This is a genomic window from Rhizobium sp. BK098 (assembly GCF_014193155.1).
GTDB lineage: Bacteria > Pseudomonadota > Alphaproteobacteria > Rhizobiales > Rhizobiaceae > Rhizobium.
In genome coordinates, this window is record NZ_JACHYY010000011.1 from 57,672 (window position 1) to 158,532 (window position 100,861).

Below are 100,861 nucleotides of genomic sequence, written 5' to 3' on the forward strand. Positions count from 1 at the left end.
AAGACGAATATTTTTATAATGCTGATGGGGAGATGCTGATCGTTCCTGAGCATGGCAGCTTGCGCCTTTGCACCGAGTTTGGCGTCATCGACATCGAACCAGGCGAAATCGCCGTTATTCCGCGAGGCGTGAAGCTTCGTGCGGAGCTGGTCGACGGTCCGGCGCGTGGGTACTTCTGCGAGAATTACGGCGGTGCGTTCAGCTTGCCTGAGCGAGGCCCGATTGGTGCGAACTGCCTTGCCAATCCCCGCGATTTCTTGACCCCGGTGGCCGCGTACGAAGACCGGGACGCCGCTTCCAAGCTTTACGTCAAGTGGTCGGGCAACCTTTGGGTCACTGATATCGAGCACTCGCCGTTAGATGTCGTCGCATGGCACGGCAATTACGCGCCTTACAAGTATGACCTCAGAAAGTATTCACCTGTCGGGCCAATCTTATATGATCATGCCGATCCGTCGATCTTTACGGTGCTGACCTCTCCGTCGGAAACTTCTGGAACGGCGAATATTGACTTCGTCATCTTTCCCGAGCGCTGGCTGGTGGCAGAAAATACGTTCCGGCCTCCGTGGTACCACATGAACGTCATGAGCGAATTCATGGGCCTTATTTATGGCATCTATGATGCAAAGACGGGTGGAGGCTTTATTCCTGGCGGCATTTCGCTTCACAACACGATGCTGCCGCATGGCCCGGACATGGATGCGTTCGAAAAGGCCAGCAACGCGGAACTGAAGCCACACAAGCTCGAAGGCACGCTGGCGTTTATGTTCGAAACTCGCTTTCCGCAAAAGATTACAGCTTTCGCTGCAGAGACGCCATCCTTCCAGAAGAACTATGGTCACTATGGGGCTCGGTTGACCAAGCACTTCAGCCCAAATCAGCGCTAGGAAATTCGGACCAAGCTCCATCGGGAGCACAAGCCGGCGGCTGATGGAGCTTTTCATACTTACGAAGGAGGTGCCAATATCGAATATTGCATGGAATTTCTTACTTCTGCACCACCCCAGCCAAAGTACATCACTCAATATTCTGAGACGCGCTTTCCTCGCGACGCCCTGCGGTAATCTGACGGCGTTCTACCCACAGCTCGGAGAAATGATCGATTGAAATTAGATAAATTTCGATAGCCAACTTCGTAGCAAATGTCCGTGATGGATACATCAGATTCCGATAATATTCTGCAAGCTCGCCCAATCCTCAGACTTAGAATATAGTCCGTGAAGCTGCGTCCTGTGTTCTTGATGAAGAGTCTGCTGAATGTGTTGGTTGACATGTTAACAGCTGATGCAACATCGGGAAGCTGAACATTTTCCATGAAATGTCCATGGATATAAGCGATAGCTCGCTGGATCGTATCGAGCGTGGCGGGGTCAATTGTGGGTGAAAACTCTGCCGAGGAGAGAACTTCAAATTCACTCGAGCCTGCGAGTAGATCCAGGACGCGAAGGAATTCAACAAGCCTCTCCAGGCCCCGCGTCGCACCAATGCGCTCTAGTAGCACGGAGGCCCGTCGAGCCGTAGAACCTGAATATCGCAAACCCCGCTGCGACGCAGTCAGAAACGCGTTCAGCCGCTTCATCTCTGGTAAAATATTCCCGACCTGGTTGATTTTGTCAGGGTGGAATTGCACCACGAGATCTCTTTGGTCGATCCTTTCGCCTTTTGCTATGTGTGAAACCCAGTCATGGGGCAGGTTGCTCCCAACGACTGTGAGGTCGCCGGGATTGAATGTTCCAATGAAGTCCCCGATATAGGCAGTACCTGATGACTTCCGTATGAGATGAATTTCGACTTCCGGATGAAAGTTCCAAAGAGATTTCTTCCAGGGATAGTCGTCCAACCGCCAAAGGAAGGTGTCATGTTCCGCAGTTAGGACGTGCTCGAATTTCGCTGCAAGCCCCGATGTCGCAAGGCTTGCAGCATATGTTTGACGCACATTTGGCGAGGTGCTCATTCGCCCGGTTCCATCAAATTCAACGGTCTAGAGAATAGTGACTAGCTCATCCAGTTTCCACCGTCGACGTTATACGTTTGTGCCACGATATAGTCAGCTTCTCTCGATGCTAAGAACACTGCCATTCCCACCAAATCAGCTGCTGTGCCTATTCGGCCAAATGGGACAGCTTCGCCCACGAGTCGCTTCTTCTCTCCAAGCGCACGGTTTTCGTATTTCGCGAATTTTGCATCCACTGCATCCCAATGCTCGCCGTCTACGACCCCCGGAGCAATCGCATTCACGTTGATGCCATGCTTGATAAGGTCGAGACCGGCCGACTGGGTCAATGAAATAACAGCTGCCTTTGTTGCACAATAGACCGAGACGAGTGCTTCGCCACGCCGTCCGGCCTGACTAGCCATGTTTATGATTTTGCCGCCGCGGCGCCGAGCGATCATCGATTTTGCTACGGCTTGTAGGGTGAACAGGGTTCCCGAAACATTGACAGAGAAAAGCCGATCAAAGCTTTCGCGGGTAATGTCCACGATTGGTGCCAGATCGAAGAGGGCGGCGTTGTTGATCAGGATATCGATTCCGCCTGTTCTGGCCTCGACGGCAGCAACAGCCTCATTGATCGATGCCTGATCAGTTACGTCAATCCCTATCGCGAAGGCGGATGCGCCGAGCTCTATCGCTGTCTCCTCGGCTCGATCAATATCGATGTCAGCAATCGCAACGGTGGCACCCTCGCGGATGTACGCCTCGGCAAACGTTCGGCCAATACCGCGGGCCGATCCGGTGATCAAAGTTGATTTTCCTTCAAGACGTCTCATAAGTGCGCTACTCCGCTTTCGTTGAATCTGTGAATACGAGCCTTGTCCGGCGTCAGGTAGACGATATCGCCGGCCCGGGCCGGGAAATCGCCCGAGCCGCGCGCAGTCACCGTGCCGATCCCGTCAACGTCGATGTGCAGGAAAGTGTCGGAACCGAGATGTTCGGCCACGAGCACCTTGCCCTGCCAGTCGCCTGCGGTAGTCGACAGCAGGGTATGTTCCGGCCTGACGCCGATCGTGTCGCCGCCGAGGCTCTGTGCATAGGCGCCCTTGACGAAGTTCATCTTCGGCGAGCCGATGAAGCCCGCGACGAAGAGGTTGCGCGGGCTGCGGTAGAGCTCCAGCGGCGAGCCGACCTGCTCGATATTGCCGCGGTTGAGCACGACAATCTTGTCGGCCATGGTCATGGCCTCGACTTGGTCATGCGTCACATAGACCATCGTCGTCTTCAGCTGCTGATGCAGCTCGCTGATCTCAAGGCGCATGTTGACGCGCAGCGCCGCATCGAGGTTCGACAAGGGCTCGTCGAATAGGAAGGCGGCCGGCTGGCGCACGATGGCGCGGCCGATGGCGACACGCTGGCGCTGACCGCCGGAAAGCTGGCGCGGCTTGCGCTCCAGATAGTCAGTCAGGTTGAGGACGCGCGCGGCATCCGCCACCTTCTTGTCGATTTCCGCCTGCGGCATGTTCGCCATCTTCAGCGGAAAGGCGATGTTCTTGCGCACGCTCATATGCGGATAAAGCGCGTAGGACTGGAACACCATGGCAAGGCCGCGATCGGACGGCTTCAGATTGGTGCCGTCCTTGCCGTCGATGAGGATCTGGCCGCCGGAGACGTCTTCGAGGCCGGCGATGAGACGCAGCAGCGTCGACTTGCCACAGCCGGACGGGCCGACGAAGACGACGAACTCGCCGTTGTCGATCTCCAGGTCGATGGAAGGGATGACCTTGGCTTCGCCGAAGACCTTGGAGACTTGTTTGAGAACAATGCTACCCATGTTTCTCTTCCTTACTTAACCGCGCCGAAGGTCAGGCCGCGAACGAGTTGCTTCTGGCTGAACCAGCCAAGGATCAGGATCGGAGCGATCGCCATGGTCGATGCCGCCGAAAGCTTGGCATAGAACAGGCCCTCGGGGCTGGAATAGGAGGCGATGAAGGTGCTCAGCGGCGCCGCGTCGACGGCCGACAGATTGAGCGTCCAGAAGGCCTCGTTCCAGGCGAGGATGATGTTGAGCAGCATCGTCGAGGCAAGGCCGGGGATCGCCATCGGCGTCAGCACGTAGATGATCTCTTTTGCCAGCGTCGCACCGTCCATGCGGGCCGCTTCGAGGATTTCGCCAGGAATTTCCTTGAAGTAGGTGTAGAGCATCCAGACGATGATTGGCAGGTTGATGAGCATCAGCACGACGACCATGCCCACCCGACTGGCGAACTGGTTGTTCAGGAGACCGAAGCTCTGGAACAACAGGTAGATCGGGATGAAGGCGCCGACCGGCGGCATCATTTTCGTCGACAGCATCCACATCAGGACGTCCTTGGTCCGCTTGGTCGGCGAGAATGCCATGGCCCAGGCGGCGGGTACTGCGACGAGCAAGCCGAGAAAGGTCGAACCGAAGGCGATGATGACCGAGTTGCCGAAGTGGAGGAAGTAGTCCGAGCGCGACTGCACCTCGAAATAGTTCTCCAGTGTCCAGTGGAAGAAGAGGAACTGCGGCGGCGAGGCAATCGCATCGCCTTCCGTCTTGAAGCTCGTCAGGATCGTCCACAGGATTGGGAAGAAGATAAGGATTGCCACGATCCAGGCGGCGATCGATACAACGATCTTGCGTTGCGTGGTGACTTTGCGTGCCATCTCAAGCCTCCAGATTCTTGCCGACTGCGCGCATCAGGAAGATCGCGACGATATTGGCGAGGATGACGGCGATGATGCCGCCCGCCGATGCGCCGCCGACGTCCTGCGACAGAACGATCTGCGAATAGACGAGATAAGTCAGGTTCGTCGTCGCCGTGCCCGGACCGCCGTTGGTGGTGACGAGTATCTCGGCGAAGGCCGACAGCATGAAGATCGTCTCGATCAGGATGACGACGGTGATGGCCCGCGCCAGATGCGGCAGGATGATATGGATGAACTTCGAAACCGGTCCGGCGCCATCCATCTCGGCAGCTTCCTTCTGCTCCTCATCCAGCGACTGCAGGGCAGTCAGCAGGATAAGTGTCGCGAAAGGCAGCCACTGCCAGGCGATGATGATGATGATCGACAGCAGCGGAACCGTCTCCAGCCAGGTCAGCGGATCAAGCCCGAAGAACCGGAAGAGATGTGCCAGGAGCCCGTTCACCGGGTTCATGAACATATGCTTCCAGATGAGGGCTGCGACCGTCGGCATCACGAAGAAGGGCGCAAGCACCAGCATGCGCACGATGCCCTGGCCGAAGATCGGCTGATCAAGAAGGAGTGCCAGCGCAATGCCGCCGACGACCGTGATCAGCAACGCACCGCCGACAAGCAGCAACGTCACGATCAGCGAGCTGAGGAAGGCCGGATCGGTGATGAAGTATTCGTAGTTGAGAAACCCGAGGAAATCGTGCGTGCCGGGATTCAGCAGATTGTAGTTCAGCGTCGAGAAATAGATCGTCATCACGAGCGGGACGATCATCCAAGCAAAGAGGAGCAGAACCGAAGGCGCCATCATGACGCGTGCGGTGGAACGGGTGTGCAACGTTGCCATTTAAATCACCGGCTAAGGAATAAGAGCCGCCGATGCCATAGGGCATCGGCGGTCAGGAGCGGCGGCGAGTTGCTGAAAGTCTCACCTGCCCTGGGAGCTTTCTACTTGATGTAACCAGCCTTGGTCATTTCCCGAGTAGCCAGTTGCTGTGCGCTGTTAAGCGCCTGGTCGACGGAGATTTGGCCGGCGAGAGCGGCCGAGAACTGCTGACCGACGGCTGTGCCAATGCCCTGAAATTCAGGGATAGCAACGAACTGGATGCCAACATAGGGAACCGGCTTGACGGTCGGATGTGTCGGATCAGCCGAGTTGATCGAGTCGAGCGTCATCTTGGCGAAAGGCGCTGCCTTCTGGTAGTCCGCACTCGCATAGAGCGACGTACGGGTGCCGGGAGGTGCGTTCAGCCAGCCTTCCTTCTGAGCGACGACTTCGGTGTAACGCTTGCTGGTTGCCCAAGCGATGAACTTCTCAGCCGCGTCGACCTTTTGCGAGCCCGCCGGGATTGCGAGGCTCCATGCCCACAGCCAGTTGCCGCGTTTGCCAAGGCCCTTATCCGGAGCCAGAGCGAAGCCGACCTTGTCGGCGACCTTCGATTCCTTCGGATCGGAAACGAAGGAGGCAGCAACGGTGGCGTCGATCCACATGCCGCACTTGCCGGACTGGAACAGAGCCAGGTTTTCGTTGAAGCCGTTGGAAGAAGCACCCGGAGGGCCGGCATCCTTCATCAGCTTGACGTAGAAGTCGAGCGTGTCCTTCCATTCCGGCTGGTCGAACTGTGCCCTCCACTTTTCATCAAACCAGCGAGCGCCGAATGAATTCGACATCGCCGTCAGGAACGCCATGTTCTCGCCCCAGCCTGCCTTGCCGCGAAGGCAGATACCGTAGACTTCTTGGTCCTTGTCGGTGATCTTGCGGGCGGCATCGGCGATGAAGTCCCAGGTCGGAGCATCCGGCATCTTGAGACCGGCCTTCTCGAACAGGTCCTTGCGGTACATCACCATCGAGCTTTCGCCGTAGAACGGTGCCGCATAGAGCTTGCCGTCGGTCGTCAGACCGCTGCGAATGGCCGGAAGAAGGTCATTCACGTCGTAGTCCTTGTCGGCGGCAAGCTTGTCGAGCGGCAGCAGCCAACCTTTCTTTGCCCAGATCGGGACTTCATAGGTGCCGATGGTCAGGATATCGTACTGGCCGCCCTTGGTGGCGATGTCGGTCGTAACCTTCTGGCGCAATACGTTTTCTTCGAGCGTGACCCATTGAAGGTCGATGCCGGGGTTCTTGGCTTTGAAATCATCCGTAAGCTTCTGCATACGGACCATATCGCCGTTGTTTACGGTAGCTATTGTCAAGGTCTCGGCCATAACCGTTGTGCCGAAGGCAAGCGAAATTAGGGCACCGAGCGCCCCCACGACATAATGTTTCATTAGAATCCTCCCAAACATCTCACCTCGCACCGCCGTTCATTCCTTCAAAGGTGAGTGGGGGCGAAATTAGATGATCTGCACACACGAACTAGCGCTTCAGCAATCAAAAACTGGTACTTTTACGCACAGTGCGGCGTGTGGAGAACATTTGAGAGTTGGAATTATATCAAATAATTTGGAGCGGGTGAGCTGGTACACTATGAATTCCCGTGCGTGTCATTCTATGAGACACCACATACCATGGGAACGACTGAGAATTTACTCGTGGTAGAATCTATGCCAAAATTAAGGATGATCAACGATCCGCTTTCTTCCGTCCTCGCCTTGATGGGTACGAGGATCATATGTGCTGCCGTGTTCAAGGCGGGAACTGACTGGGCCATGCGCTTTCCACCCCCCGATAAGATCAAGTTCTTTGTTGTTACACGGGGCGAGTGCCTCGCGAAAATCGATGGTATTGACCATCAATATCATGTGCGGGAAGGCGACGTATTTCTGATTTCGAAACAAAGCTCGTTTACCCTCGCCGCACAAGAACTGGCGCCGGTCCAAAATGGGATCGATATGCTTTCCACGAGCGAGGTCCTTGTTGATTTCGGCGGCGACGATTTGATGTTTTTTGCTGGCCATGTCGATTTAGATTCGATTAGCGGAATCGCGCTTTTGGAGCAATTGCCTCCCGCAATTCACGTTTCCGCAGATTCGTCCCAGGCGCGGACCCTTTCATTTCTTATCGAGCAACTTGTTGAGGAGTATCTAACGTGCATGCCGGGCGCAGCACATGGAAGTAACGCAATAGCGCAGTTAATCTTCCTCCAGTTATTACGGAGCCGAATATCTGACCTGCACGATACCCCTATCGGCTGGCTGAGGGCTCTGGGCGATCCCAATCTAGCCACAGCACTCACTGTCATGCATGCTGACCCCGGTCACGCCTGGACCCTGACAGAATTAGCTAAAGTCGCAGGACTTTCGCGCACAGGATTCGCTGTCCGCTTTAAGTTAGCGGCTGGTATTCCTCCGCTGACTTACCTGAAAGAATGGCGGATGAGGCTAGCCGAGCGTGGGCTAAGGGACGGAACCCCGCTCTCTAAACTGGCTGAAACAGCCGGCTATGCGTCAGAAGCTGCCTTTAGCAGTGCTTTCAAGAGAGTTTTCGGTTTGGCGCCTACGCACTACCTTAGTCGACTCCCGATAGCCGATTACACGAAATAACCCTTCGAGCCCTCTTCATAGCCGTAAATTGCGACCACTACATTTCGTGAACGCTCGCGCATGTAAGTTGTACGTCTGAGCATTCATCGTTCCACGCGCCAAGTCTACAATAACACCTGCTGGCAGTTTGGTCGTTGTGATACCTCATCGCTACTTCGGGCGCATGTTGTCAATCTCTTCGGGTCTGCTGCCAAAGGTTCGAACATTAAAAGGCATACCGATATGAAACTTGAACAGAAGGTCGCACTAGTAACCGGTGGAACACGTGGCATTGGTCGAGCGACTGCTGCGCTTTTCGCAGCGGAAGGTGCCCGTGTTTTCATCACGGGTAGGAACAAAGACGAGGTGGCTTCCGTAGCTTCGCAGCTTGGGCCTAGCGTCACGGGGGTGACCGGCGACGCCACGAACCACAAAGATTTGGACGCTCTCTTTCAGACGATAGGAAACGAAGCGGGCAGACTGGACGTAGTGTTTCCAAACGTAGGCGCTGTCGGTCAGGCGCCACTAGGGGCGATAACGGAGGATTTGTATAACCAAGTCTTTTCGACGAACATTTTAGGCACAATTCTAACAGTCCAGGGGGCTCTTCCACTGATGAAAGGCGGTGGTTCCATCATTTTGAACGCAGGAATACTGGGCATCAAAGGATGGCCAGCCGTTAGCATTATGGCCGCTAGTAAAGCTGCCGTTAGGTCGTTTGCTCGGAGCTGGTCGGCTGACCTAAAGGGCCAAGGAATTAGGGTCAACGCGGTGAGCCCCGGGCCAATCGACACCCCCGGTCTACGCGACTCGCTCGGTTCCGGTCCGCAAGTCGGTGAAGTGTTATCGTACTTCGTTCAATCTATCCCGCTTGGCCGCATCGGCCTTCCCGAAGATATTGCCAAGGCGGTCCTGTTCTTGGCCAGCGATGACAGCAGCTTCATCACTGGCGCCGAACTATTCGTTGACGGAGGGATGGCGCAAGTTTGATGGCCTGGGCCGCCCTTCCTTCTTGAAGGCAGGCGGCCCCCTGCGTCTTCCGATAGTAAAATTCCGCGGGTGAGGATCTACCCCGTCAAAAGGCAGCTGGTTCGTGCCTGACACCATGTAAATGTGGAAGGGGCCGAACCGTGTATATACTGGACTGATGCGTTTTTATATCGCTTTCTGACGCCCCAACTAGGCAACACGTTGGGAGTTGTCTAATCGCACCCCACCCGTCAAGGCAGTTCTTGCAATGCGTTATCCCAATCGGGTTGCGGCCAGGCAACCCAATACGGAGCTGATCTTTGGTTCGAGCCCTCAGCGGCCATGTCATCTTCATGAGCTATCCCGTGCCGGGAGCAGGGTTGTCTCCGCGGTCGACAAAGGTCGCCGCATAATGGGTCTTCGCAGGTTGCGATCTTCCTATGTATTGCGCGCAGTCTTAAAGAGCGCAAGATCATCATAGCCGCTCAAAAGCTCTCTCACATGACCATCAAATGCCCGGCCTTTACTTTTGGGAACGATCAGACCAAACCTCTTCAATACCCCCGGATCTGGTTGCTGAGCTGAGTTGAGATGCTCAGGAGCTGATTGCGTGCCCCGACCAGCGTCCGCGTTAGCATGCTGTCGAATGATTTGACCCGAACCTCTTTGTAGAAACCGGCTTCGGCTAGCTGGGCCAGGCCATCCGCATCATTCGCATCCGTCTTGTTGAGTGTCTCATCCAGAACCTTCTGCGCGTGCCGAGCTTCGATGCAAATCGCGGGCAGTCCTTCCGCAGTCAGTGCATGATAGAACCACGTCGAGAGCGGCCCGGTCTCGAAGACGATGCGCTTGACGTTCGGGGCATGCTTGCGGATCATCTGCGCCAGGACATGCGGATCTGAGGGCCCTTTTCCTCGCCAGATCCGCTTACCATCTTCTCGAATGGCAATCGCAGTATTTTTCAACGAAACGTCGAGTCCCATATATTGGTCCATGGTTGCCTCCCATTTGATGCTTGGGCCCGGTTCGAATCGTGACCCCGTACTTCCATCTTATCGGGGGCAACCAGCCAAATCCGCCATCATCCAGGAACATGGCCGCAGGGATCGCGCCGCGATTACCCCATGTATTGCCCCGGTATTGACACGCGCTCGTCGTAAGAGCAATTCGGGAAGCGTGTCCGGGTTATTGAACCTATGGGCCTAACGATACCCAAACGGGAAATACCCAGGCGCAGTCGCGACGGCAAATCGGTACTTTTTTTGCAGATCTAAAAACGAGTGCCTCGATCGCTACGATCGTATCCGGCTCTCCCGTGAATTTTGAAGTTGGGCAATATGCGCTCTAGCCGCATAGCTTGATGGCAACATCGACCGTGCGAGTCTTTTCCGCACCAGCCGTCATAACACCGGACGATATGCAGTTAGAAATGGATTTCGTTGTGGAAACAAAGAGGCGGTCTGTTTCGTGCCATGTTGCCGCTTCCCGTACAAAGGAAAAGTGCCGGCAATTTCATCAATCGTTGCCGGCTGTTCAAATGCTAGCTGCCGTCGGATTATAAAGGGAAGATCGAGATCGACGACGTGTTAACAGCAAATGTGCAACGTTCGCCCTGAGCAGGTTGCTCTTGGCCCCTTGCGGTCTTGAGCGTTACTCTGTTCGATCCAAGTTCAATAATGTTTCGGTAGTGATCTCCATGGAAAACGCGGCTGATAACGACCCCAGAAAGCTCTTGTTGGTCGGGAGTGTTTGTGGTCACGTAAAACAAATCTTCACATCGAATGAATGCGTTAACTTGTTGTCCATGTTGGAAAGGTTGGCTCGCATGGGCGCGCAACTGCTGGCCGCCGGGCAGTTCTAAGATGATCCATTGCGAAGACGCGTGCTTCACCGTTGCATACAGACAATTATTGTCGCCGACGAAGCCCGCAACAAAGCTGTCGGCAGGCTCCGAGTAGATGGCTTTAGGCGTGTCAAGTTGCACAATTCGCCCCTGATTGAAAACTGCAACGCGATCAGACATGGTCATTGCCTCAGACTGATCATGGGTAACATAAAGCACCGTCAGGGCGAGCTCCCTGTGGAGTCGTGAGAGTTCAAGTTGCATCTCTTCTCGCAACTGCCGATCAAGGGCGCCCAGTGGTTCATCCATCAAGACTAGCTTAGGATTAAAGACCAACGCTCGGGCGATTGCCACACGCTGCTGTTGGCCTCCTGACAACTGACCCGGCTTCCGATCCATCACCTTGCCGAGGTGAACCATCTCCAATGACTTCGTGACGCGGGCCGCAATTTCGTCCCTCGGCCGCCCCCGAATCGCGAGGGGAAATGCTACATTCTGAGCTACGGTCATATGTGGGAAGAGTGCATAATTCTGGAAGACCATCCCCATACCCCGATGTTGAGGAGCAAGCTCTGTTATATTGGTGCCTTCTAGATGGATCGTTCCAGTCGAGGGTGTTTCGAAGCCCGCCACCATCATGAGAGTGGATGTCTTACCGCTGCCGGATGGACCAAGGAACGATATGAACTCGCCCTTTTCCACACGGAGATCAACATCTGTTACCGCTAGATGTCTCGCATCATAGGATTTGCTGATCCCCGACAGCGTCAGCAACGGACTGGGCGTATGTGCGTTCATCGGTGCGCTGCCTCTGTAGTGAAGGTTTTGATGGATGGTCATTGATTACGCCTCTTGAGCAATTCCAAAACGAGCGTGAACAAAATGGAGGTAGCCACTAGGATCGTTGCGGCGACCGCCATAACGGGAGAGGCACCATCACGAAGTCCGGCAAAGAGTTCTAGCGGAAGCGTCTTCTGTTGAGGCCCGGCGAGCATCCCAGAAATGACCACTTCATCGAGGGATATAGCAAGAGCAAAGAAACTTCCGGCCAATAGGCCTGGCAGCGTGAGGGGCAAGACAATCTTGACGAACGCCTGCCTTGGTGACGCACCCAGAGATAGTGCGGCCCTAGTCAAATTTTCATCATATCCTTCAAGCACACCCGAGACCGTGATCAACACAATAGGCGCCGATATTGCAGCGTGCGTGACAATGAGTCCTAGATAGGAGTTAGCCAATCCAATAGGCGCATAAGACACATATGCGCTTACCGCGAATACTACGGTTGGAGTGATGATTGGGAAAGCGCAAATTGCGCGCAGGACCGCTGCTGGGCGACTATTTAGTGCCTTTAGTCCGATCGCAGCCATAGTGCCTAATGTGGTAGCGATTGCGGTCGCGCAGAGGCCGACAAACGCGCTGTTGCCAAGTGAATGCAACCATCGTTCCGTCGTCCAGAATTCAGCCCACCACTCCAATGAGCCTCCGCTCAGGGGCAAGGCCATAAACCTGTTCGGGCTGAATGAAAGCAAGACGATCAGGGCGACGGGTAATAGAAGAAAAGTCAAGATGAGGCAACAGACGATACGCCATGCTGAGACCCTGGTCGAGATTCTATCCCAGCGTCTTGTTGCGATGACTTGGTTCGGGAATTCGGAAACGCTCATCGCGTGCGACTCCTGCTGAGCATGTAGCCGTAGATTGAGAATCCGCAAACTGTTGCAGCGAGCAACCAAACCGACAACGCCGCAGCCATTGGTTCATTAGAAGTCTTCACGGTGAAAAGAGAGATGAACGAGGACACCATCTGATCTGCGCTGCCACCTAAAACCAGCGGAAGTACATAGTTGCCCAACGATAACGCAAAAACCAGCATACCAGCCGCGCCGATAACCGGGTACGTAAGGGGAAAATAGACTTTCCAAAAAGCGGAAGCGGGAGAGGCTCCAAGCGAAAGGGCCGCCTTGACGTAGTTAGGCGAGATGTTTTTCATCCCAGCGAACATTGGCAGAGTTGCTACCGGCATCAATAGCTGCACAAATCCAATGTAAACCGCGGTGCGGGTGAACAAGAGCGACGGCACAGACTCCAAGCCAAAAAGAGAACTTGCGACCACTGAGAGAACGCCGCCTTGTTTAAAGAAGCTAAACCAGGCGAATGTGTTCACCAGTGTGGACGTCCAGAACGGAAGCAAGACGAGTATGAACAGGATATTCTGTATCTTCTCACTTCGGAGCGACATATAGTATGCTAACGGGTAGGAGACGCAGATCGTTAATATCGCTGTTACGAAACTGACCCACAAAGATCGCAGGAGCACATCGCGGTAGATTGCATCGCGTCTGTCTATATATTCAAGTCTTCCATCCACCACTCGAAGGTCGATCGATGCCAGGAGATAACGAAGTGTCCATGGCGAGGATGCATCAGCGATGGCAGCCCAAGTCGCAGGTTCGGACCAAACTGGCGATATAGCCTCAAAATCTTGCGCTGTCAGACCGTCTTCTTTTCCAGTTCTCAGGGAACGTGACGTCTTAGACATCAAACCTCTAAACCCGGGAATGTCCTGGTTCAATCGCGCTCCGAGATCTGAGAGCGCACCCGGACTCGCTTTCATAATATCGCGACCGAAAGAGGCGTAAGTCGGGGCACCCGGGGGCGAGTGATGATCCCACCCCCTCAGGCTTTCTACAGTCTCCGGCAACGCGTTTACTACCCGTGTATCCCATACTGACTTCGAGAGCATCACTGAGACAGGTGCGAAGAAGAAGACAGCGAGGAACACAAGCATGGGCGCGCACAGGAGATATGCTTTTGTAATCTTGCTCATCGATTTGTCCGGGAGACTAAACTATTTGGAAGACCACTGCTCAAAGCGCGCGTTCAACTCCTCAATATGCGCTACCCAAAACCCCGAGTCAGTTTGTATCGCATGCGCGATGTTCTCGGGCGCGATGGGCAAGTCTTTAAGACGGGTTTTGTCAATTAAAGGTACCGCTTTTGAGTTCGCAGGACCGTAATCACGGATCTTAACGAACGAAGCCTGGGTCTCTGGTTTTGACCAAAGCGCTAAGAATTCGTTGGTCTCCTTCTCCGGTGCGTTTGCCGCTACCACCCAGTAATCGGTCTGATAGAAACTCTCGTCCCAGAGCATTCCCACATTCACGCCATCCTGCTGTGACTTCAGAAAGTCGGATGAGTAGATCGCGCTGAGAACGGTGTCGCCGGATGTCAGCGTCTGGATGGGTTGCGATCCACCTTCCCAAAAGATCAAGTTGTCCTTGATAGTATCGAGCTTGGCGAACGCTCTGTCGACACCTTCTGGAGTATTTAGGACCTTATACAGGTCGGCAGGTGCAACGCCGTCACCAAGTAGAGCGATTTCCAGCGCGTATTTTGGGCCGCGGCGAAGCGACCTTTTGCCCGGATATTTCTTTAGATCGAAAAAGTCCTTCCAACTTTTCGGTGCTTCTACAGTCTTATCCTTGTTCCAAGCCAATCCGACGCTCCAAAGAATGGTTCCCACGCCACACTCAGTCGCCGCGCCCGGAATATAATCGGACTTGTAGCCAACAACCTCCCAATTGATCGGCTTGAAGAGTCCATCTTGGCATCCGAGAGCTTCCTCCTCTGCTTCGACCTCAATAACGTCCCAGTTGGATACGCCGCTAGCAAGCTTCGCTCGCAACGTACCAATGCCGCCTTGCCAGGTGTCAAGGACAATCTGATTTCCCGTCTGCCGTGTATATGGGTCGTACAGAACCTGCTTGAGGCCTTCCTGGAATATGCCACCCCAGTCGACGACAGTGAGAGACTCAGATGCGTGCGCGCCAATCGGCACCAACAATGAGAGGCAAAAAGCCACGGAATTTACAATTTTCATTTTTATGTTCCCCTTTCGTTTTAGTTGGATCAATTAGTAACATTTCCCTCCAGCACACGGACTGTCGCCTCGTGAGCAGCCGCGAGACCTTTTACGAGCGTATCGATTTGGTCTCGGTCAATGATGAGAGGGGGACTCATGACGATAGAGTCCTTCACGCCTCTAACGATAATTTTCTCTTCGAGCGCGCGGCTTGACAGAATAGCCCCAGCGGATTGCGCGAACGTAGTAAGGGGCGTCCGGTCTGGTGAGAGTTGCACCGCAGCCAGCAAGCCAATACCGCGAACTTCACCTACAAACGGCTTTCCAAGAAACGTCTCTCGCAGTCTATCCTGGAGGTAGTGGCCAATGTCCTTCACATGCTCGACAATTTTTCGTTCGTCGTAGATCTTAATCGCTTCGAGAGCGACAGCCGCACAGACGGGATGCCCAGAATGCGTGAAGCCGTGGGAAAGTCCTCCTGCCCGACCCGTTTCTTCGGCCAGAGCGTCGTACAATTCCTCCGTAAGAAGGGTTGCGGATATCGGCTGGTAGCCAGAGGAGATCTGCTTTCCGCACGTCAAAATGTCTGGACGCAAACCATAGAGATCTGAGCCCCAGTATTCACCTGTGCGCCCAAATCCACATATGATTTCGTCAGCGATCAACAAGATGCCGTGTTTCTTCAAAACCGGCACGATTGCTTCGAAATAGCCTTCGGGAGGAACTATAACTCCTCCCGCTCCCATTATCGGCTCAGCAATGAACGCACCGATGGTTTCTGGGCCTTCCGACAGGATCAGCGCTTCAAGGCTGTGGGCTAGTCGCTTCGAGAACTCCTGCTCGGTTTCACCCGCCGCCGCGTAACGCCAATAATGCGGGCTGTCTGTGTGCCGCGAGATTGCCGCAGGCAAATCGAAGCCATCATGCATATTCGGTAGACCGCACAGGCTGGCCGCCATTGTCGTTGAACCGTGATAGCCGTCTTTGCGAGAAATGATTTTCTTACGGTTGGGTTTACCGCGCAGGTTATTGTATTTCCATACCAGCTTAATCGCCGTCTCGTTTGCCTCAGAACCGGATGTCGAGAAGAATACTCTCGTGAGGTTGCTCGGTGCACGGTCAATCAATTCACGAGCCAGCCGATCGGCCGGCGCGTGTGACGACGACATGAAAATATGGTAAAATGGGAGTTCGCTCATTTGCCGATAGGCAGCGTCGGCGAGCCGAGGCTCGCTGAACCCTAGCGACACGCACCACAAGCCGGCCATTGCCTCCAGATACACGGCACCATCGTCATTCGCGACGAAAACGCCCTTGCCGGTCTTCATCACTAGGGGCGGCTTTGTCTTCAACGCCTCCAGATTTGTGAATGGGTGAATAACAGCGCTTTCAGGAATATTTCTCATGTTGCCTCTGCGTAGCCTGGTTTTCGGAAATGTTACGCTGGTCCCGGAAGCCCGCTATCCGCTTTGCGAACGGTGAAACTTGACGCTTCACCGAAATAAAATTAGCATTTAGCAAATCGATTATAAAATAAAAAATGGGGACTAAAATGGTGAAGGTATCACAAACGCTTTCACGAAGCGTGAATGAGCAGGCTCGATCACTGGACCAATGGGACCAGCGTTACAACCAAATCTCTAGTGGTGAATTTAGTGGCACCACTGAAATGGTCGATTTTGAGGATCTCATGTTGGCCAGGGAAATGATGACCTCGCAGGTGGAACAGCGGGCAAGTCCACCGGAAGGTTTCGTCGCTTTTTCAATACCCTCAGTTCCAAATCAGATCGTCCACCTCGATGAGAAAAGGGAGCAAAACCGTGTGGGCCTGATGTGGAGCGGTACGCGCTATCATGCGATGACTGAGCGGGCGTCTCATATCGTTGTCGTTACTATGAGACAGCAAATGCTCTTCGGTGCTCTGGACGAGCTGGAAATGAAGTGCCCAAAAACAGGTTCGATTGCGGTGGGCAATGTGTCTGCTTTGTTCGAACGGTTAGACGGATTGCTCGCACTGATAAAGGCAAAACCCGAAATACTGTCTGATGATGCGTTTTGCCGACGAACCGTGGGGTACATCGTTGCGCAATGCGCTCGGGCAATCTCACAGGACGGCTCCCCGTTGGATTCAAAATCATCTTGGAGAATAGATCGGAAACGGATAGTCCGTGCGTCATGTGACGCTGCCGACGAGGCAGGTGTCGAACGAGCGACATTGGCGCTAATGCAAAGGACATGCAGAGTAAGTCCGAGGATCCTGCAATATGCATTTCAAGAGGTGCTTGGGATTTCTCCGCTTCGATGGCTTAAACTTGCACGGCTGAACAAAGCGCGCAGAGATCTCGAAAGCAATGCCTTTACGAGCGTTACCGACGCAGCTCTTTGTTCCTCGTTCAATCATCTTGGACGCTTCTCAACAAGTTACCGAATGCTGTTCGGAGAAAGCCCAAATCAGACGCTTCAAAAGTTCCAAGGTTGCGTGGCGGAATTGCCGGCAATGTAAGCCATTGCTAAATGATGGTCAGCCGTTTTTAAGCTCGTCAGCGGTTCCGCGGTCGTCTAGAGCTCGTCTCGAAGCCGCCTTAGTCGGTCTCCAATGAGCCCCGCAATCCCAATGAGAGATCGGCTCGAATCCCGTGCCGGCAAAAGAGGCATCCACTTCAGTTCATGAATTTGGCACAAACACCTTGAAATCTTGCATCCTCCTTGGATTGTCCCTTGAAACCCATCTACTTGCGGGAGCAAGCGAAAGACTCGGCGCGCTGCGGGATCTTGTCGAACCAGCTAACGGCAGCGCGCCCAAGAGTTCCATAAACTGGATTATGCTAGATTTACCCGTATTACGAGCATTACCATGAGATTTCGCCAAGCGCCTTCACATTCCGCTAATCCACATGGTGCCACTCTACGACACAATAACGACGCGACGGCTGAAGAGAGCAGATTTCATGAGTTGCCCGGCGGCCGCAGGCATCCCCGGCTGCCCGCTAGGACCATCGAAGACCGATCTCAGCGCTCATGCGCGGTCTCGCGCTACCGCTGACCGATGGTTCAGTCGGCACATCGCGGACACCGTAGATGCGACCGATTCCCCGCAAGCGCCTCAATATCTTTGACTGGCGTTGCTCCACCATGGAACTTGCATCCAGCGCCGTGAAACTGTGTCGCTACCGCGCATCGATTCACACATCGCAAGACTGGCTACAGGAGGCATCTGCCACAACTGCGGCCAGTTCTTCGACAGCAAATCGGAGGCCATCGCTCAGCTTTCGATCCTTCTGCCAAAAAATCACATAGTGATAAACTGCTCCAGGCTCGAAGAGCCGGAACTCAACGTCGAAACCAGCATATTCCCTCGCAATAATCTCATTCGTAATCGAGACACCGATACCTGCCATGACATAACCAACGTCGTGGCTATTCACATCATACTCAACGACAATTTCTGGCTGTGTTCCCATATATCGCAGCGCATTGACACTCATCTGATGAGACGCAAACTGCGGGTCGATGTCAATAATGGCTTCGCCGATAAGGTCTTCGGGCGTGACCACATGCTGCGAAGCGAACCGGTGATTTGGCGGAAACAGACACACATTGGTCGCCGTACCGACAGGCATCCAATCGAAGGTGCGTTCGTCGAGCGGCAATCGGGAAATCCCGAGATCCACCCTACCGGTTAAGACATGGTCGGCGATCTGCTGATAGCTCCCCGATTTGACCTGCACGGTATAGGAACGGCTCTTCTCGCGAATCTTTTTGACGACGAGCGGCAAGCTTCCAAATGAGAAGGCGCCTGGTGCTGCGATCCCAATCACGCGCGTGTCGTTGTTCCGGAGAAATTCGATTGACGGCCCAATGCGATCAAGACCGGCAAACGCCGCATCAATCGTGCGCAGAAGTTCCCATGCCTTATCGGTAGGACTCAATCTGTTGTTTTCCCGGCGGAAGAGTGCAAAGCCGATCGCCTCCTCCAACTGCCTGACGTTCTGACTAACCGCTGGTTGCGTTATTCGCAGCGCTTGCGCTGCAAGCCTTTCCGAGCCCGCGCGCATGACCTCTCGCAAGATTTGAAGCTGGCGGATCCTTACCGTTGAACCAACGATTTCCATTGTCGTCCCGTCCCTCAGTCCATGTTTCACACCACCAAGGCTATAAGCTATGCTTATTGAAATTTCGTTCATCTTATAAATTGACGATCCCGAGTCAAAGTATATTTTGGCCCGTAAGCCAGATTAATCACGAGTTAAATCAGATTAATCGTTCGCTATATGGTTGCGCATCCAGTTTTTTCCTTTTACTGAGAAAACATCTTTTCGATAAGCGGTAAAGTATACGATATTTAGAGGAGATATTGTTTTGCTCGACTTCATAGGCCAGTTCAGGCGTGGCCTGACGAACACGCTCATCGTCTTTTTCTTAAGCTGTGCGCTCGGAACCACATTAGGATTGCTTATCGCAATCCTCCGAAACTCACGCCGAAAAGCTCTTTCAGCGAGCATGCAAGCCTATACGGGGATCATTCGAGGTGTTCCGGAACTCCTCATCATTCTCCTCATGTATTTTGGCGGAACGGCTCTCCTCAGCGCGATCGTTGGTCGCTATATCGAGATCAATGCGTTCGCGGCCGGTGTAGCGGCATTGACCGTGGTGTTTAGCGCCTACGCTGCGGAGATATTTCGCGGGTCGATCAACGCAATTGCTGCAGGCCAGAGAGAAGCCGCCATGTCACTCGGACTGCCGCGCTGGCAAATTTGGCTTTTGATCATCATCCCCCAGATGATCCCGATCGCCTTACCAGCCTTCTGCAATCTTTGTATCTCTTTGATCAAGGATACGTCCCTGATCTCCGTCGTGGGGCTGACGGATGTCATGCGTGTCGCCTACGTCGGCGCAGGTTCCTTGCGCGCACCCCTCCCCTTCTACCTCGCCGCGTCTGCGATCTATCTTACACTGACGAGCCTTTCTCTGCTTTCGTTCAGGCTAGTTGCGCGTCGCTACCCTGTTTCCTCGGCGAAAGGTTGAAGCGATGAATACCACCGTTGTGCTTGAGGCGCTTTTCACCCTTCCCCGAGGCTTGGCTTTAACTTTAGCACTCACATTCGCATCGCTTGCCTCAGGCTTTGTGATCTCGATCCCGCTAGCGTTCCTACGCGCATCATCCAATCCATGCGCCTCTGTACCGGTGCTTGCCTATACCTATGCCTTTCGCGGCACGCCACTGCTTGTACAGCTTTTCCTGATGTACTACGGCGTCGCGCAGCTTCCGTTCGTCCGTCAGAGTTTTCTTTGGCCAGTGATGAGAGAACCGTTCTGGTGTGCATTCATCGCCTTCACGTTAAACAGTACTGCCCATACTACCGAGGTTCTTCGCGGAGGAATCCAGACGGTCCCGCGAGGACAGCTAGAGGCCGCCAGATCCTTGGGTTTATCCGGTTTTCATACGGCGCGGTTAATCGTCTTCCCACTCACGATCCGCATCGCGCTTCCGGCCTACGTCAACGAAGTTATTGGAATGCTGAAAGCGAGTTCACTCGCAAGCACGATCACCTTGCTGGAAATAACCGGCCTCGCTCGACAGTTGGTATCTGAGACATTCGCACCATACGAGGTTTTCGTCGTCGCCGGCGGTCTTTACCTGCTGCTTACGCTCATAATCACTCAAGCGTTCCAAATTCTGGAGCTGCGCTGGGCGCACCCGAACAAACCGTCCGTCTTCGCTCCTGATAACTCGAAGAAGCACCGGCCAAAACCATCGCTCGCCACCACGCCAACATGAAGCGGCGCTCGATATCAGCGCGGGCTCGCCAGAGCCCCAACCGTCAAACCCAACGATGATGAAGGGATTAAGGTTATGAAACGAACTGTCACGCTTGCACTATCCTCTCTGCTTCTATTGGCCATCAATTCGAATGCGATGGATCGAAAGACCATCACTATTGCCTCCGAAGGTGCGTCGCCGCCCTGGAATGCCATCAGCGCTGAAGGCAAACTGTTCGGCTTTGACGTCGAAGTCGGGCGGGAACTCTGCCGGCGCATGCACGTCGAATGCACCTTCGTGCCACAAGACTGGGACGGAATTATACCAGCGCTGACCGTCGGAAAATTCGACGCCATCATGTCCGGCATGGCGATTACGGAAAAGCGAAAGAAGTCCATCGCGTTTTCTCAGCCCTATGCCGGAGGCTTCAACCAACTCGTCGTGCGCAAGGATCTCAGGCTGCCGCCGACCGATACATCGGAGAAATTGAATTTGACGGCCATCGACGCCGGAAAACAGGCTGTCATTGATCAGCTTCGCACGGCCCTCACCGGCAAAACCCTGGGCGTTTTACGATCTTCGAATTCTGAAGCGGTGTTAAACGACTTGTTCGGTAAGGTGGCAACGATCAGGAGCTACGATTCCCAGGACAATATGCATCTCGACCTCGTGGCCGAACGCATCGACGGCGGACTTGCCGACTACTTCACATGGAAAGCATTTCTAGGTAGCAAAGATGGCGGGACCGCAACCTTATACGGTCCACAGCTCTCAGGTGGTTTGTGGGGGCCGGGGGTCGGTGTCGGCCTTAGGAAGGACGATCAGGAACTCATCACCGCGTTCGATAACGCCATCGAAGCCGCGACAAGAGATGGAACGTTAAAGCGCCTAAGCGAACAGTGGTTCAAAATCGATGTCTCGCCACAGGCCTCAAACTAGAGGCGCGCTCCGCCCGTGCCCTCTTCGAACAATAGGCTGAATGCATAGTCAGTCGATAATCCGAAAATCAAAGGGAGACTGTATGTCCGCGCCCTTTTCCATTGCTCTGACCGGCCAGTCGCTCATTCGTCACGACCTGAGATCGATCAGCGACCCGCAGCTCGATGAGATTGCCCAAATTCTCAAGGCGAGCGATGTCGCTTTTACCAATCTCGAGACGACCATTTATAGCCGTCATGGCGGCTGGCCGCTCAAGGGCTCCTACTTCGGGGCCGCGGCACCTGAGGTTTTGCCAGCTCTGAAGGAGTTGGGATTCAACAGCCTGGCTTTGGCGAACAACCATGCCTTTGATCTTGGCCCCTCGGGAATCCTGTCGACGCTGGAGGAGGTTGCGGCACAAAACTTCCTTCATGCCGGCATCGGTGTTGACCAACGTCATGCCGCCAAACCAGGGAAAAAAACATTCGGATCCAGGAACGTTGCGCTGATTGCAATCGATGCCGGCCCCGGACCGTCGTTCATGTATGCCGAGGATGCGAGCGAGGGCCGGATGGCTAGGCCCGGTATCAACAGACTGAAGGTATCGAGGGTATTCGATGTGGAGGTGGAAACCTTCAACGTACTTCGTTCTATACAAAGGCGATTTCTGAGTTCAAATCTCGAGCGGGCCAATTATGCCCAACCGGAGGATCCGCCTGAGGTCAACGACAAGACCGAAATCGATTTCTACGGAACGATGTTTCATAGAGCTGATCGCAATGTTCGCCGTATCGTGATCGACAGACATAGCGCCTGGGCCCAGCTCTCGACGATCGTGGAAGAAGCAAATGACGGCACGTTCGTCATCGTCTACTTGCATCACCATCACTGGGAACCGAGCTGGCAGCAGGTCCCCTCCTGGGTCCGGGAATTTGCCCATCACTGCGTGAACGCAGGCGCAGGCCTGTTCGTCAGCCATGGTGCCCCGGTCTTGCAAGCAATTGAGATTTATCGGGACACCCCGATTTTCTACGGCCTCGGAAACTTTCTCTTCCATACCGAGAAGGAAGAGCAGGAATGGAGCCCGCCGGAAGTTTGGAAGAGCGTTGTCGCGACCTGCAACTACGGCCCGGGCGGACGTTTGCGAGACATCAGCGTGCGTCCAATCGTAATCGGCGGAATTGAGGCACTGTCGGACCGAGACCGTGGCCGCCTACCCTTTCCTGTTCTGGTCGACGGCAAGATGGCGGAAGAGATACTTAAAGATCTCGCCGTGCGCAGTGCTGGCTTCGATACCATCCTATCCCAGGATAATGGGATCGGCCGGATCGTCCTTTAGGCGCGAACGCGGAAAAGCGCCGATGCGACAGCGCCGCATCCAATTTCCACGATCGGCGGCCCACAGCCGCCAATTTTTTCACGCTTTCCTAGCGATCAGCGTTCGGCTCCTCCTCCATCTCTTCATCAGCAATTGAACTGACGAGAGCGACAACGCGGCTGCGAACACGCGCTGGAAGCAGCAAAACGTCCTCAATCAGACGACGCCCTTCTGCAGTGGAAATATAGGCGATCCTTTCATCGACCTCGGTTGTGATGCGGCTGTCCTCGGACGTTGCAGGATCTGGAAGGCCTTCGAAGAACTTTGATACCGGGACCCGAAGGCGATTTGCGACCTCGTAGAGCATGGAGGCGCTGACGCGGTTCCGGCCGCTTTCATATTTCTGCACCTGTTGCAGGCTGACGCCGATGCCAGCGCCAAGATCGCCCAGCGATACATTCGACTGTATCCGGCGAATCCGAATCTGCTGCCCGACATGGAGATCGACAGGATGCACTGTTTCGCGTTCAGTTTTCGATAGCGCAGCTTGCGCGCGCCTTGATGATCGGATCTGGACGGCTGGTATGTGGCGATTCATGGTCGACACCCCGAATGGAGAGTTTCATGCGGTACGCCCCCGCTGAAAACTCGCTCAACCCACTGATCGGGGAGTTAGTAACCGTACACGACGGCCCTGTGGCCTTTAGTTCCGGGGAACCTGGACATACGCCACAGGCTCCCCGACCTAAAAGGTCAAGGAGTGTGATGCCGTATCGGCCGGCATCAACCGCGTGTAGGGGTTACTACGCCCCAAGGCAGCGCGTACTGCCTCATCGAAAAAGATAGTTGATATCCGTTTGCCGCGCAACCGAATTCGTCACAAGATTCAAAGACTTCGCCTCAAGGCACGCGTTCGCCGAGAGAGGGTAAGCTCTCCAGCTCGCCAATGAGATGTCGGTACAAACTATCGTTGCGCGATCAGGAAAATGCCCATTGCGGGCAATCTCTGCTCACCTTGCCAGATGAGAAATCGGCAGCCAGTTCCGCCCATAAAGGATCCTGCGTGAAGCTTAAAAGCGACCCGCAAGCTTCTTCGATGTCCATTCGGCGAAATCGATCAAGAAGCGTCGCAATCCCGCCTTGGCCGAGCGTATTCAGCAGCGAAAATGGTTCACAGGGCGAGGAAACAATCCGGTGACCCCAGGCACCCGGTCGCTGGTCCTCCGCCAGCGCGGAGAGAAGCTGCGCATCGCGATCGTCCGTTCTCAGCGCGTCACAGAACGCCCAGCGCATCAAAGGATAGTAGATTGTATGCCGACTTCCGCCGAGAACACGGACGCCGGGCAGGATCGATGTGACGATGAACATCAACAGAAGATTCGGAACGATCTGGCCGTTCTCGAGGGCTTCGACCAAACTTGCCGGCGTAAATTCAACGCGGATATCGTCCGCATCGGTCGACCGAAGAATGGGACCATTGAGGCAAAGCGGAATGAGCCGTCCATCGATACAGCCCCAGAAAAAATGCGTCGAGTTCTTCAGCCATCCTCGCCAGGCTGTATTGGTTAACCGATCGATGCACCCTAGGAGCTGTACGGCAAAGGCCCTGTCCTCGATCAGCCGGGTTCGCAGCCAGGATTGCTCGTCGCAAAGGTGATCTCTCACCAGATGGGCAACGTCATTGTCGTCGAACTGAAGGAAGTCGATCCCGTTGTCGAAATAGCACTGCCAGAGTTTAATGTTTGCCGCCTTGATCGCCTCAGCTGCCGAGGGAAATTCGTCGGACGGCAAAATACTGCGGAGGCTGGAAATTGCCTCTGAGTCGGCACCCGGCTTGGCGGCATTTTGAAGCTGAAAGCTGTAGCAATTGTTTCTGCCCAGGATGCTATATGGGATCATTTTGCTGCGCGACAGGCCGAAAACATTGATCGCCTGGCCATCAATTTGAAGCCAAGCGGGACCTTTACGGCCACGTTCCACGAACTTCACGGTCGAACAACCATAGGAGATATAACACCTCCTTCCGTGGGCGCGGAGCCCCATCAATGAGAACAGATGAGTATAAAATGCGTCAGGCTCAATCAGCAGGTGAAGGTGGGGGCCGGTCTGCAATACGGGCGCGGCCTGGATCGCTCCTCCAAGTCGAAATGCTTGCTCTTTCGAAAAACCCTGGCGCTGCGCCACCTTTACGATCCGTGACCGCAATAGCGACATGGCTTGGCTGCGCGTACCGCAATTGGGTTGGTGGCGCGCAACAGCGAAGACAGACTTGGCATAGGCTTCCACTGGCGCCTGCTCAAACCGTCGAGCCCACGGGAACAGCTCAAATATCAGAGCCAATACCTTACTCTTGGATATGAACTCTGCATCGATCGAGGTCTCCATTCCTCAAACAAGCCGGCTTTTCAGCGGCCCTCCCCGATCCCTTGTAAAATAAAGGAAGAGAGCAACGGCGATCATAACGGCGCCGAAAAACCCCAATATCTGTGAAGGCAGGACCGCGCTTCCGAGAAAGCCGATGATGCCATAGCCCAAAAGCCCGACCGCCACGCAAATTGTATGGATCTGGCTTCTGGCACGCCCCAACATGCCGACAGGGACGGTAGATTGAACTTGCACATCAATCAGAACCCGCGCGATGTTATAGCTCAGGCCGAGAATAGTCATTTGAAAGAGCGCGAAGACGAAGCTTGGGACGACCCAAAAGCCGAGAAGAAACAAGCCGGCGAGCCCCAAATGAACAAGAATGTTCTGCCGCCAACACCTGTGGCCTGAAAGAAAGCTTGCACAGCCAGCAATAGAACCAAAGGCCCATCCGGCCTCAAGGTAGCCGAATTGTACCGCCGTGCCGTCCAATTCATGGATCACATATGCGGAGGCCAGCACGTTCACGAGCATACCCATTGTGTAAATCAGAGCGTATATAGAGGCGCTGGCCTTCAGCGAGCGAAGTGTGCTCGTCGTCGGCAAGAGGTCCAGGCAACGGATGCCGTCCCTGATGGAGCGCTGTTGAGAAGAGGAGCGCTGCCATCGGTTGCGCATAGCCCACGGCGCCAACAGAGAGAGAATAAAGCAAACACCCGGTAGGACCGGCGTCAAGTCCGTGTCTTTGGCGGTGAGAGCGAATCCCGTGACGATGGCGGCGAGCAGATTGCCTGCCTGCATTCCAATATAGGAGGCCGAGTTGAAGGACCAAAGTTTTTCGGGACCGACGATTGACGGAATCAGTGCTTGCAATGCCGTCAAATGGGTTCTGTCGACGATCGCAAAGATCGTCCACGAGATATAAAGGATGAGGAGCGGGTCGACAAACGAGAGACCTACACCGGTCGACACCATCAGCGCCAGCCGAAGCAGATCACAACTCATGCAGACGATGCTGCGATCAAATCGATCGACCAGCGCGCCGCCGACATTACTCGTCAACAATTCGGCGGCGCTGCCGAGCGCGAGAAGAATAGCAAGGACGCTCGCGCCGTGGCTGACGTCGACGGCAATCCACGCTGTTAGCACGAAATAAGCATTGCGGCCGGCAGACGATGTCACAACGCAGCACAGATAGACGCGGCAAGCGACATTCCGGCCCATCAATATCCCGACTCCATCCGCAGTCCCTCCTGACAATTACATGAGGGCACCCTATTCCATTCAAAGGCCTGCGGCTTTCACGAAATTGATATTATTTCTGGCTCGGAACGAGCTTGTCCTCTCCAGACAGCACGGTATTCCGCGGGCGAAAGTCCCGTCTCGCGTCGAAATCTGGTCGACAGATGGCTTCCACTCGCATAGCCGCAGGCAAGCGCAACCTCAGTGACTGTCATCGCTGTCGTACGGAGAAGATCGCTGGCGCGTTCGAGACGACGTCGATTGTAGAAGGCATAAGGAGTGAGGCCTTGGGAGTGCTTGAATGCGCGGCAAAAGTGCTCATAGGTCACACCTGCTTCTTCGGCGAGCGAGCGCACGCTCGGAGGTCGATCGATATGGGCGTCGATTTTTTCAATCACTCTCTTCAGCTGCGCGGGCGCCATGCCCCCGCGGGGAGCCTTGCCTGATATTCGAGAACCGCGGTGCAAAAGTCCAAAGATGGCCGCCAGATGTCCTTCGACAATCAAGTCGCTTATCGGATCGTCATATGAAAGCTCGCCGGCAATCTGCCTCGCTAGGCATTGTATTGGTAGATCCCTAAAACCGAGCTTTGGGCGAAAACTACGGGTGCCAGGCAGCCTTGCAGACAAGTCGACCAGTAACTCGCTTGCAACCGTTATCATGAGATAGCAAGCCTCGGGGTCACCCTCATCCCAGCCGCTCCATCGGCAACCAGGCGGAATGTAAACGAGAGAACCGTCCTGACGGGGAGTAAAGCCGGCATTTCGTCCGTCAATGTAGTTTTCGCCTGACCTGGCGGCGCCTCGTATATTCAGAAAAATCAGGTGGTGATCCGTTACAACGTCGATTTCCTGCCGAGCTAAGCCGACCCGACGGACAACATCGGCGCGAGCGTGCTTCCAATGGCCATGCTTGTGAAGGACGACCCGCGCTTGCGACTGCTTTATTTTTTCGGGTTGAACGGCTGGAACGATCCCCACGTTGATTGGCTTCTCCTGTTTAAAGATCGCCGTAACCTATCTGATCAAAAGTTGTCGATCAAACGTCCTTTAACCTGAGGTCGAATTCTATATCAATTTCGTGAAAGCCCATCAAAATTGTGGATGCGAGAACCTGAGGATGAAGCTCATCTTACGAACGAGCATTATCGCGAGGAAGCCGCCGTGGCGTTCGTCGTCTCAGACTTACCTCGATCGTCCGGCATTCTCAATTTGCGTCTTTAAATCACCAAGCGGCGATAATGCGAGAGAAAGGCAGGTCTTTCGCATGCCCGAATTTGACGACTTTATAGCGGAATGCGACCGCGCACCTCGTCTCAACGAGCTTTCGGAGTTCTTTTCGACAACCGCATCGGGACAAGCAGGTAAGCCCATCCGCCAGCCTAAGCTTGATCGCCGCTTCTTTCCGCCGGATCTAACCTTCCGGCGCTTTTCAGCTCTTCACCCACTGCGGCAGGGCCCGTTCGATCAGCATTACCTCAGTAGCATCCCATACCGCTTCGAAGAGGAATGCCGCATGGGTTGTGCGATCCTCAAATATATGCGCGCGAGAAAACGAAAATTGAAACTCTACACATTGGGAGCAGCTGAGGGCACGATGGCGCGCGTGATAGCTGAACTCGCCGATGGTAGGGTCGAAGCACTATCGTGCAGCCCAAACATCGAGAACTTGAGGAGCTTTTATGCCTATGGGGTTCCTTCGCATGCCATGTTTTTCCATGGACCGTTTCATCATCTGACGCCTCAAAAGATCCAAAATGATGACAAGCTTCGGACGTTTGCAGGCGGCTTCGACATCATCGTCGAGGACACGACCTTCCAGATGTATTCGCCCAATCGCTTCGATCAAATTCGTTTTGTATCGCAGCATCTTAAAAGCCATGGACTCTTCATATTCATTGAGAAGTTCACGCATGAAGACGACGAGGAATATCGGCGGCGTGAACGGCAAAAGGACCATGGTTTCAAGGCCCGTTTTTTCAGCGCTGCCGACATTCGCGCGAAGGAAGAGACCGTTCTAACGCATATGAATCGAAACGAAGTCAGTCTGGTGGAAATCCGCGAGACGCTGCGTCATTTTTTCGGCCACACGATCGTCATCTGGAACAGCGGGAATTTTTACACGCTTGTCGCCAGCAACGACGCAGAAAATCTCGAGCTGTTCCTGTCGAGACTATACCCGGCCCCAATCCCGGCGGAATACGTCTACGCGGACCTGCCATATCGGCTTTATCCCGTATCCGAAGCCGTGCCTGTCTCAGACAGATCTGGACCCCTTCGGTGATACCGAGAATGGGCCATCGGAGCCATGCAACCGCGCCTCTCGTTATCCAGTGTCCGATTTATTCTAGAAGCTTTTGGAAAGGCGGAGCAAATTTGAGCAGCGATGGTCAGTCTATGAATTTCAACGCTCGCGGCCTTCACTGCGTCATGCGAAGAATTGGCTGCGCCAGCCTCGTCATTTTCGACAGAGATGGTCTCCTTCTGAGCCGGAAAAGTCCCTCCAGGGATCTCATGCTGGGGGACGTTAGCGACGAATTCGTTGAAATGTTACGAGAGCTGCGAGAGCTCAATCTTCGATTCGGCTTCATCTCGGACGAAAGAGGGATGGATGCTGTCTCATATGGGAGATCGGAATTCACCACCCTCACGAGCCTGCTCGATGAGTTGCTTCGCATTCGTAGTGCCATGCCAGATTTCTGGATGACATGGAGTGAACTCTCAGGAAATCGCGGCTCGAAACTTCGACATCGAGATGATTGGCGACAAAAGCGTGGCGCCGGAATGATCCGACGATCGATAGAGTTGTACGGGATCGACAATAGGGAAACCGTATTCGTCAGCGCCTCTGCAGCAGGACTCCTCGCCGCAAACACCGCGGATGTCACGTTCATCCAGGTTGTTGGCCAGGGAAGCGATTGTGTCATGCCACGCCGGATGGAAACGGAGGCGCAACAGCCAAGTCAATCTACAACAACGGAGATCGGACGGCTTCGAGCCACGATCGAACAGATATTGGGGCTGCCTCATCGCGCCGGACACCACTGCATCGGCGTCCGATCAGAATGATTGGCGGTGCGTCAGCGGTTGCGATCTCTGTCCTTTTGCCGTGGCGGTCGAAGCTTGATCGACTTAGGTATTTCCCGATCGCTCAGTCGCGTTTTCTCACGATCGCGATCTGATCGCTCCGTTTCGGACCTACCATGCTGCGCGTTGGACCGGGCGATACGTGACGCGTCGAGAGAGCGGTTGCTCGAGCTTTTGTTGACGATCCCCTGCTCGGCAATATGATCGCGGCCGGCCGCCGACTTCGTTTCCAGGCTGTCAGAACCGCGATTATTTTCACCGGTTTCGACGCGGTCGCGGTCCTTCGGGATGCGAGCGTCCAGCTGCAGTCCAACGACCTTTCCAATAACCTTTGTCGCCTGCTCGAACATCAGCCGATCGGATGGATTGACGATTTTCGCGGCAAGGCTTAGCGCGGTATTCGCGAGGGTTTCTTTCGCGGTCTTCGCCTGGGCGGCGCTGATGGGTGTCGATCGTAGCATGTGTTCTTCGCCTTTCTCTCTTGTGGGATCGCGGCCATCATGGACGGCTGTCTCAAGCCGGCGGTATTCGCGTTGTAGTCCGATTGATAAATCTCGGCTCAGCTCGCGCGCCGTACTAGGCGCAGATCGATCTTTCGCAATTCCGTCCAGCATTCTAATGACAAGTCCGACTGAGCGCCTGCTTTGTTCGAGCCGTCTCCTGGCGCGCTCCAGTCTCGGCGCGGTCGGCGTGTCGCGAAGCTTGGCCAGAACCTTGTCGACCACGTTGCTCGGGGCCGTGGCTCCCATCCGCCGGAACATCTCCCATTCCCAGCGTTTGACCGGCGGGGGGCCGGCACGTTCGATGCGTTTTTGACGATCGATAGCTATTCCACGTTCCCACGCCTTTTCGGCGAAGCGAGTGCTCCACTCCGTGAAGTCACGAATATTGGGATTGAGCATCTTGCCGCTGCTGTTACGCAGCGCAACGATCACATGCAGGTGCGGATGCTTATCAAGGTCATTGCGATTGTGGACGGCATAGGCATAGCGGTGACCGAAAAATTGCTCTCTCAGGAAATCGCGGCCAGCGAGAATGAACTGATCCCGGTCGACATTGGCCGGCCCCGACAGCAACAGATGCATGAAGTCCCGAGGCTGGCGTGTCTGCATGAGCGCCCCGACGATCTTGCCCTCCGCCGTGAGCTGCTTGTGATCGCTTGTTTTCAACTCGCGCCGTGCGACGCCTTGCTGATAGCGGCCGCTCTTTCCCGGACGCTCCTCTAAGTGCGTCTTGGTCGAAAGCGTCACTTCCGCGTCTCCGCGCTGCATCGCATGCAGCGCCGCCATGAACCCCTTCGGACCACTCGAAAACTCCGCCGGATAGCGCGAGACCGGCGTGATCCCCTCCGCACGCAATGCCTCGTCCAACCGTGAATCGATTGCATTCACGTCATCGATTTCAGCCACGACGCGATTCTGGGTGCTGCGGTCTGATCGGTCCCGCTTCTCATGCGCAATCACCAGCGCGAGGTTCAGACGGGTTTGGCCCTTCACGCCTTCGCTGACGCTGAATGCGTAGGTCCGATCCGTATCACCAACGTCGCGAAACCCTTCTGACGCAAGCGAGCTCAATGCGCGCGCAACGCGGCCTCGATCGGTGCTCTCGAGCTCATAGGTCAGCCGCAGCACGTCCTTGCTTCCTTTCCGGTTTCCGAACTCCCTCTCCCAGGATCGGACTTCTGCGCTGAGATCGGAGATTTCGCGGCCATCCTGATCGTGTGCCTTTTCTTCTTTGCTTTGATAGGCAAGAACGTTGCGTGCCGAGGCGGCACCTGCTCCATACGACAAAACCTTGACGACGACGGCGTTGTTGCCACTCGCTCGACTGAATGCTGTCGCTGCGCCAGCGTTGCGCGCTGCCGAGGGTAGCCCGACTTTCGTCCTCGGCGGCGCCTTTTTTGCTCCACCACCCCCGCCGCCGCGCCGTCGAAGCTCATCCTCGATGAGGTCCAAATAGCTCGGCAGCCTTCGGCCTTCACGCCTAGATCCGGAGCGACTTCTGGAGAGGTCGTTCATCGTGTCTCCTGATCAGGTCGGCGATAAAGGTGGACGGTCTGACGAAAGAAGCATCACGAATTGAATCAAGAGCTCCCATGATCTCGTCCAGCTTCGCCATGATTGCCGCCGCGAGGATGTCTTGATCGCTCCTTCCCGACAGAAACTCCTCGTTGCGGAAAGCGAGCTCACGAAGGAATTGATGCATGTTTCCCAACTGGCGGTCATGCTCTTCCAGGATCGCGGGTACATGCATGATCTCCCTAGTCACGATGAGCTTCGCGATGAGGTTGACCGAGATGTCGAGACGGCTGGCAAGCAGCTCCACGTTGCTGAGGACATGGGTAGGTAGACGGAACATGATGGCCGGTTCACGCATCTGCCTACAGCCCCCTCGCCTTCAAGGCTTCGAGGATCAGTCTGTGGGTCGCCGAGGAGAGTTGCTCATGCCGTTCCAGCGATACACGGAAAATCTTCGTCAGCACGTCGTCGTCGAGGTACAGGGAAATGCGCTTTCGCTTGGCCGAGCCAACGTTTACATCGGCTTGGGCTTTTACCGCCTGCTCCTCGCGAAGTTTGCTTTTCCCTGGAGAGCGACGGTGCTCTGACATCGTTTCCCGCTCGACGCCCGGCTCCTGCGTCTGGGAAGGATCCTCCGGCATGAGCTTGTCGAGATCTAGGCTGGTCGGCATGTAAGAGGTCGCATCCTCCTCTACGACCTTCGCCTGGTCTTTTCTCGATCGCGAAAGAGCGAGAATGTTACCGGCTGGCGTTCGTTCCCTCGACATCGCGCTCAGGCAGCCTCGGCCTGCAGAAGGCCGATGAATTCGTTGTTGATTTTTTTGACCAGATCGATCGCGTCGAGCACGCTTTCGGAGGCGCGCCGCTTAGCCGACGGGGTCAGCGCCGGATTGTTCTCGATGCTGGTAAGCTTGGAATAGAGCGTCCCAAAGCCGGCGCCGACGTCGCTGAAGTGATTGCTCTTGCGAACGACTGTGTCCACCAACGGAATTCGGCCGCTCGTCAGGATAGCATGGACCTCCGGGAGGGAGCGATTATGCTTGAGGGCGATCATGTCCACAAAGTTCCAGATCGCCGCATACGGGATCGGACCTTGCGTCCGCTTCCTGGAAATCTCCTTCAAAATCGTTGCCACCTTGATGGCGGAGGTCGCGGCCGTCGGTTCGGGGATGACGGGAATGAGCACCGCATCGCATTCGTGGTAGACCTCGATTGCCCGCTGGTGAACGTATCCGCCAACGTCGTAGATCCGAATGTCAGCAGCAGGCGCCTCCGCAAGGCGATCTGCGAACCGGTCGTCCGGCGCGACCCGCATATGCAACAGCGTTCCATCGTTCGGGAGCAGCCCCCGCTTCATCGAGACATTGTACCAGCGGGTCGACGATTCCTGCTCGTCACAATCGATAAGCAGTGTCCTGTGTCCCTGCTGGGCGAACTCGGCTGCGAGATTGACGTTCAAGGTCGATTTCCCGGCGCCGCCCTTGAAGGTCGAGATCGCGAGCGAAAGTGGTTTGCCTGTCATGGAACCCTCAGCCTCGAAGTTTTGCTTGGGCTAGCGTGCGCTGGCGAGCAGCGATCAGATCGTCGTTGATCCTCATCGCTTCACGCTCCCGGGCTGTGTCTGCCTTGAGATCTCTGCCCGGCCAGAGTTTCAGGACTGGCAGAAGAAGGAGAACGAAGACGGTGATCGTCGCGCCTTTGAACCAAGGGGACTGCGCATACAGACTGGCCGCCCATTCCCATAGTCCCCGCGTCCACGCCGCCGGGAAGAAGAGATAGGAAATCGTCAGCGCAAGGGCGTAGGCAACAAAGGCCGCAATCAAGACACAGGCGGCCGAGACGATCAGAAAATTGATGCTTAAAATCAGGAACCATAGGGCCCTGAAGGGGAAGATCACGATCCTTGTGGCTGTCTGCTGTAGCGACATCTGCCTTTCTCCATGTCCCAGTTTCGCGTTTGAGAAGACATATCGCAATCTTTCCGACTTTTCCAGACTTGCACTGCAGTATAATTTTATGCATCATCGCCGGAGCCAATTGATGACGGACGCAAGCATGAAACCTGGCGCACGACGGCTCGCTCAACTCCTCCTCTGCATCATTGCATGCACGACAAATGCAGCGACGCTTGCGGGCGAAGAGGATGCGGTCTCAAGATTTGTAAGCTACTATCAGAAGGCCTACGCGGAAGGGCGGGATTTGATCCCTGCCCCGCAGAAGCCTCTCGATGTCTCCTCGATCGCCGAGCGTCTCAGCCTGCAAACCATCACACCTGAAGGCGCATTGAGCGGAAGCGCGTTCCTCGCCTCCGACGGCACCATCATTAAATTGGCCGGTGTCCACGGCTGCCTCTCGACCGAAAAGATGGAATTTGCCGGCGTGCAGACCACATGCGCGATGGTCTCGCTCGCCGGTCTAACCGCCATGCTCGAGGAGGCTGAGGCCGGCGCCGGCAACGCTTTCCCGTGTCATTTCCTCGGCCAAAATTCCGGTTCTCCGACCGTACGTTTTGCCGAATGCTTCTTCGTGGAGGACGGTGAAACACGATCGCTTTCCGAAGTGCTCCTTACAAAGGGAGTAGCGTTCGCGGCACGCGATCGCACCGGCCGGGCAGTGTTTCCAGAATATGCACAGGTAGAGGAACTCGCGCAGAAAGCCAAAGCCGGAATCTGGGCAAACGCGCAGTTCCTGCATCCTTACGGTGAGCGCTATCGCGCCAACCCTTCCGCAAACTCATCGCGATGAGGTTCCTGATGTTGATAACCACGCTAGCAGCCTCCGGCCTTTTTGCAGGCATGTCGATCATGCCCATGCTCGCCGGCTCGAACATCCCAGAACCTCCGCGCCTCCAAGCTCCGATTATACTGGTCCAGGCGACTGGGAGCAAAACGGCCGCCGTAGATAACCACGAAAGCGATGGAACCGAATTCGCGCCTTTTCCAGAACGGGCGCAGTTCGAAACCGGCGACACCTGGATTTCCGGCGGGCGGCGATATCGTCTCTATGGCCTGCAAGCGTGTCTCCGCGGGACACCCGTCACAATTTCTCCCGGTGTTGTCAGGGATTGCGGAGAGCTTAACCTGATCATGGTCCAGGCGTTGATAAGAGATACGAATCCCGTCTGCACAACCATCAGGGACATCGATCAGAACAATGCCGTGGTCGGCTGCCAAACGACAACAGGCGAACGGCGCTATGATCTCGCAACTTACATGATCGCCGAGGGGTGGGGATTCGCCGCCGTCGACACCGCCGGCCATTTGATCGTTCCCGGCTACAGGGTGGCGGAAGAAAGTGCACGATCGGCACGCGCCGGACTGTGGGCCTATTCGGACATGCCGCATCCCGTCGCAATCCTTGCCGGCCAAGGGAGTGCACAACGATGAGACTTGTTTCGCTGTCGACCATATTTTTGACGATGACAGTGACGGCCCCGAGCGCACAAATCCGGCCAGCTGACATCCCGCGTCAGATTTATGGAAAAGTCCAGGTCGTCGACGCGACCACCTTTGAATTCCGGAAGAGCGCGCAGACCGTGCGGCTGGCGGGATACGAAGCCCCTCGTCTCGAGCAAACGGCCACCAGCGATGGCGTCGACTGGCCGGCGGGCCAGGTCTCCCGGGCCTGGATGATCCTCCGAACACTTGGGCAGGACGTCAACTGCGCACCGATTGCTCGCGATGCCAACGGTGTGATCCTTGCCCATTGCTTTGTCGGAGAGACAAACCTCGCCGCCACGGCGATCGCAGAAGGCATCGGCTATGCGTTTAATTACCGCGGCGAACCTCAGGTTCCCGCTTATTTCGATATCGAAAGGAAGGCGCGCGGCCTTGGGTACGGCGTCTGGTCATCGCCAGATCTCCTTCCTCCCTGGCTCTATACGGCGTCAACGGCAAATGGAGAGAAGGTCGGGGGTTCTTCACCGGAAGCTGACAGCGGCTTGCCCCTGCCTTTACCCGTTGTCCCCGCCAGATCACCCACTCTAACGACGTGCATGGAGGTTAAATGAGCCGCATTGTTGCAGCCGTTGTAGCGCTCATATTGATGACCGGATCCGTTTCGATAGCGACCGCGCAGGACGGCGCTACCCAGAAGCAGATAGACCAGCGTGATCCAGACGTTTGCGGAGCCGGAGGTGCTGGTTGCGATCCTGCCGATGTGCAACGGTGGAAAGCTGTCGGCAACAGGCTTGCCGATCTCTCGTCAGCCGATCTCAGTCAGTACGCCTATGCCTGCGCCAAGCATCCCGATTGGAAGAAAGACTGCGAAGCCAATCCGGCTGCCGTCCTGAAACGGCTCGGGATCGAGGGATACTAAGCATGGCGCTAAACAAGCCTTCCGGAGGCGCGGTCTTGGCAGCCGCCATCGCCTTCCTCGTCGGCACGACTGGCGGCTATGCGATCGACGAAGTCATCCGGAGCGATCGCGAGACTGATCTGGAACACGAGGTCGCGCGGCTGAAAGATGAAGTGTCACAAAAGACGAACGCTGACGTCCCAAGTGACGAGGAGGTAAGCGCTGCGCTTGCGCAATCCGGGCGGTCAATGCGCATTTCGGAATGCAAACCGCGTCAGGCCGTGCCGGGTGTGACCTGCTCAGGCATTATCACAACGACGGCAGGATCATTTGCCGGAGCAAGCCAACCGGTGTGCTCTCCTTTGCTAAAATTGAGGGCGCCTGGAGGCAAATCCAATGAATACCTCGAAGGAGCGGACAATGAGACAGGGACTGATGTTGGCTGCAATCATGGCCGGATCGGCATTCGCGCCATCGGGAACGCCCGTAAGGGCCGACGAAGCGTCCTGGGGATGCCAGGTTCTGCTTTGCGCCGCGTCACAGAATCCGTCCTGGCACGGGGTTCCCTACTGCGTTCCGCCCATGACAAAGCTCATCGCGGCGATGAAGGAGCCGGGATTTTCGTGGCCTATTTGCCATGAAGCCAATGCCGGCAAGCCGGGACGCGAAACCTACGAAGATTGCCCGTCAGGCACCACGGCTGGCAGCAGTTCGCAGACTGGCAATGGTTGGAGCAGTGAGCCTGACCAGTGCATCAGAACTGTTGATATTTGCCGAACTCCCGGTCAGCGCGCTTCCGACGGCAACCAGAGCCGTGTCGTGATACGAAGGAGCTTCGGCGATCGCGGCGATAGCTGCATCCAGCAGATCGCGACGCCGCGGCCGCGTCGTGCAGACCCCTATTACTTCGATATCCCTAACAAACAAGGCGTGAAGCAGAGGTTCTGGTTCAACCTGAACCATTAATCCGCGTCGAACCAGTGTCACTGGAAGAACTTACGTCGGATCGGCGGTTGTTTTCTTTTTCCTTCGACGGGCTCGCCACGCGGCGATCCGAGCAAGATCACTTTCCGAGATTTTGAACAAATCCTCAATCGTGACATTCCACTCGCGCTGCATCTTGTCGAGGGTCGACAGCTTGACATCCCGCATGCCGCGGGTGACTTGCGACATGTACGCTTCCGACACGCCAAGTTGGTCGGCGAGATCCTTGTTCGTCAACCGCCGTTGAGCCTTCAACCGCATCAGACCGATGGCGAGCCGTTCCTGGAAAGAGAGAGACGTCAGGTCGATTGCATTCGAAACTTGGTCGGCGCCATCGTTCTTCAACCGCGACATCGAACGACACCCTCGCGCGGAGTTCTCATCAACGCGCTCCCGACCCATACGGGCAGACAGCCAGGCGCATGAGCGCGCCGACGGTCACGGGGATGTTTCAAAGTTCTACCGCTCATCCGATGCATCAGGCTGTCCAGAGACCAAAAAAGTTAAGCGTTAACGTTCTCATCTTCGTGTGCGACTTCAATACACCGCAGCGGGCAACCTGTGCAAGCGGCCCCCGAAGCCTCTCGAAGTGGACAATTATTCTCCTTGTAGACCTATCTCCGATTGCTCCAAACTTTAACTGCGGTTAAATTTTTGATCTGTTTCCTATGAATGGAGAACACGATGGGATCGCTCGAACGGTTTGGCTATCGGATCGACCCGCGGCGACTAGGAATGGCGATCCTATTCCTGGCGCTCGCATTCGTCGCCGCTCGGATCGCTTTTCGAGACAGCATGACCTTGGGCTATGCGATGGTCATCCCGACCTACATCTTCCTTTCGGTCGCTATTGAAGGTGCTCGGTCGGCGAGAAGCAGCTTTCGGGGCATTCGCGGTTGGGCGGAAACGACCTTTGCTCTCGCTTGCTCCGCGTGCGTCGGATATCTCGGCTTCAGCCTTTGGTCGATCGGGTATTAATGGCGCATCATGCGTATCGTGGTTCGCAACAGCCCGACCCACCCACTAGGAGAGCTGGATGAACGCGAAGCTATCGCTTTGCGCGCCTGGTACGGGAATGCAGCCACCAAAGAGGATGAAGCGATCGCGCTTGCGATAGTCCGCCGCGTCAAGGTGATGAATGGCTGGATCGAATGTGATTGCCTAGAGGCACAGCATCAGCCACTGCTTGCCCCAATCCAACAGGAACGCACGTTCACGCTGCGGCGGCTGACGCCGAAGGACAATGCGCCCGGCCGGCATGAGGAGCGACCAAACCACGCCCTCGCCTGTCCGTTCCACGTCGACAAGGACGCCAGTCCCGCCCTCATTGACCGCGGCTACCATCTTCGACCCCTGCCCAGGTCCAAGCGTTCGTACATTGATGCCCTTCCTGCCATTCCTAATCGCCTGGCCGATGTCTCAGGGGATGATCCCTCCCGCTCGAGCGAACGAAATGACCGACCTTCCAGACTGGGTGGCGTGCTATGGCGGATGCTCGATAGGGCGGGTACGAACGTGATCCCGCCGCTGCAGGATGACGTTGATTTCACGCTTGCCAATCAGTTGTCACGGCTGCGTTCCGCTTCCCGTGAGCTGAGGGTGCTCAGGATCTGGACGCTGAACGCGCTTCTATCGACTTGGGGACCCGACTATTGGAATCCGGAGAGCCGCTGGCAGCAACTGCTTGCGACCTCGCGCGGCGACTGGCCCGAGGGACTTCGCCGAACCGGCTTCATGCTGTTGTTTTCGACCAGTGTTTCCACACAGGCCATCATGCCGGCATCCACCTCGCGGACAATCGATATCCTCTCCAAGGTGCGCCAGCCGCTTCGGGGGGACCCGGCAAGCCGAGGACCGTTCCTGACGCTGCTGAACGTGGATTTTCAGGAGGACGATGAAGGCCCGGTTCGGGCTGTGCAAGCCTACGCCCAGCCGGTCTATAACGGCGATACGCTCTTCCCCGTCGAGTCCGGATTTGAGCGTGACGTTTCCCATCTGCTTTTCTGGCTTCAGCAATCGCTCTTCGATGCTGCTCCAGAACTGCGGATCTCCATTATCAAGCCCCTCTTCGCCATGGAAACACCCATCGGCCTTTGCAGGCCAGACTTTGTATTGGAGATTGCCTATAGAGATCAGCCACCGCGCAGACTGCTCGTCGAGGCCCTCGGGATGGAGACCGAGGAATATCGGCACGCCAAGGAAAAAACGATCCCGCGAATGAAGTACCTTGGGCCGATCTTCGGGATTTTTCCAGAGGATCTTACCGAAGCGAATTCCGAGCGCACCGGGCGCCGGCTGCAGGCGTGGGTCATCGATAAACTGGGCGGCTGAAACTGCGGCGCAACTGTTGGTCGATGATCGGCGTAGGAGATGGTTGGGCGGCGGGGTTCGCCTTCTGCTATGCCTGTGCCGAGCCGCCATCAAGCTCGGATTCGGCTGCCTTGAGCAGAGCGAGCTGAGCACGAGATCCGATCTCCGGCGGGCAGTTCCCAAACATGGTGGACACCAGCTCTTCCGCGAGTTCGGCAATCGTCGGCGTCAAGTGCGTGGGAAACAGCCGGTCCAGGTCATTTGCATCCGCTCCCCGGCGTTCGAGTTCGGCCTTAATAGCGCGCTTTTCCACTGCACGCTCCTTGACCATCAGCCAGAGGCCAGCGTTAGCTCTGGCTGCCGCAACAATCCGCTCGACAACATCGTCTTTAAAGAGATCTCGAGTTGCGAGGTATCTGATTTCGCCCACGGAATTTTCCTCCTTTTGTCGGCTCTGACTAAAACCGGCAAATACCGCTCCGGCGTGGTAAAGCGGAAAGCCGTTTTTTGGCGCATGCTTTTCGCCTACATAAACCGGTCTTCGGCGTCGTCGTCTTGCGGCCCCTCTTCGTGCAGCGGATCGCGGGCACGATCGGCAAATTCGCGCAGAAACGCTTTTGAGCTATCCTCGGTCAGGCGCTCAGAGAGGGTTCCGATCAAGAGCTCGACGTCTGCGTTCAGCTCCATTGGATCAAACGAGCCGGCGTCCGCCTGCTCAAAGATTGCGTCGTTCAAGGCCTTGATGTCCGAACCGAAAGCGCCACGGACGTCCTGGCGCCGCAGGATGGCTGACGCCGGGAGATTTTCAGTCTCCTCCTGAAAATGCGAAGCGCGTGGCGCTCGATTCCGAGGTCCGCGCGGAGAGCCCGGATAGACACTGCGGTCCAACTTTGCCTGATCTATCTCGATATCGACGTCGTCAATCTGGACGGGGCCGGAAGCGCGCGTCGCGTCCCCATCCCCTTGGCGACCGCCTCTCGGAGAAGATTGCTTTTTCTGCGCCGGTGTCTTCTCGTCATCTCGAAGTTCTTCTTCCGTCCGTCCAGCCTCGCGCATTTCGTCGAGGTCCAGACGCTGACGAAGCTCATCAAGCGACGAAATATAGACGTGACGCACGCCGTCCTTGACGATGAAGCGAATGCTCTGTGGCTGCTGTGGCCGGTTGACGACGGCCAAATCGATCTCCATCCCAGAGGCCGGCGAGTTGTTCTCCTTTCTCCGTGGTGACGCGGTTCCAAGCTGCGGCGCGCCGGGCATGAGGGCTTCGCTGTCGGCAATCGTCCATTCGACCGGCTGTATGCATGGTTTGGTCACCGGCCTGAACTTCCGCACCTTCGAGAACATCCGCTCGCCGCCGGAATCGAGTTTCATAATGCGCATGAGCGGCATGCCGGTGACCTGGAGCACCGCCTCCTCCGGTTTCATCATCATCAATGTGTTGACGGGAAGCAGGTCGACTGACACCGGCACCTTCGAGATCGAACGCTGCCTGCGACCATGGCGATGGGAGTAAGAGGACTGCTCGACCCATTCCGTCGTCCTGCCGGCTGCGGCCGAGACGGCGGCCGCGTCCTCCTGGTTCTGGAAGTTCATGAACAGCTTGATCGTGGACGCGCCCATCAGGATCTTTTGCCCGGACCGCTGATACAATCGTTCGAGCTGCGCACCGTCCTGCAGGATAAAGACGAAACGCACACCGTTCTTGCGGATCAATGGCGCAAGCGTCAGAACGGTGTCTATGCGCCCGCCATTGCCGAACTCGTCGAGCATCATCAGCACTTCGTGCTCGCCGTTCCGCAACGGTCCCATCTGCACGAGCTTGTCGGCCATTTGTTGGATGAACATCGAAATCAGCCGTTCGTAGATCTGCATCGCATTCCAGTCGGCCTGAACGAAGATCACCAGTTTCCGCTTTCTGATCGTGTCGATCGGGATCGTGGTGATGGAGGTCAGCGCTTCGACCAAGGGGTTCTGCAGAAAATTGAGCTTTGCGACGATCTCTGCCGCGATCCCCTCGCCCAGCTTTTCATGCCGGCCCGCGAACTTGGTCAGCTGCATGCGGGTCTGATCGGAAAGAACGGTCTCGTAGTTCTCCAGGAGCTGGATGATCGCCTTGCGCTCGTCCGACATCGAATTGAGGATGCGGTAGAGCTCGCTCAGCGATTTTCGGGTGTCCGGGCATTCGAGCACGAAGCCAAGCATGGCCGTCAGCAATATCCTGGCGCTCTCTTCCCAGAAGTCGGAGGAATCGGAGCGCAGACGCTCTGGCAACAGCATCTGTGTCAGCTTCTGCAGGTCGGTGATGCGCTGGTTCGGGTCGGCGCTGATGAGGTCGAGAGGATTATAGGCGTCGGTAAATTTCGATCCCGGCGCCAGCAGGAAAATCTCGTAGCCCTGGTCTTTGAGATAACCCGACGTCTCCTCGAACAGCTCACCGCTCATATCGAGGACCATCTGCGATCCCTTGAAACTTATCATCGTCGGAATGACAAAGCCGCGCGACTTGCCCTGTCCCGGCGAGCCGATGACCATCACATGCTGGTCGCCGTCGTTGCGCAGAAGAAGGCCCTGCTTGAGGCCGAGGACGATACCGTGCTTGTCGCGCAGCCGAAAATCGGCGGCATCCTTCAAGGTCGCCAATCGCGCCTTGCCCATGATCATGCGCTGGCGTTTCTGGATCGCCGCCCCGATTGGAAACCCAACCAGGGCTCCAGCACCCGCCAGACCGGCGAGAGCGGCGAACACAGTCTGTCGCGAGGGCCGCTGAAAGCTACCAGACGCGTCGGTGTAACCAAAGGGCGCCTGATACATCGCCGCAAGATGAGCGTCAAAATAGTCCGCTACTCCGGCGAACCCACCGGCCTTGCTTGCAACGAGATAAAAGACGATTCCGTAAACAATGACGCCGGCATAGGCGCCAGCAAAGATCAGCGCCGTATGGGCAATCAGGGTGAACATCGACCTCACATGCAGCAGGTAGAGGATTTTGCGCGACAGGGCCCTGCCGCCTTTCAACATCCAGAGGCTCAGCAGGAAAAACAGAAACGGCGAGGCCAGGACCAGAGCCAGGATCGAGAGCCCGACAGTGTTTCGCGCGCGGATAACCGACCATGTGTAGGCAATACTGTCGAGACCGGGTGCCTGGGCAACATAATCGTAATAGGATGTCGATCCGAAGGATGTGACATAGGCGTCGTAGATTAGCGTGAAGAACAGCAACCATATCATCACGGCGCCGAGAACGGCGACCGGGAATGTGAAGGCCGAGACCTCCTGAAACTTCGTCCACTTCGGACGTTCAGCCTCTGCGTCCGTGGATACGTTTGCCATCTTCGTCTACCTCGTCTGCAAAATAGATCTCGCTGACACCGCGGCCGCCGGCGGCATCGCTCTTCTTCAACTGGACCACGATCGGGATGATCGAGCGGATGTAGCGGATGATATCGTCGCGCTCCATGCGGACATTGCTGTTGAGCACCAGCGTCGACAGTCGATTAAAGGCATGATGTGGGGAGTTTGCGTGGATGGTCGACATCGAGCCCGGATGACCGGTGTTGATCGCATTCAGGAAATCGAAAGCCTCGTCGCCGCGTAGCTCGCCCATGAAGATCCGGTCTGGCCTGAGCCGCAGTGCGGAAGCCAAAAGGTCTGTCATCGTGACCCTAGCCTCGCCCTGGGCGCCCTTCGAGACCAGCAACGAGACGACGTTTTCCTGGCGCGGCTCGAGTTCGGCCGTATCCTGCATGAGGATGAAACGCTCATGGTTTGGGATCGCCGTGAGCATCGTATTGAGAAATGTCGTTTTGCCGGTGGAGGTGCCGCCGGAGATCAACATGCTGCGATGATTGGCGGCCGCGAGCTCCAGAAACGCACGCGCTTTCCCAATACGCAGCAGGCGCGACAACTCGATATCGACATCGTCGATATAGTCGTCTCCTGTTACCTTGGTGAAGCGGAAAGCGCCCGCTTTCTCATAATCGTCGAGATCGAAGCGCCGGATAAACTGCTTGCGGATCGAAAACGCGTGTCCGGTGGCGGAGGTCGGATTGAGCACGAACTGGACGCGCTCGCCGTTGGTGAGCGTTGCCGAAAGCAGCGGATTCTCAGCATTGATGGTCTGCTTTGTGAACGAGGCAGCGCGGGACGCCATATGGCGGATCGCCTCCTGATCAAGCCCATCGATCTGTTGCCTGATCATGCTGAGCTGGCCGATCCGCTCGAGCCAGATTTCGTTGCTGCGCTGGCAAGAGATCTCGACCACGGTGGGATCGTCGAGGAAGGGCCTGATGGGTTCAAGCGCCTCGAAAAGAAAGTGCTGCTCGGCGGAGATCGACGGGTGCGCGTTCATTTGCCCACCTTCTTTCGACGCAGGCGTTCGAACGCCTCGCGCACCGGGTCCGGATAAAGATCCGAGAAATCGAGGTCACGAGTAACAAATACGGTGATGTCGGACCCTTGAGCGATGTGGATCGTCGGGCGGATGTTGCGGCTGTCCTGGAAAGCCTCGCTTGCGAGCTGTTGAATACCCGACGCGATCGTCTCCGCAGCAATCTCGCGCGCCCGATCCTGCGAGGTGGTTCCGTTATTCTGCGGAATGCTGGTCACGCTTCCGTCCGTGTTGACCACCGTGATATTTCGATCCTGTTTCTGACCGAGTTGAGCAATGTATTGGGTGACCCCGCCGATCATCGTCATCAGCGCCGGTGGCCCGAATCGCTCCCAGTATTTCCGGTCGACGACACCTGTCATGCCGGAGCGGCCGAGACGATCCGTGCCGTAAGAGCCAAGCTGGACAGAAACACCGTCGCCACGGATCATGCGCGTCCACACGATGAACAGGCGCTCCTGCCCGCGTTCGACACCGGATTTATAATCGCCGATCAGTGAGGAGCCGGCAGGAATGAGGACCCGGCGGCCGTCGAAGGAGTAGACATCCTCCCGAACGATCGCTTTCACCATACCGGCGAGATCCGAATTGATCGCCGTCTCCAACGTGCCGCGGATCATCGTACCCTGTGGGATCCAGGCATCAATACGGCGGTTCTCGGCGGCAACCGACACCTGTACCCCCTGCCCTCCCATGGCCTTCAGGAAGGCGCGATCGCCATCGACAGCACCGCCCGCATCCGAGGCTCCGCCGGCGGGCGTGCTTGTCGAGCCGTTCGCGCCGAACAATCCGGCTCCCGTGGCGTCGGGCGAAGCGCTTGCGGCCCCGCCTGCGCGTTCCGACTGATCGAAGACGACAGCAGTGGAGCGCACACGCTCAAGCAGTTTTGCCTGCCGGGCGAGCTCGATGCACTTAGGATCGTCAGGATTTTTGCCTCTCGTGCAATCGACATCGACCGGAGGCGTTATCTGGGCCGGCGCCGGCGGCGGGGGTGGCGGAGGGGGTGGCGCCTCCGGCACCTGCACCGTCGGCAAGGGCGGCGGCGCTGGCGGATTGAAGCCTTCGTTTCTAGGCGCTTGCACCGGGCGGAACTCTTCATGCGGCGTATTGTCGATCGCCGGTTCCCGCTCGCCGCCGGAGAGAAGGAAATAGAGGACCACGCCAACGCCGGCGATTGCCACCACCACGGCGACCGGCCGCATCAGCCCGACCCCGGAGCGCCTCACCTGACCGCCAATCGCGGTATCGGTCTCGATCGAATGATAGTTCGGATCAGACATCGTGCCTCCCTATCGAGATTTTGATGGTGAGCTGGCACCAGCCGAGCCAAGGCGCTTCGGCGCCACGGCACCCTCGATCGGCGCCAGCACATCGGCTGGAGCGGTCCTCAGATTGAACAGGCAGGTCTCGTTCTCGGTGCCAAAACGAAGCGTCCACTGCCGCGAGACCGTGTCGATAACGATGTAGTCGGCCTCACGGCGATAATTGACGAGGCTCTCTCGCCGTTTGGCATCGACGATGAAGATCGCCGGCAGGTCGCCGGTGAACTTCATGAAGGTCTTCAAGCCGTCATCAAACACCCACAAGGGCTTCGCGGCATCGCTACCCTTGAAGCCATAGTCGTAATTGACCTTGTCGCGACGGATGTTCTTGATGTTGGGATTGCGTTCGGCATCCTGGGCTTGTTTCCAAAGCTCGGCCGTGCCCTTGAGGCCGGCATCTTCCGGATAAATGAACCGCAGCTTGAAGGTCTGGTTCTGGATCGACTTGCTGTCGTTGACCTCGAGGTCGAACGAGTAGGTCCGCTTCGTCGTCACCACAGAGAGGTTCGTCGGTGCGTCCTTTTCCATTGGCTTCAGGGTGAGTGAGCGGCGGTCGGCCGATGTCAGGATCTGCCAGGAAACCGTGTCACCCGCGACCACCTGGGTGACCTCTTCGTCCGCACCGAAGAGGATGGTCGTCACCATGCCGTAAGTTCCGGTGACGACGAAGACCTGTTCGGCCGAATAGGGCAACGTCCGAACCCGCGGATCGAGCCGGCCAGGCCGGGCGATCAATTCCGCATGAACCGAAGAAGCCGCCAGCAGCAGTGACAGCGTTATTCCGACGCACGCTCGCCTCATGGGACGAGCCCCGACGGCATGGTCTCGGGAACCTTGACATATTCGGTCACGACGAAGCCAAGGGGATTGTAAAGCCGGACCCTGTTGCTGGCTGGGAGATTGATCTGGCGGTAGCGGACCGTCGCCGACCAGCGATTGACGACGTCGCCGCCGCGCCGGCGCTCCCTGGTCTCGAAGCGCACCGCCATGGTCGTTGCGTTGAGCGGATTGACGGACAGGATTTCCGGCCGGATCTCGCCCGTGGTTCCCATGGTCTTGACCGGACCTCTCGGATTGGAAGGGTTCATCATTTCCGAGTAGTCTTTAAAAGCCGGCGAATCCGGGTCCGACCAAAGGGCGATCATGTCGAAGTTTTCCGAGAGGTAGCGGGGATCGTAGGTCTCGCGGCGGATGACATAATTACCCACAAACGAGGCTCGGACGGCCTGGATCTCCGAAACGTTCGATCGGTCCTTATCGAGCGTCGTCACCGTTTCCATGTAGCCGGTGTTCTTGTCGACGATCAGCGGCACGACCTCGGTTCGCACGAGCGGGAAGAGCTGTGCGACGGAGAAAGACAGCACGCCGGCGACGATCCAGCCCGCCACCGCAAAGACCAGCAGGATGAGACCGATCAGGGTCCGCAGGGACCGGTTCTTCTCCCCCCATGAGAGGTGTTGATCGTAGATGTCTTGCGGGCCGGGGACACGATCGGCCGGCGCCGGCTTCAATTGCCTTTTGAACAATACCAAATCTCAAACCTCGAAGTCGCAATAGGTAAAATGTGAACGTTATCCTCGCAGCCGATGCGTCATTCGCTGTTGCGACGGCGATTGGTGAGCATGCGGCCGAGAGCGCCGGCGCCCGCGATACTGCCGCGGCCTGCAAGCGCCGCAGCGGTGACGGCGCCTCGGGGACCTGCTAGCGTGCCGAGCGCTATGGCCGCAGCCTGTCCAGCACGGGAATTGCTGGAGGATAGGCGCCTGCGGGCGGTATTGTAGGCGGTGTCGACGCCACCTCCTCCCGGGACGCCGGAGAAGGCCGCGCCGTAGGCGAAGGTCCGCGCAAAATCCGGCACCTGGAAGATGAAATAGGAGATCAGCGCCAAATAGAGCACCATGGCGAGGACGATCGCCAACGCATTTTCCTTGGTCGCCATGTCGCCGTTGATCGTGTCCATCATGCCGATCAGGAACCCGAACGAGAGGCCAGCCATGATGTAGGTGAAGAGCAGCATGAACATGCCGTAGGCGACACCCCTCACCCAGGCATCAAAGACGAAGCGGGTGATGCCGAAGAAATAGCAGAGAATTGCGATCGGACCGATCGCCAGCATGACGGCGGTGATCATCTTGGCAAACAGCGTGACACCGGTGAGGATCAGCAGCATCGGCAGGAGGCCGAAGACCAGCACGATGAAGACGACGACAGCGCCGGTGACATTCGGCAGCCAGCCGGACTCGTAGGAATTGAAGAGCTGCATGGCAAAATCGTAGACCTTGCGCGCCATCGAGGCGACTTGTTGGGCGATGTCCGCACCGGCCGATTGACCGCCCATCGCCGAGGATATGGCCGAGCCGAGATCCTGCGGCGCCGATAGCACGAACTGGCCGATATTGTCGTAGAAGAGTGCCCACGACATGATGAGCGTATAGGCGAGCGTGATCTTGAAGGCGGTGATCGCCATGTCCTGAAGGGAAACGCTGGATAGTCCGAGGGCGCCCCAGAGGAAATAAAGGATCAGGAAGATCGCCAGGATGCCTGAAACGAGGTTTCTGTTTTCGGCAAACAGCCCCCAGGCCCGCTCCAGCGACGCCTCGTTGATCTTGTCGAAATATCGAAGCGCATCGCCATAGAAGTTTATCGCGTAGCTGACGGGATCCATGTCTCTTCCTGAAAATTATTGACCGGTCGCATCGGGCCGCAATCGTCCTTGAGGGCATCCGCGAGCGCATCCTCAGCGGTGGTGGTCGTGGGCTCGGATACCAAGCCGAGAGCCGGGACCGGATTTTCGTCAGCCGAGCATTTCGCCAGCTGTTCGTGCTTCCCGGCGCAACCGGCAAGGGCCGCGAGGCTGACTATCAGCACGAGAACCGCCTTCACTGGTTCTGGTCCTCGAATGCCTTCAGCTGATCCCGAACGGAGGTGCCTTGCGGCTGCGTCCCACCGTCACGCATGACGCTGTCGGGTAGAGGCGCGAAGGTTTTGAGGTTCTGCGATGACGTTGCGAGGGCCGCTTTATATTGCTGGTTGAGCAGCATAACCTGGTTGTTGAGTGAGCCGACTGCTTCATTGGCGGTCTGATTGCCCTGAAGCACCATCTGGGTGTTTTGCTCCAGAGCTCCCTTCAGGTCCTTCGCGGTTCCGATCTGCTGGGTGGCCTGCATGAAGGAATTCTGCCGGTCCTTGGTGGCGCTGTTCATCGCGTCGGTCAGCGCAGTCAACGTCGTCAGCGCGTTGATGCCCTGCGAATAGGCCTGATTGGCGCCCGAGAGCTCACCGCCCTTAACGGTATCGACCACCATCTTCACCAGGTTGAGGCCGTTGATCAGCTTGGCCGCGGTATTTTGAAACTGACCGCCGATTCCTCCGAACACGGCCGCGTTGCTCGACAGCACCGTGCCGAAATCCGGTGCCTGTCCCATGGTGAAGCCATTGCCGGTCGCGAGCTTGGCGAATTGGCTCGCATCCTGCGTTCGATCGCCAGTGATCGCCTGCAGAGTTTTCGTGGTGTTGTCCTTGACGACCGAGGTGTCCTGCTGGATCTCGGACGACAGGCGCTTGATGTCCTCGCTGATCGAGATGTTTTCCGAGTCCTTGACCGGGACTTGCGCATAAGCCTGAGGGACGGAAACAATGGCGAGGGTCACTGCGATCAGTGCTGTCTTCATGTGCCTAACCTCTCTCGTTCTCAATTTGACGTCGGCCTGGAATCGACGACCGTGACCAGGCCGAGCGCCGGATCCTGCAACGCCGTGAAGGTCGCAACCGCGCCATTTGCCCGCGCCTCGTCCTCCAGATCAGACAGCCAGCGCTGGATCTGTTCGGTCGTGGCGTTCTGCGGAACAGCGAAGCACCGTGTGCCACCTGTGTCGATGATGTTGGTCGGGCACCGGATCTCGGCCATCACTAGCGACCCGTCGTGATCCCTGGAATTTCCTCCACCACTGCCGCGCAGGTTTGCCGACGAGGATTGCAGGCCAGACTGAAGGCGCTGCAGATACTGCTGGTTCGCAGCGATCGACTTTCCGAGCAACTCGTTCCAGACCGAACCGCGTTCGATCTGCGCTTGAGTGTTTCGGTCGACCGCCTTCTTCAGCTGCTCACCGCAGCCGCTTGCGTAGCTCGCGGTTTCCGGCTCGGCTGTCCCCTCCGGGGTGTTATCACCGTTCTGGGCCTTGTTACGGGCATAATAGGCGGAGACCTTTTTGACGTAGTCTTGTGTCTCGGGGATATTGGGGATCTGACCGTTCTGCAGCGACTGGCGATACGGACCGGCATTATAGCCGGCGGCGATCAGGTCATAGCGGTCTCCGAACATGCCCTGAAGTTGCTTGATGTATTTGACGCCGCCGCGAATATTGTCGCGCGTGTCGTAGGGGTTGACGCCAAGTTGTGCTGCGGTGCCGGGCATCAGCTGCATGACGCCGGTCGCGCCGACCGCCGAGCGCGCCGATTGGCGGAAGCGGGATTCCTGCTCGGCGATCGCCATCGCGAAGTTCGGATCGACGCCCTGCCGGATTGCCTCCTGTTGGACCATGCTGGCAACTTCCTGCTGGCTTGGCGTGCGAGACGATGGCGCAGCGGGCGTGGTGTCTCGCGCCATGCCATCGGCGGAGCAATCGGCCGGCGCGCCAGAGCCCTCACCGGGCGCGACACTATCGGTCGTACCGCCCGAGGCGCCTTTAACCTTCCGGGTATCGGCCTGATAGGACTGATACCAGTTCAGGGTGGCCTGCTGGATCTTCTGGCGGGCGTTGTCGATGACCGGCACCTGGGCATGGCTCGTGCCGATGGGAAAGACGAGAGCCAAGGCCAAGACGCCGGCCGCGGCTCCCTCAAGGTGCTTTGCGTTCTTCATCGACCGTCACCCCATTCCAGTCGCAGAATTTCGAGAGCCAGTTCTTTGGATCGTCGCCATACTCGTCGAGCAGCAGCTCGACCTCGCGCACCGTCTCCTCGCGGCCGGACAGCACCTTGATGAACTCCGGCATGTGGGACATGTCCACGCGTGCGATCACGCTGCTCCTAGCCTGCTTGATCAGCATGAAACGCGAGCTCGGATCGCCGTTCTTCACCCAATCAAACTCAGCCCGCGATAGGCCGAAATGCTCCATGTAGGAGTTCTCGTCGGCCTTCGGATTGGCAAAGAAGATATTGGTCGACGTCTGTTCGATGATCGTGCGGCTGACGGTCGAACGAACAACGTCGTCGGCCGATTGTGTCCCGAAGATGACGAGACCATTCCTTTTTCGGATAGTCTTGAAATAGTCCTTCATGGTGCGCTTGAACTCGTCGTCGTCGAGCAGCTTCCAGGCTTCGTCCATCAAGTTGATGATCGGCGCCTTACCGTCGTAGATCGCGTCCAGCCGATGGAACATGTAGAGAAGCGCTGCGGTACGCACCGTCGGATCATCAAGGATCGACGTCATGTCGAAGCCGATCATCGGTCGCGAGATATCGAGATCGTCGGCCGCGTTGTCGAAGAGCCAAGCGTACGGCCCCTTGTCGACCCATTTGTCGAGCCGGGCAATTAGGCTGCCTTCCGTTCGCTCGCTACCGGCGAGAAGTGCCCTCAGCGACGAAAGACGGCGATATGACCGGTCCTTCGTCTTGAGGACGGACTTGATCGCGTTACGGATGATCGCCTCTTCCTGCGGCGTCAGGCTTTCGCCTTCCTTGGAAGGCTTCAGCATGAAGCTCAGGAGCCCATAGAGGAAAACGCGGTTCTCCTCGGTGTCGTCCAGCAATAGTGGATTCCATCCCGACGGCTGGCCGGGCTCCAGCGACATGTAGGTTCCGCCCGCTGCACGTACCATGATGTCAAGGCCGCGATCCTTGTCGAAGACGATCGTCTTCAGTCGTGGACTGACGCGATAGGCCTGCAGGATCAGGAAGGCCATGATGACGGTCTTGCCGGACCCGGTCGGGCCGAAGACGGTCGTGTGCCCTACGTCGCCCTGGTGGAAATTGAAGAAGAAGGGCGTGCCTGACGTCGTCTCGAAGATCGTGATCGCCGGCCCCCAGTGGTTCCCGTCAGGTTTGCCATAGGGATAGGCGTGAAAGCTGCTCAAGCCGGCGCAGTTCAGCGTGGAGATCAGGGCACGCCGGGCGATATAGGCCTGATTGCCCGGCAGTTGCGCCCAGTAGGCCGGCTCCGCATTCAGGTCTTCGCGGACATAGGAGGCGCCGAGCGCGCCAAGTTCGTTGCCGATCAGAGCCACCGCGTCGTCAAGCTGGGCGGTGGTTTTGGCGACCGGCATCACAGTGAGATGATGTTCCGTGAAGGCGACCCGCTTGCGGGCTAGTTCGTCCCGGGCAATATCGAGGTTGGCCTGGACACTCGATCCGCCTTCGTCGGCCTTCGACATCTGCCGGTCCAGCCGTTCGATCCGGCTGCGCGCCGCCATATCGTCGACAAAGGACATCGACTGGGTCAGCACCAGCTCGAATGGCAGCTTGAGAATATAGTCAAGCATGCCGGCGCCGGTCTCCGGCGGATACTCCTTCAAGGAGACCATCGCCGCGTAGCGGTCATCATCCGGTATGTCGCCCTGCAGGTGGATGATGCGGTTGCCAATCGATGTCCTGCGGGCCGGCATCATCTCGTCGATCGGGATGTTCCCAAGACGGATCGGCCGGACGCGTCCGCCGTTCAGCAGTGTATAGAAGAACTCACATTGTTCGGAGAACCAGGCTTTGCGTGCGGTCTCCTCGACGACCATGTCTTCCAGCACGTCGCGGAAGATCGTCCTGTTGTCGCCGACGTCGACCTGTACGCGTTGCACGTCGCGCAGGACCTTCGGGCCATAAACGGCAAGCGATTTCTCGAGCGCCCGCGTTGCCTCGACCAGCTTGTCACGCATCGCGCGGAACTGTTCCTTCCGTACGATCGTGCCGCCGGCCCCCATGAGGCGGGAGAGCGCGGATCCCTTGCGGAACATGGGGCGCACGACCAGCGAAACATAAGTGTCGTTCACGAACATCTCGTTCTTCGAGATGCTCGACTGATAGACGTGATCGAGACGATCCATAAAGGGATCGGCGAATGCCGACGGCAACGACGGCGCAACCTTGCGTCTGATCACATGGGTATAGAGTGCGAAGCTGCCGATGGAGGAGATCGCACGGAAGGCGGCGTTGCGCTGCCGCTGCAGCATATTGATCGTTTCGATATCGGCCGTCTCGAAAGAAAAGCCGGTGAGCTTTAGGGTCGAGACGAGGCAGTCGTTCTTTAGGCGGATGATGCCGTTTTCGATCGGGACGTAGAAAGGAACATGCGTCGCCACATTGCGGTCCGCAAAGATCTCCCAGCCCTTCGACAGATTGCCTTTCAGCGATCTCGCCATCGTGTTCATCGCTTACACCCCGTAGGTTCTGACGCCGCCACCGAGCTTCCGGCCAAGAGGATTGACACCACACATGCTGAGGCGCCCGACGATCTCGAAGAACCAGAGATCGAGCTTGACGGTGAGCACGTAGAGAATGCTGTGAAGGACCACGAAGGAGACCGGGAACCACAGGATGGATCCCAGGATCATGAACACCATTAGCGACACAAAGCATTCCGCCAGGAAGTAAGTGTACGGAATTCCCATCACCGTCGGCGGCCGCGTCAGAGCCAATATAACCGGATGGGATTCGATATATTCGTCGCCACCATCGGCGGTGTTGCCTGCTCCCGCCATGATCAAGATCCGCTGCCAGCGAGGAAGTCGACGAGCTCGGCTGCGGCAAACATGCCGGCAAGGCTTCCCCCAACCCGAAGCAGGGCTCCCCAGGACCAGTAGCCGAAGGCTGCTGCGAGAAACATGCCGATAAAGGCGATCGCTCCTACGGATCGGCCGAACGGGCCGGTAAAAAACTGCACGAGCCGGTCAGCGGCGTTTTGCAGCGCATCGAGGTTCTGCGCCGCCGCAGGCTCGTACTGGCTGACGAGCAGGATCAGGCTCGCCGCAAGCACGATCGCGGCATTACCGACCCATTTCCTTCGGGCCATTGAGGACCAGGCAACGCTGCCATAGAGAACGGCTGTCTGGACTGCCAACGTGATGGGATTCATTGAGACACCTCTTCCTTGACAATTTTGACCGGCCCGCGGGTATCCTTCCGCGCCTCATCACGCTGAGGACGGACCTCTGGTGGGGACGGTGTTGCAGCTGAGAAAACAAGCATGGGGGATTTGGCCCGTTCGGCAGGCCCGGTACGGCGCTTGGAACTGGGCACGAACTCTGACGGCGAGTCGGCTCGTGGGATGCTCGGATTGGCCGTTGTGCCGGTGTAGTATCCGACGACACGCGTGACATAGTCGGCGGTCTCGCGGATCAATGGTAGGGAATGGCGAAGGTCCACGTTGGGCTCGCCCGCATTATAAGCAGCCGCGACCAGCACAGGGTTTCTATACTTGGCGATCAGGACACGAAGGAATCGGGTACCGGCGCGGATGCTCTGTTGGGGATCGGTCAGATCGGTCGCACCGAAGGCTTCGCCGATCCGTGGCATGACTTGCATCAATCCGATGGCGCCGGCGGAACTCACCAGGTCTGGATCGAACGCGGCATTTTCGGCCCGCATCACAGAAAGCACCCAGTTCGGATCAACCTCCTCCTCACCGGCGACCTTCAATGCAAGGCTGGCATAGTCCGTGGGGACGCCAGATAAAAGATCCGGTCGGGCCTGCGTTCGTGCCGCATTGATATAAGGTGCGGTTGCCGGCTCGGAAAGCTCGGGGACGGCTGTCGCCTGCTCAAACGAGTAGACGCTGACCAGCGAATGCACACCGCGTTCCCGACGGTCATTCCTGCTCTCAGCCGCTGATTCTGATCGCCCCACATTGTCACTAAACCCTCCGATGAACTCCGACGGGCGAGCGCTGATTCGAAGCGCATCAGTGACCGGGCCGCTAAATCGATCGTTGAAGCTGGCAGAATCGATCGTTGGGATATCGAGCGTCGAAGCAGCGGCGGAGGTCTTCGGATTTGGCGGCATGGCCGCCACCTCGTCAGCCTTCAGCTCCATCCGGCTGGCAGCGTGTCCGACCTGCGTCAACTGTCCTGCGACGATGTAACCGCTGCTGTCATCTGGGCCGGAGGCGAAACCTGTGAGGAGAAAAGCCGACGTTCCAGCGAGCCAAAGCACGCTCCGCGAGGATATCTTGTGCGGTCTGTTCATAGGCGAGAGCGGGACGCTATCCATGACTGAACCAATGCTAAATTATACTGCGGTATAAGATTTTGAACCGCATTCAGCCTTGGAAATCAACCCTAAAGTTTAACTGGAGTATAATTAATGCGACGCCGCGATGCCTGATGACGGGAGCTTCCTCAAGGGATTCAGTCGTTTAGCCGTGACCATCTATCCGGGATCCAGCGATAATGAAGCTGTCCGCGGTCTCCCAAAATGCGAGCAAGACGGACCGCGGTTCCGCCCTTCACCAGTATCGAAGCGGCTTCAGCGCCCGAGCTCCCGGAAGAGATTCGGCACACGAAATTGGGCAATTCCCTCTTTATCCTCGCCACTGGATAGCAGGACAGGATCTGGTAGCGCTCGCCGTCGCCGGCAATCGTCAGGCTCCTCTCCTGAACGGGGCCAAGACGCTGGCGCCCGACTTCGGTGCCATACTCCAGCTGGCACTCGACGATGTTGTCGCGATAAGCTCTGCAAGCTGTGAGGCTGAGATACGCAAACGGCGCCGGCGGCCGTGGTTGCGGCCGCTCAACCTGGTGACCACATCCTGCCAATGCCGTCATTGCTGCCAGAGATCCGAAGAGCTTCGTGAAAAAACGCATAGTATCGCTTTCTAGCTTGCCTGCCGGTAACCGGCATGTTCGAGGGCTTCGAGGAAAAGATCGCGGGCGAGAGCGCAATAGGGCGACGATGCCTGAGCGATGTGAAGCTGGGTCAGCACCAGTCCGAGATCGGAAATGGTTGTCACGACGTCCTTAAAGTCACTGTTGAACGCGTCCCGCAACATCTCCCGGCCATCGTGGCCCTTGATCACGATCGCGTAGTCGTCACGCGCGATGCTGTGCCAAAGCTCGATCATACCGGTTTCACCGTTTGCGCTTTCCGTGTCGCAAACGAGCAGGAGGGCATAATCCGGATCGCGCAGAGCGCTTTCCTCTATCGAGGTGTCTCGGCGAAATTCCGTCAGCACCACGTCGGAGGCAAAAAGCATCAAGCGCTCGTTCACCAGAAGGCGCTTTTGGCCAAGCCGAACAAAGCCGTTCATCACGGCGGAGCGAATTGCCGCAGGTGGAAGGTTTTCTGCGCAGTGTTCGCAAATCGACGTCAGCCTGCCATTCAGGAAGCTGAAGGTGCTGTGGAAGCGGTTGACGACGGATCGTTCGACATGTTCGGTCTGACCGCCCAGCGCCTCAACGAATGCGAACGCATCAAGTCGTCTGTTGGGCTTCGCCAGTACGTCGCTTCCCGACGTCGATCCTGCGTCCCCCACCAGGCTCGAAGGGCCAACCACGACAGCGGCAGACCGCGTCTGTGCGCCACAGCCAGGGCAGTCCGCTGAGAATGGCACCTTGTACCATTCCTTCGTCAGGAGGGATCGATTGTGTATCAGTGTCAAACCCCATTTTCGAAAAAACGGAATACCGCCTGGCGCGCAGCTTAGATCAAATGACTAACTTATACTCTGGTATAATTTTATCAGCAGCAGATCGCTTGCTCAAGCGGGAAAAAGCCTATGTCTAAGCTCCGTCGTAGGTGAGTGCATGATCGGTTGCGATAGAGGCATCGCCGAGGTCTTGTTGTCGCGGTCTTGGTTGTTGCGAAAACCGCAGCAACCACGATTGCGACTTTGCCAATTGAGTGTTTGTCCGAAGAAGCAGACCGTCTGGACGCACTTTCACCGTTTCGCCAAACGGGTGAACCCCTCATTCGCCGATGCGTCGGATCGCTCAAATGCCTATTCGAAGAGTAAGCTGTTCGCTGAGTGGCCCAATCGCGCGCCCGCGCAACCACCGATTCAGCGATCCGCCCAATCACCGATTCACGGATTAACTGAATCGGCTGGCCTCCCATTCGCCCGATCGGTGTCGCCCCATTTCACGGATTTGCTATTTCGCTGATATGCCGTTTCACCGGATAGCCCAATCGCCGCTTCACTCATTCGCCGACGTACCGATAGGCCCAAACGGTGACGCACCTATTCACGTTTACGCGGCTTCGCCTGTTTGCACATTCGCAATCCCGTCCAATCGGCGAACCACCTATCGGCGCGACCGCCCATTCGCTGATTAGCGCAAGCGCTTGACCTCCAAGATGCTACTGCATTTCACGACAGCCGGAGGCTCTTGCGCCAAAGAGCCGGCTCCCCAGCCCCCTCCTAGCAGCTCGATGTCTCTCGCTCATGGCCTTGTTTCGTTTGAGAATTGAAAGGTCGGGAAACCCTCTTTCGCCTTTGAGGCGATCGCCCTTCGGGCGAAACGGCTATTTGGTATACCAATAGCCTATCCTGCCATTCCACCAAAGACGGCCAACCGCCGTGCCCGAGGCGCCAATGCTGTTGCGAGTCTTCAGACGATGCAACGGCGATCGGAGGTGTCACAGCGACGATCCGCGTCGCAGGAACAGCACTTCGGTTGGCCGTCTTTGGTGGAATACTGAAGCGAGCCGTCATCGCGACCAGCCGGGATGTTCGGACCGCAGGGATCGGACATCGATGGCTGCAAGCGATAAGATGGCGAGCCACCAAAGGAGGAAAAGGCGGACGGAGCGGATACCCGAAATATGAGGGTGTAGCGCAGTCTGGCCTTTTCCTCCGTATTGTTTGGGGAAGTCGCGGCAGCGTCCGCTTACCGGCCCGAAAGGCCGGGCGGGACTTTACCCGCTCCGCAGGGAGAGGGGTGCTTGAGGGGAGAGGCGGCTAGTCTCTCCCCTCAAGCCCGCGAGCAGGCTCGATGCCAGCAACCGATCAAGCGAATGGAAGATGGCAAGAGACGGGCTTGGCCGTCTCTCGCGGGCACGTCAATAGTAGACGACGCCGAAACGTGGCGCCGCCAGTGCAATAGCCGCGAGAGCGGGCGTCACCCGAATGGGACGAAACCCGAAAGGGGTTCGGTGAGCAACAGCGAATAGCACCGTCCGCCGGAGGCGGCTCGCCCGTACTACGCAACAAACCCATCATCGCCGTGAATCAATCGACGGGGACCGATTCAAATATGTCGTTGGACGCAAAGTCACGCCTGTCCGATTCTGTATTTCATGATCGCGCAACCCTACCAGCTCTATGTCGAACGCACGGACGCCAGCAAGAACATGGCCCGCTACTATGCCATGTCGATCGAGCCCAACCTGTTCGGCGAAGCTTGCCTCATCCGCCGATGGGGCCGCATTGGTGCCAGGGGCCAAAGACTAATCCATCATTTTAAGAAGGAAGAGGAAGCGGTCGGGCTCTTCCTCCAACTCCTGCGTCAGAAACGGCGGCGCGGCTACGGTCCGAGAGCGAATTTCTCGCGAGGGGCGATTTCCTGAGCGATGGCGGAAGGAGGCCGGCGAAGCGTAGCTTCCGGCTTGAAGCGCCGGCTGATCCGACGCGACAGGCCAGGCGATATGGCGAACGCCGCCTCAGAAGGGCGGCTCGGCGTCGATTGAACCCTCCTGTTCGGCCATGATCACCTCGAGCTCGGCGCGGGCCAGTTCGAGTTCGATCTCGCGGCGTTCGCCGGGGTACACGGCATTTCGCAATTCGGCCCGCAGCTCTTCAATGTGTTGTTCCAAAAGCATCGTCGTCGTCTCCTTGACGTTTGTGAAAGACGACGCGCGCGGACATGGGGGCGTGGCGGCGTCAAGGATCGCGGACGCGACCGCCAGCGGCGGCGAGTGGGGGTGCCGATTTTGTCGGAGCGCAGGGAACCGGAGCGGAGGCAAAATTGGGGGAACCGCTCGTCCTTGAGGCCGGCATGGCGCCATGGCATCCTCGGACGGACTGAGCAGACATTACCTCTCCGTATCGCACCCGAACGCGAGGGCGGCCTCGATGCCCGTCTTCGGGTTATCTGACACCTGACCACGTGAATAACTGTGGAGATCCGGGGCTTTCCGCGCCATTTTCCGCAGCGCGTCGATGACAGCTCGGGGCGGTAATGGCAGGGATTCTGCATCTGAAACGATGCGGAGACGAAGATGACCACGACAAACGAAATTGCCGAGAAGATCGCAAGCGAGCATGGCCTCACAAAGGTTCAGGGAAAAGCCATCGTCGAGGCGGTGATCGCCTCGATTACCGAAGCTGCGGTTGCCGGCAATGAGACGTCGCTGCCCGGCTTCGGCAAGTTCAAGGTGAAAGCGACACCGGAGCGCGAAGCTCGCAATCCTGCGACGGGCGCGACGATCAAGGTCGCCGCGGCCAAGAAGCTGGCGTTCACGCCGGCAAAGGCACTGAAGGATGCGCTGAACAAGTAATCTTGCTGACCAAGCAAAAAAATAGCCCGTGCCGGGCTATTTTCGTTCCGGGTTTGCATCAGCGGGTGAATGTCCGCTCAAGAAGGTCCTGGATAATCGTGTCGCTGACCACGTGATGCGCTTCGCGGGCATGATCGTCCAGCAGCTTGTGAAGAATGCCGGATGCCAAGGGTATGAAGTCGAAACCGCGTGCGATCGCCGTGGTCCTCAGTTGCGACAGTGTTTCGTACTCCCGGAAGTCCGTGCCCAGCCAAGGTTCCAGGTCCTCGCTTTCGGCGTCCGGAAACGCCTGAAGAAAGAACGTCTGAAGCGGGCGGACGTAGCCGATTATGGCATCCGGGTCGGAGTGGCGGGATGCGGTTCGGGTGACAGTAATCGTGTAGCGGCTCATGGCCAACTCCTTGAAATGAGGGGATGCCGGCCTCGATTTCGGGGCCGGCGATCCGGTTCAGGCCGGGCTGTTCCAGAGGATGACCTTCTTGCCGGGTTCGCCGCCGGGTGCCGGGGCGACGTTTCCGAAAATCACGCCGATCTCTGGCGCTTCGATCTTCGTGGAGATGTATTCCTCGCCGGTCTGGCGGGAGATGCGGTTCCAGCCTGCGCCGATCTCAAAGCCGGTCTTGCGGTGGATGATGCGGTAGTCCGGGGCTTCTTCGCTCGCCTTGCTGGCGTTCGGGACGAGGGCGATCGGAGCGTTGACCCGGATGGTGGCGAAGACGCCTTCGAGAGTGCCGTCGGTCTTTTCGGTGAGGGTTGCGATCGTGGTAGCCATGGGATTGTCTCCTTCGTTGCATCGGGACCATTCCCGATGGCGCCCGAAGAAGGGGCCGCGCCGCAGGCGTCACCGAAGCTTTAGCGAAGGGGAACCCCCTTGCGGGGTTGACGCTGATCGCGGCCGGTCCCTTAGAAAGGCGACATAGAGAACGGGAATGGTCCTTGATTGCGACGTCGGCAGGAGACCTCGCCTTGGCTACCTTTGCTGACCCGATGAGTGCCGCGCTCGTCGCTTGCGTCGGTGGGCGTTCGGGTCAACGAATGCAGGCCTTCAACCAGGTGGACACGGCGCGAGCGATCAGCACCGTTCCAATCCCATCGTCACTATCATAGAAGGCTTCGGTCGGTGTGGCAGCTGATATGCCATGCGCTCTGGCGCCACTGCACCTCGGGTGAAGTGAGATCACAACAGCGGTTTGATTGCGGAGCGTCGCTCCCGCGCCGGTGATGGTCAGGAAAAGGAGACCAGCCGCCGGAGATGGCCGGATGATGACCGCTCCAGCCTGCCGCCTCAATCGAGGCGGTTGACCCGGCCGGTTCGACCACGCGTCTCGGCAAACAGTCTGGCGATCTTCACCATGAAGGATTTGCTGAAGCGGCCGAGGATGTCCTGATCGGGCTCGATGTACCAGGAGCGTTGGACGATATCATAATTGTACTCGTCGGCCATGATCCAGCACTGCTTCAGATCGCTCAAGCCCGCACGCTTGCGCTCGATTTCGGGGATCTCCAGAGCGATGCGGCCTGTCTGCGGCGGCTGCGTGGTGATGGCGAGAAGCGCCAGATGCGTGTTTCCATCGGAGGCACTTCGGATGGCAATGACGACGCAGACCGGCCGCTGCTTGCGGCCCTCGGTCTCGCCGCGCTGCTGCTGCCAGGCCCAGAGGTAAGGATAGGAGATGACCTCGCCGGGCCGGAATTCATGGCTCATCGTCGTAGCCTGCGCCGCGCGCCAGCCGATCAAGAGCCTCGTCGAACAGTTCCGCATGCTCGTCGGGCATCTCCGATACAGCATAGGCACGGCGGGGGTTGCCGCCGGTGCGCATGCGCTCATAGTGCTCGTAGCTCATCAGCACGAAACGCGGCTTCTTGTGCCGGGTGAGCATCACCGGCTCGCGGCTCGCCGCGTCGGTGATATCGCCGATTTGTTTGTTCAAGTCGCCTGTCGTGAACTGCTTCATGGCTATAGCCTCCGGTATGGTTCTCCATATAACACATTTCTCCATGTTTTCCATCTTTTCCATATTCCCAGGAAAACGGCGCTCACGCGCCGTCTCCTGAAGCTTGCCAGACCGGGATGCCGAGGCGACGCGCCTTGTCGGCGAGATTGCCGGTGATGCCGTTTCCGGGAAAGACGATCAATCCGGCGGGCATGACCGAGAGCATGTCGTCATTGCGCCGGAACGGCGCGGCCTTGGCGTGCTTGGTCCAGTTGGGCTTGAAGGTGATCTGCGTCACTTTGCGGGTTTCAGCCCAGCAGGCGGCGATCCGCTCGGCGCCTTTCGGCGAGCCACCGTGCAGCAGCACCATGTCGGGATGCTTGGCATGCGCCTGGTCGAGCTTAGCCCAGATCCGCTCATGATCGTTGTAGTCCATCCCGCCGGCGAAGGCGATTTTGGTGCCGGCAGGGATCAGCACCTCGGTTTCGGCGCGCCGGCGAGCTGAGAGAAAGTCACGGCTGTCGATCATCGCCGCTGTCATGTTGGCGTGGTTCACTTTCGAGCCGGTGCGCGGCCGCCAGGACGAGCCGATTTGCGCCTCGAACAGATCGGCCGCGTAGTCGCGCATGAACTCGAAGCTATTTCTACGCTCCAGGAGCGTAATGCCTTCCGCGATCAGGCGTTCGAGCTCGACACTTTTCACCTCCGAGCCGTCCTGCTCGCGCTGGCCGGTGCGCTGCGCTTCCTCGTTGCGGTCGAGCTCGCGCTGGATGCGCTCGCCGGCCCGGTGGAAGAGATTGGGGATCGACCAGAACAGGTCTTCGAGATCGGGCTCCAGGCGGGTATCGCCGAGCATTTCGGCGAAGGCATCGAAAATGGCGGTGATCGACGACTGGACCTGTGGTTCTTCCGGCAATGGCCGCGGATCGGGCTCGTCCTGGAAGGGACGATAGCCGAAGATCTGCATCTCGTAGATGAAGCGGTCTGTCGGGGAGGAAGCGTGGTGGGGCTCGACGCCGTCGTCGGGGTGAAGGATCAGGTCCATGATGGTCTCCGTCGGTTTGGGCCGCGCCTCTCGCGGCCTGACGGCGAACCCGGTCACGCGGGTCGAGGCCGGAACCGCAAGCGAAGCGCCGCGGCCCAGCGAAGCGCCGGGCGGCGGAGGGCGGGTTTCTTTGTCCGCGAGGAATGACGGACCGCGACCGCGGTCTGGCAGGGGAAGAAACCCGACCGACCCGCTGAAGGCCGGAGGCCCGCGTGGTAAGGGTCGCCTCTCGGCAGGCCCGCGGACGCGCTCACTCGGGGAGCCGGCACCGCGGACCGTCCTCCCGCCCTCGCCGGCTCCGCCCCTGCCCTGCCCCGCCGCCCTCATGCGGGCAGACATGCCATCGCGTCTTCAGGGACCAGCTGAGCCCGAAGGCTCGCCGTCAGTCGGTCGGAACCCAGCCAGCGCAGATCCTCATTGAAGTCGCCGAGCTCCGGCGACAGAACCAGCGGCAGGATCCCGCTTTCCTGTGCCCTGCGGCTCAATCCCGCGATCCCGTGCCGGCCGGCGGCATCCGCATCGGCGGCGATGTAGAGGCGCTGGCATCCAGGTGGAAAGTTGAAGGCCGCGAGATGATTGGCCGTCAAAGCGGCGACCATCGGCATGCTGGGCATCACATGCGATAGCGATAGCATGGTTTCGAGGCCCTCCCCTGCCGCCATGACCGGCACAAGATCGTTGGTCGGAAATCGAAAGCGGACGGCATTGCCGAGAAGACCGCCAAGCGCGCGACGGGGATCGTCTACCTTGGCCTTGCCAGCGCCGTCGGGATCGAGCCAGCTGCGATGCACACCGGTTATCGCTCCAGCTGTGTCGGTCACGGCAGCGATCAGAGCCGGATAGCTTGTCGTGTGGCCGGTGACGAGATCGCGATAGTAGCAGGACGGATGGAACCGCAGCGCCGTATGCGCGGATGCTCGCAGGATGCCGCGCTCGCGCAGATAGGAGTCGGCCAATGTGTCAGCCAGCGGCTGTGTCATCCGAAACAGACGCCTGGCTCGCTCAGACGCCGGCTGCTCGACCGTCGCAGAATTTCGGGTATCCCTTCTGCAAGACGATACAGGCTGCGGTCGAGGCAGGCTGAGGAACTGGCGCGCCTCTTCGGCAACGTCGCGGAAATCGACGAGGCCGCAGGTCTCGCGGATCAGATCAAGCAGATCACCAAACTGGCCGGTCGCCGCATCCGTCCATCGGCCGGCGCGCTGGCCGACCAGATGCACATAGAGGGACCGGCCCTTGTTGTTGGCGACATCGCCGACGAGCCAGTAGTTACCGGCACGGCGGCCGGCGGAGAGATAGTGGCGGCAGACCGCCTCCGCGTCTTGCGCGAGACGGCCCGCCAGATCGGAGGCGGAAAGCATGACAGACCTCCGTCACGACCGGCGCGCGATGTCGATGAGGTGATGACGCTGCATCAACGTCGACAGGATCGCCGCACCCTCGTCTGTGACAGGCACGAAGAAGCGCAGCTTCCAATTGATCATCTCGGCGAACAGGCCGATCGACCGCAACCAGTCGCGCATGCCGTCGGTGAAGCCGGTGAGCTCGACGCGGTAGTCGTTCATCACCCGCGCCCGCCGCAGCGTCATGCCGCCGGCAAGCCCGACGATCGAGGATCCGTCGACAAGCGATGCCCAGGCCTGGTCCGGCAAGATCACCATGGTCTGGTCGATCCCGAAGTTGCGGCAAAGCCCGGTAAGCCGATCCGGAGCGATGACACGGCCGACGATCCGCTGGCCGTCATCGGTCTGCAGTCGCCGCACGCGGCAAAAGTCCTGCGGCAGCAGTTTCCAGATTGGCAGCAACAAACCGCTGACGATATGCATCGTCGAAGTCGAGAATTCCGGCACGGCAGCCACCTCGGCATCCCAGGCAGCTAAGAAGACCTTTTCGTCGGCTTCTTCCCAACTTGTCTCTTCGAGCTGGCGGACTTCGAAGCGGAGTTCGTCCATCGGCCGGATCAGCGACACGCGCGGCTGAACGGAGCCATCGTCCAGCATGATCGAGCGCGTCGGCACCATCACCGCGGGCCTGCCAGACTTGCCGTTGATCATCAGCCTGGCGCGCGGATCCTGCTGCACAAGGCACCGAACCTCCTCGAGCCGCATCGGTGCATTGCGATCCCGGCGTTCGACCGTCAGCAAGTGCGACTGCGCGCCGGTGACCGGATGGGTGTAAATCAGCCGGCGGTCGGTAACCGTCATGCTATCAGCGGTGATCGTCTCAAGCCCCTTGTCATACATACCGGCGGCAATTGCCCCCTCGATACGAGCGGCCAGCAGTTGCTCGAAGGCCTCGAACAGCACGTTCTGCATGGCGATCGTCAGCGCCAGCATGCGATTGAGAAAGGTCTGGATCGGCGGCAGCTCGTCCTTCAGTCCGCCCTCCTCCGAGGTCAAAGACAGGCCTGTGATGCTTTCGAAAGTCTCCAGCGAGCAGCCTTCGATCCTGCCGGCATGCAACAACCCGTAGAATTGCCGCAGCGCGTCGCGGGCATATTGCGATTCCAGATTGTCCTCGGACCGGAACATCCCCCGCCCGCCGGTCTGGCGCTGGCCCCGTGTGATAGCGCCAAGCGTGTCGAGACGCCGGGCGATTGTCGAGAGGAAGCGCCGCTCCGCCTTGACATTGGTGGCGATCATCCGAAACCGGGGCGGCTGTTTCTGGTTGGTGCGATGGCTGCGCCCAAGCCCCTGGATCGCTACGTCGGCACGCCAGCCCGCTTCCAGAAGGTTGTGAAGACGCAGGCGCTGATTTTTGGCGGCAAGATCCGCGTGATAGGATCTGCCGGTTCCGCCGGCATCGCTGAAGACAAGGATGCCTTTCTCATCATCCATGAAAGCGCGGGCCTCGTCGAGATTGGCGGTGCCCGGCCGGCTCTGCACGGCATAGCGGGCGATGGAGTTGCCGTCCTCCCGGCGAATGATGCGGCGGGAGCGGCCGGTGATCTCTGCGACCTTGCTGGCGCCGAAGTGCTGGACGATCTGGTCGAGTGCCGTCGGGATCGCCGGCAGGCTGCCCAAGACTTCGATCAGTTCGTCGCGCCGCCGTTCCGCCGCTCGGCAGATGACAGGATTCCCCTTCGCGTCATGGACAGGCCGGGAACCCAGATTGCCATCAGCATCGGAAAACTCCTCGAAGAGCTGCACCGGGAAGGAGTGCATCAGGTAGTCGATAACGTATTCGCGCGGCGTTACGTCGACCTGCAGATCGCCCCATTCCTCAGTCGGGATCTGTGCCAGCCGGCGCTCGGTCAAAGCCGCTCCCGTCGAGACGAGCTGGATGATGGCAGCATGACCATCGTCCAAATCTGTAGCGGTTGCTTTAAGCAGGGCCGGCGTCTTCATCGAGGTCAGAAGATGATTGAAGAAGCGCTGCTTCGAGCTTTCGAAGGCCGAGCGCGCAGCCGCCTTGGCGTTTTTGTTGAGCGTCCCGGACTTCCCAGTGATACCTGAGGCCTCCATGGCGGCGTCGAGATGGTTGTGGATGACCTGGAAGGCCTCGGCATAGGCGTCGTAGATTCGGACCTGTTCCTCGGTCAGTTCGTGTTCGAGGATTTCGTATTCCACGCCTTCGAAGGAGAGCGAGCGCGAGGCATAAAGCCCCATGGCCTTGAGGTCGCGTGCGAGCACTTCCATCGCCGCCACACCGCCATCCTCGATGGCGGCAATGAACTCGGAACGGGTCGGGAAGGGAAAGTCGCTGCTGCCCCAAAGGCCGAGGCGCTCGGCATAGGCGAGCGACTCCACTTCCGACGCGCCGGTCGCCGAGACGTAGACGACGCGGGCGTCCGGAAGGGCGCGCTGCAGGCGGAGGCCCGCCCTACCCTGCTGCGATGCCGCCTTGTCGCCGCGCTCGGTCTTGCCGCCCGCGGCATTGGCCATGGCGTGGCCTTCATCGAAGATAATAACGCCGTCAAAATCGCTTCCAAGCCAGTCGAGGATCTGCTGCACACGCGAGCGCTTGCCCTCGCGCTCGTCGGTGCGCAGCGTCGCAAAGGTCGTGAAGAGGATGCCCTCCTCCAGCTTGATCGGCGTGCCCTGCCGAAAACGCGACAGCGGTGTCACCAGCAGCTTTTCTTGGCCCAACGCGCTCCAGTCGCGCTGGGCGTCCTCGATCAGCTTGTCGGATTTTGAGATCCAGACGTGCCGCCGGCGGCCTTTCAGCCAATTGTCGAGAATAATGCCGGCGGCCTGACGGCCCTTGCCAGCGCCTGTTCCGTCGCCGAGGAACCACCCGCGACGGAAGCGGACAGCATGCTCTGCGTCGGATGCGACGGCCTTAAGATTGTCGAAGGAGGCATCGACGCTCCAGTGTCCGGCGAGATAGCCGGAATGGGCTTCGCCCGCATAGATGACGCTTTCGAGCTGGGCGTCGGAGAGAGCGCCACTGGTGACGATGCGCTTCGGCAGATGTGGGCGATAGGTCGGCCTCGGCGGCGCGACGGATGCCATCGCCACGGATTCAACCAGCCTGTCGGGATGCGGTTTTGCATTGGGGATGTGGATCGATTGCAGCCGGTAGGGTTCATAGATGCCGTCGGCGGTGGCCTCATCCCCCGGCTGAGCGTCTCGCAGCTCGTAGGAGAGTTCGATGATCTCGTCATCGAGATGTATCGGACGCACCGTTGCCGCAGGCCGCGCCTGCTCGCCGACCGCGGGGCGGTGCGCGGCAATCGCTGCCGGGCGCGTTGTGTCCGCGCGCAGGATACCGTTTGAGAGCACGACGGTAGAGTTCGGCACCGTCGTCAGCGCGCGGGGTGGGAGACCGGTGATCCAGCCGAGCAGCGTTTCGATATCGCACGCTGTGCCCCTCGACGTCACCAGCTTCGAGGGATCGCGCGCCGGGATCTTTTCGATGACGGTGAGCCGCGTTTCCATTGTCGTGGCATGACGGGCGTAGATGCTGCCGTCGATCGCCGCGGTGAACAGCATCGTGCCTTGCCTCTGCAGCCGCACGAAGGCGTCGCGCCATACCGAATTGTCGGGAGAAAGGCTTGCGCCGGTGATCGCGACCAGGCGGCCGCCAGGGGCAAGACGCGCAAAGGCTGACGTGAGATGGCGCCAGGCGGCGTCGGTGACACGACCTTCGACATGAACACCGGCGGAGAATGGCGGGTTCATCAGCACCACGGTCGGCTGAATGCAACGGTCGAGGTAATCGTCTATATGAGCGGCATCGTGCTGTGATGTCGGAACGCCGGGGAAAATCTGCTCCAACAGCGCGTGCCGAGCAGCCGCATATTCGTTGAGCGCCAGGCGCGCGCCCGCGAGTTCCGCAAAGATCGCCATGAGGCCGGTTCCGGCTGACGGTTCGAGGACCACGTCAGCGACCGTAATGCCGGCAGCACGCGATGCGACATAGGCAAGAGGGATCGGAGTCGAGAACTGCTGCAGGGCCTGGCTCTCTTCGGATCGGCGTGTATGGGTCGGCAGGAGGTTTGCCAGCTTGGTCAGCATTGCGAGCGTCGATTGAGGCGACTGGGCTCGGGAGGCGATTGAGCGGAATTTGCGCAGGAACAGGACCTGGGCGGCTTCAGTCGCTTCATAGGCATCCTTCCAAAGCCAGAGGCCCTCGGCGTCGTTTCCGCCGAAGGCCTCCATCATGACCTGTCGCAGGGCGCCGGTAGAGACGACTTGACCGTGCTCCAGAAGCGACGTGAGTTGTTCGGCAGCCTTAATAAGTGCCTCAACGCCGGTTTTGATCTCAAGACGCGGGGAGACGCTAACGGTTTGAGAATGTGAGATGATATTCATCGAAGGGTGCTCCAAGAGTGAGGAAAGAACAGCGGAGCCCAGCGTCCTGCCGAGGGTTCGGAGGAGCGATATCGGGGCAGCCACGGATGGGTCGGGGATCGCCAGCTTGAACTGCCGGCGATCGTCAGCGTCTGGTCGTCGGACCTATGACGAAGCCAACGGGATCCTTTGGGTCCGGCGGCAGGTAGGCGTCATACGGGTTGCCATCGGCAAGATGGCCGAATGGCGTGAAGACGAATTCGCCGTCACTGCGGCCGACGGCGCAAAGCACGTAACGCGGCTCGCGTGTGGCGGCGTCGAGGCATTCCATGAGAGCAAGATTGCCATCGGCTGCGGCGCGCAGCAGCGTGTCGAAGTTTGTGCGGGCATGATCGGGGATAGCCATTAAGTGCTCCAGACAAAATGAGGCCCGGCGCTTGACCGGGCTCTGGGATGATGACGATGGGGATTGCTGACGCGGCCGGGTCTGAGCCCGTGCGCTTGAACCTGTCAGGGGGCGCTCTCCAGCAGCTTCTTCGCCTTGCCTTCGAGTTCGAGACGCGTGTCCTGATTGGTCCTGGTGCGCGCCAGCGCGGTGATGCCCTGCACGAAATCGAAGATCGATTCCGGCGGCCGGCCCTCCTCCGACAGCACCATCTCGATCACCTTGCCGGTCTCGGCTTTAGAGAAGCCGCGCCGACGCAGGAAGGTTTCGCGGTCGTCGTCCTTGCGCGCGACGATGCACTCGCGTGCCGCCTTGATGCCGGCGATGAATGGCGCCGGCGACGAATTGGCGAAGCTGGTCAGCGCGGGTGCTGCCTCATGCGCGAACCGCTGGGCCGCGAACTTCGAATGGCGGATGGTGATCTCCTCGAAATTCTCCGTGCCCCACAAATTTCTATTGGCGCAGACCGCCCGCAGATAGAAGGAAGCAATTCCGAGCGTCTTGGACCCGACCTCGGAATTCCAGGCGTAGAAGCCGCGGAAATAGAGGTCAGGCTCGCCGTTCGGCAGGCGCCCGGCTTCGATCGGATGAGTGTCGTCAACCAGGAACAGGAAGACGTCACGGTCGCTGGCATAGAGCGTCGTCGTATCCTTGGTGATGTCGACGAACGGATTGTGGGTCATCGTCTCCCAATCGAGAACCCCCGGCACTTTCCACATGGTGTCGCCGGTCCCATTGCCGGCGATCTTCATCACCGCCGAGACCAGTTCGTGGTCCCAAATGCGGCCGTATTCCGGTCCGGTGACGGCCCGCAGTTCCAGGCGACCGTCGTCCATCTCGAGCGTCTTGACGAGCTCGGCACGGTGATTGAGCAGACCATGCTGCAGATTGATCGCGGCGAGCGGCGCCGGCAGTTGCCGCATATAGGTGGCCGGGGCGCCGACAAGACTGCAAAGCTGGCCGTAGCTCCAATGCGTCGGCGCGATCGCCTGACGCTGACCTGGAACGAGAAGCTCAAGCCGCTCGGCATTGTCGCGTGTGGCCTCGACGCGGATCGCAGCGCTTTCGATCGTTCGGGCATGGGCACGCTCGGCTCGGGACCGGACGGTATAGTACAAATCAGTCAGCGACAGGAAGCGTTCGTCATCGGGGCGCGAAAACCATTCGGACGAGACACGGCCGATGCGTTCGCCGCGCGAGATATCGACCTTAAAGCCCGAGGAAACGGACCGGGCCTCGTGTGTTAAAGTGTTCATGGGAGTCTCCTGAAAAACAAGCGCCCGGCGCAGTGGCCGGGCTGGGTTGGGGGAAGTGAAATGGCTGATGGTCAGTCAGGCTGGATGGAGGCGCTGATGCGCTGCCCGGATCGCTGCAAGCGCTGCCTGGAATTCGGCATTGCCGACGACGTCCGAGACATCCATCGTCGTCGCGATCGTGAGGCAGGCGGTGTGGATGTCGTCGTCGGTTATGGCCGTCGGCGAAAGCGCTCGGAAATTGTCATCGACCTCCGGTACGGCGGCGATCGCATTGCGAACCTGATCTTCCTGTAGTCGCGCCAGGATATGGTTCGCCTTTGGCGGTTCCACAGGCTCATCGGGATCCGGAGCGTTGCCAAGAATGGCCTCACCACGCGCAATCTCCCAGGCCGAACGGGCAAGCCAGTCGGGCGAGGGAGAACGTGCTGCGTGTGCGTCGTCGAAGAACATCTTCAACAGGCCGAGCAGGATCTCGAAATGACGTGCACGCCGTTGGACAGCTTCATAGAATTGCGAGGGGACCGGGACTGACGGTCCGGTGTAGGCGCTATGAGCGCCTTCCCAGACGCCGGTGATGTGAACCTCGCCGGAGGAATCGTAGTCTTTCTCGGCAATATCCCAATCATTGTCTTCGACGGCGGCCCTGCAGGCGGCCTCGAGCGTGTCAGCGGCATAAGTAGGATGCCGGAAAACCGGCAGGTGATAGGTGGTTTCGATCGTAAAGTCGGGCATTGAAATGCTCCTGAAAATGGAAGAGGCCCGGTCTCCTTTCGGAGCCGGGCCGTTGGTTGAACTGGGAAGACAGTTATTCGGCGGCGTCGAGATGCCGTTCTTCGTTGACTTCGTCAGTCGCAGCGTGGGCATCGTCCCCGCTATCAGTCAGGAACGCTGGGAGATCGGAATTGCCGCTCCCGGTGGCATCACCGCTCAGAATCTCTGCGTTTTCGCACGTCGCGTCGTCGACGGAAGCGAAATCTGTCACGAGACGGAGGGGCTCCGGAAGCCAACCACTCCCGGCCATTAACCGTTCGGCCTCGCGGGCCATGTCGGTCTTCTTCAGATGCCCAATGAGCTCCGCTGCCTTGTCACCCTTGGCTTCTCGCACCGCCTGCAGGATGCGTGCCTTGGTGACACGGCCGAGATAGTTGTCGGCGGTCGCTGTCCAGCCGGCTTCGACCATGTCGAAACCGATCGAGCGGGCAAGCCGATCGGCATGCGCAATCGCCCGGGTGCGCTTGTTCCATGGTTCGATCACCGCATTGACCGACAACGAGGCGCAATGCGCAAACAGCGCCTGCTGGCTGACCTCGTCGAGCGTGATCAGGAAATCCCAGAGATCGTTCGGATCCTTGGGCAGATCCTGGCCCCAGCCTTCATGCCGCTGATCGATCTCCTTCGCCCAGACCGTGTCGCCGAGCCCCGGCGTCTGGCTGAAGCGGCTGCTCTGCAGCGTCACCTCCAGGCATGAATCCGAGCCGTAGACGTAGAAGGCCTTTAGGACGAAGGCGTGCAGGACCGCGACGAAGGCGATGACAGGATTGTTCGCGAGTGCATTGCGCAAAGCAACCGTGCGCGCCGCGGTCAGATCGAGGATCATGCGATCAGGAAGCGGCTTAATCGTTTCGTCCTCGTCGTCCGGTTGGGTGTCTTCGCCTCCGGCACCGGCGGTTACCGGCAGATCAGTGCCATGATCGTCGCCATCGCAGGGATCTGCCGCGGGATCGGTCTCGTCCTTCGGCTCATCCTCGGGCCGCACAAAGCCGCGCTCGATCTTGAGTTCGCCGCTGGCGCCGAGCGAGACGAAGACGCCGCCGCGGGCAACCTCTTGCGGATCGAACACATATGGACGGTCATTCAGGCGGTCGAGTTCGCTACCAAGCTCCTCCAGCCTCTGTTCGGTCGCTTCCGAGTACTCGTCTGCCTCCGCATATTCCGCGTCGAGCTTGTCGTATTCGGCGCGGGTGGCATCATAGCGGGCCAGTTCGTCTTCTGTCATTTCGACCTGCTCGCCATAGAAGCGGCGCAGCCCGGACGTGTGACCGTAGGGGAAATCAAAAGCGGCTTCGACCCACTTCCAGCCTTCGCTCACACGGATCGCCTCGGCGTCAGCCTTCAGCTTCTCCATCACGAGCTGCTCGAGCAGTGCCGGATCCTGCAGCCAGCCGCCCTGGTCCTGGTCCAACAGATCGCGCATGGTCACGCCACCGGCCGCTTCATAGGCCTCGATACCGACATAGACGGCGCGGCGGTCGCTAGCGCGGATGGCGGTCTCTGTCAGCAGCCGGCGAATATAATAAGGTTCCCGGCTATGCGAACGCGACACCGTATCCCATACTTGCTCCTGGCGAACATGGTCGTTGGTGATCGAGAAGGCCATGATCTGCTCGAGCGTCATCTCGTCTTCGGCATAAAGATCGAGAAGCCGCGGCGAGACGGAGGCCAGCCGCAGGCGCTGCTTGACGGTGGCAACCGAGACGAAGAAGCGCGCCGCGATCTCCTCCTCGCCAAGCCCCTGCTCCCGGAGAGTCTGGAATGCGCGGAACTGATCGAGCGGATGAAGGCTGACGCGATGGACGTTCTCGGCGAGCGAATCCTCGACCTCCAGCGTCTCGCCTTTACTGACGATGCAGGGAACGCCGGCGGCTTTGGCCAGTCGCTTCTGCGCAACCAGCCGCTCGAGGGCGCGATAGCGACGACCGCCGGCCGGGATACGATAGATGCCGGTCTCGTTGCCATCGCCGTCGAGTTCGGGGCGGACGTTCAGGCTGGTCAGCAGGCCGCGATGGGCGATGTCTTCCGCCAAGTCCTCGATCGAGACGCCCGCCTTGATCTTGCGGACGTTCTGCTGGCTGAGCACCAGCTTGTTGAAGGGAATATCCCGGGCTGCACTGAGGGTGATTTTCTCCATAGCCTGAGCCATGTCGGTTTCTCCGTGACGGACCGGCCGGAGCCTCTCTCCAACCTTCTCAATCCGTCACGAAATCCCCCTTCCCTCCTCTTCCTCTCTGCAACCATTCCATATGCGAATCCGCCCTTGATCCGCGCCGATCCCTCCCCACATTGCGGCCGTCACTTGTGAAGGGCTCATTCGAACATGCATCAGTTTCTGGAAACGACCTTTGGGCCGGACGAACTGGAAATCTTGGACGTTGTGCTGGAGGAATGGAGGGCGCAACGCGGCTTGCCCAAGGACAATCCGGACGTGGAGCTTGCGGCAGCTGTGATGCTAAACCTGTTTCGCGAAGGAAACCGAACAATCGAAATGCTGAAGGCAGCTGCGGCCGAGCACAAGGCATTGTCTGAGCTGTGACGGCAATCAGGCAGGTGACCTAAGCACATCCCACGGCTCCGGAAACCCATGCGAGGCACTCTGGCCTAGTTGCAGGTCGAAGCGCATCGATGACGGGGAAGTCACGAACCCCCTTGGGTCACGGTGAATGTCGGCAGCCGAACGCTCTTGGAAAGAAGGCAGTGTGACGCTCCGTCGAGCGAACGAGGGTTCGCCCATTTATTGAATGATACGTTCAGCGTTCGAACCGCTCCAGCATCCTCTTGAGTTGTGCATTTTGTAGCTGAAGCTTACGCGCGAGTTGGTTCCTGAGCAGGTTGATTTCTTCATCAAGACTGATCGTGTCGTCAGAAGCGGAGGGAGCGGCTGCAGAGGGAGGCAAAACAGCTTCAACCGGCTCCGCTGACTTGGCCAATTTCCTGCGCTTTCGCGTAACGCCTTCGCCAGTCTGCAAGAGTTTTGGTCCGGCGTGTGCAACCGTAGCCGCCTCATCGGACAAGTCCGGATCAGCCGTCTTCCCGGGCTCGGCGCCTCCAATTTCGGCCGTGCTGTCGACACCACTTGCCGTTTCGTCGGAATGATCCGGATCCGCTGACACCGCCGCCGATTGTTCGTCGGCGATCGGCTTTTCGTCGACCGGAGGCGCCCCGGTGTTCAATCCGTTATCGGCAGCCGTTTCAGTCAGGTTGGCGATAGCCAACAGGTCCGGCTTCACGTCATCGGTCGAGGCATGTTCCTGGCGCTGCTGACGTCGCGGTGACACCAGCCGAGCAAGAAGTTTCCATGGAGACGCCATTTATTCGACCTCGTATTCTAGCCCGCATGCAGGCAGCGGGCAAAAGCGTTGGCGGCAGGACTAGCCGCCGCCAATATGTTCGTTTCGATATAACCTCGTGAATGCGGCCAGGGCTTGATCGGCAGCTGCCGATCAAGCGAGGTTGAGCCGCTTTCGCAGATCGGCATTTTCGGCACGGAGCTTCTCGGCCAGCAGCTTGCGCAGTCTTTGGTTTTCCTCTTCCAGCTGCAGAAGATCCGCAAACTCGTCAACTGCCGCCACCGAGGGTGCAGCCGCCGCTTGCACGGCCTTCGGAGCGCGTTTGACAGGCGCACGCTTGGCGCTTGTCGCAGCCTCGTCGGACTTTGCCTTGCGTCCTCTCTTCGGCTTGACCGCTGCGGCATTCGATGCCGCTGCCGGTTGCGGCGAAACCGTTGCCGAGGCGATTTCAGGCACCGCCTTCCTGGCGCGAGGTTTGCGCTCCTTCTTGGGTACATCGGGCGCCTCTGCGGCCGGCGCGTCAGCAACAGTCATCGTATTGTTTTCGTCGGCCATTCTGGTCTCCTGTAAAGCCAGCACATTTGTCTCTTGCGCCATCGGCAGTGTCAATAATGCGGAGGATTGTTCTTCGCCGGTCAAAGCCTTTTCGCTGCCGACCTGAGACATTGGCGTCAAGAAAGGCCTTGCGTCATCCTGCAGATCCTGCGCGACGGATTTGAGGTCCATGTGTCCCCAAATAGAGTTCGGATTGGAATTGAGTTTTCGTCGGCCCGATCTGTACTCGACGGTAAAGCTGCGTTGAACTTTTTTCACTTTGAGAGGCCTTGAGTGTCTTCGGCGATGTTTCAGCATCGCAACAAGTATCCTGCAGATACCGAATATCGCGCTGGTGGTCCATATGCCATTGCGATATCAGGCATACGAATTTGAGCCTGTCTGTCCCATTATCCGTGCTTGACGCATGAGGAACCAGTTGTTCGCAACCGTTCCGCATAGCTGCTGATGCCGGTTGCTCCTAATCCCTGGCGACAGCGGTTGCTTCATTTCACGATGGGCCTGCCTTGGACCTCAGCAGGGCCGAGACCATTGGTTTGATGGTGAATTGGCGCCGTGTGGCTCGTCTGGTGAGATCGCGCAGGTACGCACCTGCAGAATTGATCTGCCCACCCTTTTCGAAGATACAAGCTATGGCAGCGCCAGCATTTTCTGGTCCCATGACAAGGCATGCTTGATGGAAGGCCGATGGGCTTATTTGCAGCATTGATCGTAGGACGGCTGTCGCTGCGAGCAGGTCTCGCCACGATCTGATCGATCCACCGGGCCCATAAGGGTGAATTTCACTGCAGGCTCGCAGCACAGTGTCCAGAGCGACAGCGGGTTTTAAAGATTGGATCGGTTCTTCCAGAGCCTGTTTGACGGCTCGGTGCTTTTCCTTAGCAGACCGGGTGGCGGCCGGTGGGTTGGAAGTTTCGGCTGGCGGTGTGTTTTGCTCTGCTTCAGATTCATAAAAGGATTGTGTTTGTGAATCCTGTATGTGGCGCTCATTTTGGGACTCTCTGGCGCACATATTTTGCATTTTATCGTGTTCGTGCAATAGCTTGACGATAGTCGTGCGAAGTTCGATCAAGCGGCTGAGTAGAAACTGGAGTTCGTCGAGTGACGGCTGACGGGGCAAAGACGCAAGGAAGGCGCGGAATCGGTCGTGAAGTTGGCTCCATTCGCCTTCTACACATCCGTCTATTGCTAGCTGGATGAGTTTGGTTATGTCGCGGCGGCAGAGGCTGATCCGTTCCCGTGTTGCATGGAAAAGCTCCCGGTCGGCGGCGATTTTGGCGGCGATGTCTTCGATCTCCTTTGCGCGGGAAAACAGCGGGGCCAAATTGAAGCCGAAAGCTTCATTAATCTCCCCTGCCCTGCTCCGCCGGGCAAAGCGCTTGCCATTGGCGCTATCCTTGCGAAGGATAAGGCCGGCGTCGACTAGAGCGGCCAGATGTCGTCTCAACGTAGCAGCAGTCATGCCCCTTGCCCGTATTGAAAGCTGGGCGTTTGAGGGAAAGACGATCAGATCGTTCTTCGAAGTGAGCTCATCGGACGGGTAGAACGATAATAAAGCATCGAGAACCGACAGAGACCGATCGGACACATTAAGCGCCTCTCTAGCTTCACAGACGGCTCTGAAGAGCTTCCATTTGTTTCGGGCGGTCTCAGGCTTTGCTTCGCTGATTTGTCGTTGCCGCGACAACGAGGCAAACGTCATCGACCGCCGCCCAAAGGGCGTCGTCACATGTCCACTATCCATTTCTTCACCTTTCAAAAGGCAAAAGAAATCCGCTCACCAAAAACGGCGCCAAGACTCTTGACTGTGATTCGTGGAAATGCGATTCTCGATCTTGCTTAAGGACTTGAGGAAGGCTTCCACGACGGGAACGTTTTGGTGGCCTTTTTCTTTGCGCTATCGCTCCTTATGAATCAGATAAACTGCTTTATCGGACCTCATTTTATGCGGCCCAATTGATGATCGTACTCCCGTACGAGCTCAGGCATCCGTTCCGCCAACCAGCGAGCGAACGCATCTTGCTTTTTCGGGATGGTGACCGTGGTACCTGTCGACGAACTTTTCATGCGCCCGAACAGCCGTTCGCCGAGCGTAAAGTTGATCACATCGCGCGACTCGTCCGGCTTCGTAGGAATGATGCCATTGGCGGTGTCCATTGCCATCGCGATACGGCCCGCTCCATCCTTCGATTGAAAATCGGCAGTGTCCAAGATCTCGCGAACTGCGGCTATCTTGCTATCGTCCTTTAGACGCTCAGCGAAAGCGGTCCACTTCGGACGGCCGACGGATTTGGCGCGACCGATGGCAAAGATGATATCAGCGGGAATGACGGATGTTACACGGAACAGATGCGACACGGCTGCTTCTGAGAGCGCCAAAACCGGGCAAATTGCGCGGTGAGACAAACCGGCTTCCTTGAGCTGAACAGCCCACATGGCTTGTTCGATCCAGGTCAGGTTTTCACGTACGCCGTTTTCAACAGCCTGTTCTTCGATCAGTTGGCGGTCCGTAAGATTGCGCACATGCGCCTTTATCTTGACCGTCTCCGGACGTTCGGCCTCTGCCATCAACGATTTTATCGCGGCCAGACGGCGGTGACCGTAGGCGAGCTGATAGTGGTCAGGTTTGGTCGGGTGCGGCCGGACAAGGACAGGTATTTTCTGCCCCTCTGCCGCAATGGAGATCTTTAAGGCTTCAAGTTCGACATTGGCATCATGGTCGTTGCTGAAGCGATCTTGATAGGGCGACCGATCAATCCTGGATGGATCGAGCGAGAGAATGCTGTCTTCACCCAGTTGAGTCAGCGATTTACCCACATTGGCGATGACAGGCGACGAGTGCCGTCTTGCAGGGATCAATTTCTCGGAGGTATCGGCTTCGACCGACTCGGTGCGATTGACCGCCTCCTCGGCCATACGTTGAAGGATGCTCTTTTTCATGTGCTGCGACCCCAGACTTTATGGGCAAGTGCAAGGATTTCAAAATTGACCCTGTCGGCGCTTTCGAGTGCCCGCTTAAGGGCTTCTCTTCCGACTTCGCCGGTCTCCAGCTCGTAGAGAGATTTTTTAGCGACGGCCGCTCCGGCGATTGCAGTAGACTCGACTGCTTCCGCAACGAGAACGTCATCCCCAAATAGCCGGCGCATCACGCCGCCCATGTATTTCTGCGGACCATCGTTCGGATTTACGCGGGTGAGTAGAAAGCGGAAAAAGTCATGCTCGAATCTCGCGCCGAACTGCTCCAGAACCTCGGCTAGATCCGAAATCATCAGCAAAAACTGATTGCAGGAGGCGACATCGAGCATCGCCGGGTGCACGGTGATGATGAGCGAGGTTGCTGCGTACAGGGCAGCGAGCGTCGAGTAGCCTAGGGAAGGTGGCGTATCGAGGATGACGAAATCATAACGGTCGTCTACAGTGGCTATCGCAGTATTGATGCGCTCAAAGAAAAGACCGAGTTCGTCACGTGTTTTCGATGTCAGGTAGTTGGGGGTGTCAAACTCAAAGTCCATGAGCTCGAGATTGCCAGGAACGAGATCGACGCCTGGGAAATAGGTGGGCCGGATGACGTCAAGGAAGGACCGCCGCTCGTTGTCGTAGCGAATAGCAGCAAAGGCGGTTTCGTTATCGCCTAGGTCGAATTCGGGTTGGATACCGAAAAGGGCCGTCATCGATGCCTGTGGATCGAGATCAACGCAAAGGACACGATAGCCTTGGAGGCCCAGAAAGTGGGCAAGATGGATGGAGGTGGTTGTTTTGGAGCTTCCGCCTTTGAAATTTGCGGTGGCGAGGATCTGGAGTTTCTCGCCCTTTCGGCGGTAAGGCAGGAGATGCCCCGCCTCGTCCGGACGTAGAGTTGCCAGGAAGGAGCGGAGTTCTCGGACCTGTTCTACGGTGTAAGTTCGACGGTTGTTCTCAGCCCTGTCAGGGACAGGCCCCTTTCCCTCGATAGTGAGCTGGCGCAAGGTGCTCTCAGGTACGCCGAGGAGACGAACAAGATCGACGGTTGAGAAGGTTTTTGAAAATGTCTTCCGCGCCTCGGGCGGATAGACCGCCTCCCGCATATCTCGGAGCTCCGCAGAAAGTTTCGACGTGTATACGCCGATTTTTGATGCGGTATCTGTGACGCTCTTAGATGCGATTTGATGCATCCGATCCTCTTGACGGTTTAATTCACTTTATGGGGCAATTTCCGTCATGATTGGCAGAGGTCGTCCGATTCCACAAGCCTTTTTTAGTTAATCAAAAGTTAACGGGATAGGTGCGCAATCGAAGGCTCGCGATACTGATGTCATATCGCGGAGAGGACTTTACAGTTGTAAAGTAGCGCCCTCCCCTTTTCGCGGTGCCGAACTTTACAGCTGTAAAGCCTGTCTTCAAACGAGGCTCTTATGCCCTGGACGATGCTTCGCAGAAGGACGCTGTGAAAGCGGCTCGGTGATCGAGAACTCGTCGTGCGAATTTCGGGTGTTTTACCGCTTTGCCGGCTGTCTCTGTCTCACGCAACGTCGGCAAGGAAGCTGTTTAGCAGGGCATTGAACTCCTTGTGCTTTTGCCAGTGGAGACCATGCCCGGCATTTTCCAGGCGGGCAGCGCCGCTGTTCCAGAGGTTCCTGAAGGTCAGGCTGTCGATGTAATCGAGATTGATCACAGGGTCGTCGGCGCCGTTGACGATAGCCAGTGGAACAGGCGAAGTTGCGACAAGGGTGCGTTGATCGGGGTGTTTTCCGGCCAGAGCTGCATCGATCATCATCCGACGCGACCGTCCGTCGGTTCGTCTGACAGCTATTTTCCAGAACGCATCGTGGACAGCGTCAGGTCCGAGAGCGAGGGCGACGACCATGTGGATTTCCTGCTCGGTCAGCGTCTCTTTTCCAGTGTAAGCGAATTCCGGATTGGGAACGAAGCCGAGCGCAGCACCTTCTGAGCCCGGTGGGATTGGTGGTGTACCAAAGATCATCGCCCCGACAATCTTTTCGGGTAGGAGCCTCATGAGTTCCAGGGCGACATGGCCGCCGAGCGAGTGGCCGAGCAGGGCGAAACGGTCGAGGTCGAGTGCGTCAGTGACTTCGCAGATAGCGTCGGCATATCCATTGAAGTTGTAGGTATGCAGTGGATCGGTCGCATCGGAAGATTGACCATGGCCAGGCAGGTCGACGGCGACGATCCGGTGTTTGTTGGCAACGGCCTCGATCTGAAAATGGAATGTTTCCTTACAGAGGGAGTTGGCGTGAATCATGATAACGGGAAGTCGGCGGCCAGGTGAGTCGTAGACAGCGATCTGACCGTGGGACGTTTCAATCTTTTTTTTCGTGTTCCATCATGCACCGTAGATTTCTTATTTGGCCTGTAACCAGATCTCCGCAATAAGGGACGGCGTTGCCATGCCAGTAAATCGGTCACTATGGCTTTAGTTCGCTCAACTTGAGCTATTTCCTTTTCGGTTTAACAAACCTTTTTTCGTATGACCCAATCGGCAGCTGAGCACGGCAAGGACTAACTCCACAGATCTCAGGTTGGACAGGATGGATGCTGCGATTGTCAGGACCACGCTCCAGTTGGTCATCCCCGGCATTCTGTTGATTTTCGGAATCTCTTTTGTCTGTACCTGGCTGATCGATCGTAAGCGTCACTACCTTCTGGTTTTGGCGGGTGCCTGTGTCTTCTTCGCCTTGGCTGCTGGATCCCAGATATTCAGCTTGCCATCCGGCGCGGGGCCGAACGCGGTTGTCTCGGGGGCAATTTATACGGCGGCCGTTATCACCGCCGCTGAGGGCCTTCTGTTGCGGTCGGGTAAGACGTTTGGACTATACGCGGATGTCATGATCGTCTGTGGGTTCACGGCTTTGTTGGCCTATTTCTTCTATGTCGACAGAAACCTGCTTGCGCGGGTTTATATTCAAAGTTTCGGGTACGGCTTTGTCCTTCTGGTCACCGCGTTACGTCTGTCGGGACTAATGCGGGGCCGTGTTGTCGACAGGGTCTTATTCTGGATCTTGCTGGTTTTCTCTATCCAGTTTTTTCCTCGGACCTTGCTTACGATAGGATTGTCAGCTCCGTCAGACAGGGCGGCATTCGCAAACTCGATCTTCTGGCAGGCTCTGCAGCTCTCGCTTGGTGTGTTAGGCGCAAGTCTCGCGATGGCCATTCTCGCCGCTGCGGTCACCGATGTAATCGACGATCTGCGGCATCAGCGCGACGTTGACCACCTGACAGGTGTTTTCAACCGCCGTGGCTTCGAGGAACGGATTGCGGCTCGCCTGCGCAAAGGCGGGCACGCTTTGCTGCTGTGCGATATCGACAAGTTCAAGAGTATCAATGATACGTTCGGTCATGATGTTGGGGACATTGTGCTGAAGGCGGTTGCACGGCAGTTAGAGCTTTCCCTTCGATCAGGCGATATCCTCGGGCGGATGGGAGGCGAAGAGTTTGCGGTGTTCCTGCCAGACACCTCCGCTAGGGAGGCGCAGGAATGCGCTGAGCGATTGAGGTTGGCAATCCAGTCATGCAAGTTCACAGGCCCGGATCTGGGATCCGTGACAGCAAGTTTCGGTGCAGGAGTACTGGCCCCTGGTGAGACCTGGACATCATTTTACAAGAGGATCGATGGGCTGCTCTACGATGCAAAGCGAGGGGGGCGCAACCGCACCGTATCCGACACACGGCTCATCTCGTCGCTCGCGAACGATACGTCAGATCCTGCGTTCGGCCTTCAGGCCCACCGCGCTTGAAATGGAGCTCCGCGCCGACGGTCTACGGCCAATTTGATCAGACGACGAGGCGAGCGGCGCGTCCCATTTTACGCTCGCTGTTATTATAGTACCCCGAAGCCTGGGCGAGTGATTTATGCATCGATTGCAGCATCGCTTCAAGTAATGGAATGCCCCGGATGCGCTTCGGTCAGATAACCGGAGCGAAGTCCATGCGCAGAAAACTGCGCGGGGTCGAGGCCTGCTTGTTTGATGCGGGTTTTGAGGATGAGGTTGACGGATTGGGGCGTCATCGCCCGCCGATCCAGATTGCCCCATTGGTCGATACGACGGAAAACCGGCCCTGCTTCAATTTTCGCTTGTTCAAGCCACTCCTTGAGCGCAGTTACCGGTCGGCCGATCAGCACGACGTGTTCGTCGTCATCAGCCGACGTGGTTTTGGTGCGACCGAGATGGATCGTCAGGCAGGGCAGGAGAGGGGAGTGCTCGTCGGCGGGATTGGCGCGAACCGGTTCCACGTCCACTAGGTCCTCGACGCGTAGTCCCGCCACTTCGGAACGCCGACGGCCGCCGGATGCGAAGGCCATCAGCAGAAGCGTCCGGTCGCGCAGATCGACCAGCCGATCGCCGGCACAAGCGGTCAGCAGCTTGGCAAGGATATCGCCGGTCACCGCCTTCTTGCTTTTCCTTTGCCGCGGCCGATTGCTGGCGCGAACCGCCAGACGCAGGGCGCTCTTCAGCGACGGCGCCGAAAACGATCCGGTCAGGCCACGCCAACGGGTCAGGATCGACCAGCTGGTCAACCGTCGGCGAACGGTGGCCGGCGCATGCGGGCCGATACTTCTAAGCAGCCCCTTGGCGCGAAGTACGATCGCCACATCTTCGGGCATGCCGTGATCGGGATTGTTCTCGCGCTCGGCCGGATTCCACAGATGGTGCGCGACGAATTTCAACAGCAGGCTTTCGGGCGCAGGCCAGGGGAGGGGGGCGCCAGTCGCCACGGAACACCAGGCCTCAAGATAGCCAAGGTCGGACGCCAGCGCCCGCATCGTATTGTCGCCCATGCCCTCGCTGGCGAGATGTTTCAGCGTGGCGACATCGTCGTCGGTCAGAAGCTCAGCGAGCTGATCGCGCCGGTCGAATGGCAGGATCGCATCGAGCGCGTCGAGTTCCTCGGCACGCTTTAGAATTTTATGGCCTGAAAGCCGCAGTTCAGTGCTCATGTTCGAGTGGCCCCACAACGGGGATCCCCTCACCGCGGGCGGCGGCGGCCATCTTTCGGTCGCCGGTGGCCAGAGGTAATCCGTGCGTTCTGGCAAGCGCGACATAACTCGCGTCGTATGCGGTCAGCGTGTAACGGGCCGCCAGGTCCAGCACCAGCCCATCTCCGCCCGATCCGGCGTCCTCGAGCGGCAATCCGCGCAGCTGGGTCATCAGCAGAAGTGGTTCGCCCGGGCGAAGCCGGCCACGCCGTTCGGCCATCAGGAATAGATTGCGCGTCTCGAACCAGAACAGCGCCGGCACGAGACCGATCGTCGACCGCATCTCCGACATCAGCCGGTCGGCGGCATCGTGCTGCTCGTCGGGCAGAAACCAGGCGGCGGCGATGGAGGCATCGAGAACGAAGGACATCAGTACCGTCGGCCTTCATCGCGCCATTCGCGAATTTCGTCCTGCGTGGTGACGGGACGGCCGGCGCGCTGGGCCTTGATTTCGGCGATCAACGCATCGACGTCGTTGTCGCGGCGGATGCGAGAGAGACGGGCGACGGGCGTGTTGCCTCGCGCGATAATCACCTCTTCGCCGGATTCGACTTTCGCCAGCAGCTCGGACAGATGGGTTTTGGCCTCGGCGACCTTGACGGTAACGGTCATGATGGATGCTCCAGGGTGCGTCTCTCTCGTCGAGCAGATGGCGATTTGCACCGTTTTTCGACATTCTGCGCGATCATATGGCCGTTTCCGTAAGTTGGTCAAGGCCTAACCACATCACTATCGATACTTGATACCTATCGCTAGTGATCACCGCAGAACAGCACCATCTGAGCAACGGAAACAAACACCGATTTCGATTCACTATTGCGAAACAACAGCGTTAATTCATATGGTTAACAAAGCAAGAAGCTGCCATGGCCGTGGGGTAAAAGGGGCTGATTTTCTGGCACTGCCGGTTTGGCGGGCAATTGTGCCGTTGTTGCTCTTCTACCATAATTGGCTGTGGAGCATAAGACGCGATCAGCGACGGGAGGGGCACAGTGGAAGTGGATGAGATCGATATCGACAGCTTAGATGAAGCGGCGCTGATCTCGCTGGACGACCGCATCGTCGGGCGGCTGCAGGTGTTGGATCTGGAGAAGACGGCGCGAGCGCTGCGGCAAATCAAGATCGGCGGTCGCGTGATGTTCGAAGGGCCGGACAATACGCTGGTCAGCGGCATTGTCGTCCGTCGCAATCGCAAGACGTTGAGCATTCAAGTCGACGACCACACGCAGTGGAATATTTCGCCGCATCTGATCCGGATCACGCAGGACGACATACGAGCGCAGGTCGAGCGGGAGATGCCGTTCCTGACTTTGAACGAGGACGATTATGCTGCATGGATCCGGGCCAATGTGCCGGGCGCCGGCAAGCTGACCTCATCGGGCTGATCCGGGTTCAGCCACGCGCGAGGATGGCGCCGGGCAGGGGCGGGATAGACTGATTGCCATCGCCAACTCCCAGCCGATCGCCGAGGTAGTGCCAGAAGTAGAGCCCGAGTTTCTTGCAGGTCTTCATCAGCCCGAGCATGGTGTCGCGGGCAGTCCGGCCGTCTCTGCTCATAGTGCCGCCGGAGATTTTGCGCTTGGTGACGAAGGTTCGCAGATTATTCTCCGACGCATTGGTATGAAGCGGGATTTCCGGCCGCTCGAGCACCTTCAGCAATTCGTCTTTGCGCCGGTGAAGACGCACCAGTAATGTGTCGAGCGCGTTATAGCCGGTGCGCATGGTAAAGATCCGGTCAAACCGTCGTCGGAAAGCCGGGATGGCCTGCGGTGACGGCTTTTGTTTCCAGGCCTTCAGCGCCTTATAAAATCGCCAGACGAGATCGCGAACCAGCGCGACCGATCGAACCTCTTTCGCCTTTGCCGGCATCAGCTTCTGTAACAACCGTTCCGCATGGATCCAGCACAGAGCATGATTGCCGACGCGGAACTGACCGGCATCGTCGGAGACGATGACCACGTCGCCCACCAGCCCATGATGGCGAATACACCCCCAGAGGCCTGCTTCGGCCAGGACACCAATCCCCTGGCGGTCAAAAATGTCGACACCCCTGCGCGCCAGATATTCCATATACGGCACCTGGTTACTAAAGAGCCGGGGCTCGACACCGCGCAGTTCGGAGCCAAGTGCCGGATCGGCACGACGGTCTTCCAGATAGCCGAACGCCGCGTCGTTGAGGACATAGTCCTGGTAGTTGCCGCGCAACAGCAACAGGAAGTTCAGCCGCGATTTCGATTTCGTGGTGCGGAAGACGGTAAAATGCTCGCCGCCGATCTGGGTCGTATAAAAGTTGGCATGCGCATGGCGGGCGCCGGTGTCGTCGACCGTGACATAGAGGACGACACCAGGCCGGCATGCAACACCGCCGCATCCTCGGCAACAAACCCATCCAGCTCCCTCGTCAGAAGGCGCACGACCTGACGCTTGGAGATCTCGACGCCGATATCATTCAGCAACGTCATCAGTCGCCCAGTCGTCACTTGCCCTTGCGCGTGCAGCATCAGGCAAAACCGCCTGAGGTTCGGCCCATAGCCACCCGTGATCCCCGCGGGCAGCGGTGCCAGCACCGTCTTGCCGCCCGGGGTCAGTCAGCATTCGCGTCGGTAATGAACAAGCTCGGCCGACAGCATCAGTTCCCGCACGAAGCAACTCTTATAGCCTTTGAACCGCGAGCCGACTGGAACACTGGCACGCAAGAACTCTTCCCAGCTGACCCGTTTCACATCCAGCTTTGGGCCGCGCGGCTTCTTCTTGGCCGCCTGTTTGTCGCCAGATTTGATATCGGTCGCCTTATCCATGCCGGACGGCCGAAACGGCGGCCGCGGCGGCAGGTTCTTCAGCCGCGCGATCTCATCACGCAATTGCTGGTTCTCCACCTTCAGCTGGGAATTTTCCAGCCACAGCCCCGCGTTTTCGGCCTCAAGCTTTTCGAGACGAGCCTCGGCCTGTTCAGCCCGCTCCAAAAGGCCAGTCACCAGACTGCGTAGTGCCTTCAGCGATAGGGTGTCGGCATGTTCAGGTGCGGGGAGCCGTCTCTTTGCCATCCCCGGACTGAATCATGATTTGCCCTTGTGGCGGAATCCCCAGAACGAGAATTCGCCCCTGGAGAATACCGTTGTGCACGCTTCTCTGGAGTTGCTCGGCGGGAATATTTCCACAAAGACAGACCGGACCTATTGCAAGCGGGCCGCATCTGCCGTCGGGGGCAAACCGGATTCGCCGGCGCTCACCCAGTTTATATGCTGCCGGATCGCTATTGCACTAGCTTCCACGCTTTTGGACGTGATGTCCAAATCCAGGATAAACGGATGCGAAGGCTTCAGGACACGAGCTTTGCTGCTTCTCTCTCTGGATGCTCGTGTATCAATCGTCTTCAGCCGATCCCGACGAGCAGGCGTGGAGACACGGCGAACAAGTTCTTCCTCATCGCAAAGCAGTCTGACAGGCACCATCAGAGCCTCGCATTGTTGCGAGGCATTGGCGATCTGTTGAAACGTGCGAACGCTACGTTCGTCATCTTCGGTGAGAGCCTGCGTGAAGATGAAATTCGCTGAAGGAGGGCTGTAGGCAACAATTGCGTCTAGGACGGCTTGTCGGATTCTCCCGGTGTATTCCGATATCCCTTTTGGAAGGGGCGTAGTCCCGTCGTCATCTAGCAGGCGGAATATGGGATTATTGAACCAATGGTTATCAATGACTTTTGCGGAAATGAGGGTGCTCAACTCATTTGCAATTGTCAGCTTTCCGACGCCAGGAAAACCCATCAGTAAAACGAAAACACGCATAACGGGGCTAGCTTCTCCATGGTCGGCAAACAGACAATAGGGGATTTCTCCCATGCGGCAATGGCCTCGGCATTTCTTGGGACGGAGCTACCCCCCCCGCATCCACGGGGCTTTTCGCGCTTAGCAAACCTGCTGATTAGGCAAAGCGAACTATCCATACGATGAGGAGCATGTCGATTAGCAATGCGATCACCAGAAGTAGGCTTATGAGCTTTCGTCGCTCTGCCGTCTCCTTGGATTCAACTTTGAAAGCCGCGTTGTAGGCGTTTTCAGTGTCTCGTTCACTTGCTGGTCGAATGGAGTTTCGAGGGCGTGTCATATTGACGAGGCCGCATGTGACGAAGATGAAAAATAATAGCAGATAGGGGGCCATCTCAAATGCAGCCTTTTGCTGTCCAGCCACTTGCAATTCCTCATCTTAGATAAACAGCTTGCACCGTCCATCGCAATTAGAACCCGCTTCTGCATGGCGGGCGGTTCTGCATCGCCAGAAAATCTGCTCCCCTTACATGATCGAGGGATCGGGGTACGCGGAGCAAAAGGGGTGGCGCCGATGGAGTTTCCGCGCTGGCAACGACGGGCGCGCAGTTATCTGTGCATAACCATCGGCCTTGAATCCGACGACTATCGTGGCCGATTCCGCCTGCGAGCAAATCATGATTCCTTCTCGCTATGGGCAAGAAGTCGCTGCCGCCCGATGAGCATGTTGAGACGCTGTCGCTGGTGGCGACGCGCCGGCTCGTCGGCGGCCTTGTCGAAGAGCTCCACACGTTGAAGGCCGATGTCGCAGCGCTGCGATCCGAGAACGAAGCCTTGCGGCAAGACAATGCCGAACTCCGGCTGGAGAATGTCCGCTTGAAGGTCGAGAACCAGCAACTGCGTGACGAGATCGCACGGCTGAAGAAACTGCCGCAGCGTCCGCCGTTTCGACCATCGGGTATGGACAAGGCAACAGATCCGGGCAAGGTTAATCCCGAGGATGATCGAACAGCCGGCAAGCCGCCCGCGGCCCTAAGCGGGACAAGAACCGGATCACCCGCACCGTGACGCTGAAGGCCGACATACCCGAAGGCTCGCGCTTCAAAGGGTACAAAAGCTTCTTCGTACGTGATCTGATACTTGCCGCGGAACTTGTCCATTATAGGCGCGAACGCTGGCGGACGCCTCAGGGCAAACTGATAACGGCTCCCTTGCCAGACGGAGTCGCCTGCGGCTTTGGTCGCAATTTGCGTCGGATCTGTCTGGCGCTCCATGCACAAGGACAGGTCACGACGCCCAGGCTGAGCGAGATGCTCAACAGCATCGGCATTGAGATCTCTAAGCGGCAGGTCTTGCGGCTGCCGACCACGCGTCTCGATCCGTTTATAACCGAAGACAGCGCCGTTCTGCATGCCGGGCTGGTTTCGGCACCCTTCATCACCGTCGACGACACCGGCGCTCGCCATATCCGGCGCAACGCCTACACCACCCAGATCGGCGGTGAGCGGTTCTCCATCTTCCGCACCGGTTTTTCCAAATCGCGGCTCAACTTCCTGTCGATCCTGGAGGCAGGTCATCAGGACTATATCCTGAATGAGGAGGCGATGAACTGGCTGCGAACACAGGGTGCTGTCGAGCAGGCTATCGTCGAGAAGCTCGTCACCCGGTCCACCACCATCTTTGCCGATCAGGTTGCCTTCCTGGAGTACTTGACTGGCTGAGGTATTGATATCTTTGACCGGCAACTGATACGCCCGCTTGTCGAAGCCGGCAGTTGGGGCACGATCCGCCATCACGGCCTACTCGGCAACACGGTCATTGTCTCTGACGACGCTGGCCAGTTCCGCGTCGGCAATCACGCTTTGTGCTGGATTCATTGCGAGCGCCTGTTGCAAAAGCTGATGCCGGCAAAGCGACGAGAGGTGCGATGTGTCGAGTTGATCCGCTACCTCGTCTGGCGATTTTACAAGGCGCTGAAGATCTGGAAGCAGCAACCGTCACCGCAGGCAGTCCACGCATTCCGGCGCAGGTTCGATCGCATCTTCACCCTGCGCACCGGATATGACGCACTCGACAGGCTACTGGTGCGCTTGTATCGGCGCCGCCGGGAGCTTCTCAAGGTCCTCGAACATCCCGCTATTCCGCTGCATACCAATGCCTCGGAGAACGATCTGAGGACCTTCGTGACCAAGCGAAAGATCTCCGGCGGCACCATGAGCCTTGACGGTCGTATCGCTCGCGACGTCATACTCGGCCTACTGAAGACCTGCCAGAAGCTTGGTATCTCATTCTATATTTATCTTGGCGATCGCCTCGGGCTGGACGCGGGCGGATCAAAGATCCCGCCGCTGGCCGATCTCGTCAACTCAGCAACCTGCTAATCTCCATTCGCCGCAAACAATGAGAAACGGTTCCCGCAAATCGGAATCATCGTAACAAATATGATGCTAGAAACGCGACCGTTTTCCGATGAGCAGCGCCAGCGTTGGGGGTTCCGGATCTTAAGAAAAAATCGTGCGTGCCGTCTTCAAAAACGTCGAGGCCGACAGGCTTCCCGAGCCTTTGCGCCGTCTGTTGCAAATCCCGGCCGATTGCCAGCGGGAAAGTCCGATCGGCGCTGCCCCAAATCAATAACAACGGCGGCAATGAACGAACAGGCTTCGAATAGCCATTTGGGAAACCGCCGTCGACAAGCACCAGCCCGTCAATATCGGATCGCCCTGCCGACGCAGCCGCGGCGATCTGCGCACCAAGCGAAATTCCGAGAATACCAACCTTGACCTGACCAGGTGACTGAGCGCGAATATACGCAGCTACGCTTTGAACGGCCGATGTCCATTGTGACCATCGACGCGCATAATAGGCTATCCGCGCGGATGCACCGTCCATCTTGACGATGGCGTTTAGGTCAGCCGCCGAAACGACATGAACGAGATATGCGTTCAAACCAGCTGCCTCGAAGGCCTGCCCAAGCTCGCCATACGCCGAAGCGCCAAAACCCTTGCTACCGCTTAAGATCAGAACTGCCGGACATTTTTTGCTCGCGCAGTTTCCGAAACTTTCCACCAAAACTCCACCGCTCGGTGTGGGAACTGTGAACTCCTGCCGGGACGATTGGGCATTTGCCGCTGCTGCGAAAAGCAACATGCCAAAGACAATAATGGTGATCCGCATGCATACTCCGTCTTGTCTGCTCTCGAATGCGAATGTCCCGCCAGAGACGAGAGTTTCGCACCTGACTTGCGACATGGCAAAGATACAACCTTTCGGAGCCGGCTCAATGGCCCCCAGCGCTTTGCCACCCTTTTTGCCCCCGGTACCGTTTTCGAAAGACTGATTAAAAGGCAAGGCGACATCGATTTGCAGTTCCGCCTTTGTCAGCTTTCTGCAACGGCCGGGAAGGAGGACGCGAAGCGTCAGTTGGATCGGTTATTCTGTTGAGACAGCTGCGGTCGACGTTGGAGAGAAGCGGACCTTAAGCTTTGGCGGTCACAAGACCTAACGGCCCCGGGGGTGACATGGCCGCTGACATCAAAGAAGAGGCGAGTCCTTTGTAGGTCTTCACCATCTCCGGCAACGGACGGGCGTCGACATAACGCTTGCGTTCCTCGGGGCTGGCACCTTCGCTTTGGGGGCAACACGAGGGCGTCGTCCTGTCCGAGCTTCGTGCTGGCCGCACCGAGGGTTACGAGAACCTTGCGGTAGGCGGTGATCGTCTGCGCGGACGGCGCTCCGGGGCCTGATCTTGCCAATAGCGTGAGCCAGGTCGGGCGCGATCCGCTTTGGCAGAGTGGCACGACACAACGTTGGCTTCGCGGCGACCAGCTTTCTTCAGGGACAGCCGACGGGGTGACGGTCGTGCCGCCCGGTGTGTCGGGTCCGGTGATCGCCGTTCCGCACCAGGTCTCGTACGACGCAGTGCGCGGATGCTGGTATTCGGATATTGCCATCGCGCAATTGGCAGCCCTCTCTTACGCTCCTCTCGTACAATTGTGCGTTGCCCGATACCAGCCAGAGAGCTTGGAGGGGCGCGCGATTTCAAAAATCGTGCAGACAAGCTTCGTGCCATTGATGCCAAGCCGAACGCTAAGCTGGACACAGGTCGATGCGCAGAACATTTCCGTAACGCTCGAAGGCATAAGTCAGGCCGGCCCATCGCGCAATGTCGTTGAAATCGCTTTAGAACAAAGGCCCAAGGGGACAGGCGACTGGAGCGGGCCGACGGTAATGCAAGCGGATTCTGCGATTCCAGGCTGGCGGGCGGTTCCACAAGCCACGAGCGGGACTTTGGGCGCGCAGCTCATACTCCCGCTGCCGCAAGGCGAGTTCGATCGACGCATTCGGGTGACGGAATATGAATACCCATCCCCAGCCAATCAACCCGGTGCGTTGGCGGAATTGCAAAGGCGGGCGGTTTTCACTGATTTGATAGAGCTGAAGTGAAGGGACTGCAGGCTTCGCAAAAGCTGGGCAACTATCCCATCAATTCTCGGGCACAGTTTCACTGAGTTCGAACAATTCGATAATGTTGGGCTTTGAAGGTCTGGGCTATATGAAAGCGGATTGATTTCGCCGTTTGCGGCGGCCGTCAATCGTAGCCAATGACCAGCTTGATTTTAGCCACGAAATTATATAGTCGCCGTTGCCCCCTTCACGCAAAATCAACGAGTTAGGTTCCGAATGGTGCGGGTCGTGGGTTCGGACCCCATCAAAAGCGCCGAATATAGCGATTGTTGAAGAGTTCTACAACGCTACGCCTGAGCTCGGCTCGTTTAGAAGGACGTGTTTTCGGGCTATGTGCCGGCATAGCGCGCGCCAATAAAGGTCATCAGACTGGCCACTGCAAAGACATTGATGTTCATCAGCATTGCGATCTGGCCACCGGTCCATGGAAAGACGGGGTCCTTGAGCCTCCACCAGCATATCGCAAAGCAGACAAAGATGCAGCAAACAAGGCCCCGCTGCCACCATTTCTCATCGGGTTGGAACGAGACTAGTGTCAGCGCCATGTAGGGTGCAAGGAATAGAAGTGTGGCGGACGCTCTTCCGAAAACGATGGATTCGAATACGGTATCGATCGTGCCGATCAGCGGCAGCGCCAGCCGGGCACTAAACGGCGATTTTCTAGCGATCAAAGGTACCGCCAGAAAAAAGGGAATGGCGACGAGCGTTATGGCTGATGTTTCAACGCCATCGCCAACCAGCCACCAAACATACATTGGGTAGAACGGCTTGTTGGCTAAGATGACCCAGGCAATGGTAATCGTTGCTCCGGTCCTTGCATCGAGCGCCGGCCGCCTCATCCCGCTGGCCTCAGCAAATAGTGACCTACGCCCCAGACATGACCGTTGTCGTGGCCGAAGAGGCCAGCGGTGGCGAGGAAAAAGAGCCGCCAACGGCGCTGCCAGAGTGTGCTGTCCCTCCCATAGACCTTGGCGAAGATCGGCTGGATGCGGTCGATCTCACGGTCGAAATTGGCGAGCCAGTCGAGTGCCGTCCGGCGGTAATGCATGCCCGACCAGCGCCATTCCTTTTCGACTGAAAGCAGATCGGCAAAGCGATACGGCAGATCATGTGCCGGCATAATGCCGCCGGTAAAGAAATGACGGGCAATCCAGTCGGCCGGATCCTGGTGGTTGAAGCGATAGGAGCGGTCCTTGTGGGTGAAGACATGGAGGAAAAGCTTGCCGTGCGGATTGAGCCATTCGCGGACACGCTCTAGCAAGGTGCGCCAGTTGGACATATGCTCGAACATCTCGACCGAGATCACGCGATCAAAGCGTCCATCGGTCGCAAAGTCGTTCATGTCTGCCGTGATGACGGTAAGATTGCCGAGATCGTGCTTCTGCGCCATGGCGAGAATGTATTCGCGCTGTGAGGTGGAGTTCGAAACCGACGTAATCCGCGAATTGGGAAATTGCTTTGCAAGATAAAGGGACAGCGAACCCCAGCCGCAACCAAGTTCCAGGATACTGTTTCCATCCTCGATTTCGGCATGCTCCACAGTTTCGGCAAGTGCATAAGTCTCGGCTTCCGCCAGCGTCGTATGGGGGGCCGGATAAAGGCAGCAAGAGTATTTTCGTTGAGGTCCCAGGGTTAAGCTGAAGAATTCCGCCGGGACTTCATAATGCTGTCGGTTGGCCTCATCGGTGTGCATCGCTACCGGAAAGCCGCCCATTGCCTCGACGAACGTATTTTCCGCATCTTGCGAGATCAGCGACAGACGGTGTTTGGTGCGTGCACAGAGAAAATCTATCCCAGCCAGCGTCATGCTGTCCGTAAGCGGTGCGCGCTCTGCGGCGTTGATCGCAAATGCCAGCATATTCATCGACTATTCTCCTTTGGAAACGAATTCGGTTTTGCGAGGGCCTGGAAAGAAGGCGTTCACACGCTTCCGCAGTGCGCGAAATTTATCGCCGCGCGAGCGCAGCATATGCTCTTCCAACGGGGGAATTCCGGATACATGCACCAGCAGCCAATACATCAACGCCGGTGCGAGCAGCGATAACAAGCTCGTTGGCGAGCTTGTGACGGCGAATAGCGGCAGGCAGCACCAGAACAGCCATTCGAAAAAATAGTTCGGATGGCGGGAATAACGCCACAACCCCGTCTCGCAGACCTCAGTCTTGGCTTCTGGCCTTCTGCGAAATCGGGAAAGCTGCGCATCTGAAAGCGCCTCTCCAGCGAGGGCTGTGGCGGAAAGCAACACGGCAACGAAATCCGTTACCGCCGGATAGGCCTTGTCATTGATCGCCGCGAGATAGATCGCGAATACAAGGATGAAAGCCGCAAGAGCCTGAACCTGCAGAAAGATAAAGAGCCGCGAGCTGGCACTGGCGCCCCAGTCCTTCGTCATTTCGGCATAGCGTGGATCTTCTCCGCCGCCTTTGGTGCGAACTCCAATATGCCAGGCGAGCCGCAGCGCCCAGGCTGCCACGATCATTATCAGCGTCATCCGGCGCGAGAATGAGCCTTCTGCACAGCCGGCGGTGAGGATGCCGCCCAAGCCCACAGCCGCGGACCAAATGGTGTCGATCCACCCGCTCATACCGGTTTTGCGCTGCACGATCCAGGCGGCGGCCATCGCCAGAGATATGCCGACAGCCACGATAGCTAGAAGAAACCAATCCATCCGTTCGCTCGCATTGATGCGCTCTTGTGTCGCTGTGAACTATTTACGGACGGTCGGTTGAACCGGTTTCGTGCTACTCGAAAAAATTCTCTCTTTGTGCGAAACCAGCCGCCGCCGCCCTCCGTATCTGTCTTGAAAGCCAAAAGCTTATTGCGGGAGCCGAGGGGTTTTATGGGTAACTACGATCGAAACGGCGGCCGCCGTCTGAACATTGCGATAATAGGAAGTGGCATTTCGGGACTGTCGGCAGCTTGGCTTCTCTCAAATCGCCATGACGTGACTGTCTTCGAAGCAAGCGATCGGCTCGGCGGCCATAGTAATACGGTGACATTCGAAAGCGCCGCAGGCGCTGTTTCCGTTGATACAGGCTTCATTGTCTACAACGAGCTCACATATCCTAATTTGACGGCGTTGTTCCGCACGCTCGACGTGCCCACGGCTGCCTCCAATATGTCCTTTGCCGTTTCGATCAACGACGGCGCCTATGAATATTCCGGCGGTACGGGTCTCGGTCTTTTCGCACAGAAATCAAACATTGTCCGCCCGCGTTTCTGGTCAATGATGCGCGATCTGGTGCGCTTCTATCGCGATGCCCCGCGGGACTTGCCCGACATGGACGGCATCTCCCTCGATGATTATCTCTCATGCAACGGCTATGGTCGCGCCTTTCGCGACGACCATCTCTACCCGATGGCCGCGGCGATCTGGTCTACCCCTGCGATGGAGATCGGCGCTTATCCAGCGGCAAGTTTTGTCCGCTTCTGTAACAATCACGGCTTGCTCAATCTATGGGGTCGGCCGATTTGGCGCACTGTAAGGGGCGGCAGCCGCGAATATGTTGCCCGCATGACCAACAGCTTTTTCGACCGTATCCGGTTGTCGACGCCAGTAAAGTCGATAAGACGCGGATCACAAGGCGTAGAGCTTGAGGCGGCTACTGGCGGCCATCACCTCTTCGACGATGTGGTGATCGCCACCCATGCTGATCAGGCGCTTCGAATGCTTGTGGATGCAAGCACCGAGGAAAGACGTATTCTGGGTGCTTTCCGCTATTCGCGTAACGAAGCTGTCCTGCATAGCGATGTCTCGCTCATGCCGAAACGGCGCGCTGCCTGGTCGAGCTGGAACTATACAGCGGATACGCGCGACGGACCGAGCCAACCCTCCATCACCTATTGGATGAATAAGCTGCAGCCGCTGGGTTCAGCGCCGCCGACCTTTGTCACCCTCAATCCGCGCAGAGCGCCAAAGGAGGAAACCATCATCTGCCGTGAGATATACGAACATCCGGTTTTCGACCTATTGACCGATCGTGCACAGAAGGAAATCTGGTCGCATCAAGGCATACGCAATACCTGGTTTTGTGGCGCGCATTTCGGTTCTGGCTTCCACGAGGATGGCATCCAGGCGGGCCTTGCGGTCGCCGAGGATCTCGGTGGCTTGCGGCGGCCTTGGCAGGTCTCGCAGGAAAGTGGTCGTATCGTCCGTCAGCCGATTAGCCAGCCTGTCAAGCCGCTGCCGGGCGTGGAGGTTACCGCATGAGTGCGGAACTTCAATCTGCGCTTTTTTCCGGCCTGGTCACACATGCTCGTGTAAGGCCTAAGCAGCACAAGCTTAGCTATCGGATCTATTCTCTGCTGCTCGATCTCGATGAGCTTGACCAGATCGATCGGCGGTTCCGCCTTCTCTCCATCGATCGTTTCAACCTTTTCTCCTTCTATCGCAAGGATCGAGGCGACCGGTCAGGATCCGATCTGAGGAAACAGGTCGAGAGGAACATGCGAAGCGCCGGTATCGACCCGGATGGCGGTCCAATACGGCTGCTGACAATGCCGCGACTGTTCGGTTGGGCTTTCAATCCGCTGAGCGTGTTCTTCTGTTATTCGAAGGATGTGTCGCTCAAAGCCATCCTCTGGGAAGTGGACAACACGTTCGGTGAGCGTCACGGCTATATGATCCCGGTCGAGGCGAACGATGCGCCGGAAATTATCCAGCAGTGCGACAAGGCTTTCTATGTCTCGCCTTTTATGGACATGGATCTGCGGTATCAGTTTCGCGTGTCGCCGCCCGCCGACGTTCTTTCGATCCGAATCGAGACTTTCGATCGCGATGGGCCGGTATTGACCGCGAGGCATGTGGCGCGTCGTAGCGAGCTTACGGATCGCGCATTGCTTAAGGCGTTTTTCGCGATCCCTTTTCTGACGCTTCGTGTCGTCGGAGGCATTCATTGGGAAGCGATGAAGATCTGGCTGAAAGGTATTGGATTGCGGGTACGTCCCCATCCTCCGGAAAGCTCTGTTTCATTCGGTTGCTCATCTCCCACTGAAGTGAAAATACCCAATTCCAAGGTTGAAATTCATGAGCCATTTTGACGATTTCTCCAGCGCGTCGATGCGTGCGTCCGATAGCATAGGGGGACTCGGCCTCGTCGGGCACCTCCTCATGAGGCTATTGCGCAACGTGCGCTATGGCCATCTGAGGATCACGCTGCCTTCAGGACTGGTGGTCGAAAAATCCGGTGCCGAACCGGGTCCCGAGGCGATCGTCAACATGCGGCGTTGGCGTATGTTACCTCGCCTGATCGTTGCGGGAGATATCGGCTTTGCGGAGAGTTACCTCGATGAGGACTGGACGACTCCCGATCTAACGGCGGTCATCCGCTTCGCGGCAAGAAATACGCAAGCGTTAGCACCCGCTATCCAAGGCAGCGCGATAATGCGGCTGTTCAATCGTGCAAAGCATCTCTTCAATGCCAATACGAAGCATGGCAGCCGTCGCAACATCGAGGCACATTACGATCTCGGCAACGAATTCTACAGACAGTGGCTCGACCCGACGATGCTATATTCCTCGGGAATTTATGATGATTGTACGCACACCCTCGAAGCCGCCCAGCAAAAGAAGCTAGAGCAAGTTCTGAAAAAGCTTGCGCTCGATCACAACCAGAGTGTTTTGGAAATCGGCTGTGGCTGGGGTGCTCTTTCCGTATTCTTGGCAGCGCGTGCCAACGCCAAGGTGACGGGTATCACCTTGTCACCTTCACAGCTCGCCTGGGCAAGACAGGCAGCCGCCAGTGCTGACGTGATAGAGCAGGTGGACCTGCGCCTGCAGGACTACCGTGATCTCGATGGCCAGTTCGATCGCATCGTTTCTATAGAGATGTTCGAAGCAGTAGGCGAGGCCTATTGGCCGGAATATTTCTCGACGTTGAAACGTTGTTTGCGACCAGGTGGAAAGGCTGTGCTGCAGGTGATCTCGATTGAAGAAAAGCGCTTTGATGCCTATCGGCGCGGCTCCGATTTTATCCAGAAGCATGTCTTTCCCGGCGGCTTTCTGCCCTCTGGTTCCGCTTTGGAGACGGCAGTTGCAAAAGCGGGCTTCCGGCTGGCAGCAAGAGAACATTTCGGCAAATCCTACGCACGAACACTTCTCGAGTGGCGCACCCGTTTTCATGCGCGCTGGCCGACCATTGCGGCCCTAGGCTTTGACGAGCGATTCCGTTGCCTTTGGCACTACTACCTGTGTTATTGCGAAGCCGGCTTTGAGGAGGGGAGCATCGACGTCGGACTTTATACACTTGAGCACGCATGAAGGTCGGCGGTTAAAAGGAGATCCAGGCATGAGAGCGATGATTGGAGCGATTGTTTATCTGGCCGCAGCATCTGCAACTAATGCGCAAGCGGCCGAAATCGAGGGCCTATGGGCTCGGGCAGATGGCAATGCCAAAGTGAGAGTTGCACCCTGCGGATCGGACGTCTGCGCAACCAATACGTGGATCAAGCCGGGAACGCCAAGCGAAAAGGCTGGCGACAAGCTGGTGATGACGATCAAACCCAGTGACGATGGCGTCTATTCCGGTGAGGCTTTCGATCCTCAACGTGATTTGAGCTACCGGATCACAGTGAAAGTGGATGGTGATCGGATGTCCACGAGGGGCTGTGTTATCGCCGGCCTGATTTGCCGGGGTGTCGATTGGACACGCATCCGCTGATCGACCGAAGGAAGGCCGCTATGGAGAATGTGGTGAAAACCTACGTCGTTGCCTATATCGTCACACTGGTTGTGTTCATCGCCATCGATTTTATCTGGCTGAGCAGCATGACCGACCGTCTTTACCGACCTGTAATGGCAGAGATACTGACAGCTGACTTCCGGCTCGCGCCTGCCATCGCCTTCTACCTGATTTATGCGTTTGGACTTACGGTTCTCGCTGTTCGCCCCGGTCTGATCGGGGAGTCGATCCAGACTGCGATAGTGTGCGGGGCGATGCTCGGCTTTACGGCTTATGCCACCTATGATCTGACCAATCAGGCGACACTCAAGAACTGGTCGACTGTTCTGACCTTAGCCGATCTTTTTTGGGGTACGGTCCTCTCAGGCTTTGCCGCCGGTTGCGGGCAATGGATAACGGCGCGTCTCCTCGGAACTGTTACACATGGCTGAGGATCAGGGGTGAGTGCTATTCGCGATAGCCTGCACATTCAAAGATTTAACCGCCAAATTTCGAAATTGAGCGCTATCGCGAAAGCAACCCAAACAGCGAGAGGTACAAGACTGTAACTAGCGGTCCGGTCGAGAAGGCGAAACTTGAAGATTGTGAGCAGGATTAAAATCCATTGCGGAACGATGTTGATAACGCCAAGCAGCGGGCTATGGAGCGCAAAGAAGGCCCACGACCATGCGGCATTGAACGCCAGTTGCAGATAAAAGCAAATGAGCGCCGCCGACTTTTGCGGTTGGTCTCCTGGAAGTATCCATATGCGCCAGACCGCAAACGACATAGATGCATAAAGGAAGGTCCAGACCGGCCCAAAGATCCAATTCGGTGGATTGAATGCGGGCTTGGCAAGGCCTGCGTACCAGCCCTCAATGTTCGGCAGGGTCGCCCACTGTCCGAGAAGAAGGGTTAAGATAACCGGGATCGCCGCGAGGCCGGCCTTCACCAAAGGCTTTTGTTGGTCCACTGTTTTTCGCGGCATCATAATCTCTCTTCTGGCCCGCTTCCTGCACGGCGTTTGCCAAACCGAAGCCTTTGTTCCTGCTCTTCAAATCTGATACGTGGATTTTTCTGGATCGGATCATGGGATCCAAGCGGCATTGCCCATCGTAGAAAGCGCATGAATGTTTCAGCACCGCCTATCGATAGCCGTGGCAAACAGAACAGCATCATCTCCTTCGAAAGGAGACGAGCGGTGACGACTTTGCACGAGCACGATCCATTGTCGCGCGAAGCGGTCAATCAACTTGTTCTTACGATAGCAACCCGTCAGGATCGTCAGGCCTTTGCCGAGCTCTTCAATTTTGCAGCGCCCAGGATCAAGGCGTTCATGATGCGCTCGGGCTCGACGGCTGAAATTGCCGAAGAAATCGCCCAGGAGGCGATGCTTGTGGTCTGGCGCAAGGCAACTTATTTCGATCCGGCGCGCGCCAGTGCGATGACATGGATTTTCACGATAGCCCGCAACTTGCGGATTGATTTTCAGCGGAAATCAAGGTCGTCAAATCAGCCGTGTGGTGACGAAACTGAGGTAATGCAGGCTGCTGAACCGACGCCTGAAGAGATTTTGTTTATCAGAGCGGATGAAGAAAAGGTTCGCGCTGCGCTTCAGGCGCTGAGTTCCGAACAGGAAGAGATCATCAGATTGTCCTTTTTCCGTGATCGTCCTCACTCTGAAATTGCCAGGGAATTGGATTTGCCGCTCGGCACTGTGAAGTCTCGTATCAGGCGTGCGCTTGGAAAACTTAGGGATATGCTGGAAGAAACATTATGACGAACAAGCATCATCCCAGCGATCAGACACTCCTGCGTTTTGCTGCAGGCACGTTGCCGGCCGGTCCTGCGCTCGTCGTTGCCGCCCATTTGAGTGGTTGCCCTTTCTGTCAAAGGCGCGTGGCGATCTTCGAGGCCATTGGGGGTGAGATGCTGGTCCGGACGGACCCCCAGGCGCTTTCTCCCGAGGCTCTTGAACAAACGCTTGCGCGTTTGGACTTGGATCACAGGGCGGGTCGCACCGCGCCGCAGCACTCACCGGTTTCCATTGATGGCATTATTCTCCCAGGCCCGCTAGCTGGCTGCAAAGTAGGACCTTGGCGTGCCGTGGGTCCAGGCGTTCGGCTTAGCCGCGTCGGCGTGCCCCATGCGCCAGAAGCAAACGTCATTTTGCTGAAGGTTAAAGCGAACAAGCGCATGCCGGCGCATGGGCATACGGACCTGGAGGTGACGCAGGTCCTAAAAGGATCGTTCTCGGATGGCGAGAGTCGTTACGAGGCAGGTGACTTCGTAGAGGGTGACGATGAGACGGATCATAGTCCTGTGATCGGTAGCGACGGCGAGTGCATATCCCTGGCGGCTATCGAAGGACATGTGCGCTTCAAGGGATTTCTTGGCAGATTGCTCGCGCCTATCGTAGGCATCTGATTGCGTTTGAGCGCCAGTGCTGGTGGAGACAAATAGCCCCGGGAACAATACTTCTTGCCGATCATTTCGTTCTGGAGTTCAACGGAGACCGTCATGTGTGCTAACAGAAGATCAAAGTCACAAATTGGTTCGCGGCCAAAGCATCGCTCGTGGCTAGAGCGAATTTTTGTAAGTGTCGGATGCGGGATGCAATAGAAAATCTCTGGTCGGAAAGAGTAGTGCGGACAGTTTAGAGGAAAGTCGTCGATCGGACTTAGATGCGATTTAGGACAAGGAGCAAAGGTTTCATTTTGGCATTCGTCGGTTGACGATATGGCATGTCCCTAGATGCGGTGTCTTGGTTCCATGAACCGAAAGATTGCCTGCCGTTGAAATTAATCGGATATCCCCAATTTCGCTCCTCTAGGCACGGGATCGAGTATTATGGACCGAGATCAGGATCAGGAAGAGGCAAGGCGAGCCGGCGAACGGCTTGTAGCAGCTCACTCAAGCGAAGATCCGTTCGCTGCGGCGTTCAAGGCAACGCGCATGCCGATGATTATTACCGACCCAAACCAGCACGACAACCCGATTATATTTTGCAACGGCGCCTTTGAACGTCTAACCGGTTATTCGAACGAAGAATTGATCGGGCGCAATTGTCGAATTCTGCAGGGTGCGGAGACCAATCGAGAGACCGTTGCTGTCGTCCGCGATGCACTTGCCAACGGACGCGGTGTCTCGGTCGACATTTTGAACTATAGGAAGGATGGCAGCGCGTTCTGGAATGCATTGTTCATCAGCCCGGTATGGGACCAGCAAGGTAGAATTATCTATTTCTTCGCTTCACAACTCGACTTTACGAACATTAGAAGCAGGGAGGCGGACCTAGCGTCCGCTCGTCACCAGGCCGAGGAAGCAGTCAAGGATCGTACGAACGATCTGCACGCAGCGCTGGCGGCCAAGACACTGCTGATTCACGAAGTTGATCATCGTGTCAGAAACAATCTTCTGACCATGGCTTCGATCGTCAAGATGCAATTAAGGTTGACGAAGGACCATGGCCAGCGAAATGCCCTGATGTCCGTGCTCAACCGAATCGAAGCAATAAGCACCGTCCAGCGTAAGCTTTTTACAACCAACGACGTCACTCGCTTTGACCTGGGTGATTTCGCGTATGAGCTCGTTTTGGACCTCCTCGGAGCTATCAAACGGGATGATATACGACTGACGCTCGATATTTCGCCGGCTTATGTTCCAGCGGCGAAGGCGTCGCCGCTTGCACTTATCGTGAACGAGTTGGTCGGCGATGCCCTCAGACGTGGGATCAGGGACAGCGGAGGCGACATTCATGTTGTCGTCAAACACTCCAACGGACGCCTCCTCCTCAGGGTGGAGGATATATCGGAACCGGTTACCCCGGATGAGGTCAGCGCAGAATTGAGTCGCGTGCTTCTGGAGAGGTCGGCGCTTCAGGTAGGCGCTACAATAGAGCGAAAGTGCGAAGGGCGGCACACAGCAGTGGACCTCATTTTACGGGTTGAAAGCTAGAAGGAAATACTGCTTTGAAAGTCATGATCGTTGAAGACGAAATGTTGCTTGCGATGGAACTCCAATGGGAGATCGAGGCCGCCGGTCATACGGTTGTCGGACAGGCGGCAAGTAGCGCTCAAGCACTGGAAATTTTGGAAACGTCTCCACCGGAATTTGCATTTGTTGACATCCAGTTGCAGGACGGTCCGAAGGGAATCGATCTTGGGCGAGCGCTGGCTGAAAGGAGTATCCCGTACGTCTTCGTTAGCGGCAATATCAAAAAGCTGCCGCCGGACTTCGCTGGTGCGATTGGCGCTATTGAGAAGCCCTACACAATGAACGGAATTGCGAACGCCCTTGAATATATATCGGCGATTGTTTCCGGAGACAAGGACCGGCTGGCGCCGGCAAGTCTCGTTCTGGCTGTAGATTGGTGATATCACCTCACAGGGTGGCATCGCCTTAACGGATTGTGCTGAGCGAAATGATATCCGACCAGCATGACCGAAGAGCCGCTTAACCATTACCGCCGCCATCGCTTTCCAGCCGAAATTATCGCCCATGCAGTCTGGCTCTATTATCGGTTTCTGCTGAGCCTGCGCGACGTCGAGGACCTGCTTTCCGAGCGCGGAATTAACGTCTCGCTTCAGACCGTCGCGGAATGGGCGGCGAAGTTTGGCCTCAAATTCGCTTATCAACTACGGAGGCGATGGCGCGGCAACCTTGCCGCCAAGTGGCACCTCGACGAGAGTGTGCCGCGAGGCACCCACAGCAGTGTGGGAGCCGAGCTGCACGGAAGATGAGGGTATGGTCCCTC

101 protein-coding genes and 3 pseudogenes (1 of these 104 running past the window's edge) are annotated in these 100,861 nt (G+C 57.5%); 36 read left to right on the forward strand and 68 right to left on the reverse strand.

The window, feature by feature from the left end; all coding sequences use genetic code 11:
* On the forward strand, positions 1-887 hold the 3' portion of the coding sequence (hmgA, locus tag FHT73_RS24140; protein WP_183715338.1) for a homogentisate 1,2-dioxygenase. The gene continues 469 nt to the left of window position 1, outside the view; the window shows 887 of its 1,356 coding nt (coding positions 470-1,356); the start codon falls outside the window, past its left edge; its stop codon occupies positions 885-887.
* A gap of 134 nt (positions 888-1,021) precedes the next feature.
* Here hmgA and FHT73_RS24145 read toward each other — a convergent pair whose 3' ends face one another.
* The 6 genes from FHT73_RS24145 to FHT73_RS24170 all read right to left on the reverse strand — a co-directional run bounded on the left by FHT73_RS24145 (position 1,022) and on the right by FHT73_RS24170 (position 6,922).
* Complete coding sequence (locus tag FHT73_RS24145; protein ID WP_183715340.1) at positions 1,022-1,954, reverse strand: AraC family transcriptional regulator; 933 nt, start codon at positions 1,952-1,954, stop codon at positions 1,022-1,024.
* A gap of 41 nt (positions 1,955-1,995) precedes the next feature.
* Positions 1,996-2,769 carry an L-iditol 2-dehydrogenase gene (locus FHT73_RS24150; protein ID WP_183715341.1) on the reverse strand — a complete coding sequence of 258 codons (774 nt, stop codon included), beginning with the start codon at positions 2,767-2,769 and terminating at the stop codon, positions 1,996-1,998.
* A complete protein-coding gene (locus FHT73_RS24155) occupies positions 2,766-3,767 on the reverse strand; it encodes an ABC transporter ATP-binding protein (RefSeq protein ID WP_183715343.1) in 1,002 nt (333 codons plus the stop codon). The genes FHT73_RS24150 and FHT73_RS24155 overlap by 4 nt, the downstream gene beginning before the upstream one ends.
* 11 nt (positions 3,768-3,778) lie before the next feature.
* Positions 3,779-4,621 carry a carbohydrate ABC transporter permease gene (locus tag FHT73_RS24160; RefSeq protein ID WP_112410066.1) on the reverse strand — a complete coding sequence of 281 codons (843 nt, stop codon included), beginning with the start codon at positions 4,619-4,621 and terminating at the stop codon, positions 3,779-3,781.
* A gap of 1 nt (position 4,622) precedes the next feature.
* Positions 4,623-5,495, reverse strand: coding sequence for a sugar ABC transporter permease (locus FHT73_RS24165; RefSeq protein WP_015341208.1), 873 nt, complete (start codon positions 5,493-5,495; stop codon positions 4,623-4,625).
* Between the two features lie 101 nt (positions 5,496-5,596).
* Positions 5,597-6,922: a sugar ABC transporter substrate-binding protein gene (locus tag FHT73_RS24170; protein WP_183715507.1), complete on the reverse strand. Its 1,326-nt coding sequence runs from the start codon at positions 6,920-6,922 to the stop codon at positions 5,597-5,599.
* Between the two features lie 234 nt (positions 6,923-7,156).
* Between FHT73_RS24170 and FHT73_RS24175 the strand changes: the two genes are divergently transcribed.
* Both FHT73_RS24175 and FHT73_RS24180 read left to right on the forward strand, forming a co-directional pair.
* Positions 7,157-8,131: an AraC family transcriptional regulator gene (locus FHT73_RS24175; RefSeq protein WP_183715345.1), complete on the forward strand. Its 975-nt coding sequence runs from the start codon at positions 7,157-7,159 to the stop codon at positions 8,129-8,131.
* Between the two features lie 222 nt (positions 8,132-8,353).
* Positions 8,354-9,100 (forward strand): SDR family oxidoreductase, encoded by a 747-nt coding sequence (locus FHT73_RS24180; RefSeq protein ID WP_183715347.1) that lies wholly within the window; start codon positions 8,354-8,356, stop codon positions 9,098-9,100.
* A gap of 459 nt (positions 9,101-9,559) precedes the next feature.
* Here the strand turns inward: FHT73_RS24180 and FHT73_RS24185 are convergent.
* The 6 genes and pseudogenes from FHT73_RS24185 to FHT73_RS24210 all read right to left on the reverse strand — a co-directional run.
* Positions 9,560-10,074 (reverse strand): annotated as a pseudogene (locus FHT73_RS24185) (transposase); the annotation flags it as partial.
* A gap of 560 nt (positions 10,075-10,634) precedes the next feature.
* Positions 10,635-11,762, reverse strand: coding sequence for an ABC transporter ATP-binding protein (locus FHT73_RS24190; protein ID WP_348648153.1), 1,128 nt, complete (start codon positions 11,760-11,762; stop codon positions 10,635-10,637).
* A complete protein-coding gene (locus FHT73_RS24195) occupies positions 11,759-12,589 on the reverse strand; it encodes an ABC transporter permease (RefSeq protein ID WP_183715349.1) in 831 nt (276 codons plus the stop codon). Before FHT73_RS24195 ends, FHT73_RS24190 begins: the two co-directional genes overlap by 4 nt.
* The gene (locus FHT73_RS24200) at positions 12,586-13,752 is read right to left on the reverse strand and encodes an ABC transporter permease subunit (protein ID WP_183715351.1); all 1,167 of its coding nucleotides are present in this window, start codon (positions 13,750-13,752) and stop codon (positions 12,586-12,588) included. The genes FHT73_RS24195 and FHT73_RS24200 overlap by 4 nt, the downstream gene beginning before the upstream one ends.
* Before the next feature lie 21 nt (positions 13,753-13,773).
* Positions 13,774-14,805, reverse strand: coding sequence for an extracellular solute-binding protein (locus tag FHT73_RS24205; RefSeq protein ID WP_183715353.1), 1,032 nt, complete (start codon positions 14,803-14,805; stop codon positions 13,774-13,776).
* Positions 14,806-14,834: 29 nt separating this feature from the next.
* Positions 14,835-16,193: an aminotransferase gene (locus FHT73_RS24210; protein WP_183715355.1), complete on the reverse strand. Its 1,359-nt coding sequence runs from the start codon at positions 16,191-16,193 to the stop codon at positions 14,835-14,837.
* A 146-nt stretch (positions 16,194-16,339) separates the two neighbouring features.
* Here FHT73_RS24210 and FHT73_RS24215 point away from each other — a divergent pair, with 146 nt between their 5' ends.
* Complete coding sequence (locus FHT73_RS24215) at positions 16,340-17,290, forward strand: helix-turn-helix domain-containing protein (RefSeq protein WP_183715357.1); 951 nt, start codon at positions 16,340-16,342, stop codon at positions 17,288-17,290.
* A 679-nt stretch (positions 17,291-17,969) separates the two neighbouring features.
* Here the strand turns inward: FHT73_RS24215 and FHT73_RS24220 are convergent.
* A complete protein-coding gene (locus tag FHT73_RS24220; protein ID WP_183715359.1) occupies positions 17,970-18,899 on the reverse strand; it encodes a LysR family transcriptional regulator in 930 nt (309 codons plus the stop codon).
* A 247-nt stretch (positions 18,900-19,146) separates the two neighbouring features.
* On the opposite strand from FHT73_RS24220, the gene FHT73_RS24225 reads away from it, so the two are divergent.
* From FHT73_RS24225 to FHT73_RS24240, 4 genes are all read left to right on the forward strand, one after another.
* Positions 19,147-19,812 carry an ABC transporter permease subunit gene (locus tag FHT73_RS24225; protein ID WP_183715361.1) on the forward strand — a complete coding sequence of 222 codons (666 nt, stop codon included), beginning with the start codon at positions 19,147-19,149 and terminating at the stop codon, positions 19,810-19,812.
* A gap of 4 nt (positions 19,813-19,816) precedes the next feature.
* A complete protein-coding gene (locus tag FHT73_RS24230; RefSeq protein ID WP_183715363.1) occupies positions 19,817-20,566 on the forward strand; it encodes an ABC transporter permease subunit in 750 nt (249 codons plus the stop codon).
* 75 nt (positions 20,567-20,641) lie between these two features.
* The gene (locus FHT73_RS24235; protein ID WP_183715365.1) at positions 20,642-21,487 is read left to right on the forward strand and encodes a transporter substrate-binding domain-containing protein; all 846 of its coding nucleotides are present in this window, start codon (positions 20,642-20,644) and stop codon (positions 21,485-21,487) included.
* Between the two features lie 82 nt (positions 21,488-21,569).
* Positions 21,570-22,805 carry a CapA family protein gene (locus tag FHT73_RS24240; RefSeq protein WP_183715367.1) on the forward strand — a complete coding sequence of 412 codons (1,236 nt, stop codon included), beginning with the start codon at positions 21,570-21,572 and terminating at the stop codon, positions 22,803-22,805.
* Positions 22,806-22,893: 88 nt separating this feature from the next.
* Here the strand turns inward: FHT73_RS24240 and FHT73_RS24245 are convergent, their stop codons facing one another.
* From FHT73_RS24245 to FHT73_RS29825, 4 genes are all read right to left on the reverse strand, one after another.
* Positions 22,894-23,382 (reverse strand): helix-turn-helix transcriptional regulator, encoded by a 489-nt coding sequence (locus FHT73_RS24245; RefSeq protein ID WP_183715369.1) that lies wholly within the window; start codon positions 23,380-23,382, stop codon positions 22,894-22,896.
* Positions 23,383-23,762: 380 nt separating this feature from the next.
* Positions 23,763-25,169, reverse strand: a complete 1,407-nt coding sequence (locus FHT73_RS24250; protein WP_183715371.1) for a hypothetical protein — start codon at positions 25,167-25,169, stop codon at positions 23,763-23,765.
* A gap of 3 nt (positions 25,170-25,172) precedes the next feature.
* The gene (locus tag FHT73_RS24255) at positions 25,173-26,372 is read right to left on the reverse strand and encodes an MFS transporter (protein WP_183715373.1); all 1,200 of its coding nucleotides are present in this window, start codon (positions 26,370-26,372) and stop codon (positions 25,173-25,175) included.
* A 77-nt stretch (positions 26,373-26,449) separates the two neighbouring features.
* Positions 26,450-27,370: a helix-turn-helix domain-containing protein gene (locus tag FHT73_RS29825; protein WP_183715375.1), complete on the reverse strand. Its 921-nt coding sequence runs from the start codon at positions 27,368-27,370 to the stop codon at positions 26,450-26,452.
* Between the two features lie 286 nt (positions 27,371-27,656).
* Between FHT73_RS29825 and FHT73_RS24265 the strand changes: the two genes are divergently transcribed.
* On the forward strand, positions 27,657-28,673 hold the full coding sequence (locus FHT73_RS24265) for a class I SAM-dependent methyltransferase (RefSeq protein ID WP_183715377.1): 1,017 nt from the start codon (positions 27,657-27,659) through the stop codon (positions 28,671-28,673).
* 92 nt (positions 28,674-28,765) lie between these two features.
* Positions 28,766-29,458: a hypothetical protein gene (locus FHT73_RS24270; RefSeq protein ID WP_246699144.1), complete on the forward strand. Its 693-nt coding sequence runs from the start codon at positions 28,766-28,768 to the stop codon at positions 29,456-29,458.
* 11 nt (positions 29,459-29,469) lie between these two features.
* Here FHT73_RS24270 and FHT73_RS24275 read toward each other — a convergent pair whose 3' ends face one another.
* From FHT73_RS24275 to FHT73_RS24295, 5 genes are all read right to left on the reverse strand, one after another.
* Complete coding sequence (locus FHT73_RS24275) at positions 29,470-31,494, reverse strand: hypothetical protein (protein ID WP_183715379.1); 2,025 nt, start codon at positions 31,492-31,494, stop codon at positions 29,470-29,472.
* The gene (locus FHT73_RS24280) at positions 31,460-31,852 is read right to left on the reverse strand and encodes a hypothetical protein (protein ID WP_183715381.1); all 393 of its coding nucleotides are present in this window, start codon (positions 31,850-31,852) and stop codon (positions 31,460-31,462) included. Before FHT73_RS24280 ends, FHT73_RS24275 begins: the two co-directional genes overlap by 35 nt.
* A gap of 4 nt (positions 31,853-31,856) precedes the next feature.
* A complete protein-coding gene (locus FHT73_RS24285) occupies positions 31,857-32,165 on the reverse strand; it encodes a hypothetical protein (protein WP_246712214.1) in 309 nt (102 codons plus the stop codon).
* Positions 32,166-32,266: 101 nt separating this feature from the next.
* A complete protein-coding gene (locus FHT73_RS24290) occupies positions 32,267-33,016 on the reverse strand; it encodes a ParA family protein (RefSeq protein ID WP_183715384.1) in 750 nt (249 codons plus the stop codon).
* A gap of 7 nt (positions 33,017-33,023) precedes the next feature.
* Positions 33,024-33,422: a hypothetical protein gene (locus tag FHT73_RS24295; RefSeq protein ID WP_183715386.1), complete on the reverse strand. Its 399-nt coding sequence runs from the start codon at positions 33,420-33,422 to the stop codon at positions 33,024-33,026.
* Positions 33,423-33,534: 112 nt separating this feature from the next.
* Here FHT73_RS24295 and FHT73_RS24300 point away from each other — a divergent pair, with 112 nt between their 5' ends.
* Genes FHT73_RS24300 through FHT73_RS29830 form a run of 5 tightly spaced genes read left to right on the forward strand, consistent with a single transcriptional unit; the run spans position 33,535 to position 36,431 of the window.
* Positions 33,535-34,239 (forward strand): nuclease, encoded by a 705-nt coding sequence (locus FHT73_RS24300; protein WP_246699146.1) that lies wholly within the window; start codon positions 33,535-33,537, stop codon positions 34,237-34,239.
* An 8-nt stretch (positions 34,240-34,247) separates the two neighbouring features.
* On the forward strand, positions 34,248-34,880 hold the full coding sequence (locus FHT73_RS24305) for a thermonuclease family protein (RefSeq protein WP_183715388.1): 633 nt from the start codon (positions 34,248-34,250) through the stop codon (positions 34,878-34,880).
* Positions 34,877-35,503 carry a thermonuclease family protein gene (locus tag FHT73_RS24310; protein ID WP_183715390.1) on the forward strand — a complete coding sequence of 209 codons (627 nt, stop codon included), beginning with the start codon at positions 34,877-34,879 and terminating at the stop codon, positions 35,501-35,503. The genes FHT73_RS24305 and FHT73_RS24310 overlap by 4 nt, the downstream gene beginning before the upstream one ends.
* The gene (locus FHT73_RS24315; protein ID WP_183715392.1) at positions 35,500-35,811 is read left to right on the forward strand and encodes a hypothetical protein; all 312 of its coding nucleotides are present in this window, start codon (positions 35,500-35,502) and stop codon (positions 35,809-35,811) included. Before FHT73_RS24310 ends, FHT73_RS24315 begins: the two co-directional genes overlap by 4 nt.
* Positions 35,812-35,846: 35 nt before the next feature.
* Entirely contained in the window at positions 35,847-36,431 is a 585-nt protein-coding gene (locus FHT73_RS29830; RefSeq protein WP_348648155.1) for a hypothetical protein, read from the forward strand.
* A 355-nt stretch (positions 36,432-36,786) separates the two neighbouring features.
* Here the strand turns inward: FHT73_RS29830 and FHT73_RS24330 are convergent, their stop codons facing one another.
* The gene (locus FHT73_RS24330; protein WP_183715515.1) at positions 36,787-37,128 is read right to left on the reverse strand and encodes a helix-turn-helix transcriptional regulator; all 342 of its coding nucleotides are present in this window, start codon (positions 37,126-37,128) and stop codon (positions 36,787-36,789) included.
* A gap of 330 nt (positions 37,129-37,458) precedes the next feature.
* On the opposite strand from FHT73_RS24330, the gene FHT73_RS24335 reads away from it, so the two are divergent.
* Both FHT73_RS24335 and FHT73_RS24340 read left to right on the forward strand, forming a co-directional pair.
* Positions 37,459-37,752 carry a hypothetical protein gene (locus FHT73_RS24335; protein WP_183715396.1) on the forward strand — a complete coding sequence of 98 codons (294 nt, stop codon included), beginning with the start codon at positions 37,459-37,461 and terminating at the stop codon, positions 37,750-37,752.
* Positions 37,753-37,761: 9 nt separating this feature from the next.
* On the forward strand, positions 37,762-39,105 hold the full coding sequence (locus tag FHT73_RS24340) for a hypothetical protein (protein ID WP_183715398.1): 1,344 nt from the start codon (positions 37,762-37,764) through the stop codon (positions 39,103-39,105).
* Positions 39,106-39,172: 67 nt separating this feature from the next.
* Here the strand turns inward: FHT73_RS24340 and FHT73_RS24345 are convergent, their stop codons facing one another.
* The 16 genes from FHT73_RS24345 to FHT73_RS24420 form a co-directional block, all read right to left on the reverse strand.
* Positions 39,173-39,514 (reverse strand): hypothetical protein, encoded by a 342-nt coding sequence (locus FHT73_RS24345; protein ID WP_183715400.1) that lies wholly within the window; start codon positions 39,512-39,514, stop codon positions 39,173-39,175.
* A 95-nt stretch (positions 39,515-39,609) separates the two neighbouring features.
* Positions 39,610-42,414 carry a type IV secretory system conjugative DNA transfer family protein gene (locus FHT73_RS24350; RefSeq protein ID WP_183715402.1) on the reverse strand — a complete coding sequence of 935 codons (2,805 nt, stop codon included), beginning with the start codon at positions 42,412-42,414 and terminating at the stop codon, positions 39,610-39,612.
* Positions 42,383-43,432, reverse strand: a complete 1,050-nt coding sequence (gene virB11, locus FHT73_RS24355) for a P-type DNA transfer ATPase VirB11 (RefSeq protein WP_183715404.1) — start codon at positions 43,430-43,432, stop codon at positions 42,383-42,385. Before virB11 ends, FHT73_RS24350 begins: the two co-directional genes overlap by 32 nt.
* Positions 43,429-44,751, reverse strand: a complete 1,323-nt coding sequence (gene virB10, locus FHT73_RS24360) for a type IV secretion system protein VirB10 (protein ID WP_183715406.1) — start codon at positions 44,749-44,751, stop codon at positions 43,429-43,431. The genes virB11 and virB10 overlap by 4 nt, the downstream gene beginning before the upstream one ends.
* A gap of 9 nt (positions 44,752-44,760) precedes the next feature.
* Complete coding sequence (locus FHT73_RS24365) at positions 44,761-45,594, reverse strand: TrbG/VirB9 family P-type conjugative transfer protein (protein ID WP_183715408.1); 834 nt, start codon at positions 45,592-45,594, stop codon at positions 44,761-44,763.
* Positions 45,591-46,319, reverse strand: coding sequence for a type IV secretion system protein (locus FHT73_RS24370; RefSeq protein ID WP_246699099.1), 729 nt, complete (start codon positions 46,317-46,319; stop codon positions 45,591-45,593). Before FHT73_RS24370 ends, FHT73_RS24365 begins: the two co-directional genes overlap by 4 nt.
* Before the next feature lie 65 nt (positions 46,320-46,384).
* On the reverse strand, positions 46,385-47,458 hold the full coding sequence (locus FHT73_RS24375) for a type IV secretion system protein (RefSeq protein WP_183715412.1): 1,074 nt from the start codon (positions 47,456-47,458) through the stop codon (positions 46,385-46,387).
* A complete protein-coding gene (locus FHT73_RS24380; protein ID WP_183715414.1) occupies positions 47,434-47,676 on the reverse strand; it encodes a hypothetical protein in 243 nt (80 codons plus the stop codon). Before FHT73_RS24380 ends, FHT73_RS24375 begins: the two co-directional genes overlap by 25 nt.
* Entirely contained in the window at positions 47,673-48,464 is a 792-nt protein-coding gene (locus FHT73_RS24385) for a conjugal transfer protein (protein ID WP_183715416.1), read from the reverse strand. Before FHT73_RS24385 ends, FHT73_RS24380 begins: the two co-directional genes overlap by 4 nt.
* 20 nt (positions 48,465-48,484) lie before the next feature.
* The gene (locus tag FHT73_RS24390; RefSeq protein ID WP_183715418.1) at positions 48,485-49,654 is read right to left on the reverse strand and encodes a lytic transglycosylase domain-containing protein; all 1,170 of its coding nucleotides are present in this window, start codon (positions 49,652-49,654) and stop codon (positions 48,485-48,487) included.
* Complete coding sequence (locus tag FHT73_RS24395) at positions 49,632-52,151, reverse strand: VirB4 family type IV secretion/conjugal transfer ATPase (RefSeq protein ID WP_183715420.1); 2,520 nt, start codon at positions 52,149-52,151, stop codon at positions 49,632-49,634. The genes FHT73_RS24390 and FHT73_RS24395 overlap by 23 nt, the downstream gene beginning before the upstream one ends.
* A gap of 3 nt (positions 52,152-52,154) precedes the next feature.
* Positions 52,155-52,481: a VirB3 family type IV secretion system protein gene (locus FHT73_RS24400; RefSeq protein ID WP_064710298.1), complete on the reverse strand. Its 327-nt coding sequence runs from the start codon at positions 52,479-52,481 to the stop codon at positions 52,155-52,157.
* A gap of 2 nt (positions 52,482-52,483) precedes the next feature.
* Entirely contained in the window at positions 52,484-52,855 is a 372-nt protein-coding gene (locus FHT73_RS24405) for a TrbC/VirB2 family protein (RefSeq protein ID WP_183715422.1), read from the reverse strand.
* On the reverse strand, positions 52,852-53,988 hold the full coding sequence (locus FHT73_RS24410) for a lytic transglycosylase domain-containing protein (RefSeq protein WP_183715424.1): 1,137 nt from the start codon (positions 53,986-53,988) through the stop codon (positions 52,852-52,854). Before FHT73_RS24410 ends, FHT73_RS24405 begins: the two co-directional genes overlap by 4 nt.
* Positions 53,989-54,125: 137 nt before the next feature.
* Positions 54,126-54,581, reverse strand: coding sequence for a hypothetical protein (locus FHT73_RS24415; protein ID WP_183715426.1), 456 nt, complete (start codon positions 54,579-54,581; stop codon positions 54,126-54,128).
* A gap of 11 nt (positions 54,582-54,592) precedes the next feature.
* The gene (locus FHT73_RS24420) at positions 54,593-55,327 is read right to left on the reverse strand and encodes a hypothetical protein (RefSeq protein ID WP_348648157.1); all 735 of its coding nucleotides are present in this window, start codon (positions 55,325-55,327) and stop codon (positions 54,593-54,595) included.
* Positions 55,328-57,012: 1,685 nt separating this feature from the next.
* On the opposite strand from FHT73_RS24420, the gene FHT73_RS24425 reads away from it, so the two are divergent.
* On the forward strand, positions 57,013-57,282 hold the full coding sequence (locus FHT73_RS24425; RefSeq protein WP_183715428.1) for a WGR domain-containing protein: 270 nt from the start codon (positions 57,013-57,015) through the stop codon (positions 57,280-57,282).
* Between the two features lie 93 nt (positions 57,283-57,375).
* Here FHT73_RS24425 and FHT73_RS24430 read toward each other — a convergent pair whose 3' ends face one another.
* A complete protein-coding gene (locus tag FHT73_RS24430) occupies positions 57,376-57,534 on the reverse strand; it encodes a hypothetical protein (protein ID WP_183715430.1) in 159 nt (52 codons plus the stop codon).
* Between the two features lie 399 nt (positions 57,535-57,933).
* On the opposite strand from FHT73_RS24430, the gene FHT73_RS24435 reads away from it, so the two are divergent.
* Entirely contained in the window at positions 57,934-58,212 is a 279-nt protein-coding gene (locus FHT73_RS24435; protein WP_183715432.1) for an HU family DNA-binding protein, read from the forward strand.
* A gap of 58 nt (positions 58,213-58,270) precedes the next feature.
* Here the strand turns inward: FHT73_RS24435 and FHT73_RS24440 are convergent, their stop codons facing one another.
* The 11 genes from FHT73_RS24440 to FHT73_RS24490 form a co-directional block, all read right to left on the reverse strand.
* The gene (locus FHT73_RS24440; RefSeq protein WP_183715434.1) at positions 58,271-58,603 is read right to left on the reverse strand and encodes a hypothetical protein; all 333 of its coding nucleotides are present in this window, start codon (positions 58,601-58,603) and stop codon (positions 58,271-58,273) included.
* Between the two features lie 57 nt (positions 58,604-58,660).
* On the reverse strand, positions 58,661-58,984 hold the full coding sequence (locus tag FHT73_RS24445; protein WP_017958522.1) for a DUF736 family protein: 324 nt from the start codon (positions 58,982-58,984) through the stop codon (positions 58,661-58,663).
* A 513-nt stretch (positions 58,985-59,497) separates the two neighbouring features.
* Positions 59,498-59,917 (reverse strand): hypothetical protein, encoded by a 420-nt coding sequence (locus FHT73_RS24450; RefSeq protein ID WP_183715436.1) that lies wholly within the window; start codon positions 59,915-59,917, stop codon positions 59,498-59,500.
* Positions 59,907-60,167, reverse strand: coding sequence for a type II toxin-antitoxin system prevent-host-death family antitoxin (locus tag FHT73_RS24455; protein ID WP_183715438.1), 261 nt, complete (start codon positions 60,165-60,167; stop codon positions 59,907-59,909). Before FHT73_RS24455 ends, FHT73_RS24450 begins: the two co-directional genes overlap by 11 nt.
* A gap of 82 nt (positions 60,168-60,249) precedes the next feature.
* The gene (locus tag FHT73_RS24460) at positions 60,250-61,191 is read right to left on the reverse strand and encodes a DUF2493 domain-containing protein (protein WP_183715440.1); all 942 of its coding nucleotides are present in this window, start codon (positions 61,189-61,191) and stop codon (positions 60,250-60,252) included.
* 323 nt (positions 61,192-61,514) lie between these two features.
* Positions 61,515-62,552, reverse strand: coding sequence for a toprim domain-containing protein (locus FHT73_RS24465; RefSeq protein WP_183715442.1), 1,038 nt, complete (start codon positions 62,550-62,552; stop codon positions 61,515-61,517).
* 12 nt (positions 62,553-62,564) lie between these two features.
* Positions 62,565-66,947 carry a strawberry notch family protein gene (locus tag FHT73_RS24470; RefSeq protein ID WP_183715444.1) on the reverse strand — a complete coding sequence of 1,461 codons (4,383 nt, stop codon included), beginning with the start codon at positions 66,945-66,947 and terminating at the stop codon, positions 62,565-62,567.
* Between the two features lie 124 nt (positions 66,948-67,071).
* Entirely contained in the window at positions 67,072-67,332 is a 261-nt protein-coding gene (locus FHT73_RS24475; protein ID WP_183715446.1) for a DUF6117 family protein, read from the reverse strand.
* Positions 67,333-67,436: 104 nt separating this feature from the next.
* The gene (locus tag FHT73_RS24480) at positions 67,437-68,627 is read right to left on the reverse strand and encodes a DUF932 domain-containing protein (RefSeq protein ID WP_183715448.1); all 1,191 of its coding nucleotides are present in this window, start codon (positions 68,625-68,627) and stop codon (positions 67,437-67,439) included.
* A 75-nt stretch (positions 68,628-68,702) separates the two neighbouring features.
* Entirely contained in the window at positions 68,703-69,359 is a 657-nt protein-coding gene (locus FHT73_RS24485; protein ID WP_183715450.1) for a hypothetical protein, read from the reverse strand.
* 73 nt (positions 69,360-69,432) lie between these two features.
* Complete coding sequence (locus tag FHT73_RS24490) at positions 69,433-71,547, reverse strand: ParB/RepB/Spo0J family partition protein (RefSeq protein WP_183715452.1); 2,115 nt, start codon at positions 71,545-71,547, stop codon at positions 69,433-69,435.
* 174 nt (positions 71,548-71,721) lie between these two features.
* Here FHT73_RS24490 and FHT73_RS24495 point away from each other — a divergent pair, with 174 nt between their 5' ends.
* On the forward strand, positions 71,722-71,937 hold the full coding sequence (locus FHT73_RS24495) for a hypothetical protein (RefSeq protein ID WP_183715454.1): 216 nt from the start codon (positions 71,722-71,724) through the stop codon (positions 71,935-71,937).
* A 214-nt stretch (positions 71,938-72,151) separates the two neighbouring features.
* On the opposite strand, the gene FHT73_RS24500 is transcribed toward FHT73_RS24495, so the two are convergent.
* The 6 genes from FHT73_RS24500 to FHT73_RS24525 form a co-directional block, all read right to left on the reverse strand.
* Positions 72,152-72,712: a hypothetical protein gene (locus FHT73_RS24500; protein WP_183715456.1), complete on the reverse strand. Its 561-nt coding sequence runs from the start codon at positions 72,710-72,712 to the stop codon at positions 72,152-72,154.
* A 132-nt stretch (positions 72,713-72,844) separates the two neighbouring features.
* A complete protein-coding gene (locus FHT73_RS24505; protein WP_183715458.1) occupies positions 72,845-73,504 on the reverse strand; it encodes a transcriptional regulator in 660 nt (219 codons plus the stop codon).
* Positions 73,505-73,736: 232 nt separating this feature from the next.
* Positions 73,737-74,990: a plasmid replication protein RepC gene (gene repC / locus FHT73_RS24510; protein WP_183715460.1), complete on the reverse strand. Its 1,254-nt coding sequence runs from the start codon at positions 74,988-74,990 to the stop codon at positions 73,737-73,739.
* 194 nt (positions 74,991-75,184) lie between these two features.
* Complete coding sequence (gene repB / locus FHT73_RS24515) at positions 75,185-76,186, reverse strand: plasmid partitioning protein RepB (RefSeq protein ID WP_183715462.1); 1,002 nt, start codon at positions 76,184-76,186, stop codon at positions 75,185-75,187.
* Positions 76,183-77,397: a plasmid partitioning protein RepA gene (repA, locus tag FHT73_RS24520; RefSeq protein WP_183715464.1), complete on the reverse strand. Its 1,215-nt coding sequence runs from the start codon at positions 77,395-77,397 to the stop codon at positions 76,183-76,185. Before repA ends, repB begins: the two co-directional genes overlap by 4 nt.
* A gap of 347 nt (positions 77,398-77,744) precedes the next feature.
* Positions 77,745-78,485, reverse strand: coding sequence for an alpha/beta hydrolase (locus FHT73_RS24525; RefSeq protein ID WP_183715466.1), 741 nt, complete (start codon positions 78,483-78,485; stop codon positions 77,745-77,747).
* A 286-nt stretch (positions 78,486-78,771) separates the two neighbouring features.
* Between FHT73_RS24525 and FHT73_RS24530 the strand changes: the two genes are divergently transcribed.
* Positions 78,772-79,977 carry a GGDEF domain-containing protein gene (locus FHT73_RS24530; RefSeq protein ID WP_183715468.1) on the forward strand — a complete coding sequence of 402 codons (1,206 nt, stop codon included), beginning with the start codon at positions 78,772-78,774 and terminating at the stop codon, positions 79,975-79,977.
* 37 nt (positions 79,978-80,014) lie between these two features.
* Here the strand turns inward: FHT73_RS24530 and FHT73_RS24535 are convergent.
* The 3 genes and pseudogenes from FHT73_RS24535 to FHT73_RS24545 form a co-directional block, all read right to left on the reverse strand.
* Positions 80,015-81,179, reverse strand: a pseudogene (locus tag FHT73_RS24535) (site-specific integrase).
* Complete coding sequence (locus tag FHT73_RS24540; RefSeq protein WP_183715470.1) at positions 81,169-81,588, reverse strand: type II toxin-antitoxin system VapC family toxin; 420 nt, start codon at positions 81,586-81,588, stop codon at positions 81,169-81,171. The pseudogene FHT73_RS24535 and the gene FHT73_RS24540 overlap by 11 nt, the downstream one beginning before the upstream one ends.
* On the reverse strand, positions 81,588-81,830 hold the full coding sequence (locus FHT73_RS24545) for a type II toxin-antitoxin system prevent-host-death family antitoxin (RefSeq protein ID WP_183715472.1): 243 nt from the start codon (positions 81,828-81,830) through the stop codon (positions 81,588-81,590). Before FHT73_RS24545 ends, FHT73_RS24540 begins: the two co-directional genes overlap by 1 nt.
* Positions 81,831-82,210: 380 nt before the next feature.
* Here FHT73_RS24545 and FHT73_RS24550 point away from each other — a divergent pair, with 380 nt between their 5' ends.
* On the forward strand, positions 82,211-82,603 hold the full coding sequence (locus FHT73_RS24550) for a hypothetical protein (protein ID WP_183715474.1): 393 nt from the start codon (positions 82,211-82,213) through the stop codon (positions 82,601-82,603).
* Between the two features lie 7 nt (positions 82,604-82,610).
* On the opposite strand, the gene FHT73_RS24555 is transcribed toward FHT73_RS24550, so the two are convergent.
* The 3 genes from FHT73_RS24555 to FHT73_RS24565 form a co-directional block, all read right to left on the reverse strand.
* Positions 82,611-83,429: a transposase gene (locus FHT73_RS24555; protein ID WP_246712213.1), complete on the reverse strand. Its 819-nt coding sequence runs from the start codon at positions 83,427-83,429 to the stop codon at positions 82,611-82,613.
* 377 nt (positions 83,430-83,806) lie between these two features.
* On the reverse strand, positions 83,807-84,262 hold the full coding sequence (locus FHT73_RS24560; protein ID WP_112611360.1) for a hypothetical protein: 456 nt from the start codon (positions 84,260-84,262) through the stop codon (positions 83,807-83,809).
* Between the two features lie 129 nt (positions 84,263-84,391).
* Positions 84,392-85,003, reverse strand: a complete 612-nt coding sequence (locus FHT73_RS24565) for a chloramphenicol phosphotransferase (protein ID WP_112611362.1) — start codon at positions 85,001-85,003, stop codon at positions 84,392-84,394.
* 672 nt (positions 85,004-85,675) lie between these two features.
* On the opposite strand from FHT73_RS24565, the gene FHT73_RS29575 reads away from it, so the two are divergent.
* The 3 genes from FHT73_RS29575 to FHT73_RS29585 all read left to right on the forward strand — a co-directional run bounded on the left by FHT73_RS29575 (position 85,676) and on the right by FHT73_RS29585 (position 87,363).
* Positions 85,676-86,050: a cell division protein ZapB gene (locus FHT73_RS29575; RefSeq protein WP_246712212.1), complete on the forward strand. Its 375-nt coding sequence runs from the start codon at positions 85,676-85,678 to the stop codon at positions 86,048-86,050.
* Positions 86,047-86,703, forward strand: a complete 657-nt coding sequence (locus FHT73_RS29580) for a hypothetical protein (protein ID WP_246712211.1) — start codon at positions 86,047-86,049, stop codon at positions 86,701-86,703. The genes FHT73_RS29575 and FHT73_RS29580 overlap by 4 nt, the downstream gene beginning before the upstream one ends.
* Before the next feature lie 180 nt (positions 86,704-86,883).
* On the forward strand, positions 86,884-87,363 hold the full coding sequence (locus FHT73_RS29585; protein ID WP_246712210.1) for a transposase: 480 nt from the start codon (positions 86,884-86,886) through the stop codon (positions 87,361-87,363).
* Between the two features lie 46 nt (positions 87,364-87,409).
* Here FHT73_RS29585 and FHT73_RS24575 read toward each other — a convergent pair whose 3' ends face one another.
* Positions 87,410-88,156: a dienelactone hydrolase family protein gene (locus FHT73_RS24575; RefSeq protein WP_183715476.1), complete on the reverse strand. Its 747-nt coding sequence runs from the start codon at positions 88,154-88,156 to the stop codon at positions 87,410-87,412.
* Positions 88,157-88,831: 675 nt separating this feature from the next.
* Between FHT73_RS24575 and FHT73_RS24580 the strand changes: the two genes are divergently transcribed.
* The gene (locus tag FHT73_RS24580) at positions 88,832-89,425 is read left to right on the forward strand and encodes a hypothetical protein (protein ID WP_162708122.1); all 594 of its coding nucleotides are present in this window, start codon (positions 88,832-88,834) and stop codon (positions 89,423-89,425) included.
* 350 nt (positions 89,426-89,775) lie between these two features.
* On the opposite strand, the gene FHT73_RS24585 is transcribed toward FHT73_RS24580, so the two are convergent.
* From FHT73_RS24585 to FHT73_RS24595, 3 genes are read right to left on the reverse strand one after another with little or no spacing between them, the layout of a single operon-like run.
* Positions 89,776-90,285: a hypothetical protein gene (locus FHT73_RS24585; protein WP_183715478.1), complete on the reverse strand. Its 510-nt coding sequence runs from the start codon at positions 90,283-90,285 to the stop codon at positions 89,776-89,778.
* Complete coding sequence (locus FHT73_RS24590; protein ID WP_183715480.1) at positions 90,282-91,310, reverse strand: cyclopropane-fatty-acyl-phospholipid synthase family protein; 1,029 nt, start codon at positions 91,308-91,310, stop codon at positions 90,282-90,284. The genes FHT73_RS24585 and FHT73_RS24590 overlap by 4 nt, the downstream gene beginning before the upstream one ends.
* Positions 91,311-91,313: 3 nt before the next feature.
* Positions 91,314-92,114: a DUF1295 domain-containing protein gene (locus FHT73_RS24595; RefSeq protein WP_183715482.1), complete on the reverse strand. Its 801-nt coding sequence runs from the start codon at positions 92,112-92,114 to the stop codon at positions 91,314-91,316.
* Positions 92,115-92,285: 171 nt separating this feature from the next.
* Between FHT73_RS24595 and FHT73_RS24600 the strand changes: the two genes are divergently transcribed.
* Genes FHT73_RS24600 through FHT73_RS24620 form a run of 5 tightly spaced genes read left to right on the forward strand, consistent with a single transcriptional unit; the run spans position 92,286 to position 96,557 of the window.
* Positions 92,286-93,656 carry an NAD(P)/FAD-dependent oxidoreductase gene (locus tag FHT73_RS24600; RefSeq protein ID WP_183715484.1) on the forward strand — a complete coding sequence of 457 codons (1,371 nt, stop codon included), beginning with the start codon at positions 92,286-92,288 and terminating at the stop codon, positions 93,654-93,656.
* Complete coding sequence (locus tag FHT73_RS24605; protein WP_112611379.1) at positions 93,653-94,486, forward strand: DUF1365 family protein; 834 nt, start codon at positions 93,653-93,655, stop codon at positions 94,484-94,486. Before FHT73_RS24600 ends, FHT73_RS24605 begins: the two co-directional genes overlap by 4 nt.
* A complete protein-coding gene (locus tag FHT73_RS24610) occupies positions 94,473-95,705 on the forward strand; it encodes a cyclopropane-fatty-acyl-phospholipid synthase family protein (protein WP_183715486.1) in 1,233 nt (410 codons plus the stop codon). Before FHT73_RS24605 ends, FHT73_RS24610 begins: the two co-directional genes overlap by 14 nt.
* Positions 95,706-95,733: 28 nt before the next feature.
* Positions 95,734-96,105: a DUF2147 domain-containing protein gene (locus FHT73_RS24615; protein WP_112611383.1), complete on the forward strand. Its 372-nt coding sequence runs from the start codon at positions 95,734-95,736 to the stop codon at positions 96,103-96,105.
* Between the two features lie 32 nt (positions 96,106-96,137).
* Positions 96,138-96,557 (forward strand): DUF2177 family protein, encoded by a 420-nt coding sequence (locus FHT73_RS24620; protein WP_162708126.1) that lies wholly within the window; start codon positions 96,138-96,140, stop codon positions 96,555-96,557.
* Between the two features lie 38 nt (positions 96,558-96,595).
* Here FHT73_RS24620 and FHT73_RS24625 read toward each other — a convergent pair whose 3' ends face one another.
* A complete protein-coding gene (locus FHT73_RS24625; RefSeq protein WP_348648158.1) occupies positions 96,596-97,096 on the reverse strand; it encodes a TspO/MBR family protein in 501 nt (166 codons plus the stop codon).
* A gap of 135 nt (positions 97,097-97,231) precedes the next feature.
* Here FHT73_RS24625 and FHT73_RS24630 point away from each other — a divergent pair, with 135 nt between their 5' ends.
* The 5 genes and pseudogenes from FHT73_RS24630 to FHT73_RS24650 form a co-directional block, all read left to right on the forward strand.
* The gene (locus tag FHT73_RS24630; RefSeq protein ID WP_183715488.1) at positions 97,232-97,885 is read left to right on the forward strand and encodes a sigma-70 family RNA polymerase sigma factor; all 654 of its coding nucleotides are present in this window, start codon (positions 97,232-97,234) and stop codon (positions 97,883-97,885) included.
* The gene (locus tag FHT73_RS24635) at positions 97,882-98,532 is read left to right on the forward strand and encodes a ChrR family anti-sigma-E factor (protein WP_183715490.1); all 651 of its coding nucleotides are present in this window, start codon (positions 97,882-97,884) and stop codon (positions 98,530-98,532) included. Before FHT73_RS24630 ends, FHT73_RS24635 begins: the two co-directional genes overlap by 4 nt.
* A gap of 420 nt (positions 98,533-98,952) precedes the next feature.
* A complete protein-coding gene (locus tag FHT73_RS24640; protein WP_348648159.1) occupies positions 98,953-100,062 on the forward strand; it encodes a PAS domain-containing protein in 1,110 nt (369 codons plus the stop codon).
* A gap of 14 nt (positions 100,063-100,076) precedes the next feature.
* Complete coding sequence (locus tag FHT73_RS24645; RefSeq protein WP_183715494.1) at positions 100,077-100,481, forward strand: response regulator; 405 nt, start codon at positions 100,077-100,079, stop codon at positions 100,479-100,481.
* A gap of 63 nt (positions 100,482-100,544) precedes the next feature.
* A pseudogene (locus FHT73_RS24650) lies at positions 100,545-100,799 on the forward strand (IS6 family transposase); the annotation flags it as partial.
* Between the last annotated feature and the right edge of the window lie 62 nt (positions 100,800-100,861).

Coding starts and splice junctions, on each gene's coding strand:
- repC (WP_183715460.1), bottom strand. CDS start 74,990: ATGGATAGTGGACATGTGACGACGCCCTTTGGGCGGCGGTCGATGACG.
- FHT73_RS24605 (WP_112611379.1), top strand. CDS start 93,653: ATGAGTGCGGAACTTCAATCTGCGCTTTTTTCCGGCCTGGTCACACAT.
- FHT73_RS24150 (WP_183715341.1), bottom strand. CDS start 2,769: ATGAGACGTCTTGAAGGAAAATCAACTTTGATCACCGGATCGGCCCGC.
- FHT73_RS24545 (WP_183715472.1), bottom strand. CDS start 81,830: ATGACCGTTACCGTCAAGGTCGCCGAGGCCAAAACCCATCTGTCCGAG.
- FHT73_RS24235 (WP_183715365.1), top strand. CDS start 20,642: ATGAAACGAACTGTCACGCTTGCACTATCCTCTCTGCTTCTATTGGCC.
- FHT73_RS24630 (WP_183715488.1), top strand. CDS start 97,232: ATGAATGTTTCAGCACCGCCTATCGATAGCCGTGGCAAACAGAACAGC.
- FHT73_RS24250 (WP_183715371.1), bottom strand. CDS start 25,169: ATGGAGACCTCGATCGATGCAGAGTTCATATCCAAGAGTAAGGTATTG.
- FHT73_RS24590 (WP_183715480.1), bottom strand. CDS start 91,310: ATGAATATGCTGGCATTTGCGATCAACGCCGCAGAGCGCGCACCGCTT.
- virB11 (WP_183715404.1), bottom strand. CDS start 43,432: ATGAACGCGCACCCGTCGATCTCCGCCGAGCAGCACTTTCTTTTCGAG.
- FHT73_RS24330 (WP_183715515.1), bottom strand. CDS start 37,128: ATGTCGCGGTTGAAGAACGATGGCGCCGACCAAGTTTCGAATGCAATC.
- FHT73_RS24290 (WP_183715384.1), bottom strand. CDS start 33,016: ATGACAGGCAAACCACTTTCGCTCGCGATCTCGACCTTCAAGGGCGGC.
- FHT73_RS24220 (WP_183715359.1), bottom strand. CDS start 18,899: ATGGAAATCGTTGGTTCAACGGTAAGGATCCGCCAGCTTCAAATCTTG.
- FHT73_RS24350 (WP_183715402.1), bottom strand. CDS start 42,414: ATGGCAAACGTATCCACGGACGCAGAGGCTGAACGTCCGAAGTGGACG.
- FHT73_RS24145 (WP_183715340.1), bottom strand. CDS start 1,954: ATGAGCACCTCGCCAAATGTGCGTCAAACATATGCTGCAAGCCTTGCG.
- FHT73_RS24495 (WP_183715454.1), top strand. CDS start 71,722: ATGCATCAGTTTCTGGAAACGACCTTTGGGCCGGACGAACTGGAAATC.
- FHT73_RS24190 (WP_348648153.1), bottom strand. CDS start 11,762: ATGACCATCCATCAAAACCTTCACTACAGAGGCAGCGCACCGATGAAC.
- FHT73_RS24310 (WP_183715390.1), top strand. CDS start 34,877: ATGAGACTTGTTTCGCTGTCGACCATATTTTTGACGATGACAGTGACG.
- FHT73_RS24625 (WP_348648158.1), bottom strand. CDS start 97,096: ATGATGCCGCGAAAAACAGTGGACCAACAAAAGCCTTTGGTGAAGGCC.
- FHT73_RS24445 (WP_017958522.1), bottom strand. CDS start 58,984: ATGGCTACCACGATCGCAACCCTCACCGAAAAGACCGACGGCACTCTC.
- FHT73_RS24335 (WP_183715396.1), top strand. CDS start 37,459: ATGGGATCGCTCGAACGGTTTGGCTATCGGATCGACCCGCGGCGACTA.
- FHT73_RS24255 (WP_183715373.1), bottom strand. CDS start 26,372: ATGGGCCGGAATGTCGCTTGCCGCGTCTATCTGTGCTGCGTTGTGACA.
- virB10 (WP_183715406.1), bottom strand. CDS start 44,751: ATGTCTGATCCGAACTATCATTCGATCGAGACCGATACCGCGATTGGC.
- FHT73_RS24390 (WP_183715418.1), bottom strand. CDS start 49,654: ATGAAGAACGCAAAGCACCTTGAGGGAGCCGCGGCCGGCGTCTTGGCC.
- FHT73_RS24560 (WP_112611360.1), bottom strand. CDS start 84,262: ATGGCAAAGAGACGGCTCCCCGCACCTGAACATGCCGACACCCTATCG.
- FHT73_RS24425 (WP_183715428.1), top strand. CDS start 57,013: ATGATCGCGCAACCCTACCAGCTCTATGTCGAACGCACGGACGCCAGC.
- FHT73_RS24385 (WP_183715416.1), bottom strand. CDS start 48,464: ATGAAGACAGCACTGATCGCAGTGACCCTCGCCATTGTTTCCGTCCCT.
- FHT73_RS24480 (WP_183715448.1), bottom strand. CDS start 68,627: ATGAACACTTTAACACACGAGGCCCGGTCCGTTTCCTCGGGCTTTAAG.
- FHT73_RS24160 (WP_112410066.1), bottom strand. CDS start 4,621: ATGGCACGCAAAGTCACCACGCAACGCAAGATCGTTGTATCGATCGCC.
- FHT73_RS24435 (WP_183715432.1), top strand. CDS start 57,934: ATGACCACGACAAACGAAATTGCCGAGAAGATCGCAAGCGAGCATGGC.
- FHT73_RS24440 (WP_183715434.1), bottom strand. CDS start 58,603: ATGAGCCGCTACACGATTACTGTCACCCGAACCGCATCCCGCCACTCC.
- FHT73_RS24315 (WP_183715392.1), top strand. CDS start 35,500: ATGAGCCGCATTGTTGCAGCCGTTGTAGCGCTCATATTGATGACCGGA.
- FHT73_RS24275 (WP_183715379.1), bottom strand. CDS start 31,494: ATGAACGACCTCTCCAGAAGTCGCTCCGGATCTAGGCGTGAAGGCCGA.
- FHT73_RS24230 (WP_183715363.1), top strand. CDS start 19,817: ATGAATACCACCGTTGTGCTTGAGGCGCTTTTCACCCTTCCCCGAGGC.
- FHT73_RS24245 (WP_183715369.1), bottom strand. CDS start 23,382: ATGAATCGCCACATACCAGCCGTCCAGATCCGATCATCAAGGCGCGCG.
- FHT73_RS24540 (WP_183715470.1), bottom strand. CDS start 81,588: ATGTCCTTCGTTCTCGATGCCTCCATCGCCGCCGCCTGGTTTCTGCCC.
- FHT73_RS24175 (WP_183715345.1), top strand. CDS start 7,157: ATGGGAACGACTGAGAATTTACTCGTGGTAGAATCTATGCCAAAATTA.
- FHT73_RS24155 (WP_183715343.1), bottom strand. CDS start 3,767: ATGGGTAGCATTGTTCTCAAACAAGTCTCCAAGGTCTTCGGCGAAGCC.
- FHT73_RS24460 (WP_183715440.1), bottom strand. CDS start 61,191: ATGGACCTGATCCTTCACCCCGACGACGGCGTCGAGCCCCACCACGCT.
- FHT73_RS24215 (WP_183715357.1), top strand. CDS start 16,340: ATGGTGAAGGTATCACAAACGCTTTCACGAAGCGTGAATGAGCAGGCT.
- FHT73_RS24405 (WP_183715422.1), bottom strand. CDS start 52,855: ATGAATCCCATCACGTTGGCAGTCCAGACAGCCGTTCTCTATGGCAGC.
- FHT73_RS24280 (WP_183715381.1), bottom strand. CDS start 31,852: ATGCGTGAACCGGCCATCATGTTCCGTCTACCTACCCATGTCCTCAGC.
- FHT73_RS24490 (WP_183715452.1), bottom strand. CDS start 71,547: ATGGCTCAGGCTATGGAGAAAATCACCCTCAGTGCAGCCCGGGATATT.
- FHT73_RS24265 (WP_183715377.1), top strand. CDS start 27,657: ATGCCCGAATTTGACGACTTTATAGCGGAATGCGACCGCGCACCTCGT.
- FHT73_RS29585 (WP_246712210.1), top strand. CDS start 86,884: ATGCCGGCAAAGCGACGAGAGGTGCGATGTGTCGAGTTGATCCGCTAC.
- FHT73_RS24195 (WP_183715349.1), bottom strand. CDS start 12,589: ATGAGCGTTTCCGAATTCCCGAACCAAGTCATCGCAACAAGACGCTGG.
- FHT73_RS24455 (WP_183715438.1), bottom strand. CDS start 60,167: ATGAAGCAGTTCACGACAGGCGACTTGAACAAACAAATCGGCGATATC.
- FHT73_RS24305 (WP_183715388.1), top strand. CDS start 34,248: ATGTTGATAACCACGCTAGCAGCCTCCGGCCTTTTTGCAGGCATGTCG.
- FHT73_RS24375 (WP_183715412.1), bottom strand. CDS start 47,458: ATGGATCCCGTCAGCTACGCGATAAACTTCTATGGCGATGCGCTTCGA.
- repB (WP_183715462.1), bottom strand. CDS start 76,186: ATGAAAAAGAGCATCCTTCAACGTATGGCCGAGGAGGCGGTCAATCGC.
- FHT73_RS24395 (WP_183715420.1), bottom strand. CDS start 52,151: ATGAACACGATGGCGAGATCGCTGAAAGGCAATCTGTCGAAGGGCTGG.
- FHT73_RS24450 (WP_183715436.1), bottom strand. CDS start 59,917: ATGAGCCATGAATTCCGGCCCGGCGAGGTCATCTCCTATCCTTACCTC.
- FHT73_RS24500 (WP_183715456.1), bottom strand. CDS start 72,712: ATGGCGTCTCCATGGAAACTTCTTGCTCGGCTGGTGTCACCGCGACGT.
- FHT73_RS24530 (WP_183715468.1), top strand. CDS start 78,772: ATGGATGCTGCGATTGTCAGGACCACGCTCCAGTTGGTCATCCCCGGC.
- FHT73_RS24615 (WP_112611383.1), top strand. CDS start 95,734: ATGAGAGCGATGATTGGAGCGATTGTTTATCTGGCCGCAGCATCTGCA.
- FHT73_RS24340 (WP_183715398.1), top strand. CDS start 37,762: ATGCGTATCGTGGTTCGCAACAGCCCGACCCACCCACTAGGAGAGCTG.
- FHT73_RS24295 (WP_183715386.1), bottom strand. CDS start 33,422: ATGTCGCTACAGCAGACAGCCACAAGGATCGTGATCTTCCCCTTCAGG.
- FHT73_RS24485 (WP_183715450.1), bottom strand. CDS start 69,359: ATGCCCGACTTTACGATCGAAACCACCTATCACCTGCCGGTTTTCCGG.
- FHT73_RS24635 (WP_183715490.1), top strand. CDS start 97,882: ATGACGAACAAGCATCATCCCAGCGATCAGACACTCCTGCGTTTTGCT.
- FHT73_RS24430 (WP_183715430.1), bottom strand. CDS start 57,534: ATGCTTTTGGAACAACACATTGAAGAGCTGCGGGCCGAATTGCGAAAT.
- FHT73_RS24410 (WP_183715424.1), bottom strand. CDS start 53,988: ATGGATAGCGTCCCGCTCTCGCCTATGAACAGACCGCACAAGATATCC.
- FHT73_RS24595 (WP_183715482.1), bottom strand. CDS start 92,114: ATGGATTGGTTTCTTCTAGCTATCGTGGCTGTCGGCATATCTCTGGCG.
- FHT73_RS24415 (WP_183715426.1), bottom strand. CDS start 54,581: ATGCGTTTTTTCACGAAGCTCTTCGGATCTCTGGCAGCAATGACGGCA.
- FHT73_RS24205 (WP_183715353.1), bottom strand. CDS start 14,805: ATGAAAATTGTAAATTCCGTGGCTTTTTGCCTCTCATTGTTGGTGCCG.
- FHT73_RS24475 (WP_183715446.1), bottom strand. CDS start 67,332: ATGGCTATCCCCGATCATGCCCGCACAAACTTCGACACGCTGCTGCGC.
- FHT73_RS24565 (WP_112611362.1), bottom strand. CDS start 85,003: ATGCGTGTTTTCGTTTTACTGATGGGTTTTCCTGGCGTCGGAAAGCTG.
- FHT73_RS24525 (WP_183715466.1), bottom strand. CDS start 78,485: ATGATTCACGCCAACTCCCTCTGTAAGGAAACATTCCATTTTCAGATC.
- FHT73_RS29575 (WP_246712212.1), top strand. CDS start 85,676: ATGGGCAAGAAGTCGCTGCCGCCCGATGAGCATGTTGAGACGCTGTCG.
- repA (WP_183715464.1), bottom strand. CDS start 77,397: ATGCATCAAATCGCATCTAAGAGCGTCACAGATACCGCATCAAAAATC.
- FHT73_RS24180 (WP_183715347.1), top strand. CDS start 8,354: ATGAAACTTGAACAGAAGGTCGCACTAGTAACCGGTGGAACACGTGGC.
- FHT73_RS24610 (WP_183715486.1), top strand. CDS start 94,473: ATGAGCCATTTTGACGATTTCTCCAGCGCGTCGATGCGTGCGTCCGAT.
- FHT73_RS24465 (WP_183715442.1), bottom strand. CDS start 62,552: ATGCTTTCCGCCTCCGATCTGGCGGGCCGTCTCGCGCAAGACGCGGAG.
- FHT73_RS24210 (WP_183715355.1), bottom strand. CDS start 16,193: ATGAGAAATATTCCTGAAAGCGCTGTTATTCACCCATTCACAAATCTG.
- FHT73_RS24600 (WP_183715484.1), top strand. CDS start 92,286: ATGGGTAACTACGATCGAAACGGCGGCCGCCGTCTGAACATTGCGATA.
- FHT73_RS24240 (WP_183715367.1), top strand. CDS start 21,570: ATGTCCGCGCCCTTTTCCATTGCTCTGACCGGCCAGTCGCTCATTCGT.
- FHT73_RS24470 (WP_183715444.1), bottom strand. CDS start 66,947: ATGAATATCATCTCACATTCTCAAACCGTTAGCGTCTCCCCGCGTCTT.
- FHT73_RS24400 (WP_064710298.1), bottom strand. CDS start 52,481: ATGGCGGGAGCAGGCAACACCGCCGATGGTGGCGACGAATATATCGAA.
- FHT73_RS24365 (WP_183715408.1), bottom strand. CDS start 45,594: ATGAGGCGAGCGTGCGTCGGAATAACGCTGTCACTGCTGCTGGCGGCT.
- FHT73_RS24165 (WP_015341208.1), bottom strand. CDS start 5,495: ATGGCAACGTTGCACACCCGTTCCACCGCACGCGTCATGATGGCGCCT.
- FHT73_RS24200 (WP_183715351.1), bottom strand. CDS start 13,752: ATGAGCAAGATTACAAAAGCATATCTCCTGTGCGCGCCCATGCTTGTG.
- FHT73_RS24300 (WP_246699146.1), top strand. CDS start 33,535: ATGACGGACGCAAGCATGAAACCTGGCGCACGACGGCTCGCTCAACTC.
- FHT73_RS24285 (WP_246712214.1), bottom strand. CDS start 32,165: ATGCCGACCAGCCTAGATCTCGACAAGCTCATGCCGGAGGATCCTTCC.
- FHT73_RS24575 (WP_183715476.1), bottom strand. CDS start 88,156: ATGCGGATCACCATTATTGTCTTTGGCATGTTGCTTTTCGCAGCAGCG.
- FHT73_RS24585 (WP_183715478.1), bottom strand. CDS start 90,285: ATGAGGCGGCCGGCGCTCGATGCAAGGACCGGAGCAACGATTACCATT.